The sequence below is a fragment of the Stenotrophomonas lacuserhaii genome (assembly GCF_039674585.1).
Classification (GTDB): Bacteria; Pseudomonadota; Gammaproteobacteria; order Xanthomonadales; family Xanthomonadaceae; genus Stenotrophomonas; species Stenotrophomonas pennii_A.
The window spans coordinates 1-114605 of the sequence record NZ_JBDJNU010000008.1 but is presented as its reverse complement, the minus strand read 5'-3'; the positions used below and the strand labels follow the sequence as shown (position 1 = coordinate 114605).

Here is a 114605-nt window from a genome sequence, read left to right as displayed (position 1 = left end):
GTAGTTGAGCGCATCGTCGGCTGCCGGGTCGAACAGCGGTGGCTGCAGCATCGCAGCGGGAATCACGATCCGGTTCAGCGACAGGTCCTGGTACGCATCCACGGTCTGCGGGGTGAGCTTCCAGTGCGCGGTATCCACCGGGCTGCCGAGCAGGGCGACGTTGCGCCGTTGCGCATGGGCGCGGACGGCCTGCACGTTGCCCAGGAAGCTGCCACGGTCGGTGTCTACGTGGTCCCAGCGCGGCCACTGTTGCGGACGCCCGACGTCGATGCGCAGCGTGTTGATCTTGTCCATCGCCTGCCGTCGGCTGCTGTCGTCCATCCACTCGCACTGCTGCAGCCGGGTTTCCAGCGCGGCGATGAGCTGGTGCGTCATCGCCTGCATGCGGCGCTGGGTCTGCGCGGAGAAGGCCACCTGCGCATAAGCCGGGCCCAGGGCGTCGCCGGCTTCCTGTTGGATGATGCCCATGACGCGTGCAAAGCGCGGTACCCGTGACCTGCGTCCCTTCAGCAGCCCGCCGTGAAAGGCGTCGTGGGTATCGACGAACACGCTGGACAGGCATGGCGCTGCGGCGTCCATCGCATGGAACTGCAGGTGCGCTTTCCAGGTTTCCAAGGGGGTGCTGGCCAGCAAGGCGTCAAGACGGCGGAAGAAGTCCGGCATGCCGAGCGAGAAGCGCTCTGGTGCCGACACCCCCTGCGCCTGGAAGAACGTGTTCCAGTCGATGTGGGGTGTCTGTTGCTGCGCCTGTGCGGGTGACAGCGGGTTGTAGAAGTGGGAAATGTCGGTTGCCAAGGCCGCGAAGGGGTCGGAGACGGCGGCCAGTTCGCGCTCAAGCGCCAGAACGTCCGCTGCCTGCCGTGCCGCATCATCGGCGCCCATGCCCGACAGCGCCAGCGTGCGCGCGACATGCTGCTGGTAGCCGGCCACCATGGTTTGTTTGTCCGCGGCTTCGTACCACGCGCTGTCGGGAAGCCCGAGTCCGGATTGCGCGAGGTAGGCCATGTATGTACTGGGATCGAGCTGGTCGGGCAGCACGCTGAGAGTGAACAGCGGGTTCGCCGCGTGCCGATGCATCGAACAGCCAGGCGGTCAGTGCGGGTAGATCGTCAAGCGCTGCGATCGCATCCAGCGTGGGCTGCAGCGGCATGCGTCCGGCCACTTCGATGCCGGCCTCATCCATCCCGGTCGCCCACAGGTCTCCGATCACACGTGCGGGGACATCTGGATCCGCCTCTTCCTGCATCTGCTCGGCCATCTGCTGGCAGGTGAGCAGTGCGTTGCTGCGCAGATGGTCCAACGTGCCCAGCTGCGTGCGGCTGCGCTGCAGCGCGCTGTCGGTTTCCCAGATACGGTTGACGTGCGCGCCCAGAGAATCGCAGGGCGGCGCGCCGGGATCAAGCTCGCTGGCGTTGAAGCGCACTGGCGGCAGCAGCCTTTCAGGATCGAGCGTGTAGCGTTTCACGGGCGGCATGGCGTCTTCATCGGCGTGCCGGTGCAGCAGGTAGCGGGTGGTTGCCGCCGCGGCCGAAAAAGCCGTGAGGCCGACCGCGGCCAGCAGGGCTGCTCCACAGCGCCGGGGGTTGGCGGTGCAGGTCGTCAGCGCCGCATTGGATGCCGCGTTGGCGATGATCGACGGCGCAGGCTGCAGCAGCGGGTCGGCGACGGCGCGCGCCGCGGCGCTGTCAGGCAGCTGGCCCAGTTCAATGCCGGGCGGGGCGGCCAGTGCGCCGGGTGGCCAACTGCCTGCATCACTCTGCCCCGGGGCGCGGGCGAGCGGGGCCGGTGCGGCGCCGCACTGGGCTGCAGCCGGCAGCGCCGTACTCAGTAGCAGCGCTACGGCAAGCTGGTTGCGGATGCTGCGCACGTTCAAATGGGTTGCCTGCCCAACGAAACGGCGATGGCAGACTGCGCGATGCGAAGGGGCGTCGACCCCATGATGGGTACGCAGGTAATTGCCGTGTTGGGCGCGGGATTGGGTTGCGGAGATGGGCATGGGGCGCGCTCAGCGGTCCGAAGGGGCGGATGCGTCCACTGACGTGGCGGTCTGCCACTGCAGATGGCCGATGCCATCCAGCAGGGCATCGGCGAAGTCCACGCCCATCGCAGGATTGACGCGGTGCAACCGGTCACGGGCACCGTGGATCAGGACTGGCGGCGCATTCGGGTGCGCATCGCGCAGGTCCTGGTAGGCGTAGTAGGCAGCGGCGGACGCCTGGTAACGCTCATCCAGTGCGCGCGCGTCGTCCGGCGACAGTTGGATGCTGCCGTCCTGCTGGGCCTCCCAACGTGTCCAGTCCACTTCAGCGTCCCGCTGTTGCCAGGCCTTGCGTGCCGTTTCCAGCTGCTTCCACTGGCGCGCGTCGTCAGCACCGACCTGGCTGAGCCCCACGCAGGGAATGGAGGCATTCTGGAACGCGATGTTGTCCGACGTGATCCATGGCGCGTCTGCCGCCGCTGGTGCAGCGAACCCGCGCGCGGCGAGTCGGGCTTCCAGCTGCCTGCGTGCATGCTGTTCGGTGTCGCTGACCGGGGGGGCCTGCAGATACATCGTCGGCTTGCCCAGATGGGGCCTGCCTGCCAGGTCCCCGGTCCCAGAGATCGCATAGCCACGGCCGCCGCGCCCGGTCATGTCCACGTTGATCACGAAGGTCGGGCAGCTTTCGTGCTGAAGGCAGTCGTTGACGTAGGCGCGTGCGCCAAGAAGGCCCAGTTCCTCATGGGACGTCACCAGCAGCTCCAGCTGGATGCCTGCATTGGACGGGGCGGCCTGCCATTGGCGGGCGATATGCAGCAGGGTGGCGACACCGGAGGCATTGTCATACGCCCCTTCGGAGCCGAGCGCTCGCCCGATCATGTCGCCATGAGCGACCAGCAGCACACGCTGCGTGGGCGGCGTGCTGGCCGCAGGCAAGCTGACGTGCAGGTTGAACGCTTCGGTTCCGTCGGCGATGCCCAGATGTTCCAGACCGTGGAGCGCATACGGCAGCCGCTCCACCGGACCTGCATCGCGCACCAGCAGTGCGGCAATGGCGTCCTGCCTGCGCGCATTGGCGTCGAACCAGCGTTGCCGGATGTCGGCGTCGCTGGCGTGGCGGCCGTCACCCGCGCCGACGGTGGCGCCCACCATGGCTTCCATGTCGTCCTGGAACGCGGCAACCGCGGGGGTATACAGGTCGGCGAGGGTGGCGGCGAGGTCGAGCAGGGCGCTTTCCGGGATCCAGGGGGCCGCCATGGCACCCGGCAGTGGCCACCCGCCGTGCTGCTGCGTTTGCGCGGCGGGAACCGTGCGCGCAACGATCTGCCGCAGCTGCGTCAGGGTGGCCGGCGGCACCTGCAGCAGCAGGGCGTTGATGGCGTCGGCGCGGCAGCGGCGGTCACCGCCGCAGTCGCGCGCGATCTGCAGCAACGCTGCTTCCAGCCGGACGGGAATGCCATCGTCGGCCAGTACCTCGGCCGCCGCGACCGTGTCCTGCAGCGCATCCTGCTGCGCCCATTCCCGTGCGCGGACGGGCGCGTACCGTGCAGCCGAGGCACTGCCGGCGACCCGGACATAGGCCAGGCCGCCCACGGCCGCCAGGGCGCCGAGCGCCATGACGCCGCTGCAGCTGCGCGGGCGTGCGACGCAGGCGGCGACAACGCCATTGGCGATCGAGCCCAGGCTGCCGCACCCTGGCGCCTGCCTGGGGCCGGCCACCGGCGCATAGCGCCCGCTCGCCTGCGCGGCCGGCAACAACGCGACCGGGGCGGACGCTGCATCAGCAGCCCCGGGGGCGACCCGCCGGCCAGCCGCAACAGGGCCTGGCAGCCCGGTGCCAGGCCCCAGGCTGCCAAGCAGCAGGACGCCGGTGAGCAGGTTCGCCGGGCTGTTGTGCAGCCGCAACGGGACGTGCCGGTCGCCCCACCTGGCATGCTTGAGGGAATCCCGCGATGGCGGTGCACCGCCCTGGTGGCGGTTGAGGAACGTCCCGTTGGCGTGCCGTGCGGCATTGGCCGGATCCATCTGCATCATGCCCTCTCCCGTCTGCGATAGGACTGCAGCGTGGCGGCTGATGTGTCGTTGCAGGAAGGGTCAAACGCGTCCCCGGATCCGGATGCGCATTTTCTGACAGATGCCCCAGCGTCGGCTGTCAGTCCGCTCCGGCGCCCGCCTGATGGCTTCTGGCTTGGTCTTCATGCTGCGCTGCCATCACCGCGTGGGCATCTTTGCGCTACGGTGGGGCTGCCTCTCCAAGGGCGTGGCAACGCAGTCCCCGGCCGATGCGGGTCGGCCGGGGACATTCCTGCAAAGGCAGCCGCCTGGCGCAGCCAGGACTCACACCACCGGAATGCTGTGCTGCTGGCCCATCGTGCGATAGGGCGGCGTGGCCATGATCATTTCTGCCAGCGAATACGCCAGTTCGCGCTCGGCCATCACCGTGCCGTCGGCGCCGTGCTCCAGCAGATGCCGGACTTCGGCATCGCTGTGCGCGCGCGCCAGCAGGGTCAGGCCGGGATTGATCGCGCGCAGCTTGGCCAGCGCCTCGCCGGCTTCCAGCGGTTGCGGAATGGCAAGCACGGCGATCTTGGCGCGTTCCGGGTGTGCTTCGGCGAGCACGCGATCGGCGGCGGCGCTGCCGCGGATGGCCGCGATGCCGGCGGCGTGCGCGCTTTCCACGTGTTCCTTGTTGTCATCGATGACCAGTACGGGCACGCCTTTGTCGCGCAGCACCTGGGCCAGTTCGCTGCCGACCCGGCCGTAACCGATGACGATGGCGTGGTCGTGCAGGTCACGCGAGGGGCCGTCGGCCTCTTCCGGCTCGGGTTCGGCCGGCTGCAGGGCAAGCTGGCGCGCCTGCCAGCGATCCAGCAGGCCGAACACCAGCGGGTTGAGCATGATCGACACCAATGCACCGGCCAGCACCAGCGACTGCCCGGTGGGCGGCAGGATCTGCAGGGCTACGCCGAGGCCGGCGATGATGAAGGCGAACTCGCCGATCTGCGCCAGGCTGGCCGAAATGGTCAGCGCGGTGCTGGTCGGGTGGCCGAACGCCCGCACGATGAAGAACGCTGCGGCGGATTTGCCGAACATGATGATCAGCACCGTCGCCAACACCTGCCACGGGTGCTCGATGATGATCATCGGGTTGAACAGCATGCCGACCGAAACGAAGAACAGCACGGCGAACGCATCGCGCAGCGGCAGTGAATCGGTGGCCGCCTTGTGGCTGAGTTCGGATTCGTTGAGCAGCATGCCGGCGAAGAAAGCGCCCAGCGCGAAGGACACGCCGAACAGCATCGCCGAGCCGAACGCCACGCCCAGCGCAATGGCCAGCACCGCCAGGGTGAACAGTTCGCGCGAACCGGTGCCGGCGATGCGTTCCAGTATCCACGGGATGACCCGGCGGCCGACCACCAGCATCACCGCCACGAACAGGCCGAGCTGCACGAAGGTCCAGCCGATGTCGGCCAGCACGCTGCCGATGCTGTGGTTTTCCCTGGCGGCATCGGGACCGAACACGCCGGCCAGCACCGGCATCATCACCAGCGCGAGCACGCACGCCAGGTCTTCGACGATCAGCCAGCCCACGGCGATCTTGCCGCGCAGGGTTTCCAGCAGGCGACGCTCTTCCATCGCCCGCAGCAGCACCACGGTACTGGCGGTGGCCAGCGAGAACCCGAACACGATGCCGTGGATGACCGGCCAGCCCATCAGGCTGGCCACGCCCCAGCCGAGCAGGGTGGCGACCAGGATCTGGCCGATCGCCCCGGGGATGGCGATGGCCTTCACCGCCATCAGGTCCTTCAGCGAAAAATGCAGGCCGACGCCGAACATCAGCAGCATCACGCCCAGTTCGGCCAGCTGGTTGGCCAGCGCCTGGTCGGCGACGAAGCCGGGAGTGAATGGACCCACGCAGATGCCAGCAACCAGATACCCGACCAACGGAGACAAGCGCAGCTTGTTGGCCAGCGCGCCGAAGATGAAGGCGAGCCCGAGGCCAACGGCAACGATGTTGATCAGGTCGGTGTCATGGTGCATCAGGTCTCGCAGGTAAATCGGGGGATGTCCCGATTTTCACCGATGGGCCCCGATACGGCAAACGCCGGGCATTGCCCGGCGTCTGTTGCAGCTTCACGCGACGGCGCCGGGCCAAGCCCGCAGCCGTCACCAGGTGTAGCGGATACGCCCGTAAACGTACGCACCGTTGAAGCCGAACGGCGAGTAGTTGCTGTACGGCAGCATGCCCCAGGTGGAGTTCTGCAGATCCACGGTGCGATCCGGGTATTCATCCAGCAGGTTGTCCGCACCCAGGGTGAGGGTCCAGTTTTCGCTGGGCTTGTAGCTGGCCGATGCATCCAGCACCCACTTCGCATCGTAGGTCTGGTCGCGGGTGGCGGTGGCCGAGTTGCGCACGGTGAAGCTGCCGTAGCGGGTGGCGGCCAGGCCGAGTTCCCAATGATCCGAACGCCACGTGCCGCTGACGATGGCCTTGTCGCGCGGGAAGCTGTCTTCGATGCGGCCGATCTCATCACGACCGATCAGCGCCTGGGTGATGCCGAGGGCCTGGAAGGCAGCTGGCGAGGCGTCGAACTTCTGCACTTCGGTGTCGTTGTAGCTGTAGGCGGCGGTCAGTTCCAGGCTGCTGGCGCTGAACGGCACGGTGTAGCTGGCCACGGCATCGACGCCGCGGGTGCGGGTGTCCAGGCCGTTGGTGAAGTAGGAGAACGCGGTGACCTGCGGCAGGCCCAGGCCGGTCAGCAGGTCGGCCACGGCGGTGTTGCCGGTGGTGGTGATGTTGGACGACAGCGCGATGCGGTCGTCGATCTCGATCTGGTACGCATCCACGGTCAGGTACAGGCGGTCGATCGGCTGCAGCACCAGGCCGAGGCTGTAGGAGGTGGAGGTTTCCGCCTTCAGCGGGGCCGAACCGAGGGCCTGTGCAGCGGCGCTGGCGGCCGGGAAGGTGCCGCGCTCGACGAAGCTGCCGTTGACGATCGTGCTGGTGACCGCCTGGTAGCTCTGCTGGGCCAGCGAAGGCGCGCGGAAGCCACTGGAGGCGGTGGCGCGCAGGGCGACCTTGTCGGTGAAGGCGTAGCGCGCCGACAGCTTGCCGGAGAACTTGTCGCCGAAGTCCGAGTAGTCCTCGTAGCGGCCGGTGACACCGGCGGAGAACTTTTCGGTCAGGTCCGCTTCCAGCCCGGCGTACACCGCGTAGTTGTCGCGGTCCTCGTCGACGGCATTGATCGGGGTGAAGCCGGCGAAGCCCTGCGCGCCGCTGCCGGTGTAGGAGTCCGGTTCACCCGGGCGCTGCTCCCAGGTCTCGCGGCGGTATTCACCACCGAAGGACAGGGTGACCGGATAGGCCAGGCCCCAGTCCAGCGACTTGGTGAAGTCGGCGTTGAAGATGTCCTGGGTGTACTTCAGGGTGCCGTCGTAGAAGTCGCTCGGGCTGGTGGCGCCGAGGCTGTAATTGATGCTGTTGCGGGTGTGGAAGTCGAGCGTGTTCTCGCCGTGGTTGGCGCTCAGGTCCCAGGTCCAGCCACTTTCGGTGCTGCCCTTGACGCCGGCCACGACCGAACGGTCCTTGGAGTACTGGTTGATCTGCGGTACGTAGCCGTCCGGGTAGACCTGGGCCAGCAAGGCGGTCTGGCCACTGTGGTTGGGCGAGCGGTAGAACGCGAACGAGGTGATGTCGCGGTTGCTGAGCAGTGCGTTGGCGTAACCGGTGACGTTGTCACTGAAGGCGAAGCTGGCGTTGGCGGAGACCGCCGATGCATCCACCTGCGGATCGCCGACCACGAAGGTCTTTTCGCCGATATCGGGGAAGTTGCCGGTATTCGGAGTCGTGCCCAGGTAGGGACCGGCACGGTTGCTTTCATCCTGCTGGCTGTACTGGCCGGCCAGGTGGACCTGGCCGCGGCCGCCGCCGAAGGTGAAACCGGCGTCGCCGGAAAGCTGGTTCTTGTTGCCGTCGCCGGCCGCATATTGGCCGTGGTCGATGGCCAGGCTGCCACCGCTGCCGCTGCCCTTGAGCACGATGTTGATCACACCGGCGATGGCGTCCGAACCGTACTGGGCCGAAGCGCCGTCGCGCAGCACTTCCACGCGTTCGATGGCGCCGATCGGGATGGCGTTGATGTCCACCGCCGAGGAGCCACGGCCGATGCTGCCGTTGACGTTGATCATCGCCGAGGTATGCCGGCGCTTGCCGTCCACCAGCACCAGCACCTGGTCCGGGGAGAGGCCGCGCAGCTGCGCCGGGCGGATGCCGCTGGTGCCGTCGGTCAGCGCCGGGCGCGGGAAGTTCAGCGAGGGCAGGGCGCGCGACAGCGCGGTGGCCAGTTCGGAGGTGCCGGTGGACTGCAGGGCCTCCGGGGTGATGATGTCGATCGGCGACTGCGATTCGGCGACCGTACGGTCTGCCACGCGGGTGCCGGTGACGATCACCGTGTCGAGCGTGTTGGCGGTCTGCGCGGCGGCGGAGAAGGCGGACGCGCCGAGCACCAGGGCGACGGCGGCGGCGAGTTGGCTGGTCTTGCGGGTCATCAGGACGTGGCTCCGGTTGGGGGAGGCACCGGGGCGACATCTCGGGGGAGCGGGACGGCGTTGTTGCGGTGCGCAATACAGCAATTAACGACAATTTAATCCGCTGTCAAATGACGGTCGCGTCAAAAAACCGTTGCAAAAGCAACCATTTAGCCGCAAGGACAGCGTCGTGGGGAGGGGCCCGGAAGGGCGCTGGCCGACCTCCGTGGGAGAGAGAGGAACGACCGCAGCGCGCTGCCGGGATACGTCAAGTATTCGTTAACGTTAGAATTGCGTCGCAGGAAAGGTGCTCACCAGCACATTCCATTCCGTTATATGGACCCCCCCGATGATCTCCCTCCGTAATTTCGCCTTGCGCCGCGGCGAGCGGCTGCTGTTGTCCAACGTCGACCTGACCCTGCATGCCGGTTACCGGGTGGGCGTGGTCGGCCGCAACGGTGCCGGCAAGTCCAGCCTGTTCGCCGCCGTGCAGGGCGAGCTGGAAGCCGACAAAGGCGATGTCGACCTGCCCGGCAAGGTGCGTATTGCCAGCGTGGCCCAGGAAACACCCTCGCTGCCGGACCCGGCGCTGAGCTTCGTGCTCGGCGGCGACGTGGTGGTGGCCGCAGTGCTGGCCGAAGAAGCCGCCGCGACCGCCCGCGAGGACTGGGAAGCGGTGGCCGAAGCGCATACGAAGATGGCCGAAGTCGGTGCCTACGATGCCGAAGCGCGCGCCGGCAAGCTGCTGCATGGCCTGGGTTTCCCGGCGGATACGCATCACCGTGCGGTGTCTTCGTTCTCCGGCGGCTGGCGCGTGCGCCTGAACCTGGCACGCGCGCTGATGATGCCCAGCGACCTGCTGCTGCTCGATGAGCCGACCAACCACCTGGACCTGGACGCGGTGTACTGGCTGGAACAGTGGCTGCTGAAGTACCCCGGCACGCTGCTGCTGATCTCGCATGACCGCGAGTTCCTGGACAACGTGGCGACCCACACGCTGCACCTGCATAACGGCGGCGCCAAGCTGTACACCGGCGGCTACACCGACTTCGAGCGCCAGCGTTCGGAGCAGCTGCGCCAGCAGCAGATCGCGCACGAGAAGGAACAGAACGAGCGCGCCCACCTGCAGAGCTTCATCGACCGCTTCAAGGCCACCGCGTCCAAGGCAGCGCAGGCGCAGAGCCGCATGAAGCGCCTGGCGAAGATGGCCGGTACCGAAGCGGTACGGGCCGAGCGCGAGTTCCGCATCGAGTTCGCGCCGCCGGCCAAGCTGCCGTTCTCGCTGATCCGCCTGAACCATGTGGAGGCCGGTTACGGCGCCGATTCGGTGATCCTGCACAACGTCGGCTTCGGCCTGGAAGCGGGCCAGCGCATCGGCCTGCTGGGCCCGAACGGCGCTGGCAAGACGACCCTGGTCAAGACCCTGGTCGGCGAGTTGGATCCGATCAGCGGTGATCGTGCCGCGCATCCGGACCTGAAGATCGGTTACTTCGCCCAGCACACGGTGGAGTCACTGCACGAAGGCCAGTCGCCGATGGAACACTTCCGCGATATCGCTCCGGACGCACCGAACCAGTCGTTCCGCGATTTCCTCGGCAAGTGGAACTTCGCCGGCGACCGCGCGTTCGAATCGGTGGATGGCTTCTCCGGTGGTGAGCGGGCCCGACTGGCGCTGGCGTTGATCGCCTACCAGCAGCCGAACGTGCTGCTGCTCGATGAGCCGACCAACCACCTCGACCTGGAAATGCGCGAGGCGCTGGCCGAAGCGCTGAGTGACTTCGAGGGCGCCATCGTGATGGTGTCGCACGACCGGCATCTGATAGGGCTGGTCTGCGATACGTTCTGGCGCGTGGCCGATGGCGTGGTGGAACCGTTCGACGGTGACCTGGACGAGTACGCGGCATGGCTGCGTACCCGCCCGCAGGCGCAGGGCACCAAGGCCAAGCTGGCCGAGGCCGTTGCACCGGTGGCGGTGAAGACCGAGCCGGTGGTGCAGGTGGTGCAGAAGAAGGCGCCCAACCCGCACAAGCTGGCGGCCGCGGAGGGCAAGGTGGCCGAGCTGGAAGCCAGCCTTGCCGAACTGGACCGGCAGCTGGCCGATCCGTCCAACTACGCCGATGCCACGCGCATGGCGGTGCTGGGACGTGATCGCGAAGCGACCGCAGCGCTGTTGGAGAAGGCCGAAGCGGCCTGGATGGCGCTGCTGGAAGGTTGATCGTCGTTACGCGTGCGGACCAAGGTCCGCACCTACGCAAACGCCCCGGGGCTCCTAGGTACGGACCTTGGTCCGCACGCACGGGGCGTCAGGCGGCGCCCTGCAACCACGCGGCGAAACGCCGCGCGGGTTCGCTCTCACTGCGTGAGCGCAGCCGTGTGAGCCAGTAGCTGCCCAGTTCGACAGTCTGCGCGAACGGTTGCTGCAGGCGGCCTTCGGCCAGTTCCTGTTCGAACATGCACAGCGGCAACAGCGCGATGCCGGCACCGCTGGTGGCCGCAGCCGCCAGGGTCAGCGAGGAGTCGAAGACCGGCCCGCGCGCTTCCACCCCGGTGATGCCCGCGGCCTGCAGCCAGCGCGGCCATTCATCGCCACGGTAGGAACGCAGCAGCGGCAGGCCGGCCAGATCGGCCGGTGCCCGCAGGCGGCGTGCCAGGCCCGGTGCGCACAATGGCGCGAATGGCGCGGGCAGCACGCGCGTGCAGACCTGCCCCTGCCAGTCGCCCTCGCCGAAACGGATGGCCAGGTCCAGACCTTCGCCAGCCAGGTCGATGCGGTTGTTGTGGGTCTGCAGCCTCAGCTCGATGTCTGGATGGGCGGCTTCGAAATCGGCAAGCCGCGGCAGCAGCCAACCAGTGGCAAAAGTGCCCACCACCCCGAGCGTGAGCACCTCTTTTTCCCCGCTGCCGGTGAACCGTGCCAGTGCCAGGCTGATCCGCTGGAAGGCCTCGTTCATCACCGGATACAGCGCCGCGCCCTCATCGGTGAGCGCCACGCCACGCGGCAGCCGATGGAACAGGCGAACGCCCAGCCGGTCTTCCAGGCCCCGGATCTGATGGCTGAGCGCGGCCTGGCTGACGCACAGCTCCAGCGCGGCGCGGGTCAGGTTCTGGTGACGCGCGGCGGCCTCGAAGGCGCGCAGCGCGTTGAGCGGAAGCGAAGGCGACAACATGCCATGCCGTAGTGAGCTGGATTGATGTCGGATGGTAGCGTGCAACGCCCATCGGGGCGCGTGTTGTGGTTTTCGATCGCTCAGCCATTAGGATTTCATGGGGCTCCCCCTGAAATGTCGCGCTGGTCGGAAGGTCTGCCGGCGACCACCATGGGCCCCCACCGTCTGGAGAACGCCCATGCTGTCGCGCCGTCATTTCCTACAGTCCAGTGCCGTCGCGCTGGCATCATCGCTCGCCATTCCGGCCCTGGCACGCGGTGCGCCTGCCGCGGCGCCAGGCAGCATCGCCGCGGCTGCGGATTTCGCCGCGCTGGAAAAGGCCAGCGGCGGGCGGCTCGGGGTGACCCTGCTGGACACCCGCACGGGCAAGCGGGTGGGGCACCGCCAGGACGAACGCTTCCCGATGTGCAGCACGATCAAATGGATGATCGCCGCGGCGGCGCTGCAGCGTGCCGATGGGCAGCCGGGGTTCCTTGACGAGCGGCTGCCGATGCGGGCAGAGGACCTCATCGACCACGCGCCGACGACCCGCCGGCACGTGGGCAAGGACCTGAGCGTGCGCGACCTGTGCCGCACCACGATGGTGACCAGCGACAACCCGGCGGCGAACCTGCTGCTGCGCCACCTGGGCGGGCCGCCGGCACTGACGGCGTTCATGCGTTCCCACGGTGATGCGGTGACCCGCAGTGATCGGTACGAGCCGGAACTCAACCGGTTCACGCCGGGCGACCCGCGCGACACCACCAGTCCGTCCGCCAGCGCGGCCAGCCTGCAGCGGTTCGTGCTCGGCGATGCGCTGCGGCCGGCATCGCGGCAGCAGCTGGCGGACTGGCTGATCGACAACGAGACCGGCGATGCGACGCTGCGGGCCGGGCTGGGAGACCGCTGGCGGGTCGGTGACAAGACCGGCAGCAACGGCAAGGACACGCGCAACGACATCGGCGTGCTGTGGCCGTTGGGCGGTGGCAGCGCGTGGGTGCTCACCGCTTACCTGCAGGGCGCCAGCGTGGACAGCGGCCAGCGCGATGCCGTGCTGGCCCGGGTGGCCGCGCTGGCGGACGCGTTGATCGGCTGACCCGGGCGAGCAGGCTCGCCTGCTACGTTATGAGGGGCGAGCAAGCTCGCCCGCTACGTGTGCTGCCGCGCGGCCGGGTAGTGTCGAGCTTGCTCGACACCGAAGGCTAGGCGGCCTTGCCGCTGCCTTCCACCGCTTCAAGGAACTCGCGTCCCCAGCGGTCCACGTCGTAGTACTCCACGATGCCGTGCAGCTGGCGCTGGCGCGCCTCTGCCTCCTCTTCAGGCATCAGCAGCGCCTGCATCAGGCCGGCGGCCAGGTCGGCCGGATCATGCGGATTGGTCAGCACCGCGCCTTTCAGCTCGGCGGCCGCACCGGCGAACTCGCTCAGCACCAGCACCCCGTTGCTGCCTTCGATGCCGTGCGTGGCGATGAACTCCTTGGCCACCAGGTTCAGGCCATCGCGCAGCGGGGTGATCCACATCACCTGGGCAGCCGCGTAGTGCGCCACCACCTGCTCGAACGGCAACGCCTTGGCGAAGAAGCGCACCGGGGTCCAGTCCAGCCGGGCGAAGCGGCCGTTGATGCGCCCCACCGCCTGTTCGATCTGGTTCTGCAGGGTGCGATACACGGTCATTTCGCGTGCGGCCGGCACGCAGACCATCAGCAGGGTGACCTTGCCGCACTGCTCCGGATGCTGCTCCAGCACGCGTTCGAAGGCTTCCAGCTTGGCCAGCGTGCCCTTGGTGTAGTCCAGCCGCTCCACCGACAGCACCAGCTTGCGTGCGCCGATCTCGCGACGCAGCTTGAAGATGTCGTTGCGCACGTCGCTGCGTGCCAGGGTGTCGTGGATGCGGCCCAGGTCGGTGCCGACCGGATGGGCACCCAAGGCGACATCGCGATCGCCCACCCGCAGGCGGGTGGTCATGGTGTCCAGCCCCACCGCGCAGCCGTAGGTAAGGAAGCGCGGGGCGCAGTTTTCCCAGGCCAGGCGCTCCACCGGTGCGGCACCGCGGACCACGTCCACGAAGTTCTCCACCTGGCGCGGGATGTGGAAGCCGATGTAATCGCACGACAGCAGGCTGCCGATGATCTCGCGTCGCCACGGCACGACGTTGAACACATCGGCCGAGGGGAAATAGGTGTGGTGGAAGAAGGCGATCTTCACGTCCGGGCGCAGCTCGCGCAGGTAGGCCGGCACCATCCACAGGTTGTAGTCGTGGATCCAGACGGTGGCACCATGCGCCGCTTCGGCCGCGGTCGCTTCGGCGAACTTGCGGTTGACCTTCAGGAACACCTGCCAGTCGTCTTCGCGGAAGCGCGCACGTTCCCAGAACACGTGCAGCATCGGCCAGAACGCTTCCTTGGAAAAGCGCTTGTAGAAGATGTCCACTTCCTGCCGGCTCAGCGGCACGCGGGTGGCGCGCAGGGTGGGGTACTGGGTTGCATCCACCTGCACGTGGCGCTGGAACGGCCGGTGCTTGGGATCGTCGATCCCCCAGGCGATCCAGCTGCCTTTCTGCCCGCCCTTGAAGAAGCTCAGCAGCGAGGGAATGATGCCGTTCGGCGAGCGCGGTGGACGCTGCACCAGCTTGCCGTCCTCGATCGCTTCATCGAAGGGCAGGCGGTGGTAGACCATCAGCAGCTGGGCGCCTTCGTGGGACACCGGCGCGGGTGCGGCCAGGTGCGGATCGCGGGCGTCGAGCAGGTTGAAATGAGTGATCGCTTCCAGGATGCCGCCGCAGCCGGGCGCCTGCGCATGCAGGGTGCGCTGGTGGCCGGCGGTGGCCTCCAGCAGCGCCGGTTCGGACTGGCCGACGCACACGCCGCGGAAACCGGCGACGTACATGGAAAGGTCGTTGAGGGTGTCACCGGCGACCAGGATGCGTTCGACCGGCAGGCCCAGCGTGCGCGCCAGCGCGGCCAGCGTGCGTCCCTTGTCGGTGCCCGGCGGCAGGATGTCGAGATAACGGTCGGCCGAATACAGCACATCGCAGCCCAGCGAGCGTGCGGTCTGTTCGATCTGTGCGCGCAGCGGTGCGAGCGTCTTCGGATCGCAGAAGTACGAGCAGCGGCGTTCCTGCGGCACGTCCTGGCGCTGCAGCGCGGTGTAGGGGCGCATCGCGGCGGCCACCACGTGCTCGCCGGGCCAGTGCGCTTCGATCATCGACTGCAGCGGCTGCAGGGGTTGCAGGGTGTGGCCATCGACCACGGTGGCGCCGACATCGCAGACGATGTAGTCCGGGCGTGGGATCGAGGGATCGGACAGCAGCGGCATCACCGCTTCCAGGCCGCGGCCGGTGATGAAGATGAGCTGGATCCCGGGATGCTGGTCGATCAGCCGGTACAGGCGGTGGCGCTGCTCGGCGCTGCCTGCCAGGAAGGTGCCATCCAGGTCGGTAGCCAGGATCAGTTGCGGCGGTGCTGCGGTTTCAACAGCGGGGATTACGGGTTCGGTAGCAGAGGGAGGGCTTCCAACAGTCAATGCGTTTCCTTTTCAGGGTGGAGGGGAGTTTCGGTTTCAGGCATCAGTTCCAGCGCTGAAGGCGTGGTGCGCAACATCGCGCGGAACGGTGCCGGATGGGTACGCAGGCGGGCGTGCGAAAGCAGCCGCATGCCGGTGAACACGGCCAGGCAGGTCAGCACGGCGGCGAAGTACAACGGCAGCGCGGGGGCGCCGAAGCGGCTCATCAGGGCGCCGGCGATGGCCGGGCCGACCGCCGCACCGACGCCATGCACCAGCAGCAGGCTGCTGCAGCCGGACAGCAGGTCTTCGCTGGCCAGGTAATCGAGCATGTGCGCCACCGCGAACGGGTACAGCGCGAACACCAGCCCGCCGTAGCAGAACACCAGCAGGAACATCACGTGCAGTTGCTGCTGGATCAGCGGCATGGCCGCCAGCACCGCCAGTCCGGCGGCGGCCAGGCTGACCGCCATCAGCCCGATGCGCCGGTCGTGGCCATCGCTGATGCGGCCGAGCGGCCATTGCAGCAGGGCGCCGCCGGCGATGGCGGCCAGCATGAACAACGGCACGCCATCACCGCTCAGGCCGATGTCACCGGCGAATACCGGCAGCAGGCCCCAGAACGGCCCCATCGCCAGCCCGGACAGGCCGGCGGCGACCGTCGCCACCGGCGCCAGGGCGTACAGGTTGCCGAGTTTCAGACGCGGCACGTTGGGCACGTCCGGCTGCTGCAGGCGGGTGGCGGTGACCGGCAGCATCGCCGCGCAGACCAGCAGCGCGGTGACGGTGAACATCGCCGCCGCGCCCGCATCGCCAAGCATCAGCAGCACCTGCCCCAGCGCCAGCGCGGACAGGTTGATCATCATGTACAGCGAAAACACCCGGCTGCGGCGCTGCGGATCGGGTTCGGCGTTGAGCCAGCTCTCGATGACGGTATACAGGCCGACCAGCGCGATGCCGGTGACCACCCGCAGCAGGCCCCAGCCCCATGGATCCAGCCACAGCGGGTGCAGCAGCACGGCCATGGTGGCGAGGGCGGCATGGAAGGCAAAGGCGCGGCTGTGGCCCATGCGCCGGATCAGCGGCGGCGCAGTGAAGGTGCCGACGAAGAAGCCGGCGAAATAACCGGACATCACCCAGCCCAGCGCGTTGGCGCTGAAGCCTTCCTGCCCGCCGCGGACGGCCAGCAGGGTGCCCAGCAGGCCGCCGCCGGTGAGCAGCAGGGCGACGCCAAGCAGCAGTGAAGTCAGCCGCAACATGGGTGCGACCTTCGTGGGGAAGGTTGGGCAGACACGCCACCGACCTTAACACAGGGGGTCTGCCGGGCCGCTTGCAATGCCTTAACATGCGCGCCTGATTTCCTACCTGACGACTACGATGCCGATCTACGGATTCGCCTGCGCCGACTGCGGCCACGCCTTTGACCGCCTGCAGAAGATTGCCGATGCAGACCCGACGCAGTGTCCTTCCTGCGGCAAGGAAACGGTGAAGCGGCAGATCACCGCGCCCTCGTTCCGGCTGGCGGGCGGTGGCTGGTATGAGACCGATTTTGGTTCCAACAAGAAGAACCTGGCGGAAAAACCCGCAGCTGCGGCACCTGCGAAGAGCGAGTAAGCACAGAGGGTTTGCGCCATGCGACGTGGCTGGGTAGGGTGGAGCGATGAACCTGCTCCGGATGTCTTCCCTCGCTGCGCTGTTGGCCCTTGCAGGCTGCAGCAACCCTTCCCCTGATCCGGTGGCGCACGAAGTGGCCAACGCGCCGGCCGATGCGTTCCTTGCCAGCGTCGCCGCGTACTGCGGCAAGGCCTTCGCCGGCCAGGTGGTGGAAGACAACCCGGCCAGCACCGGCCCGGACCCGTTCGCGGGCAAACGGCTGGTGATGCACGTGCGGGGCTGCGAAGACCCGGCCCATCAGCTGCGGATTCCGTTCCACGTCGGCGATGACCATTCGCGCACCTGGGTGCTCAGCCGCACCGAGACCGGTCTGCGCCTGAAGCACGACCATCGGCACGCCGACGGCAGTCCGGATGCGATCACCCTGTATGGCGGCGACAGCAGGCGCCCGGGCACGGCGCAGCGCCAGGAGTTCCCGGTCGATACCGATTCGGTGGCGATGTTCCGCAAGGCCGACATGCTGGCCTCCACGCACAACACCTGGGCGATGGAGATCGATCCGGACCGGCAGTTCGTCTACGAACTGACCCGGCCCGATGGTCGGCGCTTCCGCGTGGTGTTCGACCTTTCGCGGCCGGTGGCATTGCCGCCGGCACCGTGGGGCGCCGACACGCCAGCCGCCCCGGCCGGTTAACGGCGGGTAGCGCCGAGCCATGCTCGGCGAGCGCAGCGGCAGCAAGCTGATGGCCAGCGGCCGTCACGACCGAAGCAGGTAGCGCCGAGCCATGCTCGGCGAGCGCAGCGGCAGGGCGTGGCGACCAACGGTCGTCACCCACCAGGGCAGCAAGAGCTGACGGCCAGCGGCCGTCACTACCGGGAGCGGTTCAGCGCACGCCGAAGCGCGCGCGGCAGCCGTTGCTGACCCACAGGCTGCCATTGCTGTAGCCCCAGGTCTGGTTCTCCCTGCAGGCGCTGCCGGACAGCTGTTCGATCAGCACCGGTCGGCCGCGTCGTGGCTCCCAGGCGCAGGTGGAACGGCGCCTGTCGTTGCTGCTGCAGGTGACGCTGTAGTTGTTGTTGGCGCCGCCCCAGCCGCCACCCCAGTTGCCCCCGCTGGAGCCGCGGGCTTCGGCGAACTCACCGCGACAACCCCCGTTGACCCAGACCGCACCATTGCGGGTGCCCCAGGTGCGGCCTTCCACGCAGGCCGTGCCGGAGATCTGCCGGACCAGACGGGCATTGCGCCAGCCCGTGTTGCACACCCGCTCGCGGTTGTTCTGGCTTTCGCAGCGGATGCTGCCGCCGTTCTGCCCGCCGCCGCCCCAGTTGCCGCCGCTGCCGCCTCCACGCAGCGAGGTGGCGATGTCCTGCTTGATGCGCGAAAAGCCCCAGCCGGAGTTGACCTGGGCCAGGTAGAACCGCAGCTGGTCATCGGGAATACGGCATCCGTTGGACTGTTCGGCATACTCCTGGCTGATCACCCGGGTCCGGTCGCTGCTGGAAAGCTGGGTCAGGTTCTCCGGCGCATAGGCACGGGTGCCGATCTGGGCGTGGGCGGGAAACAGCGGCGCAGAGCAGGCAAGCGCGGTGGCCAGGCAGGCCAGGGTCCAACGGTTCATGGCGACATCCCCGAGCGGTCGATGGTGCGCGAATATAGGGATGGACCGGATTAAATCGGCGTGACTGCCAAGGATTTGCCCCCGGTGGGGGCTCGGCCCCAGAATAACGGGCTTTCCGGTCCTTCCTGGCGCCGGCGTACAACAGCGGAGCTTTCCCCCATGCGTACCCACTTCTGCGGCCTGGTCGACGAGACCCTGATCGGCCAGACTGTCACCCTCGCCGGCTGGACCGACGTGGCCCGTAACCAGGGCGGCGTGTGCTTCATCGATCTTCGCGATCATGAGGGCATCGTGCAGGTGACGGTGGAGGTCGACAACGCCGAAGTGTTCGCCGTGGCCGCCTCGCTCGGCTACGAAGACGTGCTGCAGGTGGAAGGCGTGGTGCGTGCCCGCCACGCGGTCAACGACAAGATGGCCACCGGCAAGGTCGAAGTGATCGCCAGCGCCATCACCGTGCTCAACAAGGCCGCGCCGCTGCCGTTCCACGCGCACGAGAACCCGGGCGAAGAAACCCGCCTGAAGTACCGTTACCTGGACCTGCGCCGCCCGGAAATGCAGCGCATGCAGCGCACCCGCATCAAGCTGGTGCAGGCGCTGCGCCGCCACCTGGACGAGCGTGGCTTCCAGGACATCGAAACCCCGATCCTGACCAAGGCCACCCCGGAAGGCGCGCGCGACTTCCTGGTCCCGGCGCGCATGCATCCGGGCGAGTTCTATGCCCTGCCGCAGAGCCCGCAGCTGTTCAAGCAGATCCTGATGGTGGCCGGCTTCGACCGCTACTACCAGATCGCGCGCTGCTTCCGCGACGAGGCGCTGCGCGCCGACCGCCAGCTGGAGTTCACCCAGCTGGACATGGAGTTCGCCTTCGTGCGCGAGCAGGACGTGCAGGATTTCGTCGAGGACATGATCCGTGGCATCTTCAAGGAAGTGGTCGACGTCGAACTGGCCGCCCGCTTCCCGCGCATGACCTGGGCCGAGGCGATGCGTCGCTATGGTTCGGACAAGCCGGACCTGCGCATCACGCTGGAACTGGTGGACGTGGCCGAGCTGGTCAAGTCCAGCGGGTTCCCGGTGTTCAGCACGGCCGCCAGCGATGCCGACGGCCGCGTCGCGGCGCTGCGCATCCCGGGCGGTGGCAGCCTGAGCCGCAAGCAGATCGACGAGTACGCCGCCCACGCCGCGAAGTACGGCGCCAAAGGCCTGGCCTACATCAAGATCAGCGACACCGGCGAGGTCAGCTCGCCGATCCAGAAATTCTTCACCGAAGACGGCTTCGCCGCGCTGCTGACCCACGTCGGCGCCGGCAATGGGGATATCGTGTTCTTCGGCGCGGGTGGCTACAACAAGGTGTCCGATTTCATGGGCGCGCTGCGGCTGAAGGCCGGCAAGGACTTCGGCCTGGTCGCCGATGGCTGGGCCCCGCTGTGGGTGACCGATTTCCCGATGTTCGAATGGGACGAGGAAGCGCAGCGCTACGTTGCCCTGCACCATCCCTTCACCGCACCGGCGGTGGATGACATCGCCGACCTGCGCGCGCATGCGAAGACCGCGGTGTCGCGTGGCTATGACATGGTGCTCAACGGCAACGAGATCGGCGGTGGTTCGATCCGTATCCACCGTCCGGACATGCAGAGCGCGGTGTTCGAGCTGCTCGGCATCGATGCCGAAGAAGCCCGTGCCAAGTTCGGCTTCCTGCTGGATGCGCTGAACTACGGCGCGCCGCCGCACGGTGGCATCGCCTTCGGCATCGACCGCATCGCCGCGCTGATGGCCGGTACCGAGTCGATCCGCGACGTCATCCCGTTCCCGAAGACCACCGGCGCGCAGTGCCTGATGACCGATGCACCGTCGCCGATCGCCGATGCGCAGCTGGCCGAAGTGCACATCCAGGTACGTCCGAAGAAGGGCTGAGGCCTCACCAGTGGCTGCCGGAAGCACTCCCCGGCAGCCTTCCAACCGCGCAGTCGAGCAGGCTCGACGCTACCAGGGCAACGCAGATGGTCCAAGGTTCCTACGCGATCCGCCGTGCCACCGTCGACGACGCAGCGACCCTGTCGGTGCTCGCCGCGCGCACTTTCACCGAAACCTTCGGCCACCTGTATCCGCCCCGGCACCTGCAGGCGTTCATCGATGAAAGCTACGCGGTGGACCGCCAGCAGGTCATCCTGGCGCACCCGGATTACGCGGTGTGGCTGCTGGAACATGAGGGGGTGGCGATCGGCCACGCGGCGGCCGGCCCGTGTGGTCTGCCGCACGCGGACGTGCAGCCCGGCGACGGTGAACTGAAGCGGCTGTACCTGATCAAGGCCGAGCAGAGCTGCGGCTGGGGCAGCCGGTTGTTGGAGACCGCGCTGGCGTGGCTGGAGCGCGACGGCCCGCGCCCGCTGTGGCTGGGCGTGTGGTCGGAAAATTTCGGCGCACAGCGTTTCTATGCCCGATACGGCTTCCAGAAAGTCGGCGAGTACCTGTTCCCGGTCGGTGAAACCAACGACCTTGAGTTCATCCTGCGGCGGCCGCTGGTCGCTGCCGCCGATCCGTCGACGACAGCGTAGGCGGGGCCGGCTCAGCTGGCCCGGGACACGTCGCTGAAGGTGCCCGGCAACGCGGCAGTCCGCATTGCCGTTGTGCGGCTCTGCGTCATCGCCACCAGCAGTTTCAGTTCGTTGCCGCTGAGGATGCCGCTGGTCAGGTCGTCCGCCATTTGGGAAAGCGACTGTTGCCGATCAGGCCAGGGGCCGTACACCGGATTTGCGGCATGCAGATTGGACCTGCGCTGCAGGGTCTCGCTGAGCAGGCTGCGCAGCTCGTTGCCGCGGAAGGTTTCGCTTTCCTTGTTGAGGTAGCCGGTCGTGTGGTTGGTGATCAGCCGGTGATAGGGAATGACGCCCTGCCAGCAGGCATGGCGTTCGGGGGTGAACATGTCCTTGTGCTCCAGGTAGATCACCTGGTGTCCCATCAGCGCGAACGGTTCCAGTGCGCCACTACGGATGCCGATCACCGGCCCGCCCACGGTATCCAGCAGCTTGTGCATGAAGTACCACTGGTTTTCGCGGGGGGCCAGCACGCGCTCCCCATTCAACTCTGCTGCCCAGAAACGGCCGATATGCGGATGCAGCTGCGGCCGATAGGGATGGCGATCGGTTAGCCGATCGTTGCCGTGCTCATCGCGTGCGCGGTTGATATAGGTATCAGCAACGCAGTACACCGGGGTGTCTGCGGCGCCCAGTGCATCGGCGATCTGCTCGAACATCATCGGCCGTGAAATCGCCTCTGCTTCGCGGGCGTTGGCGTATTCGCGATCGGCGATCCACAACGCGGCCGCGCCGGGCTGGATGCCCTGTTCGGCGATGACCGTGCCGACCAGTGCATCGATGCGTTCGCGCTCGGCCGGGTGGACCAGCGCGATGAGCTTGTCGCGGACATCGATGCAGCGGTCTTCGGGCGAAAGGTCTGGATCACGGAAACGACGCGCGATCAGCTCGGTCGTGGCGGATATGTGGAACACGTGCGTGGCGTCATGTTCGCGGCCGCCGGCCAACGGCGAGGGCGCACCCTCCACGTGGTTGAAATCAGCGCGCGTCGCGCTGTCGTCCAGCGATTCACGCGCATTCTTCAGGCTTGCGCCCGTGTACTCGTACAACGACACGCGGCCCGCTGCGTCTGCGTGCCCGCTGGCCCCCAGCGCGCTGCGGATGACGTCGAAGGCTTCGCGCGCATGACTCTCCTCGGCTTTGTTGCCGCGGCTGTAGGCAATGGACACATTGAGCTGCGGATTGATCAGCGTGGCCAGGATCAACGAGTAGCGATCCCCCGTGGCATAGCCCGGCAGGAAGGTGTGGATTCCTGCATCGGCGGCATCCAGCGCCGCGCGGAACGGCATGTCGCGGGCATGCAGGTAGGGCACGCCCTGGCCGGTGACCGGGTCCATCCGGTAGGCCTGTCGTGCCTTCACGTCCTGCAGGGGCAGCTGCAGGTCCAACCGCTGCGCCTGCTGCCGTACCTCGGCCAGGGCGGCCTGGCCGATTTCCTGGCGGACGCTCCGGTTGTCATGCGAATGGTTCTGGTAGGCCTGCAGATACAGGTCGCGGGTGGCGCTGTCGGTGGGGTTGGCTGCGGAGAAGAAGGTGGTCGGACGGATCCGCTGCTCTGCGGCAGCTACTTCGACACTGCGGCCCATCATCGCGACGCATGGCCAGCCGGCGACGAACTTCTGCGAATCACGCCCGACGTCGAACTCGGCCGCGGCCCGTGACTGGTTGAGGACCGGCACGGCCGGTCCGGCCGCGCGGAACAACAGCGAGGCGTGCTCGGAAATGGGAGAGCACGTTGCGTGTGGAGATGCAGGAGGCAGCAGGGCAGGGGATGTCTGGGAAATGCTCGGCGTTGGCATGCGGGGATCCGAAGGGTCAGGGGGAAGGGAGCAGGTGGCGGCGGACGCACTGCAGGCGCTGCAATGCACCCGGCAGGTCATCCAGGGTGGGCGAATCGCGGGCGTGGGCCTGGACCAGCCGCAGCACGCCGCTGGCGGTGTCCAAGGCAATGCAGGCACCGTCCATGGCCTGCGGCTCGTGGTGGTGGGCGAGCAGACCGCGCAGCCGGTCCTCATTGCAGCGCAGCCCGTCATCGGCCAGCTGGCAGTGCAGCAGCAGGTGATCGGCCGTGGCTTCCAGGTGCCATTCCACTCCGCCTTCGTCGAGCAGCGTGTAGGCAGCGGCGGGGACGTCCAACGGCAGGGGCAGGTGCTGCGCGGCGCGCTGCAGTATCGGTAGTGCCCACGTCGGTGTGCAGGTGGTCATTGTCTTGGCGAGGCAGGGAAAGGAGGGGGACAGCCTGCGGAGTGCGCGTGCCGAAATCGCTGAGCCGGGCGTAAACGTGGGAAATATCAATCGAACCAGTCGTTGCGAGTGGCAATTTCATCGGGCCTATCAGCTGTATCCGTGGTGGAATCGTTGACTCCGATTGCTTTCGAGTAGATACGCTTTCAGTCGGCGTCCTTTCTCGCGGAGAGTTCGTGCCGAATACGACGCCACTGCACCGCGTTCCGCCGGACACCATGACCACTTCCCCATCCCCGCTATCCGTTCAGCCAGTTCCTGCCTCCTTTACGGTGCCGGTCGCCGCTCCCGCAGCGCCGGGGCCACGGCCGCCCAAACCCACGCGCGTGCTCAACAGCAGCCTCCCCGCCGAGGTGAAAGTGGCTGCACGCTGGCGCGCGCTGCTGAGCGGGCAGCAGCTGCGGCGCACGCTCAGCGTCACGACCCTCGCGCCGGGAATGATCGCCGTCCGCCTGAACGGGCCGCCTGCCTTGCTTGAGCGGATGGGGCTGCGCAGCACTGCGGCAGGGCCACAGCCAACGAATTCGCCTGCCGGCGTGGCCAGGCGGCTTGCCTGGGTCAGCCTGGATGCCCGACGGTTCAGCGGCCACGTGGTGCAGGGCGATTCCCTGCTCGACCCTTGCCTGCATCCTGCCGGCGAGGACGCATCCACCGCATGCGTGCGCATCAACGGTGGGTACTTCAATTTCCGCCAGCGCGCCTGCGTCGGCAGCCCCGAGCACCTGCCGATCGGCTCCCTGCGCATGCGCGGGGGGGCGGCGCAGCCTGCATTGCAGGTGCCACCGGCATTCGTCGACGACTACCGTGAGCTGGCATTCGGCGATGGTTCCTCGCTTGCCTGCGCGCCGCTGCTGGCCGAACGCGGCGAGGCCGTGTTCGCACTCAAGGCCAGCGGCAATCCCTGCTACCGACTGCCGCCGGATTTCAGTTTCGAGCGCGGTGACGTGGTCGCCCCCGGGATGTTGTGGCACGCGCACGATGCCAACCCACGGGTGGCGATCAGCGTGCCGGCCGGCCCGGGCAACGGCCGCATCCGTCTGGTCGCCGCCCCCATGGTCGACCGCAGCTGCGCAGATACCGGCTGGACGCTGTCGGCCTTTTCCGCTGCGCTGGCCCGGCTGGATCGCCAGCATTCGCCGCCGAACCTGTCGCTGAACCTGGACGGTGGCGAATCGGTTGCGCTGATGGCCTGGGCCGAAGGCCGCACGCTGCTGGATGTCCGCCAGACGCTGCAGCCACGGCATGTCGGCAACCTGATCGAATTCCGTGCCGGGGCGCCCCGGCGGTCGCCGGAAATGGTCAGATGCGTCAGACTGGCAACATGACGCAATCCGTCCTGCTCCTGCATGGCATCTGGAACGCCCGTGCCTGGGTCGGTCCGCTCGCCTGGCGCCTGCGCGCGCGCGGCTTCCAGGTTGAGTCCTTCGGCTATTCCAGCGTGCTGGGCGGGCCGGACGTGGCCGTCCCGCAGCTGCTGGAACGCCTGCAGCAGCGCGGCCCGGTGTCACTGGTCGGCCACAGCCTGGGCGGGCTGGTGGCACTGGAGGCGCTGCGCCGCGCCCCGGACCTGCAGGTGCAGCGCGTGGTCTGCCTGGGTTCGCCATTGCGCGGCAGCGGCACCGCCCGCATCCTGGCCGAACACGGCTGGGCGGCCGCGCTCGGACGCAGCAGCGGACTGCTGCTGGACGGGCTGCCGGACTGGCAGGGCGAAGCCAAGGTGGGATTGGTCGCCGGCTGCGTGCCGCATGGGCTGGGCAGCCTGCTGGGCGCGCTGGAGGGCGACTCCGACGGCACCGTGGCGCTGGCTGAAACCCAACTGCCGGGACTGGCCGACCACTGCGTCGTGCGCTGTTCGCACAGTGGGCTGGTGTTCTCGCTGGAGGCGGCGCGGCAGACCGCGCAGTTCCTGCGCCACGGACGCTTCCATCCGGGTGGGGCCTCCGCTGCCGCCTGACCGCGCCAGGTCCTGCGGCGGGGTGGACACGGTTGTGGCGCCCGATCAGGTAGAATCCGCGCCCTGTTCCTGAAGCTGCCAAACGGAAGCCCCCATGGGTAGAGGTCCCTCCATCGAAGGCCGCAAGAACGCGTCTGACGCGAAGCGCGGCAAGATTTTCACCAAGATCATCCGCGAGATCGGCGTTGCCGCGCGCGGTGGCGGAGGCGACCCCAACAACAACCCGCGCCTGCGCGTGGCCATGGACAAGGGGCTGTCCTCGAACATGTCCAAGGACGTGATCGAGCGGGCGATCAAGAAGGCCACCGGCGAGCTGGAAGGCGTCGAGTACGAAGAAATCCGCTACGAGGGCTATGCGCCCGGTGGCGTCGCGGTGATCGTCGACTGCCTGACCGACAACAAGGTGCGCACCGTCGCCGATGTCCGCCATGCGTTCAGCAAGTGCGGCGGCAACATGGGCACCGAAGGCTCGGTGGCGTTCATGTTCAAGCGCCTGGGCGTCATCAGCTATGCGCCGGGCGCGGACGAAGACCGCATCACCGAAGCGGCGATCGAGGCCGGTGCGGACGACATCGTGGTCTACCCCGATGACGCCTCCATCGACGTGGTCACCGCGCCGGATGCCTTCCACGCCGTGCGCGATGCGATGGCGGCTGCCGGGTTGCCGAGCGACCACGCCGAGATCACCTTCCGTGCCGACAACGACATTGCCGTGGAGGGCGACACGGCCCTGCAGGTGAAGAAGCTGCTGGACATGCTGGAAGACCTCGACGACGTGCAGGATGTCTACTCCAACGCCGATCTCGGCGCGCACGCCTAAGCCCGTCGATGACCCGCATCCTCGGCATCGACCCCGGTTCGCAGCGTACCGGGGTCGGCATCATCGACGTCGATGCGGCCGGCCGGGTCACGCATGTCCACCATCTGCCGCTGGTGCTGCTGGGCGCTGACGATTTCCCGCAGCGGATGAAGATCCTGGTGTTGGGACTGGCCGATCTGATCGTCGAATACCAGCCGGATGAAGTGGCCATCGAAAAGGTGTTCATGGCACGCAACCCGGATTCGGCGCTGAAACTCGGCCAGGCCCGCGGGGCGGCGATTTCGGCCGTGGTGCTGCGTGACCTGCCGGTCAGCGAGTACGCGGCCAGCGAGATCAAGCTGGCGGTGGTCGGGCGCGGCGGGGCGGAAAAACAACAGGTCCAACACATGGTCGGGCTCATGCTCGGCCTGAAGACGAAGCTGCAGGCCGACGCCGCTGATGCGTTGGCCGTGGCCATCACCCATGCCCACGTACGGGCCACGGCCAACCGCCTGGGGCTCAGCGCCCGCCAGGCGTGGGGCCGGAAATGAGGAGCACTGCTGCATGATCGGTCGCCTGCGTGGAATCGTCGCCTACAAGGCGCCGCCGTGGCTGGTGGTGGACGTCAACGGCGTCGGCTATGAGCTGGAGGCCCCGATGAGCACGTTCTACGACCTGCCCGACATAGGCCGCGAGGTGATCCTGTACACGCACTACGCGCAGAAGGAAGACAGCGTTTCGCTGTACGGCTTCCTGCGCGATGGCGAGCGCCGCCTGTTCCGCGACGTGCAGAAGGTCAGTGGCATCGGCGCGAAGATCGCGCTGGCGGTGCTGTCGGCGGCCAGCGTGGAAGAGTTCGTGCGGATGGTGCAGCACGGCGACGTCACCGCGCTGACCCGCATCCCGGGCATCGGCAAGAAGACCGCCGAACGCATGGTGCTGGAGCTGCGCGACCGCGCCGCCCAGCTGGGTGCCGGTGGTGCACTACCGTCCAGCAGTGGCCCGGCGGCCGCCGATCCGGTGTCCGAGGCCACCGTGGCGCTGCAGCAGCTGGGTTACAAGCCGACCGAAGCGGCGCGCATGGCGCGTGACGCCAATGCCGAGGGCGACGACGTCGCCATGGTCATCCGCAAGGCGCTGCAGTCGGCCCTGCGCTGACCCGCCCTTCACCTTTCGATATCCCCACCGAGCCCCGTCATGTCCACCCCCAGCAACCCGCAAGATGGCAGCCACGGCCACGCCCCCACCGGGAGCAGCATGGCCCTGGTCGTCGGTGCGATCGGCGTGGTGTTCGGTGACATCGGCACCAGCCCGCTGTACACCCTGAAGGAAGCATTCTCCGGCCACTACGGCCTGACAAGCGACCACGACACGGTGCTGGGCGTGCTGTCGCTGTCGTTCTGGGCGCTGATCCTGGTGGTGACCCTGAAGTACGTCACCATCATCATGCGCGCCGACAACGAGGGCGAAGGCGGGATCATGGCGCTGATGGCGCTGACCCAGCGCACGCTGAGCAAAGGCTCGCGCTCTGCCTACGTGGTCGGCATCCTCGGGATCTTCGGCGCCTCGCTGTTCTTCGGCGACGGGGTGATCACTCCGGCCATTTCGGTACTGGGCGCGGTGGAAGGCCTGGAAATCGCCGCGCCGGGCCTGCATCGCTTCATCCTGCCGATCACCATCGTGGTGCTGCTGGCGGTGTTTGCCGCCCAGCGCTTCGGGACCGAGAAAATCGGCAAGGCGTTCGGGCCGATCACCAGCATCTGGTTCATCTCGCTGGCGGCGATCGGCCTGTACAACATCGTCGACGCCCCTGAAGTGCTGAAAGCCTTCAACCCGTGGTGGGCGATCCGGTTCTTCATGGACCATGGCTGGCACGGGGTGTTCATCCTCGGCGCGGTGGTGCTGGCGGTCACCGGTGGCGAGGCGCTGTACGCGGACATGGGCCACTTCGGTGCCAAGCCGATCCGCCACGCCTGGTACTTCTTCGTGCTGCCGTGCCTGGTGATGAACTACCTTGGCCAGGGCGCGCTGGTGCTGGAGCATCCCGAAGCGGTGAAGAATCCCTTCTTCGAAGCGGTGCCGGACTGGGCGCTGTACCCGATGATCATCCTGGCCACGATGGCGGCGGTGATCGCCTCGCAGTCGGTCATCACCGGGGCGTTCTCGGTGTCCCGCCAGGCGATGCAGCTGGGCTACATCCCGCGCATGCGGATCAAGCACACCTCGCACGACACCATCGGCCAGATCTACATCCCCGGCATCAACTGGGGCCTGGCGGTGATGGTGATCGGGCTGGTGCTGGCGTTCCAGAGTTCGTCCAACCTGGCGGTGGCCTACGGCATTTCGGTGTCCGGCACGATGCTGATCGATACCCTGCTGCTGGCCCTGGTGGCGCGCAGCCTGTGGCCGAAGTCACGGCACTGGATCGTGGCGCTGTGCGTGGTGTTCTTCATCATCGACCTGGGCTTCGTGATCGCCAACGGCGCCAAGCTGATGCAGGGCGCGTGGTTCCCGGTGGTGCTGGGCATCCTGCTGTTCACCCTGATGCGCACCTGGCGGCGTGGCCGCGAGCTGCTGCGCGATGAGATCCGCAAGGACGGCATCCGCCTGGATACCTTCCTGCCGGGCCTGATGCTGGCGCCTCCGGTCCGGGTGCCGGGCACCGCGGTGTTCCTGACCGCCGATCCGACCGTGGCCCCGCATGCGCTGATGCACAACCTGAAGCACAACAAGGTGCTGCACGAGCGCAACGTGTTCCTGCACGTGGTGACCCTGCCGGTGCCGTACGCGCCGGAGGGGCACCGGTTGAAGATCGAATCGGTCGGCGATGATTTCCACCGGGTCTACGTCAAGTTCGGTTTCATGGAGACCCCGGACGTGCCGCTGGCGCTGATGCGTTCATGCGACCACGGTGGGATCTACTTCGACCCGATGGACACCACGTTCTTCGCCAGCCGCGAGACCATCGTGGCGACCGCCAACCGCGGCATGCCGATCTGGCGCGACAAGCTGTTCGCGCTGATGCATCGCAACGCCGCGCCGGCGACGGGGTTCTTCAGGATTCCCGGCAACCGGCTGGTGGAACTGGGCGCGCAGGTCGAGATTTAAGGGGTTTTCTGCGCTGCGCGCGGCTTTCAGGCGACGTCGAAAGCAACGGCAAAAGCTGCGGGGCTGCGTGTTGGCGGGGCGGGGTGGGTTGGCGGGGGACGGCAACAGCCGCTCCTGCGGGCCTCGTTTCGCGCCATCCATGGCGCTCAACGCCCCCGCCAACCCTCCCCGCCCCACCTTCGACAGGTCCATGGTGGCCTTGGAACATGCGGTCCTGGTAGCGCCGACCCATGGTCGGCGGAATGCTTCCGCCAACGGCCCGCTGCGTTCGCCGAGCATGGGTATGCCGGTCGTCCTGACCGGCACCCTACGGGCCGTCGCAAGCGACGTTGGCAGCGGCTCCTGCCGCTGCCTTCGGCGCTACCGCTTTTCTTCTTTTTTCATACGCGGGTGGCGGCCACCGGAACCTGTCAGGGGCCGGGCGGTGGGGCTGGGCGGGGGCGTTGAGCGCCATGGATGGCGCGAAACGAGGCCCGCATGGGTGAGGGCGCTTTGCTTGCGAAGCACGGCTTCGCAAGCGCCCGAACGCACAGCCGCCCAGCGGCTGGGCCGGACCCCGGAGGGGCAGCTTCTGCCGTCCCCCGACCAGCCCCACCGCCCGGCCCACTCAACGCTGCGGCTTTCAAGCCACCCGCGAGGGGGTCTCACCCGTTCGACCCACCAGATCGATGCAGTCCACCGGACACGGCGGAACACACAACCCACACCCGGTGCAAAGATCGGCAATCACCGTGTGCATGTACTTGGCCCCGCCAACGATCGCATCCACCGGGCAGGCCTGGATGCACTTGGTGCAGCCGATGCAGTCGGCTTCCACGATCACCGCCACCTGCGGTGGCGTGTGCTCGCCGCGGCTGCGGTCATACGGCAGCGCCGGCACGCCCAGTACCTTCGCCAACGCCCGCGCACCCGCATCACCGCCCGGTGGGCAGCGCTCCACGCCGGCTTCGCGGCGAGCCATCGCGGCGGCGTAGGGGCGACAGCCGTCGAACCCGCACTGGCCGCATTGGGTCTGCGGCAACAGGCGGTCCAGCCGCTCCACCAGCGGGGGAGGCATCAGGCTCATGCGGGGCGATGGCGGTGCGGGGGAATCATCGTTGCAGTGGCTTTCCGCGATACCAGCGGTCATGGGCGAGGGCGAGCATCGGCGCGTCCTCGCGGCTGTCACCGTAGGCATGGATGCGCGTGTAACGGGACAGATCGAAGCGCTGCCGGATGTGCTGGGCCTTGCGGGGGCCGCAGTCACCGCCGGCATAACGGCCGGTCAAACGGCCCTCGCGGGTCTCCAGCTGGTTGCAGATCAACTGCAGTCCCAACGTGTCACACCAGGGCCGCAGGTACAGATCAAGCGACCCCGACACGATGGCTACGGTGTGGCCCTGGGCCTGGTGCCAGCGGATCTGCTCAAGCATTTCCGGGCGCATCATCTCCGGCAACGCATCGCGTGCGTAGCCGGCGGCCAGCAGCGCGATGTCATCGGCGTGGCGGCCACTGAACACCAGCGCGGTGACGCGGGCGCGGATGCGCTCGGCGCTGATCAGCCGCAGGCGGAAGGCGGCCAGCCAAGGGCCCACCAACCACCACGCACGCGCCCGCTGTTCCGGTGTGGCCACCCGCCGCAGGAAGCGGCGGTAGCTGTCGGCCGTGGTGATGGTGTGGTCGAAGTCGAACAGCGCCAGCTCCATCGCACCCTCCGGCGTGGCCCGTTGCAGGTCAGCGGACCGGCATGCCCGGCAGCGCGGCACTGTCGGCGTCCAGCAGCGCCAGCGCGCCACCGTCGAAGCCGGCCGACAGGATCATGCCTTCGCTCAGGCCGAAGCGCATCTTGCGCGGGGCCAGGTTGGCGATGAACACCACGCTGCGGCCGACCAGCTTTTCCGGTTCGCCGTAACTGGCGCGGATGCCGGAGAAGATCTGCCGGGTGCCGAGATCGCCGGCGTCCAGTTCGAAGCGCAGCAGCTTGTCCGAGCCCTCCACGAACTCGCAGGCCAGCACCTTGCCGATGCGCAGGTCCAGCCTGGCGAAGTCGTCGATGCCGATGTACGCCGGCGCAGCGTCGCCCTGCGGCGCGTTCGCGGCAGCAGCGGGCTTGGCTTCGGCCTTCACTGCAGGTGCGGCGGCGGCAACGGGGGCGGCAGCGGTCGGCTGCAGGGTATCCTTGGAGGCGTCGGTCATGGCGTCGATTTTCTTCGGGTCGATTCGGGTGAACAGCGCAACGTAGTCGTTGATGCGATGCGCCAGCAGCGGCTGCGCCAGTGCGGTCCAGTCGCTGACCGGTGCGGCCAGGAAGGCTTCGGCCTGCGCCGAAGTGGCGGGCAGCACCGGCTTGAGCGCGGTGACCAGCACCCGGAACAGGTTCAGGCCCTGGGTGCACACCGATTGCAGCTGCGCATCGGCGCCTTCCTGCTTGGCGATCACCCACGGTTTGACGTCGTCGATGTAGCGGTTGGCTTCGTCGGCCAGCGCCATCGTCTGCCGGATGGCGGCGGCCGGATCGTTGCGCTCGTACGCTTCGCGGATCGGCGCGAGGGCCTCGACGAAGCGCTGGTACTGCGCCGGATCGGGCAGCTGCGCGGCCAGCTGGCCATCGAAGCGTTTGCTGATGAAGCCGGCACATCGACTGGCCAGGTTGACGAACTTGCCGACCAGGTCGGCGTTGACGCGGGCGATGAAGTCGCCCAGGTTCAGGTCGAGATCGTCCACCCCGCCGGAGGACTTGGCGGCGTAGTAGTAGCGCAGCGCTTCCGGTTCCAGCCCGGCATCCAGGAACGTACGCGCCATCACAAAGGTGCCGCGCGACTTGCTCATCTTCGCCCCGTCCACGGTCAGGTAGCCGTTGACGTGCAGTCGGGTCGGCGCGCGGTGGCCGGTGGCATGCAGCACCGCCGGCCAGAACAGGCCGTGGAAATTGACGATGTCCTTGCCGATGAAGTGGTGCAGTTCGGTGGAGGTGCCGGCGCGCAGGTGCGATTCGAAATCCACGCCGGTCTTCGCGCACAGCGTCTGGAAGCTGGACAGGTAGCCGATCGGAGCATCCAGCCACACATACAGGAACTTGCCCGGGTGGCCGGGGATTTCGAAGCCGAAGTACGGCGCATCGCGCGAGATGTCCCACGCGCGCAGGCCGCCATCGGCGTTCATCCATTCCATCAACTTCGCCTTGACCCCGGGCAGGGCGACATCACCGCCCAGCCAGTCGCGCAGGAAGCCTTCGAACCTGCCCACTTCGAAGAAGAAATGCTCCGAATCGCGGACTTCCGGGGTCGCCCCGGAGATCACCGATTTCGGCTCCTTCAGGTCGGTCGGGCTGTAGGTGGCGCCGCAGACTTCGCAGTTGTCGCCGTACTGGTCGGCGCTGCCACAGTTCGGGCAGATGCCCTTGATGTAGCGGTCCGGCAGGAACATGCCCTTGGCCGGATCGTAAAACTGCGCGACCGAGCGGCGGCTGACGTGGCCTTCCGATTCAAGCTTCAGGTAGAACGATTCGGTCAGCGCCTTGTTGGCGGCCGAGTTGGTCGAATCGTAATGGTCGAAGTCCACCCCGAAGGCGGCGAAATCGCGTTCGTGGCCGGCCTGGATGCCGGCGATGAACACTTCCGGGGTCAGTCCGGCCTTTTCGGCGGCCAGCATGATCGGGGTGCCATGGGTGTCGTCGGCACACACGAACCAGGTGGTGCCGCCGCTCATTCGCCGCGCACGCACCCAGATATCAGCCTGGATGTAGCCCACCAGGTGGCCCAGGTGCAGCGGGCCGTTGGCGTAGGGCAGGGCGGTGGTGACGAGCGCGGTACGGGTCATGGTCACGGCGTGCAGCGAGGGGAATCCCGGATTATCGCACAAGGGGGTCGGATGCCCTTCCGGAAAAGGGCGATCCGACCGCCGTGACCGCCTGCGCTTACTCGCGCTGCCAGGTCTGGGCGCGGCAGATGAAGGCCACGCAGCCGGACACGTCCAGGCGGGTGCCGCCGGGCTGCAGTCGCATCTTGGACTTGTAGGTCTTGCCGTTGGCCGGATCCAGGATGGTGCCGCCGGACCAGCTGGCGGTGCCATCGGACTTCAGGTTCCACAGGATGGTCATGCCGCGCACCGGCTTGTCCTTGTTGCTGCCGCTGCAGTCGCTGCAGACCGGGTTCGGCCCCTTGTCCGACTGCAGGATGTCGACCACCTTGCCGCTCAGGGTGCCGTTGGCAGCCTGGCTGATTTCCACGATCGACTTCACCTTGCCGGTCTTGTCATCGATGGTTTTCCAGCGGCCCACCGCCGAATCGGCGGCGTTCGCCGAAAGCGCGGCCACGCACAGCGGCAGCGCCAGCAGCAGGGTCTTGAAGGTGTTGCGCATGGTCCCCTCCCAGGGCATTGGTTCACTGCCAGCGGCAGTGCCGGCATGTGCCGACTGTATACCCATCCGGGGGGGTTGGGTGCATGCCCCCCGTTGGGCGGGCCGGGGGCCGTAAAGCCGCTGCGGCCGCGGGCCAGCGGCCGTCACTACGCCGTTTCGTACAGCTCCAGCGGCAGGTCATCCGGATCGGCGAAGAAAGTGAAGCGGCGTCCGGTGTACTCATCCACGCGGATCGGTTCGCAGGCCACGCCATGCTCTGCCAGGTGGGCGATGAAAGGCTCCAGTGTGCCCACCCGGAAGGCCAGGTGGCGCAGGCCCTGTGCTTCGGGCCGGCTGGGGCGCGGCGGCGGGCTGGGGAAGGAAAACAGCTCCAGCTGGCCGCCATCGGGCAGGGCCAGGTCCAGTTTCCAGGAGTCGCGTGCAGCACGGTGATGCTCGGCGATGACCGCCAGGCCGAGCACGTCGACGTAGAACGCCCGCGAGCGGGCATAGTCGGCGCAGATCAGGGCGACGTGGTGGATGCCTTGCAGGCCAAGGGACATGGACGTGCGCCGGGTCGGGCGGGCCATGATCGCAGATCACGCCGCGCAGCGTGATGGACTCCGGGTTCCGCATGGACGAAATGCGAAAGCGGAAGGGCCATGCCGCGTGCAGCCTTGGGCCTCCTCCAATCGCAGAGACTGCCTCCGTGACCGCCATCAGCGCATCTCCCGTCAGGTACACGTCGTTCATTTCCTTGCAGCTTGAGGCAAAGGCCCCCGTCAAGGCTGTGCTGCCGGCCATCCGAGCGGTCAGCAATCCCACGCGCGACGAACTTCCCTCCAGCTTGAACCGCACGCCGGCGGCTGCGCCTCACGGACCCGGTCCGGTCTTCCCAGCGGCCGGGTCGTCGCCCAATGCAGCGGCCAGTGCCAGTGACTGGAAGGATTACGTCGGTCGTCTGCAGCAACAGGACGCGGTGCCCGGCGCGCGCCACGCGGATCCAGATCAGGGCGTGGTGACGCCGTCCAACATCAGCGTGAAGCAGATGGTCGCGTATCTTCGCAAGCAACCGTCGGCAACGCCTGCCGGCGTGGCGCAGGTGGTGCGCCCGCCAATGCCCGCGCCCGCAGCGGCGGTGGCCGTGCAGGTTGCAGCCGTCACGGCCCCGGCAACCGTGCCATCGGCGTCCGTACTGCAGGCCGACGATCCGGTGCCCGCCGATGAGGCGTGGAGCCGGACGGTGCCGGTGAACCAGATGGAACACCCGCGTCGAGCCGCCGAAGCGGAGGCCGCGTTGATCGACGCGCAGCTGCTGGAAGAGGAGCGCGCGCTGGATGAGGAACTCGGCGCGCTCGCTGACGCGCAACGTCCGCGTGGTGGCGAGCTTCCGATGATCCATGAGGAGGACGACGAGGATCCCTTCCACGGGTCCGAGCTCTTCGGGACGACATCGCGCTGGGAACAGGCCAAGCTGCGCAGTGAAGCGATGCTGCGCGGGAACGCAGCGCTGGAAGAAGAGGATGCAGAGCCGGTGTTGCGTTCGCCCGGGCGCCGGGGAAACGTGAGATTTGACCAGGTCGAAACCAGCCGGGTGCTTGAGGTTGACGCCGAGTCGGGCGAGTCGGTTTCAGTGACAGACGCGTTCTTCCTGATCAAAGAGCACGATGGAAGATGGAAGCCGAATCAGTCCAAGCAGTCGATATCGCCGGACCAGATCAGCGACAACGCAGGCACCCGCCCACGCGTGGCCGCTTTCGGACCGCCGCGCGCCTTGACGGCTGCCGATGACAGCGACTTCGTCGTGCAGTCTGCGTTCCACGAAAATCGGCATGGCCAGCCGAACCATGCCGAGATCGGTGAAAGCTCCTGGTCCGATCTCGGCCGCGACGACGAGCTGGTCGCGCCGCCCGTGGGCCAGGCGTTCCTACAGTTGCAGCGGATCCAACAGATGCAGCGCGAGGTGGAACGGATGCAGCGCGAGGTAGAAACCCTGCGCCGCAACCAGCAGATGAGCGAGGAGGTCGGCGTCTACTTCTGAGGCCGACCAAGGCCGGGTCCCCCGCCCAGCGGGAGAGGGATCCGGCCGTTCACCTGCCCGGCTGCGCCTGCCAGCGGCTCATCCGTTGTTCCAGGATATCCAGCGGCATGGAGCCGTCCTTGAGCAGTTCGGCATGGAAGGCGCGCAGGTCGAAGGCACCACCCTGCGCCTGCCGGGCGCGGTCGCGCAGCTCCACGATCTTCGCCTCGCCCAGTACGTTGGACAGCGCCTGTCCGGGCTGGGCCATCATCCGTTCCACTTCGGCGTTGGCATCATCGACGGCCATGCCGGTGTTCTGCTCCAGATACTCCACCGCGCGCTTCTTGTTCCAGCCCTGCGCGTGGATCCCGGTATCGGCCACCACCCGTGCCGCGCGGGTCAGCGCGGCGTGCAGGTAGCCAATGTGGTCGTAAGGATCGGCGTACAGCCCCAGCGGCTCGCCCAGCGATTCGGCATACAGGCCCCAGCCTTCAACGAAGGCCAGGTCGCCGCCGAGACGTCGGAAGCGCGGCAGCTTTTCGATTTCCTGCTGCAGCCCCAGCTGCACGTGATGGCCCGGCACGGCTTCATGCAGGTACAGCATGGGCACGCTCCAGCGCTTGCGTGCAGGCAGGTTGCTGGTGTTCACCGACAGCACGGCGGGTCGGCCACCGTTGATGCCGGGCTGGTAGGACGCCGCTGCCGACGAAGCGGCGCGGTCGGCTTCGACCGGCTGGATGTCCAGCGCCGCCTTGGGCAGGGTCTGCAGCACGCTGGGCAGTTTCGCGGCCACCTGTTGCTGCACCTGTCGGTAGCGGCCCAGCAACGCAGTGGCATCGCTGTACTGGAACTGCCTGTCGCTGCGCATGCGCTGCAGCAGTTTGGCTTCGCTGCCGCGCAGCTTGTTGTCTTTCATCACCGCAGCGATCTGTGCGTGCAGGGCCTGCACGCGCTGTTCGCCCCAGGCATGCAGCTGGGCAGGGTCCTGCGCGGTGGCGGTCGCCTGGCGCAGGGTGCCGGCATACCAGGCTGCGCCGTTCGGCAATGCGCCCAGGCCGGCGGTCTCCCGCGTGGCCGGCAGGTACTCGGTGGCGATGAAGCCACGCAGCGCGCGGTAGGCGGGCATGATGCGGAACTCGATCATGCGCTTGTACTCGGCGCTGATGCGGGCCTTTTCCTCGGCCGGGATGGTGTCCGGCATGGTCCGGATCGGCGTCCAGAAAATGCTCTCTTCGGCAGTCGGCTTGATCACCGCATCCAGCTGCGGCAGCACTTTTTCCATCAGGTCGCGCGGCTGCACCACGCCGGCCGCCATGCCCTGGCGCATGTTCGCCGTGGCCTGTTCGAACAGGGCCGGGATGCCCAGCGAACGCTTTGACCAGTCGTCGTAGTCCTTGACCGTATTGAACGGCTGCGCCCCCGCGCCCGCGCCGAGGATGGCCATGATGCTGCCCAGGTTGTAGTACTGGCTGATCGGCAGCATCCACGAGGGGTATTGCTCGGCCGCCAGCGATGCCTTGGCATCGCGGACGAAGATCTCGTAGCTCAGCAGATCCTGCCCCTGCAGGCCGCTGCTGCCGATCTTTTCCACCTTGCCCAGCCATTGCGTGGTGAAGTCATGCGACTGCTGGCGCCAGGTCGCAGACAGGATGTTCGGTAGCTCGCCGTTGTAGCGCGCGTCGCCCTGGAACGTGGCCTGCAGGGGATTGAGCCGCATCGAGGCGTCCCAGTACTCGTCGTACAGCCGCTCCAGCTGGACCGCCTTGCTGGCGGGTGCGGCGGCGGCCTGCCGGCCTGCCGCAGCTGCCGGGCGTGCACGCGGCCTGGCCTTGGCCTTGGTCGCCTGGCGGGTCTGCGCGGCTGCAGGGCGGGTGGCTTTCTTCTTGGCGGCTTCGGCCGGCGGCGCGGCGCTGAACAGCATCAACGAGGCAAGTGCGACTGCCAGGGCGCGGGCAAGCTGGGGCATCGGACGTTTCCGTGGAACACAGACCGTGGAGCTTGCACGATCCAGACGCATACGGCCAGCATCGAGAGCGCAGTCAGGAAATGCCGCGTTGTCGCTCAGTCAGCTGCCGCGTCGGCGCGTAGCTGTCGTGCCCGCTCCGCACCCAGGTACTGCGTGATCGCATGCCGCATCAGGTACAGCAAGGGAATGAGGGCAATGGCGAAGACCATTTTGTAAACGTAGTTGACACTGCTGACCGCCAGGAACAGCGACGTGGGCCACTGCTGCGGCCCGAGCACGAAGGCGATCCAGATCACCACGAAGCTGTCGATCAGCTGGGACACCGCGGTCGATCCGGTGGCGCGCAGCCAGACATGGCGTTCGCCGGTCGCGCGACGGATGCGATGGAATACCGCCACATCGATCAGCTGGCCGACCATGAAGGCAACCAGCGAACCGGCGATGGTCCACATGCCCTGGCCGAACACCACGGCAAACGCCGCCTGGTAGTCCGCCACGCCGTGCGCGCTCATCGAGCCGACCCACCAGCTGGCCGGTGCCAGCGAGATCGCCGCATACGCGAACAGGAAGCCGTAGCAGATCAGGCCGGCGGCCAGCCAGGAGATGAAACGCACGCCGCGCCTGCCGAAGAACTCGTTGATGGTATCGGTCATCACGAACACCACCGGCCACAGCAGGGTGCCGGCGGTGAAGCTCAGCGAGCCGGTCTGGCCGAACAGGTTCCAGTCCAGCGGTGCGATGCCCAGGGTGTCTTCCAGCGCAAAGATCTTCACCCCGATCAGCTCGGCCAGCAGCGCGTTGGCGCAGAAGAATGCGGCCAGCCCGATGAACAGCAGGACTGCGCGGTCCTGCAGCGGCCGCGCGCTCATCAGCCGCGCTCGCCGGCGCGGGTGAAGGGCACGGTTTCCGGTGCGACGGCACCGCCGGAGATGATGAAGCTCATCGCCTGGTCCACGGTCCAGTCGGTGGGCGTCAGCAGTTCCACCGGCACGATTTCCAGATAGCCGGAGGTCGGATTGGGCGTGGTCGGCACGTACACCGCAGCCAGTTCGCGGCCGGTGCCCTGTTCGCGGATGACCCGGGTGACCAGGCCCACTGCTTTCATGTCACGGTGCGGGAAATCGATCAGCACCACCCGCTGGGTGGTGCCCGGCTCGGTCTGCAGCATGTCCAGCAGCTTCTTGGCGCTGTCATAGATGATGCTGGCCAGCGGAATCCGTTTGATCACCGCGCCGACCCATCGCAGCAGGCGCTGGCCGACCACGCGGCGGCTCAGCACGCCCACGGCCAGGATCACCAGAAGGGTGGCCAGCAGCGCCACCACGTTCTGGATCCATTCGACGTGGACCCAGCCCAGGTAGTGCGGGAACCGTGTGGCGATGGGTTCGGACATCGCCACCACCAACGGGCTGGATATGCCGGACAACAGCACGAAGACGAACTTCACCACGACCCAGGTGAGCCAGATCGGCAGCAGGGTCAGCAGGCCGGTCAGGAACAGCCGTTGCAGGGAAGGGCGGGGGGTGAGCGTGGGGGCTGGGAGTGACATCGGCGCATTGTAGCGGTCGCGTGGGGCACGGTAGGCTCGGTTCTACGAGTCGCAGGATGCGGCAGTGAGGTGAAATCCGGTGGGATCGACGATGGGAAAGGGCGTGAAGTGGTCGGTGGCCGGCATGCTGGGCGTGCTGGCAGCGGTGGTGTTGCTGTGGTGTGCATCGCATTTCTGGCCGATGCCGGACAACCAGCGCCGCGCGTTGGCGCTGATGCGCACGCAGGTCCCGGCCGAAGGCCGCAACGGCTATGCGTTGCTGTGGATGCTGGACTTCGATGGCATGGACGACAGCTCCCGCGCGGCGGCGATGGCGGTGGATGCCGCGCGCTGGCGGGCCGATCCGGACCTGGCCGGCGGCGTGCGGATGAGTGCCGAAGGCGATCATCCACGCGTGGCGTATCCACAGGGACGCCACTGCAGCGGGCCCACCGGCGCCTGCCTGGCGCAGGTGCGCAGCGACCCGCGGCGGTTCGCCCGGGCCCACGCCGGGCATGCAGGCCTGCATGCGCGCGTGGCGCAGACGGCGGCATACGGGCACTTCAGCAGCCCATGGGACAGCCAGGTCGCCGCGATCATGCTCCCGTTCCCTGCGTTGAATGGAATGACCGATCCGGTCACCGCGCACGCATTGGCCCATGTCCAGGGCGATACCGCCGGTGCCTTGCAGGGGCTGTGCAGCGGCCTCCTCGCTGGCCGCCGCCTGCTGTCCGGCAGCGATACCCTGCTTGCCAGCGGTGTCGGCATGGCCATGGTGGAACGCAACGGTGGCGTGCTGGGCGAGGTGCTGGCCGAACTGCCGCGCGACGCCTCGCTTCCCGCTGCCTGCATTGCGGCGCTGCGGCCGATGACGGCGGCGGAAACCAGCCTGTGCCGACCGCTGCAGGGCGAGATGCGCTGCGCCGACATGGCTATGCGTTACTCTGCGCGATCGCCGGGTTCAGTGCTGGTGCTGGATACCGAACGCTCCCTGGCGCGCATCGCTACGGCATATGCATGGGCGTGCGACCCCGCACAGCAGCAGCGATTGGGCGAGGACAGGCAGATCGAGGCGCCCACGCCGGCCACGCGCGGATTCGACTGCGTGGCCAACCTGGCAGGTTGCGCGATGAGCGATATTCCCGCGCAGCCTTACCTGCGTTATGCCGGCCGCAGCCAGAACGCCGCCGCGATGGTGCGGCTGCTGGCGGCGCAGCAGTGGCTGCGCACGCAGCCGGATTCAACCACCGACGCGCTGGCCAGGTTGCCGGTCGCGTTGCGTTCGGCACCCCGCGCGCCCCACGCAGATGCCGAGGGGCGCTGGCTCCAGGTTGCGCGGCATGACACCTCGCGCGGGCCCGACGACCGCCTGTTGAGGGTGCCGCTGCGCCGGGATGCGGAACCATCACCGCGGGCCGCAAGGTAGAACGGATCCTCCCCAGCCCTCACCCCGTGGCGAGCACCACCGTCCACTTCGCTTTCAAGCGGGCACCGTCGCCCACGCTGCGCGGCACCAGGGTAACGGTCTCGCGATCTTCCGCAGACAGCGCCTGGTAGAGCAGGTCGTTGTCATTGAGGGGCTCGCCACTGAAATAGATCTGCGTCACCAGGCGATCATGCTGGCCGCGGATGTCGAAGTGGATGTGCGGCGTGCGGACCTGGTCCGGGCCGGTCCCGACGGGATACGGCCCGGGGACGATGGTCAGGAACCGGAACCTCCCCTGCCTGTCGGTTTCCTGCCGACCGAACCCCTGGAACGCAGGGTCAAGCGGCGCAGCCTCGTTGGGGTCGGTCGCATGCGCGTAGCGCCCGTGGCTATTGGCTTGCCACATCTCGATCCAGGCGCCCGCTACCGGCCGGCCCAGGGTGTCGACGACGCGTCCATGCAGGTCGATCCGGGTGCCCTGCGCGACGCCCGGCTGTCCGTCGACGCGGGTCAGGTCCGCATCCTCGTCCAGCGGTCTGTGGATGGGATAGTACGGCCCCATGATGTCTTCCACGGTGATCCGGCGTTGCTGCCGCGCGGCGGCGGTAGGGGTGAACAGGGCGGTGGCCGCCCACCCGGCGGCCTGCAGGGCGTGGCGTCTGCTGATCGTTGTTGACATGGTGGTTCTCCGATGGGTTCACGGCGCGGCGGGTGCGCGCCGGACTTCATCTTCGGCATGCGGGGATGCAGCGCTGTGTGGCCCATCCCAGTATTCGCACAAACGATCAACCCTGCACGAGTCGCTTCAACCGGTAACGGCGCCGCCGCGCGCCTGCGGCTTGAGCCGGATGTAGACCTGTTTGCGCACGCGCGCGATCACCACTCCGGAGGCGTCCAGGACGTCATTGCTGTACCAGCGCAGCTGCTTGCTGCCATCGGCGGCGGACGCGCGGATTTCCGCGAGCATCGCGTCATCGATGCGGAACGCCGCGCGCACCGTGCCGCGGCCGGGTTTCAGGAATTCGATTTCGCCGGCGCGATCCCACACGTAGTAATCGCGGCCCAGGTTGTTCATCAACCCCAGCATCCAGAACGGATCGGTCATCGCGAACAGGCTGCCGCCGAAATGGGTGCCGACGTAATTGCGGTTCCACGGGCGCATGCGCAGTTCGACGTCGATCTCCCGGTAATCCGGGGACACCCGGGTGACGTGGATGCCGGCAAACAGGAAAGGCGGCCACAGGTTGATGCCGTGGCGGAACAGGCTGGCTTTCATGGTGGACCGGCATCCAGGGGAGGGGATGCCAGTGTAACCATGCGGGTGCGTATGGAGAAGTCCAGCGGGCAGGATCAATGTCTTACGGCGACGCCTCCGGGATCGTCAGGGAAAAAGTACCGTTCTGCTGCGCGATGGCTTCACCGGTATCGGTGATCGCGTTCTGCACGAACAGGCCGCTGCCCTCGTCGGTCCCCGTGACGAAGGTCAGCTGATGGTAGGCGGTGCGATTGCCCCAGTCCGGCGATGGCAGCGATACGTAACGGATCGTGCTGCTCTGGTCCCCGACGTTGCCTTGGGCGACGTAGACGCCGTAATGATCCTCGCCTTCAGAGGTGATCCGATACACGCCGTTGGCGTAGTGCGTCAGAGTCGCATTTGGGAAAGGCTTGGCGTCGTAGAGCTTCCGATAGTGAAGGTGATAGGTCGCCACCTGTGCGGCAGGCTGGACGGTGATCGGGGCCGGTGCGCCGGCAACGGCGATGTTCGCCAGAAGGGCGGTCGCGGCGAGCGAGGTGAGGATGAAAAGGGCTGGGACGGAAGCCATGGCATCGCGCTCGAGGGATGGGCCATTCACATTGTTGGCTGCACTGACGCAGGGCAAGTGGCAGATCCGTCGGCTCAGCCTGCTTCCAGCACGTACCCATCGCCGCCATTCGCCCTGGCTTGGCGCAGTGCCACCTCGGCTCCGTGCAGGAATGCATCTGCGGGCACGCCCGGCCCCGGCACCCGGCAGTAGATCCCGATGCTGAGGGTGGGGCGGGCGTTGCCGGCGTCGGCCGTCCACGGCAGCCGACGCACGTCGGCGATCAGGTCTTCGACCACCTGGCGCGCGCCGCTGGGCGGCGTTTCGGGCAGGATCATCGTAAAACCGACGCCAAGGTGGCCGGCGGTATCGCGCGGTCGTCTGGCATGAGCGGCAATCAGTCGCGCGACCGCCACGTGCAGTGGGTCGCCTGCCTGTGGACCTGGTCGGTCATCGTGAACGCCGGCGTGGTCCAGCTCGACCCGAACCAGCGCCAACGGGCGACATTCGCCGCTTCCGATGCAGGTCTCCTGCTGCAGCGCCTGCTCGAAGCGCGGCCGGCTGACGAGCCCGGTGAGGGTGTCCGCGTCGGCCCGGCGTCGCCAGCTGGCGATCCGCCACGCGGCCCAGATGGCGGTGGCCAGCAGTGCTGTCCCCAGCGTGGCGCAGGGCGCCCACCACAGGTTGGCGCCGCGCAGCAGGGACCAGGAGAGCAACAGCGGCAGTGGCAGTCCCACGCTGATGGCCAGTATCGTGGCCGCCCGCCCACCGCACAGCCCTGAAACACACAGCATCACCAGCATCGCGCCCAGGGCGTGCTGCCACATCGGCGCCATCCCCCGCAGCGTGCGCGACTGCAGCAGCATCGAGGCGACGCTGGCGTGGTACTCGATGCCACTCATGGGGGCGTGGCGGGTGGTCGGCGTCAGCAGACGCGGGGCGATCCCCGTCGCGGTCATTCCCACCACCACGCGCTGGCCGCGCAGCACAGCGGGCACGATGCGGCCTTCAAGCACGTCGACATAGGAAACCCGCGGCACGGTGCCCGGGGGGCCTGCGTAGCGGAGTCGCACATAGTCATCGCGCACCCACGCATAGGGCGTTGTGCGGTCCTCCGCCACAGGCCGCCGGCCTGCCCGCTCGGGCAGATCGGCCAGGGCCAGTCCCAGCGCCGGCCAGTGCGCCGAGCCGATGCCGGCGTGCAGGTAGATGCCGCGCGCCACCCCGTCGGCATCCACCTCGAGGTCACTGTGGCCCAGCCCGGCCGCATTGGCGGTCATCACTGCAATGGGCAGCCGTTCTTCGGCCAACCGGCCGTCGCGGGCCGGTACCGCCAGCACCGGCAACACCACCTGGCCGTTGCGCGCGATCGCCGCCGCCAGGGCGGCGTCGGCGCCCGGATGACGGTCAGGTTCGGACAACGGCAGGTCCAGCAGCACCCGCTTGCTGCCGGCCCGGGTCAGCCGGTCCAACAGCCGCCCGTGCACGCTGCGGGGCCAGGGCCATTGCCCGATCTGCTGCAGGCTGGCGTCATCGATCGCAACGATCAGCAGGCTGGGGTCCGCCGCGTAGGTCCAATTGCCGGTGTAGCGGTCGAAGATCGCATCGTCCAATGCGCCCAGCCATCGGCCATGGCCGGCGGCGACGGCGACCAGCCCGGCAAGGAGCGCAAGCAGCAGCCGATATCGCCAGGCCAGCGGCGGCTGCTTCATCGCCGCCGCCAGCCGCATGAGGTTACCCCTTCATCATTCACGCGATCCTCCCCCGGGAAAGATCGGTGGAGCGATGCCCTCGGCCGGGTGGCCGGGTTTCATTCCCCCGAATGAACCGTGGCCTCGCACGACGCCACCGGCTCAGTATCGCGTGCCGGTCGCAGGCCGGTTCTGAACGTGTTTACCTTCAGAACAGCAGCGCGGCCATCTTCCGCCGGTACTGGCTGACCAGCGCCGGGTCGGTGATCACGTTGAAGGCGTCGATCAGCGCCTTGCGCGGCAGCCCGTCATCGAAACCGCGATCCCTCCGCAACATCTCCAGGAACTGCTCCAACGCCGCCGCGTCTTCGCCGGCCAGCAGCAACTGGACCCCGCGCAGGTGGCGGGCGGCCAGATCACCAGCATCGGCCGAGATGCGCGCTTCCAGGGTTTCCGGCGCCGGTGCGTCCTTCAGCGCCGAAGCGAACGAAAGGCGGGCGCGGGCGCGCACGGCGCGGTCGTCGGTGGCCAGGTTGGCCGGCAGCCCGTCGATCAGCGCACGGGCTTCGTCCACCCCGCCGATCTGCAGCAGGGCCACGGCCAGGTCCAGCCGCAGTTCGTCCTTGCCCGGTTCGGCGGCAATCTGCGCGCGCAGCACGTCGACCTGCGCCTGCGGATCGAGCGGTTCCGGCTCGGCTTCGGCCACCGGCTCGGCCGGGGCGATGCCGTGCTGGGCCAGGAACTCGCGCAGCTGGCCTTCGGTCACCGCGCCGGGGAAACCATCCACCAGCTGGCCGCCCTTGACCAGGAACACGGTCGGCACCGAGCGGATCTGGAAGGCCGCGGCGATCTGCTGCTCCTTGTCCACGTCCACCTTGGCCAGCTGGAAGGCACCGTTGTACTCGCCGGCCAGCTTTTCCAGCAGCGGGCCCAGGGTCTTGCAGGGCTCGCACCAGGTTGCCCAGAAATCGACCAGTACCGGTGTCTGCAGGGATTTCTGCAGCACCTCGGCTTCGAAGGTTTCGGTGACAGCGTCGAATACGTTCGGCAGTTCGCTCATGGCAACTCTGGATCTACGGCGGGAGACCGATTCTATGGTGGCGGACGCTTGTGGCTTCAACCCGCCGCCGGCTCGATGTTCCACAATAGGGCCTGCCATCGATCGAGTGCCGCACCATGCCGACCCTGCTTCCACGCCCTGTCGAAAACCTGCTCGGTCCCGCAGCGGCGGTCGTGTTCGTGCTGTCCGTAGCCGGTTTCGGCGTGGCGCTGGACGGCTTCGAGCAGGGGCACCATCCCGTGGCGTTGCTTGGGGCGGGCGGCATCGCCCATGCACTCGGCTTCAACCTGCTGGGCTGGGTGCTGCCGGGCCTGCTGGCCACGGCGATGGCGCTGTGCCTGCTGGCGCGCCTGCCGGCCGGCAGCAGCTGGTTGCTGCGGGTGGCCGGCCAGCTGCTGGTGCTGGCCGGGTTGGCCTTTGCCGGCATGGGGCTGTTCCCGCTGGACGTGCAGGATCTGGACGGCCCGGCCAGCCAGGCGCATGCCAGCGCATGGATGGTGTGGGCGTTGGCATTCATCGCCGGCACCGTGATGCTGGGCGTCGGCAGCTGGCGCAGATCGCCCCCGTTGGCGCGGCTGGCGCTGGGCTGCGGGCTGGTCGCGGCGGTCACCGCCTTTGCCCTGCAGGGGCTGCTGCCGGCCCCGCTGGCGCAGCGGCTGACCTTTGCTGCGTGGGCATTGTGGCTGGCCGTGGGCCTGGCGTGGGTGGCGCCGACCGAGCCTCGTCGCTGAGCCTTTGCCAGCGGGCCGCGGCCCGCCTGCCGGCCGGATTGGAGGCTTTTGCCGCACTGCGGTACCCTGTGCCGCTTTGCCGCCGCACTTGTGTGTTCCATGACCAGCGTCGAACCCAACGCCTACGACCCGCAGCAGGTTGAATCCGCCGCCCAGCAGTACTGGGACAGTACCCGTGCCTTCGAAGTCAACGAGACCTCGGACAAGCCGAAGTACTTCTGCCTGTCGATGCTTCCGTACCCGTCGGGCGCGCTGCACATGGGCCATGTGCGCAACTACACCATCGGTGACGTGATCAGCCGCTACAAGCGGATGACCGGGCACAACGTGCTGCAGCCGATGGGCTGGGACGCGTTCGGCCTGCCCGCCGAAAATGCCGCGATCAAGAACAAGACCGCGCCGGCCAAGTGGACCTACAAGAACATCGACCACATGCGCAGCCAGCTGAAGTCGCTGGGCTACGCCATCGACTGGTCGCGCGAGTTCGCCACCTGCAATCCGGACTACTACGTCCACGAGCAGCGCATGTTCACCCGCCTGATGCGCAAGGGCCTGGCCTACCGCCGCAACGCGGTGGTCAACTGGGACCCGATCGACCAGACCGTGCTGGCCAACGAGCAGGTCATCGATGGCCGCGGCTGGCGCTCCGGTGCGCTGGTGGAAAAGCGCGAGATCCCGCAATGGTTCCTGCGCATCACCGATTACGCCCAGGAACTGCTGGACGGACTGGACGAACTGGAGGGCTGGCCGGAATCGGTCAAGACCATGCAGCGCAACTGGATCGGCCGCTCGGAAGGGCTGGAGATCCAGTTCGCCGTACGTGATGCCGAGGGCAACACGCTGGATCCGCTGCGCGTGTTCACCACCCGTCCGGACACGGTGATGGGCGTGACCTTCGTTTCCATCGCCGGCGAACATCCGCTGGCGCTGCACGCGGCCAGGAACAACCCGCAGCTGGCTGAACTGCTGGCCGGTCTGAAGCAGGGCGGGGTGTCCGAAGCAGAACTGGAAACCCAGGAAAAGCGCGGCATGGATACCGGCCTGAAGGCCATCCATCCGGTGACCGGCGAGCAGGTGCCGGTGTGGGTGGCCAACTTCGTGCTGATGGGCTACGGCACCGGCGCGGTGATGGCCGTGCCGGGCCATGACCAGCGCGACAACGAATTCGCCAACAAGTATGGCCTGCCGATCCGCCAGGTCATCGCGCTGAAATCGCTGCGCAAGGACGAAACCGCGTACGACGCCAGCCGTTGGCAGGACTGGTACAGCGACAAGAGCCGCGAAAGCGAGCTGGTCAATTCCGGCGAGTTCGACGGCCTGGATTTCCAGGGCGCCTTCGAAGCCCTGGCCGAACGCTTCGAGCGCAAGGCCCAGGGCCAGCGCCGCGTGAACTACCGCCTGCGCGACTGGGGTGTCAGCCGCCAGCGTTACTGGGGCTGCCCGATTCCGGTGATCTACTGCGACAAGTGTGGCGCGGTGCCGGTGCCGGAAGAACAGCTGCCGGTGGTGCTGCCGGAAAACGTGGCCTTCTCGGGCACCGGTTCGCCGATCAAGACCGATCCGGAATGGCGCAGGACCACCTGCCCGGACTGCGGCGGCGCGGCCGAGCGCGAGACCGACACCTTCGATACCTTCATGGAGTCGAGCTGGTACTACGCCCGCTACACGTCCCCGGGCGCACGCGATGCGGTGGACAAGCGCGGCAACTACTGGCTGCCGGTGGACCAGTACATCGGTGGCATCGAACACGCGATCCTGCACCTGATGTATTTCCGCTTCTATCACAAGCTGCTGCGTGACGCGCGGATGGTGGACAGCAACGAGCCCGCCCGCAACCTGCTGTGCCAGGGCATGGTGATTGCTGAAACCTACTACCGCGCCAACCCGGACGGGTCCAAGGACTGGATCAACCCGGCCGACGTGGACGTGCAGCGCGACGAGCGTGGCCGCATCACCGGCGCCACCCTGGTGGCCGATGGCCAGCCGGTCGTGGTCGGCGGCACGGAGAAGATGTCCAAGTCCAAGAACAACGGCGTGGACCCGCAGACCATGGTCGGCAGGTACGGCGCCGACACCGTGCGCCTGTTCTCGATGTTCGCCGCACCGCCGGAACAGTCGCTGGAGTGGAACGAGGCCGGCGTGGACGGCATGGCGCGCTTCCTGCGCCGCTTGTGGGCGCAGGTGCACAAGCATGCCGCCGACGGTGCGGCCCCGGCACTGGAGGTGTCCGCGCTGGACGCAGGCCAGAAGGCGCTGCGCCGCAAGACCCATGAAACCATCGGCAAGGTCGGCGACGACTACGGCCGCCGCCACAGTTTCAACACCGCCATCGCTGCGGTGATGGAGCTGATGAATGCGCTGGCCAAGTTCGACGACGCCACGCCGCAAGGTCGCGCGGTGCGCCACGAAGCCCTGCAGGCCATCGTGCTGATGCTCAACCCGATCACCCCGCATGCCAGCCATGCGCTGTGGCAGGTGCTGGGCCATGGCCAGACGCTGCTGGAAGACCAGGCATTCCCGCAGGCCGATCCGAGCGCCCTGGTACGCGATGCGCTGACCCTGGCGGTACAGGTCAATGGCAAGCTGCGCGGCACGATCGAGGTCGCCGCCGACGCGGCGCGCGAGCAGATCGAAGCCCTGGCGGTGGCCGAACCGAACGCGGCCAAGTTCATGGAAGGCCTGGCGGTGCGCAAGATCATCATCGTGCCCGGCAAGATCGTGAACATCGTGGTCGGCTGATCCCGGCCGCTCCGGGGGACGACCCTTGCCGGTGGGTGACGACCATCGCTGGTGGGTGACGACCGTTGGTCGTCACCGCCTTCCCGGGCCCCGATGATCAACCCTCATTCACGCCTCATCGGGCAGGCTGTATTGCCGCAGCCGCCCGGCTACTACAGACTGTGTCCATGACCCGAATCCTGCTTGCCCTTCTCTTCGCCCTCGGCCTGGCCGGTTGCGGCTTCCATATGCGCAACAAGCTGATGCTGCCGGCCGATACGGCAGCAGTGAAGGTGGTCTCCACCGCGCCCTACAGCGAACTGGCCAAGCTGCTGCGACGCAGCCTGCGGGCGTCCGGGGCGACCCTGGCCGATGACGACGCGACGGCGCCGGCCGCGCAGCTGCAGGTGCTGTCCGAGCGCTGGGGTGACCTGCCGATCGCCATCGACGCACAGGGCCGTGCGCAGGAATACAGCCTGCGTTATGCGGTGATCTTCATCTTCCGCCGCGAAGACGGCAGTGAACTGGTGCCGCAGCAGGTGATCGAGCTGTCGCGTGATTACGTGTCCCCGCCGACCGACGCCACCGGTACCACCACCGAGCGTGAAATCCTGGCCGATGAGCTGCGCCGCGAGATGTCGGCCTCGATCATCCGCCGCATCGACAGCGTGGTGCGCAATGAACTGCGCGAAGGCCGCAGCATCTCGGCCCCGGGCGAGGCAGTCGACGGCCAGGTGATCCCGGCCGGTCCGGCGCCGGCCGGCGTGCCGGCCATCCGGACCACCATTCCGACCGCCAAGCCTGTCCCCGAACCGGCCAGCCCGCCGGTCCAGGACTGAGACGCTTCGCGGATGGAACTGCGCCCGGAGCAGTTGGCCAGCACCAGTGGCGGCCAGCCGCTGGCCCCTGTCTATCTGATCGCCGGGCCGGAAACCCTGCGCGTGCTGGAAGCGGCCGACGCGGTGCGGGCGAAAGCGCGCGCCGAGGGCATCAGCGAACGCGAAGTATTCGATGCCGATGGGCGCGATTTCGACTGGGGACGGCTGCAGGCGGGGTTCAACGCGCCCAGCCTGTTCAGTGCGCGCCGCCTGATCGAAGTGCGCCTGCCCAACGGCAAGCCGGGCAAGGAAGGCGCCGAAGTCATCAGTGACTTCTGCGCCTCGCCGCCGCCGGACGTGGTGCTGTTGATCACCGCCAACGAATGGAGCAAGTCGCACCAGGGCAAGTGGGCCGACGCCGTCGGTCGCGCCGGGGTGACGTCGGTGGCCTGGGCGATCAAGCCGCACGAGCTGCCTGAGTGGATCGAGCGCCGCCTGCGCGGCAAGGGCCTGCGTGCCGATCCGCAAGCGGTGCAGCGGCTGGCCGAGCGGGTCGAAGGCAACCTGCTGGCAGCCGCGCAGGAGATCGACAAACTGGCCCTGCTGGTCGAATCCGGGCAGGTGCTGGACGTGGAGAAGATGGACGCGCTGGTCGCCGATGCGGCCCGCTATGACGTGTTCCGGCTGGTGGAATCGACCTTCTCCGGCCAGCCCACCGCCGTGCTGCGGATGGTGGCCGGCCTGCGTGCCGAAGGCGAGGCGGTGGCTGCCCTGATGCCGATCGTCATCCGTGAACTGCTGGCCGGCGCTGCGCTGGCCCAGGTGCAGGCGCGCGGTGGCAACTTGGCCGCGGAAATGAAGTCCCGCGGTATCTGGGAAGCGCGCCAGGCGCCGTACAAGCGCGCGCTGCAGCGGCATCCTGAAACCAAGCGCTGGGAGCGCTTCGTGGCCGAAGCCGGGCTGGTGGACCGCATCGCGAAGGGACGCGCCGATGGCGACCCGTGGCTGGCGCTGGAACGCCTGCTGGTGGCGGTGTCCGAAGCACGTGCGGTACGCCTGCTGGCGCGTGCCTGAGCCCGGCCATGGGCCTTCGCATCTATTACGGCGGTACGTTCGATCCGGTGCATAACGGGCACCTTGCCATTGCGCGTGCGGCACGCGATGCCCTGGACGTGCCGATACGCTTGTTGCCTGCGGCCGATCCGCCGCACCGTCCCGCCCCCGGCGCCAGTGCCGCGCAGCGCTGCCAGATGCTGCGGCTGGCGCTGGCCGAGGAAGCCGACCTGCTGCTGGACCGCCACGAACTGGAGCGCGCCGCCCGCCATCCGCAGCGGCCGTCCTACACCGTGGAGACGCTGGCCGAACTGCGCCACGCGCTTGGCCCGGATACGCCGCTGGCGTGGCTGGTGGGGGCGGACAGCCTGCTTTCCCTGGCTGCCTGGCACCGGTGGCAGGACCTGTTCGGGCTGGCCCATTTCATCGTGGCCGAACGCCCGGGCAGCGTCTTGCCCGATGTCGTGGAGGGGGCGCTGGGTGAGGCGCTGCACGGGCGCTGGACCGACCAACCCCAGGCCCTGCACGTGGCTGCTGCCGGCCGGGTGCTGCGGCTGCGCCAACCGCTGCGCGGCGAGTCGGCCAGTGAGGTGCGCAGGCGCATCGCCGCCGGCGGGCCGTGGCAGCCGCTGGTACCGCCGGCGGTGGCTGGTTACATCGCCGAACATCGGCTTTACGGTGTGTGATCACGGGGCCTGGCGGCTGTCATCCGCCGGTCGGGGTGCAGGTCACCGACGCGGGAACCTCGCCGCCGAAGGTGGCGCGGGTATGCTCATACAGGGCGCGCAGGACAGCCTGTTTGTGGTCGGGTTCATTCACTGCCAAGGGTAGATGGATGCTTCCGCGCGTATCGCACCGCCAGGCGACGCAACCGGGGCAGGAATCCCCTTCAGGAAGTACTGGCGCCTGCACGGGCGCTGCAGTGCTGCCAAACGCGATGCCCGAGGCGACGACGAAGGTGGCAAGCAGGTTCATGGTGATGCTCCAGTCATGGGAAAGGGCGCGCAATCCGCGCGCCACCATCATCGGCTCGCCCACCTGGGGTCTGTTATCAGGCAGCGTAGGCGGCGCAGGTCAGGCCAGCGGCCTGTCCGCCTGGGGGCTGAACCCGGTGAATGCCTCAGGCGCCGGTCCCACGTATAATCCCCCCTACGTTTATCGAGTCGACCCGCTTTGAGCAACCAGCCCCAACCCCAGACCATCAAGGTCGAACTGCCCAACCCGCCGCCCTCCGTGGAGCAGCTGTTGGCCTGCGTGACCGACGCCACCGAAGAGCTGAAGGCCAAGGACGTGGTCACCATCGACGTACGTGGCAAGTCCAGCGTCGCCGATTACTTCGTGATCGCATCGGGTACTTCTTCGCGCCACGTGAAGTCCATCGCCGAGGAAGTGGTCCGCTTCGCCAAGAAGCTGGACATGATGCCGCTGGGCGTTGAAGGCGAGCGCGAAGCCGAATGGGTGCTGGTCGACCTGGGCGATGTCGTGGTCCATGTCATGCTGCCGCGCGTGCGCGAACTGTATGCGCTGGAGCGCCTGTGGACGGTGGGTGACCAGCGTCGCCAGCACGAAGAAGAAGAAGAAGGCCAGGACGACGAGGTCTGATCGTCCTGCTGCCTGTGCTGTACCCCCGACGGCGCCGATGGCGCCGTTGGACGTTATGAGGATGCCTGATGAAAGCACGACTGATCGCCACCGGTGAACGTGCCCCCAGCTGGGTGGCGCAGGGCTTTGCCGAATACCAGAAGCGGTTGTCGCACTGGCTGCCGTTCGAGCTGGTGGAGATCGAGCCGGGCCTGCGTGGCAAGGGCCGCGATGCGCGCCGTGCGACCGATGACGAAGGCAAGCGGGTGATCGCCGCGCTGCCGAAGAATGCCTGCGTGGTGGCGCTGGACGTGCCCGGGCGACAGCTCAGCTCGGAACAGTTGGCGCAGCGGTTGGAGCACTGGCGCGGGCAGGGCAGGGACCTGGCGTTCCTGATCGGCGGACCGGAAGGGCATTCGTCGGAGGTGTCGGCGCTGGCGGATGAAAAATGGTCGATCGGGCCGTTGACCCTGCCGCACATGCTGGTGCGCCTGGTCGTCGCCGAACAGCTGTATCGCGCCGCGGCGATGTTGGCCAACCACCCCTACCATCGGGCGTGAAGAGTCGTTATACTGGCCGTCTGCCCGAATAGCTCAGCCGGTTAGAGCACTTGACTGTTAATCAGGGGGTCGTTGGTTCGAGTCCAACTTCGGGCGCCATTTTGAAAACCCGCATCGCGAGATGCGGGTTTTTTTTGTGTGGCATGCTGCGCCCATCCTTGGCCGGAGCGTCACGATGGGTGAGATCATCACAGCGGGTATCGTCTTCGCCTGCCTGAGCGCGGCGTCGATCGGCATGATGTACCTGTACCCCCGCTTGTCGGCCCGGCACCGGGACGATGAAACCAATACGGTCCTGCGGTTGGTGGCCAATATCTTCGTGGTGATGACCTCGCTGGTGTTCGGCCTGCTGATCAATTCGTCGAAGAACACCTTCGAAACCATCGATTCGAACGTGCACGGTTTTTCGACCAGCCTGATCATGTTCGACCGCTCGCTGCGGACGTACGGGGTGGAAACCGAGGAGACCCGACGGCGGCTCAGGGAGTACATCGAGACCGCCATCGCCCACCCCGCGCGCAGCGACGATGCCCTCGTCCACCACCACGACCCGGCGGCCAACGCGCTGGACCAGGTCGGTGGCGCACTGGATCGTATCGCGCCCTCCGATCGTTTCCATGAAGGGCTGCTGGCCGATGCGCGACAGCAGTACCAGAACGTCGTGCTGCAACGATGGAGCATCGTCGAACAGTCCGAAGCCAGCGTACCGCGCCTGATCATCTGGATGCTGATGGCGTGGATGACGCTGATCTATGGAAGTTTCGGCTATCGCGCACCGCACAACCCGATGGTGGTCGGCATGTTCCTTGTATCGGCTGCTTTGATCGCGACTTCGGTGTACTTCGTGCTGGACATGAGCGTGCCGTTCCATGGGCCGATCCAGGTGTCCGCCGCACCGCTGCACCGCGCGCTGGCCGAGATCCAGCCCTGAAGCAATGCAGCGCGTAGCCCTGCCCCGGTAGCGCCGAGCCACGCCCGGCGGTAGGCTTCAGCAGCCAGCATCGGCATCAGGAGCGATAACTCATGGAGAAACAACAAGCCGCCGCTATAGCAGAGGCCGTGCTCGATCCCCACCTGCAGGCACAGCATCGCCGTTCCGCGATATTGAAGGCGGCCTCGCGGCAGCGGGCTGGAAATCGGGCTGCGGGCGTGTCCGCCGAGCATGGCTGGGCGCTACCGGTACACTCGCCTTCCCGCACAAAAAAGCCCGGGCACCAGGCCCGGGCTTTTCCACATCACGCGATGCAGCCGATCAGTTGAACGTGTACTTCGCGCCCACCGTGAAGTAGCGGCCGATCGCGCCGCTGAAGTGCAGCGGGTTGTAGTTGATGCCGCCGTAAGTAGCCGGATCCAGCGGTGCGGTGCGGTCGAACACGTTGGCCACCGAGCCGAAGATCTCCAGTCCGTCCATGGCCTTCCAGTTGGCCGACAGATCAAACGTGGTGAACGAGGCGACCTTGCAGTCGCCCGGTGCCGGGCTGCCATCGGCGCGGAAGTTCAGGCAGTCGTCTTCCTTGGTGCCGCCGGTTTCGGCCAGGTTGTCCATCGAACTGATGTAGTTGACGATGCCGCTGACCGACCAGTCGTGGTAGTTCCAGGTGGCACCGAAGTTGATGCGGTCCTTCGGCGTGCCGATGCAGTTGGTGACATCGCAGTTGCCGTGGGTGCCGGCGTATTCGTGGGTGGTGTCACCCTCGGTACGCTCGAACTTGCTGGTGTGGCTCCACTGCAGGTCCAACCGCAGGTCGCCGGCGGTGCCCAGCGGGATGTCCTGGCGGATATCGGTATCGATACCCTCGACTTTCGAAGCACTGGCATTCACGTAGTTCGTGTTGATGGCCAGGATCGAGCCGGTGCCCGGCACACCATTGAGCAGGTCGGTATCGCGCAGCACGTTGCCTGACGCGATGGCGTCAGCCGTTGAACCCTGCGCGATTTCATTGCTGCGCTTGATACGCCATGCGTCCACCGTGATCGACGTGGTGCGGGTCGGCTGCAGCACGATGCCCAGCGAATAGCTCTTGGACTCTTCGGGTTCCAGAAGCGGGTTGGGCCGGGTGATGATCGCCACCGGCTGCTGGCCGCAATCGTCCTGGGTGCCGCCCGGGGCGGGGGTGCCACCCGGGCAGCGGACCGGGTCGAGCGCATTGGAGAAGGCGGCCAGGCCGCCGTCGCCGTTCTCGGCCGGGTTCGGCGCGCGGAAGCCTTCGGCATACGTACCGCGTACGGCGATCCAGTCGATCGGCGTCCACTTGAAGCCGACCTTCGGGGTCACAGAATCATCGCCGCTTTCGTATTTGTCATAGCGCGCGGCGGCGGTGAGTTCCAACGATTCCAGCACCGGCGCGGCCAGTTCGGCATAGGCGGCGTAGACGTTCTGGGTACCGTCGTAGGACGAGAAGCCCAGCCCGATGATGTCGCCGGCATCGGTGTACGTCTGCGGCGACAGGCTGTTGGTGGTACGACGCCACTCGGTGCCCAGTGCCAGTCCCAGGGGACCGCCGGCCAGGTCCATCAGCGAGCGGTTCACCTTGAAGTCGAACATGTCCAGGCTGCTCTTGGCGGTGGCCTGAATGGTCGGGGAAATGTAGTCGTACAGGCTCTGCGGATTGCCTTCCGAGCCGGCGCCGATGTTCCATGTGCCGGCCGGGCAGGCCAGATCGCCCAGCACGCACTGCACCGCGCTGTAGCGCAGGAAGCCGTCACGCTTGTTGACCAGGTTGGTGGACGAATGCAGGTAGCCGGTGTCGTAGCTCCACTCGCCCCAGGTGCCCTTGACCCCGGCCAGGAAGCGGATGAACTCGTTGTCGTTGTTGGTCACGCGCGGGCCGACATCGAAGGCGTTGTAGCGCACCCGCACCGGTTCTCCGTACGGGTTGTCGGGATGCCCGACCGCCAGCACGGTGGCACCGGGGCCGCTGTTTGCGTTGACCGGCCCACCCGGATAACCCCACGCGCCGGAGACATTGGACGGGGTGTTGTTGAAGGTGGTTTCCTTCTTGGAGTAGCCCATTTCCACGTAGGCTTCGGCGCTGTCGTTGAAGGCGAAGGTCGCCCGTCCGAATACGTTGACGTACTTCTCTTCCGGGCTCAGGTCACGGTAGTCGGCCATGTCCCACAGGCAGCCACCGCCGGCATCCTGCGGCGTGACGCTGGAAAGCCCGGCGCAACCGGGCAGCGATTCCAGCAGGCCGGTGGTCGGGTTGAAGATGCTGCCGGCCGGCGAGTTGCCGCCGCCGCTGCCGTTGCCGGTGATCGCCCCGCCGAGGAACTGGCTGCCGCCGGCGCTGTAGCCCCAGCGACGCAGGTCGCCGGTACCGATCCAGTCGCGGTTGCGGCGGTCACTTACGCGGATGCCATCGGACTTGCCCACGTCGATGCTGGCGAAGGCATTCCAGCCATCTTCGGACAGGTTGCCGGTACCGGCGGTCAGGGTGGCCTTGCGCGCATCGCCGTCGCTGTCGCCGGACAGGCCATACGACCCGCGCAGGATCACGCCTTCGAAGTCACTGCGCAGGATGATGTTCACCACGCCGGCGATGGCGTCCGAACCATAGGTGGCCGACGCGCCGTCCTTCAGGACTTCCACGCGCTCCACGGCATCCAGCGGGATGGTGCTGAGGTCGGTGAAGACCTTCTGTCCGTCATCGGCCAAGCCATAGGTGGCCATGCGCCGTCCGTTCAGCAGCACCAGGGTGGAGCCGGCGCCCAGGCCGCGCAGCGAAATGCCGGCGCCGCCGCCGGCGAAGCCGTTGCCGAAGGTCTTGGGGATGGAGCCGGAGCCGTCCGAGGTCAGGGTCTGCAGGTATTCGGCCACCGTGGTCTTGCCGGTACGGTCGATTTCCTGGCGGGTGACTACCTGCACCGGGGAAGGGGTTTCGGTATTGGTGCGTGGGATGTTGGAGCCGGTGACGGTGATCCGGTCCAGGTTGGTGGCGGGGTCCTGCGCGAAGGCCGTGGTGGACCCGGCGGCGGCCAGCAGCAGCGCGCTGCCGGCAAGGACGTGGGTGATGGACGTGGCAAGCGACGTGCGGCGGCTGGCACGGGGAAGGGTCGGGTATTTCACAGCTCTCTCCTGACTGGGAATACGTAGTGGCATGTCCTACCGCAGGCCCCCTTGCCCCGCGATGTCGCCAATCTAGGTTTCTTTCAGGTGACGCAAGAGTGAAATTTTGCTTAATCGGGATCGCTTTGTGACGTCCGTCAGGAAGCTGGACAGGGGGTGATATCCGTCACCCCCTGTCGCGCCTTACTCTGGCAAGGAGAACTCGATCGGCACCAGGCCCACCGAGGACATGGCAACGCCGTCCTGCATGGACGGTTCGAAACGCCACTGGCGCAGTACCTGCTGGCGCGCAGCAAGGTCCAGCGCACGCGAACCGCTGCTGCGTTCGATGGAAACCGCAGTGGGGCGACCGTCGGCACTGACTTCCACCCGCAGCAGGACGGTGCCCTGCTCACGGCCACGCAGGGCGGCGATCGGGTACGTCGGCGGCGGGGCGGAGCGGTACCGCAGTTGTGCGCCAAGACCGCTGTGGGTGGGCGTAACGGTCTGCAGGGGCACGCCCGGAACGGGGGCGGGCTGCGGTTCGGCGGCGGGCACGGCGTAGGCCGGGACCTGTTCGGTGACGGTGGTGGGGGTCGGCAGGGGCGTCGGCTGTGGTTTCACCACGGTCTGCGGCGGTGCGACCTGCTGGACGACTTCCGGCGGGACCGGGGTGGGCGGCAGTGGCTTGTCCGGGGTGATCCAGCGGATCTGCGGGGCCTCAGGTGGCAGGGGGGCGGCCACGTAGGCGGCGGGGATCACCAGCAGCATGAAGGCCAGCACGTGCAGCGCGATCGCGGTGCTCCATGCGGCGATGCGGGCGGGGTCGAAGCGGAGCGGGACTACCGGGTACGTACGAACCATGGTTCACCTCCATGCAAGCCAGCAGGGGGACGTCATCGGGGCCGGTGGATGCCGGTGGATCAGCAATAGCGCGGCCAGCGCGGCGTGCCCAGCGGGGGGCGCGCGTTCGTTTGGTTACGAGTCAGGTAAGGGCGGTGGCGCCACGTAGTGACGACCTTGGTCGTCACCTGCAGGTCGGCACCCGGGCAGAGCGGTGACGACCAACGGTCGTCACCCACCAAGGGCGGTGGTCACCCACCAAGGGCGGTCGTCACCCACCAAGGGCGGCACTCACCCGCGATGGCCTCAGCGGCCGAGTTCGAACACCACGTCCAGGTTCACCGACACGGTGGTTTCACCGGCGGCCACCGGAGTGCTGGCCATGTCGGCGGCCATCGGCGCGGCCGCGGCGCGCATCATCACCGGGCGGAAGCCGCCGCCGCTGCTTTCGGAAATGCTGACGATGCGGCGCACCTGCAGGCCCAGCGACCTGGCGTAGGTCTGCGCACGGGCCTGGGCCTTCTTCAGCGCGGCCAGGCGGGCTTCGTCGTACACCGGTTCCGGCTGGTCGATCTCGAAGCTGGGGCCGTTGATCTGGTTGGCGCCCTGTGCGGCCAGCGCGTCCAGCACCTTGCCCAGCTTGGCGATGTCACGCACCTTCAGGCTGACCGTGTTGCTGGCCTGGTAGCCGGTGATCTTCGGTGCCTCGTTGTCAGCGTAGCGATACTGCGGGCTCAGGTTCACCCCGCTGGTCTGCACGTCGCGCTCGGCGATGCCGGCGGCCTTGATCGCGGCCAGCACGGTGTCCATCTTCTGCGCGTTCTCGCGCATCGCGGTGTTGCCGTCCACGGCCTGGGTGACCACGCCGGCGGACAGGGTGGCGATGTCCGGCACGCGGCTGGCTTCGGCGTTGGCCGATACGTTGAGCAGGGTGCCTTCCACCGGGGCGATGGCAGGGGCCGGTACGGCGGCTTGAGCGGTCACGGAAGCTCCCAGGGCGAGGGTCAGGGCGAGCAGCAGGGGCGAGAGGACAGGGCGACGCATGGAGATCTCCTTGAAGGCCATCGAGGTTGCTGGCGAAGGGATGAACGCGTTGTGAGCCGGAACGGGGTTGCGCATGGCCACGGCATGTTGCCTGCGATTCAGGCCGCGCGCGCAGGGTATGCTGTGTCGATGCTCTATCTTGCCTCCCGCTCCCCCCGCCGCAGTGAATTGCTTGCCCGCCTTGGCCGTCCGTTCCAGACCCTGGACCTGGACGTGGCCGAAGTGCGCGCGGCTGGCGAAACGCCGCGCGATTATGTGCAGCGGGTGGCCGCCGACAAGGCCCGCGCCGGCCTCGCACAGGTGCTGGCCCGCGACCCGGATGCGGTGGTGGTCGGGTCGGACACCGAAGTGGTGCTGGGCGAGCGCGTGTTCGGCAAACCGGCCGATGCCGAAGATGCCGCGGCCATGCTGGCCGCGCTGTCCGGCCGCACCCACCAGGTGATGACCGCCGTGGTGCTGGCTTCTGCCAGTGGCCTGGCGGTGGACATCGTGGTGTCCGAGGTCACCTTCGCGGTGCTGGACGAAGCCCGCATCGCCGCTTACGTGGCTACCGGCGAGCCGTTCGGCAAGGCCGGCGCGTATGCGATCCAGGGAGAAGCAGAACGCTTCATCACCCATCTGGCCGGGAGCTATTCCGGGGTCATGGGATTGCCGCTGTACCAGACCGACCGGCTGCTGGCCGGCGCGGGCTTGCCTTCCCACCCTGTTGCCGCCACGGAGGCTGCCGTACATGTCTGAAGAAATACTGGTCAACGTAACCCCCCGCGAAACCCGGGTGGCGGTGATCGAGAACGGCATGCTGCAGGAGCTGCACATCGAACGTGGCTGGCGGCGCGGCGTGGTCGGCAACATCTACAAGGGAAAGGTGCAGCGGGTGATGCCCGGCATGCAGGCCGCGTTCGTTGAAGTGGGCCTTGAGCGCGCCGCGTTCCTGCACGCCAACGACGTGGTGCGGCCGGCCCCGGTAGCCAGTCCGGACACCGACGGCACCACCTTGCCGCCGCCCTCCAGCGTGCCCATCGTGGAGCTGCTGCGTGACGGCCAGGACATCGTGGTGCAGGTGGTCAAGGACCCGATCGGCACCAAGGGTGCACGCCTCACCACCCAGATCAGCATCCCCTCGCGCTACATGGTGCTGCTGCCGCAGTCCAAGGTGGTCGGCGTTTCGGCGCGCATCGAAGACGAAGGCGAGCGCGCACGGCTGAAGGCGCTGGTGACCGAACTGTCGGCCCAGCACGGCGGCTACGGTTACATCGTGCGCACCAACGCCGAAGGCCAGCCGGCCGAAGCGATTGCCGAAGACGTGGCCTACCTGTCGCGGGTATGGAACGTGGTCGAGCGGCGTGGCCGCGAGGCCGCTTCGTGCAGCGTGATCTATGAGGACCTGAGCCTGCCGCTGCGTTCGGTGCGCGACCTGATCCGCAAGGACGTGGACAAGGTGAAGGTCGATTCCAAGGAAACCTTCGTGCAGCTGCAGGCCTTCGTGGCCAAGTACATGCCGGTGCTGGCCGAGAAGCTGGAGCTGTACGCCGGCGACCGCCCGATCTTCGACATGTTCGGCGTGGAGGACGAGATCGGTCGTGCGCTGGACAAGCAGGTGCCGCTGAAATCCGGCGGCTACCTGGTGATCGACCAGACCGAAGCGATGACCACCATCGACGTCAACACCGGTTCGTTCGTCGGCCAGCGCAACCTGGAAGAAACCGTCTACCGCACCAACCTGGAAGCGGCGCAGGCGGTGGCCCGGCAGCTGCGCCTGCGCAACCTGGGCGGCATCATCATCATCGACTTCATCGACATGGTGGACGCCGAGCACCGTCGCCAGGTGCTGCGCACGCTGGAAAAAGCACTGGCCCGCGACCATGCCAAGACCACCGTGTACGACTTCTCGCCGCTGGGCCTGGTGGAGATGACGCGCAAGCGCACCGTGGAAAGCCTGGAGCGCCAGCTGTCGGAAACCTGCCCGCAATGCAGTGGCCGTGGCAGCATCAAGACCACCGAAACGGTCACCTACGAAATCTTCCGCGAGATCACCCGCGCGGTGCGCCAGTTCGAAGCGGCGCGCCTGCTGGTGATTGCTTCGTCGAAGGTGGTGGCCCGCATCACCGACGAGGAATCCACCGCCGTTGCCGAGCTGGAGGAATTCCTCGGCAAGAGCATCCGCTTCCAGGCGGACGACCAGTACCTGCAGGAACAATTCGATGTGGTCCTGCTCTGATCTTTACCGGCCGGTTGCCGGCCAGGGCCGATGAGCGCGCCGCCGCGCCTGCGACTGCGAAGGATCCGCCGTCTTGCCCTGTACGCGTCCGCCATCACCCTGGTGGCGGTGGCCTTGCTGGTGGGCACCTTCAGCCAGCTGCTGCCGCTGGCTGAGCGGCACCCGGAACAGATCGCGGCATGGTTGACTGCACGTGCCGGCCAGCCGGTGCGCTTCGATGACCTGAAAGCGCAGTGGACCCGCCGTGGCCCACTCCTGCAGCTCGATGGCCTGCGCATCGGGGCCGGCGATGGCCTGCGCGTGGGCCAGGCCGAAGTGCAGGTGGCGATGTACGCCGGCCTGCTGCCGGGGCGCTCGCTGACCGAACTGCGCCTGCGCGGACTGGCGCTGACCCTGCAGCGGGCCGACGACGGGCGCTGGAGCGTGCGCGGCCTGCCGAGCCGGCCGGGTAGCGATCCGCTGGAGGCACTGCGGCGGCTCGGTGAACTGCAGGTCGAACGCGGTCGTTTGACCGTGGACGCGCCTTCGCTGGGGCTGCAGGCGACCCTGCCGCGGCTGGACGTGCGGCTGCGGGTCAACGGCGACCGCCTGCGCGTGGGGGTGCGGGCGTGGGCCAAGCAAGACGCGCTGCCGCTGTCGGCGGTGCTGGACGTGGACCGCCGCCGTGGTAACGGCGAGGCCTGGCTGGGCGGGGATCCGGTGGACCTGCAGGCGTGGTCGTCGCTGCTGTCCGGCGCGGGCGTGCAGGTGCTGCAGGGCCGCGGCGAACTCAATGCCTGGGTGGCCCTGCGTGACTTCCGCCCGGTGATGGTCACCACCGATTCCGACCTGACCGCGCTGCACCTGGCCGGCGCGCCCACGGCCCATGTGGCGCGGCCGACGCTGGACGTGGAGCGCCTGCAGATGCGCGCGCGCTGGCGTTACAGCGAAGGCGGCTGGCGTGCACAGGCGCCCCTGCTGCGGGTACGTGCCGAAGGCCGCGAACAGGTGCTGGACGGCCTGCTGGTCGGTGCCGGGCAGCACATGGCGCTGGTCGCCGACAACGTGGATGGCAACGTGCTGCTGCGCGGACTGGCACTGACCGATCGGGTCGATGCCGGGCTGCGCGACTGGCTGTACCGGGCCCACCCGCAGGTGCGCGTGCGTTCGCTGCAGGCCCGCGGCGAACGCAACGGTGCGCTGTGGGTGCAGGGTGATCTGGAAACACTGGCGTTTTCCAGCGTGGACGGCGGGCCGGGACTGGCCGGCGTGGGCGGCCGCTTCCAGGGCGACGCCGAAGGATTCTCGCTGCAGTTGCAGCCGCAGCAGCAACTGCAGTTCGACTGGCCGAAGGGCTTCGGCGTGCGCCACGACGTGCGCCTGGCCGGTGAAGTGGTGGGCTGGCACGACGAGGCCGGTGGCTGGCGCATCGGCACCCCGGCGCTGCGCGTGCAGGGCACCGATTATGCAGCCGACGTGCGCGGCGGACTGTGGTTCCAGGGCGACGGGACGCGGCCGTGGATGCAGCTGGCGGCGAAGATCGACGATGTGCCGATGACCGCCGCCAAGCGCTTCTGGATCCGTTCGAAGATGAGCGCCAACGCGCGCAACTGGCTGGATACCGCGCTGCAGTCCGGGCGCGTGCGCAACGGCATCGGGCTGGTCACTGGTGACCTGGACGACTGGCCGTTCGACCGCAACAACGGCCGTTTCGAGGCCACCGGGCATATCGAGGACGGCACCATCCGCTTCCAGAAGACCTGGCCGGACATGACCCAGGTGGATGCGGACATCGCCTTCATCGGCCCGGGCTTCTCGCTCAAGGGCCGCGGCGACCTGGCCGGCGTCAACGTGGATGCGATGGAAGCAGGGATCGAAGACTTCGGCCAGACGCCGCTGTACGTGCGTGCGCAGAGCCGCAGCGAAGCCAGCCGACTGTTGGCGATGCTGCGGCGGAGTCCGCTGCACGGACAGTACGGCGACACCCTGGATGCACTTAGCGCCAGCGGCCCGGCCAACGTGGATTTCGACCTGCTGCAGCCATTGCATCCCGGCCAGCCCGGGCACCTGCAGGGCAGCGTGGCGCTGGATGGCGTGAAGCTGTCCGACAAGCGCTATGCGCTGGACTTCGAGGACGTGCGCGGCAGCGCGAAGTACGCCGGTGGCGGCTTCGGTGCCGACAACCTCAGCGTCCGCCATCTTGGCGCGCCGGGCACGTTGAGCCTGCGCGCCGGTGGCTTCGTGCGTGATCCGCAGCTGGCCTTCGAATCGGAATTGAAAGCCAACCTGGACGCCGGCACGCTGCTGGACCGTGCCCCGGAACTGGCCTGGCTGAAGCCTTATATCGAAGGCCGTTCGGACTGGACGATCGGCGTGGACATGCCCAAGGTGGTGGCTGCGACCGCGACCGCGGCAGCAGGCGGCCAGGCAGGGCCGACCCCGCCGGCACGCCTGCATCTGCAGTCCGCCCTGGTGGGCACTACGCTGAGCCTGCCGGCACCGCTGGACAAGCCGGCCGCCGAGGCGCTGGATACCCGCGTGGCGGCGCAGCTGCCGATGGGCAATGGACGTATCGACGTGGCCTTCGGCGAGCGCCTGGCACTGGCCGCGCGCACCCAACAGGGCCATACCGGCGTGCAGGTCACGCTGGGCAGTGCCCGGGTGGACCGCGATCCGCCGGCCAGCGGACTGGCGGTCAATGGCCGAAGCGGCTCGCTGGATGCGCTCGAATGGATTTCCCTGGCGCGTGGTTCGGCCGGCGACGGCAACGACGACGGCACGCCCAGCGATCCGATGCCGCTGCGTTCGGTGGATGTGCAGGTGGCCCAGCTGCTGCTGATCGGCGGGGTGTTCGAACAGACCCGCCTGCAGCTGCGGCCGACCGCCCAGCACCTGGACGTGCGCCTGGACGGCCCCTCGCTGGCCGGCCAGCTGCAGGTGCCCAACGCCACTGGCGGCACCATCAGCGGCACCCTGCAGCGCGTGCACTGGAAGTCGCTGCCGGGCCCGGCGCAGCCGCGTCCACGCGATGGCGCACCGATCGTGATGCCCGATGGCGAGGTGATGGCCGCGCGCGTGCAGGCCAGCGCCAACGACACCGATCCAGCCGCCATTCCGCCGCTGTCACTGGATATCGCCGACCTGCAGTTCGGCAAGATCAACCTCGGCCAGGCGGTGGTGCGCACCCAGCCCGTTGCCAACGGGCTGCGCGTGCAGCAGCTGGATTTCCGTTCGCCGAAACAGGCCATCGATGTGCGTGGCAGCTGGTTGGGCAAGGGGCCTGCGGCACGTACCGACCTCACCGCGCAGGTGCGCAGCGAAGACCTGGGCGACCTGCTGCGCGACCTGGATTACGGCGGCCAGCTGCGTGGCGGGCAGGGCAGCATAGACCTGCAGGCCGGCTGGGCCGGTGGGCCGTCGGACTTCCAGCTGGGCAACCTGCAGGGCAGCATGAAGGTCGATGCACGCAACGGCCAGCTGCTGGAACTGGAGCCCGGTGCGGGGCGCGTGCTCGGCCTGCTGAGCATCACCCAGCTGCCGCGCCGGCTGATGCTGGACTTCCGCGACTTCTTCTCCAAGGGCTTTGCGTTCAACCAGATCGCCGGCACGCTGGCCTTTGCCGATGGATCGGCCACGACCGACAAGGTGATGATCGAAGGTCCAGCCGCCAACATCCGTATCCGCGGCCGTACCGACCTGCGCGCGCAGCAGTTCGACCAGACCATCGACGTCAACCCGCGCTCGGGCAACCTGCTGACCGTGGTCGGCGCAGTGGCCGGCGGCCCGGTGGGCGCCGCGCTGGGCGCGGCCACCAATGCGGTGCTGTCCAAGCCGCTGGGCGAAATCGGGGCCAAGACCTACCGCGTCACCGGCCCCTGGAAAGACCCGAAAGTGGAGGTGGTGGAGCGCGATGCGTCCGTGCCGCCGCCGCCCAAGCCGACCGCGCGCTGAGCGCCCGGCGCTCCCCTCTGCATGACGCGGCTTGCCATGGCCGCGTTCTGCCCCCAGATTGAACCTCATGACCGATAACGCCCTTACCCTCGCGACCGACCGCCTGCTGCAGCCCGCCGGGCTGGATGCAGGCACCCTGGAAAACACCTTCGGCCACCTGCTGGGCCCGGGCATCGACTTCGGTGACCTGTACTTCCAGCACGCCCACCGCGAAAGCTGGAGCGTGGAAGACGGCATCGTCAAGGACGGTGCGCATTCCATTGAACAGGGCGTCGGCGTGCGCGCGATTTCCGGTGAGAAGACCGGCTTCGCGTACTCCGATGACATCCACCGCGACGCGCTGTCCAACGCCGCGCACTCGGCCCGCGCGATTTCGCGCGAGGGTGGGGCGCAGACCGGCAAGTCCCTGCTGCGCGGTGATGCGCGCGCGCTGTACCCGGCGCTGGATCCGGTGGACAGCATGGGCAACGAAGCCAAGGTGGAAGTGCTCAAGCGCCTGGACGCCTACCTGCGTGCCGCCGACCCGCGCGTGAAGCAGGTGATGGTGAGCCTGTCCGGCGGCGTGGACACCATCCTGATCGCCCGCAGCGACGGCGTGCTGGGCGCGGACATCCGCCCGCTGGTGCGCTTGAACGTGCAGGTGATCGTGGAGCAGAACGGCCGTCGTGAATCCGGTTATTCCGGTGGCGGTGGTCGCTATGACTACACCGAACTGTTTGCCAGTGGCCGTCCGGAAGCCTTCGCCCGCGAAGCGCTGCGGCAGGCCCTGGTGAACCTGGACGCGGTACCCGCACCGGCCGGCGTGATGCCGGTGGTGCTCGGCCCGGGCTGGCCCGGCGTGCTGCTGCACGAAGCGGTCGGCCACGGTCTGGAAGGTGACTTCAACCGCAAGGGCACCAGCGTGTATGCCGGTCGCCTGGGCGAGCGCGTCGCCTCGCCGGGGGTGACCATCGTCGATGACGGCACGCTGGAAGGCCTGCGCGGTTCGCTCAACATCGATGACGAAGGCCAGCGCACCCAGTGCACCACGCTGATCGAGGACGGCATCCTGGTCGGCTACATGCAGGATTCACTCAACGCACGCCTGATGGGCATGGCGCCGACCGGCAACGGCCGCCGTGAGTCGTTCGCGCACCTGACCATGCCGCGCATGACCAATACCTACATGCGTGCCGGGCAGCATGATCCTGAAGAGATGATCCGCTCGGTCAAGAAGGGCCTGTACGCGGTGAACTTCGGCGGCGGCCAGGTCGACATCACCAGCGGCAAATACGTGTTTTCGGCCACCGAGGCCTACCTGATCGAAGACGGTCGCATCACCGCGCCGGTGAAGGGCGCCACCCTCATCGGCAACGGTCCGGAGACCATGCAGAAGGTGCGCATGATCGGCAATGACCTGGCGCTGGACCAGGGCGTCGGCATCTGCGGCAAGGACGGCCAGAGCGTACCGGTCGGCGTGGGCCAGCCGTCGCTGCTGATCGATGGACTCACCGTAGGTGGCACCCAGGCGTGATGCCGGCGGTGCCCCTGCCCGGTGGCGCCGCGCGCTTCCCGGCGGCATCCCTGCCCGGTAGCGCCGAGCCATGCTCGGCGGCTTTCCCGGCAGCGCAGGCCTCAATCCTGGCTGTCGTCCGCGTCGTCTTCCCCGGCGTCGGCGTCTTCGCCGCTGTCGGCCACGATCAGCCCCAGCGCGGCCGGCAGCATCAGCCCACGCAGCACCTGGAAGATTTCCCGGTAGGCGCGCGGCGGCTTGTTCTTGGCTTTCTCGGCCTGGGCGTTGCGCACCAGCGTGCGCAGCTCCTGGCGGTCGGCCTGCGGGTATTCGTCCAGCAGCTTGGACAACGCGGCGTCGCCATCGCTCATCAGCTTTTCGCGCCAGTCTTCGGCCCGGTGCATCATCGCCACTTCGCGGCGGCCGGTATCGCTGTTGGCGTCCAGCGCCTCGCGGATGGCATCCAGCGTGGACTCTTCTTCCCGGCGCATGTGCTTGGCCAGGAACGCCAGCTGCCGCTTGTGCGCGATGTGGGCGGTGATCCGCTTGCATTCGGCGATGTGCGGCAGCAGGTCTTCCGGCACCGGCAGGCGCGCCAGCTGCGCAGGAGTCAGCGAAACCAGCTTTTCGCCCAGCGCAAGCACGTCCAGCGCTTCATTGCGCTTCTGCTTGCGGCTTTTGTCGTGGAATTCACCGGTTTCTTCGTCGCGTCCGCGCATCGTCTTTCCTACTTTCGTAAATACGTCGCCCGGCGCAGTACCGGGCCCAACCTGTACAGGATAAAGCATTGAACGTCATCGCCCCTGAAGCGGCCGCTGCCGCTGGTCCCGAGGCCCGGCTGGAACAGCTGGCCGATATCTCCCGGCAGCTGCTGGACCACGCCCGCCGGCTGGGCGCCAGCCAGGCTGAAGTGTCCTGCAGCGAGGACCGCGGGCTGGATGTGAACGTGCGCCTGGGCGAGGTGGAGACAGTGGAATCCACCGCCGACCGGGGGATCGCGGTCACCGTCTACTTCGGCAAGCGCAAGGGCAGCGCGAGCACTGCCGACCTGCAGCCGTCCAGCCTGGTGGCCACGGTGGAGCAGGCCTGCGCGATCGCCCGGCATACCGAAGACGATGCCGCCGCCGGCCTGGCGGACGCCGCGCTGATGGCCCGCGAGTTCCCGGAACTGGACAGCTGGCACCCGTGGGCGCTGCAGGCCGACCAGGCCATCGACCTGGCATTGGCCTGTGAAGCGGCCGGCCGCGACAGCGACGCGCGCATCAGCAATTCCGATGGCGCCTCGGCATCGACCGGGCAGAGCCTGTCGGTGTATGCCAATTCGCACGGCTTCTTCGGCCGCGAGCGCGGCACCCACCATTCAATCAGCGTGGCGCTGATTGCCGGGCAGGGTGACGGCATGCAGCGCGATGGCTGGTATACCAGCGCGCTGGCGCGGGAGGACCTGGAGGACCCGGCCGCGGTGGGCCGCAAGGCCGCCGAGCGCACCATCGCCCGGCTGCAGCCGCGTTCGATGGCCACCAGCAGCATGCCGGTGCTGTTCGCCCCGGAAGTGGCGCGCAGCCTGGTCGGCCACCTGCTGTCGGCGATTTCGGGCGGCGCGCTGTACCGCCAGTCCAGCTTCCTGCTGGACAGCCTGGGCACTTCCCTGTTCCCGGCCTGGATGCAGATCGACGAGCTGCCGCACCTGCGTCGTGGCCGCCGTTCGGCCGCCTTCGATGGCGACGGCGTGGCGACCCGGACCTCGGCGATCGTGCGCGATGGCGTGCTGCAGCGCTACATCCTGGGCAGTTATTCGGCGCGCAAGCTGGGCCTGCAGACCACCGCCAACGCCGGTGGCGTGCACAACCTGCAGGTGGCCGCCAGCGCACCGGGGCTGGACCTGCATGCCATCGCCCGGCAGATGGGCAACGGCCTGCTGGTGACCGAGCTGATGGGGCAGGGCGTCAACGGCGTGACCGGCGATTACTCGCGTGGTGCCGGCGGCTTCCGCGTGGAGAACGGCGAAATCCTGTACCCGGTGGACGGCATCACCATTGCGGGCAATCTGCGCGACATGTTCCAGTCCATCGAGGCGATCGGCAGCGACGTGGACGTACGATCGCACATCGCCATCGGCTCGCTGCTGATCGGCAAAATGACGGTCGCCGGTAACGACTGACGTCGTTATTGGCGTACTCTTGCCGGGCTGCGACGGCCCACGGGGAGTGGGTCGCGCCGACCCTACACCTTAAAAGGAGTTTTCCGTGAGCGAATTCGACAACGTCACCGCCCCGCCGCCGCCGCCGTCCAGCGTGGAGCCGGCCCCGGCCGACCAGCGCACCATGGCACTGGCCGCGCACCTGCTGGGCATCTTCACCTGGTTCATCGGCGCACTGGTGATCTGGCTGATCAACAAGGACGACGCCAGCAAGGCCTTCGTCACCGACCAGGCCAAGGAAGCGCTGAACTTCCAGATCACCATCGCCATCGCCATGGCGATCTGCGTGGTGCTGATGATCGTCTTCATCGGCGCGCTGCTGATGCCGGTGGTCGGCGTGTTGAACGTGGTCTTCTGCATCATCGCCGCAGTGAAGTCCAACAACGGCGAAGCCTACCGCTACCCGTTCACCCTGCGCCTGATCAAGTAATCACGGTGGGTGACGACCGTTGGTCGTCACGCTCTGAACAAAATGCCCGGCAATGCCGGGCATTTTTTTGCGCAGCGCAGCGCAGCGCGCTCGCCGAGCATGGCTCGGCGCTACCGGTTCCCCGGATCGGATCGCGGGGTATCAACCCGCGCTCGGCGGCACCGGCGTGTTGAGCAGCTGCTGTTCCCACAGGTAGGCGATTCCGCTGCCGGTGGCGTGCTGCTTCAGCACTTCGGTCAGCTCGGCCGCGTGCTCGGTGCGCGCCCAGTCGCGCTGCCATTCGGCGGCCAGTGCCATCCAGGTCATCATGTTGGCGCCGGCCGCGATCATGCGCTGGATCGCCACCTGGTGGGCCTCGACTGAAACCGCGCCGGAGGCATCGGTGATCACGGTGACATCCCAGCCTTCGCCCAGCGCCTGGATCACCGGCATCGCCACGCAGATCTCGGTCCACAGGCCAGCGATGATCAGCTGCTTGCGGCCGGTAGCCTTTACCGCGTCGACCACTTTCGGGTCTTCCCAGGTATTGATGAAGGTGCGATCGATGACTTCCTGGCCGGGGAAAACATCGGTGATGTGCGGGAAGATCAGTCCACCGCGGTCGGCGATCACGCTGGTCAGGATGGTCGGCACCTTGAAGGCCTTGGCCGCCTTGGCCAGCGCCGTCGCGTTGTTCACCACGGCATGCGGGTCGTGGCTGTTGAGGTTCGCCAGCTGGTAGGGCTGGTGGTCGATGAGCACCAGCACGGAATCTTCAGGGCGGAGCAGCGAGGAAAGGCCATTGCGGAAGGTCATGGAGTCATCCTGTTGTCGAGGGGTGTGCAGCGAACCCGAACCTTGTCATCCCCCCGCCCGGGGCGGTAGAACCCTTTCCTGCCAAGCTGTGTCGCACAATGGGGAACGCGGGACGGGCCCGGTGTGTGTCAGGCTGGCGAGTGGATCCGGGAGGTCACGGTGGATATCGAAGAACTGCGCACGTTCGTGGAAGTGGCCAACGCAGGCGGCGTTTCGCCTGCTGCGCGCCGGTTGAATGTGTCCAAGTCGATCGTCAGCCGGCGGCTGGCCCGGCTGGAGGCGGAACTGGGCGTACAACTGCTGGCACGCACCACGCGCGGTGCGGCGCTGACCGAAGCCGGCGCGACGTTCCGCGATCACGCCGCCAAGGCCTGCGCGGAGATCGATGCGGCGCGCGATGCGATCCTGCCCAGCGGTGATCTGCGCGGGCGCCTGCGGGTTGCCGCTCCGCTGACCTTCGGACCGACCCACTTCGCTACGGTGTTCGCCGAGATGGCGCGGCGCCATCCGCAACTGCACGTGCACGCGGTCTACAGTGATCGCTTCGCCGACCTGGTGGCGGAGGGTTTCGACTGCGCGATCCGCGTGGGTTACCTGCCCGATTCCAACCTGGTCGCCCGCTGCGTGGGACCGCTGTACGGGAAGCTGGTTGCCAGTCCGGAGTATGTGGCGGCGCATGGCGCGCCGGAAACGCCGGACGAATTGTTGGCGCATGAGGCGCTGATGCAGGGCACCGAAGCCTGGCAGTTCAGCGATGGCGATGCCGTGGTGACCGTGCATCCGCGTGGGCGCTTCAAGGCCGACAACGGTACCGCGCTGATTGCCGCGGCGGTGGCCGGGCTGGGCATCGCCTGGCTGCCCGATGGACTCACCCGGCCCTATCTGGACGCCGGCACGCTGGTGCCGGTGATGCCGCGTTATCCGCCGCCGGCAGCCGGAATCTATGTGATCCGTCCGCCGGGCCCGCACCCCTCGCTGAAGGTGCGGGCGCTGACCGAACTGCTGATTTCCTGCTTCGACGAGGGTCCGCAGGAAGCGGCGTTTCGCCGCTAGCTGCTGCGCCAGCCGCAGGTCAGGATGAAATCGAGCACGCCGATGACCAGCAGCGACAGCCCCAGCAGCGGGAACAGGATGCCGCCGATGCACAGCAGCGCGAAAACGATGGCGATCGTGCGTTTCGCGTGCGGCAGGGGAGGGATGCCGATGCCACCGGCGGGACGGCGTTTCCACCACATCACCGCGCCGCTCACGCACAGCAGGATGATCGCCGCGCAGGCAACAAGCAGCACCAGCCGGTTGAAGGTGCCGTACTGCTGGCCGAGGTGCACGTTGATGCCCCACTCCAGTCCACGGCCCAGCGCGCCATAGTCGGCGTAGCCCATGTCCAGCAGGATGCGGCCACTGTACTGGTCCATGTGCACCACGCGTTGCAGGCTGACCTGCTCGGGATAGACCGACGCGGAGTACACCCCCATCGCGCCACGCGGTAGTGCCACGCTGTAACCGGGCGCCATGCCCAGCCCGTTGAAGCGCTCCAGCGCGGCATCGATGCCGATGGCCCCGGGCTGCGGCGCGAGATCCCCGGACACCCTGCCGCCGTGACCTCCATGGCCCTCGTGCGCCTGCTGCTGTGGCGGCGCGGCGTGCAGCGCAGGGGCGTGCTGCGAGGTCGGCAGCCTTGCCTGCTCCATCGACCAGCTGGTAGCGGTGGCATCGGCCAGGCGCTGGTCGGACATCGGTACATCCACCCGCACGCCAGCCGGGTATCCAACGTTGTGGCCGTTGGCCCAGACGTTGACCTGCTTGCCCCAGACCAGCGACCACGGCATGCCGGTCAGTGCCAGGAACAGCAGCACCGCACCCACCCAGACGCCGGTCACCGCATGCAGGTCACGCCAGAACAGGCGCTGTGCAGGTCGCCCCCGCACGCGGGTGACGCCTCCGCGCTGCCCGCGCGGCCACCACAGGTAAACCCCTGTGATCACCAGCAGGATCGCCCAGCCCGCGGCGATTTCAATCAACGCACTGGCCCGGTTTCCGATCAGGTCCAGGCTGTGCAGCCGGCGCACCACGCCGGAGAACGTGCCCTTGTCCGGCAGCGAGCCCAGCACCCGCGCGGTGCGGGGGTCGACGTAGTACACATCGCGCGCTCCATCAGGCTGCTGCACGCCGATTTCCACGCTGCCATCGGCGCGCTCCGGTAGGGTGTACCGGAACGTCTGTCCTGCTGCGACGGCTTCCACGGCGGCGATCTGGGCACTCGCCGCTGTGGGCGTACCGCGCGCGGGATCCACTACTTTCAGATCGTGGTGGATCCAGCGGTCGATCGGCTTCTGGTACAGGTACGCCGCGCCGGTCACCGCCAGCCATGCGATGAACGGCAGCACGAACAGGCCCGCATAGAAGTGCCACCGCCACACCGCGCGATGGAAGCGCCAGCGATCAGTGGGCCCTGGAGAAGGCGTGGTCTGCATGTCAGATATCCCGTGTCCAGCTCAGGTAGAGCGCGCGTCCATCACCGGGTGAGTAACCGGAGGATCCGCTGTCATACCAGGCATACACATGGAAACGGTCGGTCGCGTTCTTCAGTTGCAGGGCCACGCGGTTACGCGCGTCCACGTGGTAGGTCGCGCTCAGGTTCATCAGTACGTAGCCGCCATGCCGGCCCAGCGTATTGGTGCGTTCCACGAAGTAATCGCCTTGCCCGTTGCCCCATGCGCTGAAGCTCCAGTCCGCACGCGGCGCGTACTCCACGCCGGCATTGGCCAGCCAGTTCGGCACGTTCTCGATCTGCCGGCCACGGGTCTGCGGCGCGCTCGGGTCGGCCACGGTGATCACCGCTTTCTGGCGCGAATACGAACCCCAGGCCCGCCATTGTTCGTTGGCCTGCCAGCTCAGCTGGGCATCCCAACCGCGCCGTAGCGTCTGGCCGACATTGCCGACTTCATTGGCACCGATCGCGCCGTTGACGCCCAGGATGGTGGCCACTTCATCCGATGCGCGCTGCTCCCAATACGCCACGCGGGTCTGCAGCCCCGGCAGCGGCGTCCATTTGAGCCCGCTTTCCCAGCCTTCATTGCGCGAGGGCAGCACGTTGTTGGCCTGGATACGGTACGCACCGTTGCCACTGCCGATCTGGAACGTGCGGCCCCAGTTGGCATATGCCACGGTGCGCGCACCCACGTCGTAGGACACGCTCAGCTTGGGTTGTTTGATCAGCCCGTAGTTGTAAGCAGGCGCATGGCTGCCATCGGCGCGGTTGTGGAACCCGCCGTCGATGTGATCCACCCGGTAGGCCGGCACGATCTTGAGCGCTTCAACCGGCTTGACCACGACCTGCACATACGCGCCCTGGGTATCCAGGTCGAAGCTCCAGTCACGCAGGGTGGTCTGGCGCTCGCGCGCCACGGTGCGGTAACGGGCGGCGAGATTGTCCTGCCACTGCGCGTCCACGCCGGCATCCAGCACCAACTCCGCCAGCGATGTAGCAGGGCGCCAGGTGGTGTTGAGGATCACGCCGCGGTGCGTCTCGTCGTTGAAGCGCTCCTGCTGTGCGCCGCCGGCGGTGAAGGTCACCCAGCGCTGGTTGCGGTAGTCATTCTGGTAGGCCTTGGCATTCCAGCTCCAGCCGTTGACCAGCTGGCCATCGGCATGCAGTGCGGTCTGCACGGTCTGGCGCTCACTGCGGTCATCGCGCGCGTAATCGGGGGATTGCGTTGGATTGGCCTGCACTTCGGCGTAACTCAGGTAGCCGGCTTCCAGTGCGGTGTTCTTGTAGTAGCGGGTGCTCAGCCCCGCACGCCACTGGCCTTCTTCGTTGGTGTAGAACCACTTGCCGGCGAAGCTGCGCTGATTGGATTCGGCATGGTCGCGCTCACCATCGGCGCCGCGCCAGCCGACGAAATAGTTCTGCGCCCACGCGCCCTTTTCGAAGCCCTTGGCGATCTGGATATCGCGGGTGCCGAAGCTGCCGACGGTGAGGCTGGCCTGCCCGTCGTTACCGCCTTGGCGGGTCAACACGTTCACATCGCCGGCGATGGCATGCAGGCCATAGCGGGCATCGTTGGTGCCGCGGACGATTTCCAGTGCACTGATGTCCAACGGGAACACCGCATCCAGATACGGCATCCCACCCGCATTGTCATTGCTGGGAATACCGTCGATCAGCAGCTTGACCGCGTTGATGCGGCCTTCGCCGTTGAAGCCGCGGAAGGAGAAGCGGCCGGCATCGGTGCCCATCTTGAACTGGGTCACCTGCACGCCAGGGGCGTTCATCAGCAGCTCCCAGCTGTGGTCCACTTTCTGCTGCTGCAGCAGGTCACCGCCGATGACGTCCACCGAGGTGAATACCAGGCGTGCCGGCAGCTCCCGCTGCGCCGTCGCGCGGGCTTGTACGGTGCCCAGCGTCAGTGCGGTTCCATCCTGCGCGAATGCCAACGAGGGTAAGGCGGCCGCGCACGTTAGTGCCGCCAGGATCGCCGTTGGCAGCGGGTGCTTTGGTTGAAGTTTTTTCATTGTCCACGACATCGAAATGCCGCGACCGGGGGCGGTCGGGGCAGGCAGAAGATCCGGTGCGTCAGCCCGGTGGAAGGGAAGCAGGGGATCCAGTCGCGCGCCGAAACGCAGCGTGCAGCCGCGGGCCGGGGAACTGAATCAGCAGGCGATGGCGGGCGGACCGCGTGCGCCCAGCGTGCCCAGCGCAGGTGCGGGCCGGGTCGGGTGACGTGCCGTGATCGTGCGGAAGGCCGAGGGCCAGACGGTGAGCAACAGCAGCAGCGCGACCAGCAGGCTGATCATCCGCACGGCGATCAGGCAGTAGTCGCACTCCACGCCCATCTCATGCTTGGCATGGGGATCGGCGGAGGCGGGCGCTACGGTTTCGCTCGACGCGGCGTGGGACGGCGGCTGCGCTGCCGTCATGTCGTGGTGCAGGGCGTGCTGCATGCCATGGTGCATGTCGTGCGCGCTCCCCATGTGCGGGTTCGCGGCAGCTTCCATGGACGCCAGGGCAGCGCTCGGCGCGGGATGATCCGCCAGCGCCCGGCTGATCAGCGGCGCCACCATCACCAGGGCCATGGCCAGGCATGCCCAAGCGTGGAGCCAGCGGTGGAAGAGGGGCGAGCGCACGACTTGGATTCTAGGGGAAGCCAGCGGCATCAGCGCGTGAGATGGCCGTTCAACTGCCCGCTGCGACGCTTTGTCACACCTGGGCCCGGGGTCACCAACGCCGGGATGCTGCCAATTACGCCGCGGTTGAATATAGTGAGCCCGGGCGCGCCCTGCGCGGGCGCATGGATCGCAGGGCCAGCACCGAAACCTGTGTTTTCTGCCCGCCGGTGGCATGCTGGCCTGGGCCTTCATCCGACAGGAAAAACGCATGCACGCGGTGATCTACCACAACCCCAGGTGCGGAACCTCGCGCAATACCCTCGCGCTGATCCGTCACGCAGGCCTTGAGCCTGAAGTGATCGACTATCTGGCCGATCCGCCGGACAGGGGCCGGCTGGTTGAGTTGATCAGCGCCGCGGGCTTGCACGTGCGCGATGCGATTCGCCAGAAGGGTACGCCTTACCTGGAGCTCGGCCTGGACGATGCCACCCTCAGTGATGACATCTTGCTGGATGCGATGCTGGCGAACCCGATCCTGATCAACCGCCCCTTCGTGCAGACCGACATGGGAACGCGACTGTGCCGGCCTTCGGAAGTGGTGTTGGAGATACTGCCGCCGATCACCAGGCCATTCACCAAGGAAGACGGTGAAGTGATCGGCTGATCATTCCACTCCGCCGATGGTTTCCACCACGAAACACGCGCCGGATGAGCCAGTGGCCGGGTCAAGCCTGATCGTCCATCCATGCGACAGGCAGATTTCCAGGCAGATGGACAGGCCCAGTCCGGCCCCGCGACTTTCCCGCGCAGTGCCGCGCCAGAAGCGTTTGAACAGGTGTGGACGGTCCGCCTCAGCGATGCCCAATCCCTGGTCGCGCACGCTGAAGCCATCCGGTTGAAGTGCGATGGTGATCGTGCTGCCCGCCGGCGAATGATGCAGCGCGTTCTCCAGCAGGTTCTTGACCAGCACGAACACCGCCGAAGCGTCGGCTTCCACGGCAGGGGTGGGCACGCTGGCCTGCAGCACCGCCACGTGCACCGCGTGCTGCGCCGACAGCCGTGCCAGGTAGTCGACCGCGTCGGCGACCACCGCGCCCAGCTGGATGGGGGCGAAGGTGTAATTGTGGTCCTCGCTGACTTCGGCCAGGTGCAGCAGCTGGTGCACCTGGCGCGCCATCTGTTCGGTGTCACGCAACAGCAGCGGTGTGTTGGGCGCGCCGCCGAGTTCGATCTCGGCCTGCAACAATGCGAGGGGAGTTTTCAGTTCGTGGGCGGCGGCGGCAAGGAAGTCCTGCTGCACGCGGAAGCCTTGTTGAAGGCGTTCCAACGCGGCGTTGAACGCCTCGATCAACGGCACCACTTCGGAGGGCAGGCCGTCGCTGCGCAGGCGTGCGCCCAGGTTGCGTGGACCGACCCGCGCCGCCACGCGGGAGGCCTGCCGCAGCGGCCGCAGCATGCGGTTCACGGTGAGGGTGATCACCAGCGCGAAGGTCAGCAGGGCGAGGAGGACCACCGCCGCGCCGGCACGCAGGTACAGCTTGTCTGCGTGGTTTTTCAGGGTGATCACCAGCCGGTCGCTGCGTGCGATGTTTGCCACGTAGGAGGTTCCGGCATGATCGATCCGGCCGTGGATCACCTGCAGCGCGATGTCTCCCCCGGGGTTGGGCACGGTCATCCGCGTTGCGCCGGCAGCAACGCGTTTCAATGCGTCCAGCGCGGGACCGGGGCGGCTGCTGGCGACCGTGCGGCCCTGCGCGTCGGTGATCCAGTAGGCCGCATCACGGGGCATGGCGTCGTATACGTTGCCGGCCTGTGGCGGCAGCACCACGTGCAACCTGCCAGCCGCATCCAGCCGAAGGGCTGCCTGCACCTCATCGACCTCTTCCAGCAGTTCTTCGCGCACGGCGTCTTCCGGCGTGCTCATTCGTACCCAGGCCGTGACCGCAACCGCGGCGGCCGCTGCGGCCAGCAGCGCCAACAGCGTGGCCAGCATCAGGCGTGCGCTGAGGCTACGCGGAAGCATCGGCTACCCGCAGCGCAAAGCCCAGGTTGCGCACGTTCACCACACCCAGGCCCGATTCGATGGCCACCAGCTTGCGGCGCAGCCGGTGCAGCGCCACATCCAGCGCATTCGGGGTCACCGCTTCACCGACACCCCATGCGGCCGCTTCCAAGGTGCTGCGGCGGACCACCTGCCCAGCGGCGTGCACCAGCGAGAGGATGATCTGCAGCTCCGCCGGGGCCAGGTTGATCTGCTCGTCGCCGCAGCGCATGCAGCCTTCCGCAGCCTTCACGTACAGACCCTGGTGGGACACATCGAGCTCGCGCAGTTCCGATGGCCGTCGCATCAGCGCACGCACGCGTGCGGTCAGCTCCTCGATGGCGAATGGCTTGGGCAGGTAATCATCGGCGCCGGCATCCAGGCCATCGACGCGATCGTGCAGGGCGTCGCGGGCCGTCAACATGAGGCAGGGAATGCGGTTGCCGGCCGCACGCAGCCGGCGCACCAGGTCCAGGCCATCGCCATCCGGCAGGCCGCGATCGATCACCGCCGCTGCGTAACCGTGCCGTGCAATCGCATGCCACGCGGTTTCCACGCTGGGGTAGATATCCACCGCGATACCCGCCGCCCCCAGCCCGCGTTCGACCAGGTTGGCCAGGCGCGGATGGTCTTCGACCAGGGCGATCCGGTTGGGCAGGGCAGCGAGCGGGGGCGGTGGCATGCAGGGCGGGTACCGGGAAGCGGGAGGTCAGAAGCTGCGGGTGATGCCGAGCCGCAGGCCAGCCGAGCCATCCGTGTCGGGCTCGCTCAGTGGGCTGTCGGTGATTTCATTCGGCAGGAATCTGTAGTCCACCCCGCCCATCAGGCGCCACTTGTCGCCCAGCGGACGCGAGAAGCCGACGCTGAGCTGCGGCAGCAGTGCCGATCCCGGCTGGTAGCGCGCCACACCGCGTGCGACTTCCTCGTCCAGCGTGCCATGGTAATAGTTCACCACGTCGCTGGACATCCAGCGGACGCCGACGCCCGGGACAATGGTGGTACGCCCCCAGGTGAGGGCGTATGCATAGTCGGCGGCGATTTCGTAGCCGCCGCTGGTGTCAGTGACATCGGCCAGTGCGCTCAGCTTGAACTCGCCGGCACGGCTGCTCCAACTGGCGGCCAGGCCGGCATCCAAGCCGTCGTCGCGGTCCTCCAGCAGGTCCCGATCGACGCCATTTCGTGCCAGCTCGCGGCGTCCCAGGTCCTTGATGTCGAAGCCATCGAAGCGGCCGGCCAGCACCGCATCCAGGGTGAAGGACTCGCCCTGGAACAGGTGCACGCCGCCGCTCACGCCGCGCCAGAAGATCCGCTCGCCTTCGAAGGTCACCAGCGGCAGCGGCCGCACGCGGGTGCCTTCGCCGGCATACAGGCTCTGCCTGGCCGCGGCGGCCACGCCGATCGACCAGCGATCGTTCTCGGCCTTGGCGAGCAGATCGCCGGTGCTGGAGGTGTTCTGCGCGAGGGCCACGGCCGGCAGCAGGAAGGGAACGGACACTACGTACTTGAGCATCGGAAGGACTTCGCTGGGGAGAGTGCGGCGAGTTTTGCCAGGGCTGACTTACAGGCGACTTACCGGGGGGCGTCCAGGTGGCGGATGGTTCAGGCAGCGGCGTAGGCGAACGGTAGCGCCGAGCCATGCTCGGCGAGCGCAGCGGCTAAAGCGTGACGACCAACGGTCGTCACCCACCAAAGCAGGTCGTCACCCACCAAAGCAGGTCGTCACCCACCGAAGCAGGTCGTCACCCACCAAAGCAGGTCGTCACCCAGCGGGCCCTTGCGGCGGCCAGCCTAACGCTGTTAGATTCGCCCCCTAACAACGTTAGGTAGAATCGCTTGCGCAAACCCATCGCCCGCGAACAGATCGTCGGGGCGGTCTTCCGGATACTCGACGAGGCCGGCCTGGAAGGTGTCACCCTGCGCAAGGTTGCCTGCTCGTTGGGCATCCGTGCGCCGTCGCTGTACTGGCACTTCAAGAGCAAGCAGGCGCTGATCGACGCCATGGCCGACGCGATGATCGCCGACGTGGCGCAGGCCATCCCGGACGGCCAATCCTGGCGCCAGACCCTGCTGCAGATCGCGCGCGAGTTCCGCATCGCATTCAAGGCGCGGCGTGATGGCGCACGGGTCTATGCCGGGACCTTCCTGGCCACCGAGAACGTGCTGCGCGTGGGCGAGGCCAGCATCGCCGCATTGGTCGGCGCCGGGGCATCAGCCAGCTTCGCCGCCACCATGGCGATGGACCTTGTGTACTACACGATGGGCTATGTCATCGAAGAACAGTCCTGGCCCGGCGATGGCAGCATGGAAGCCTTGGGCGAGGCGTTCATGGCGCTGGCCGAGCAGCGCTTCCCGCACTGCTGGGAAGCGCGCGAGGTCTGGCGCGAAGTCGATTTCGATACCCGTTTTGAACAGGGCCTGGGGCTGATGCTGGACGGCATCGAACTGCGGCTTGGCCGCACCCCCTGACGCCCGATTTCTTTTTGAACCTGATGCCTCCACACGGAAAGCCACTCATGCGTGCACCCTTTTTGATCCTGCTGGTTTCCCTGCTCGCCGGTTGCGGTGGCAAGGACGAAGCGGCCGATGAAACCGCAGCCGACAGCTCCGCGCTGCCGGTGTCGTTGGCCCCTGCGCAGCAGCAGGCGATGGCGCGCACCGTGCTGGTCTCCGGCCCGGTCACCGCCTATGAAGAGATGCAGCTGGGCGTGGAAATCAGTGGGCAGCGGGTCACCGCGCTGCCGGTGGACGTGGGCCAGTGGGTGAAGAAAGGCCAGGTGCTGCTGCAGCTGGACCATCGCACGTTGGACAGCGAACTGGCACAGGCCGATGCCTCGCTGCGGCAGGCGCAGGCTTCGCAGGAGCTGGCACGGATGAACTACGAGCGCAGCGCCAAGCTGGCCGCCCAGCAGCTGATCAGCGCCAGCAGCCTGGACGAGCTGCGCGCCAACCGCATCAATGCCGAAGCACAGACCGCCACCGCTCGTGCCGCGCGCGATGCGGCCAAGTTGCGGCGTGACTTCGCCGACCTGCGCGCGCCGGCCGATGGCCTGATCTCCAAGCGGCTGGTGCAGCCCGGCCAGGTGGTATCGGCCGGCACCGAACTGCTGCGGCTGATCCGCGATGGTCGCCTGGAATGGCGCGCTGAACTGCCGGAAAACCAGCTGGCTGACGTCGCCGTGGGCAATACCATCGAACTTCGCTACGCAGGCCAGGTGGTCACCGGCAGCATCCGCGCGGTCACTCCCGGCGTGGACGCGCAGACCCGCACCGGCACCCTGTACGCGGATCTTCCCACGCCCGGTCCCCTCAAGCCCGGTGTCTACGTGGAAGGCCGCATCGTCACCGGTGACGGGCAGGTGTTGACGATCCCGACCGCGGCGATCGTGCAGCGCGACGGCCACAACTACGTGTTCACCGTCACCGACAAGCAACAGGCCAGCCGCCACCGCGTCAGCACCGGCCAGGCCGTGCAGGGCCGCACCGCCGTTCTGGAAGGCCTGAAGGCCGGCGACCAGGTAGTGGTGGAAGGGGCCGGCTTCCTGGGTGAGGGCGACCGCGTGCGCGTGGTCACTACGCCGAAGGCCAGCGATGCGAAGGCGGCTGCGCAATGAATTTTTCCGCCTGGGCGATCAAGCGCCCGCTCCCCGCGCTGCTGATCTTCTTCGTGCTGTGCGTGGCCGGACTCTGGGGCTTCTACCAGTTGCCGGTAGCGCGCTTCCCGGACATCGCCTTCCCGATGACCACCGTGACGGTGACCCAGCCCGGCGCCTCGCCGAGCCAGCTGGAAGCAGAGGTCACGCGCAAGGTCGAAGACTCCGTCGCCACCGTCAACAACGTAAAGCGCGTGATGTCCTCGGTCAGCGAGGGCGTCAGCACCACCACCATCGAATTCCAGCTGGAAGCCGACCTCGCCACGGCGCTGGATGACACCCGCGATGCGGTCACGCGCATCCGCACCGACCTGCCGCAGGACATCCAGGAACCGGTGATTTCCAAGGTCGATATCGGCGGCTCGCTGATGACCTACGCGCTGGTCGCGCCGCACATGAGCAGCGACGAAGCCAGCTGGTTCGTCGACCGCGATATCGCGCGCGCCATGTACGGCGTACTCGGCGTGGCCCAGGTCACCCGGGTGGGCGGCGTAGAGCGCCAGGTACGCGTGGACCTGGACCCCAACGCGCTGATCGCCATGGGCATCACCGCCGGCGATGTCTCCCAGCAACTGGCGCGCATCCAGGTGGAGCGCGCGGGCGGCAAGGCCGAGATCGAAGGCGCCCAGCAGACCATCCGCACGCTGGGCACGGTAGGCGATGCGCAGGCGCTGCGTGACTACTCCATCGCGCTGCCGGACGGCCGCGCGGTGCGTCTTTCCACGCTGGCCACGGTGACCGATGCGGCCGCCGACCCGACCGAAGCAGCGCTGCTGGATGGCAAGCAGGTCGTGGCGTTTTCCATGTCGCGCACGCGCGGCTCCAGCGAGGTCAAGGTGGAAGCCGGCGTGCATGCCGCGCTGGACAAGATCAAGGCGGACCATCCCGGCATTGATTTCCGGCTGGTCACCACCGCCATCGATGAAACCCACCGCTCCTACGATTCGTCGATGACGATGCTGTGGGAGGGCGCGCTGCTGGCCCTGCTGGTGGTGTGGCTGTTCCTGCGCGACTGGCGGGCCACCTGGGTGGCGGCGCTGGCGTTGCCGTTGTCGATCATTCCCACGTTCGCGGTGATGTACTTCTTCGGCTTCACGCTGAACATGATCACCCTGCTGGCGTTGTCGGTGGTGGTCGGCATCCTGGTCGACGATGCCATCGTGGAGATCGAGAACATCGTGCGCCACCTGCGCATGGGCAAGCCGCCACTGGAAGCCGCGCGCGAAGCCGCCGGTGAGATCGGCAATGCGGTCATCGCCACCTCGCTGACGCTGGCCGCGGTGTTCGTGCCGGTTGCGTTCATGCCCGGCATCGCCGGCAAGTTCTTCCGTGAGTTCGGCTGGACAGCGGCAACCGCCGTGCTGTTCTCGCTGCTGGTGGCGCGCCTGCTCACCCCCATGATGGCCGCCTACCTGCTCAAGCCACACGGCGAAGAGAAGCCGGATTCGCGTCTGATGGTCTGGTACCTGGGCTGGGTGGACGCAGCGCTGCGCCACCGTGGCCGCACGCTGTGGCTGGCCACCGGCCTGTTCGTGGCCTCGCTGGGGCTGGTGCCGTTCATCCCGGCCACCTTCATCCCGCAGTCCGACCTGGGCCGCAGCAACCTCAACCTGGAACTGCCGCCGGGCACGCGCCTGCAGGACACCGTGGCGGTGGCCGAGCGTGCCCGCGCGCTGCTCACCGACATGCCCGAACTGAAGCAGGTCTACACCGCCGTGGGCAGCGTGCTGGACCTGGGTGACCCCGGCGCCACCGGCGTGGGCGAACCGCGCAAGGCGACGCTGGTGCTGGACTGGGGATCGGCCGATGACCGCGACCGAGACCAGCGCGCACTCGAACGCGAGGCCCGGCACAAGCTGGCCAACCTGCCCGGCGTGCGTGTCAGCTACGTGAGTTCTGAACCCGGCAACCTGCTGCAGCTGGTGCTGTCCGGCGATGATCCGCAGCGCCTGCAGGAAGCCTCCACCGCGCTGGAGCGCGACCTGCGCGGCATCCAGGGGCTGGGCAGCGTGAGCTCCACCGCCTCGCTGCTGCGGCCGGAAGTGCAGATCGTCCCGGATTCGGCGCGCGCCGCTGATCTGGGCGTGGCAACGGCGGATATTGCCGAAGCCGCACGCATCGCCACCGCCGGTGACTACGAACAACGCCTGGCCAAGCTCAACCTGCCGGACCGCCAGGTGCCGATCCGCGTGGGCTTCGCCGAAGCGACGCTGGCCAACCCCGCGTTGATCAGCCAGCTGCGCGTACCCGGACGCGATGGTCCGGTGCCGCTGGCGGCCGTGGCCGATATCCAGCAGGGCAGTGGCCCGTCGCAGATATCGCGTTACCAGCGCCAGCGCAATGTCACCCTCACCGCCGAACTCAACGGCCGTCCGCTGGGTGAGGTGATGACCGAAGTGCAGGCATTGCCCGGGGTGAAACAGTTGCCGCCGGGCGTGAGCTTCCTCAACACCGGCGATGCCGAAGTGTTCGTGGAGCTGTTCATCGGCTTCATGCTGGCCATGGCGGCTGGTCTGGTCTGCATCTACATGGTGCTGTTGCTGCTGTTCAACCATGCGCTGATGCCGGTCACCATCTTGGCGGCGGTGCCGTTGTGCGCCGGTGGTGCGTTCGGTGCGCTGCTGATCACCCAGAACATGCTGTCGCTGCCGGCGTTGATCGGGCTGCTGATGCTGATCGGCATCGCCACCAAGAACTCGATCCTGCTGGTGGACTACGCGGTGATTGCCGAGGACGAGCACGGCATGAGCCAGCACGATGCACTGGTGGATGCCTGCCGCAAGCGTGCACAGCCAATCATCATGACCACCCTGGCGATGGGCGCGGGCATGATGCCCATCGCGCTGGGATTTGCGGGCGACTCCAGCTTCCGCGCGCCGATGGCGATCGCGGTGATCGGTGGGTTGATCACCTCCACGCTGCTCAGCCTGATCGTGATCCCGGCCGCGTTCACGGTGGTGGATGATCTGGGTGAGTGGATGTCGCGCAGGTTCAGGCGGAAGTCTTCGCATCCCACCACGTAGCCGGTAGCGCCGAGCCATGCTCGGCGGGAATCCGTCACCGTTCGGCCCGCTGCGCTCGCCGACCATGGGTCGGCGCTACCGATCTGCGTCCCATCGCATAAACCGTCACTGCGCTGCCGGCGCCTTGCTCTGCACCTGTTGCGGTGTCTGCAGCAGCGTCCGGGTAGTCGCACGCAGCACCAGCGTGGACGGTACGCTTACGCTGCTGGCAGGCGGGTCATTGCCCAGCATTTCCACGCACTGGCGGCCGAGCAGGGTCATGTCCTGGGCAAATGTGGTGAGACGGTTCTGCTGCCATGCCGCCATGGGAATGTCATCGCATCCCATGACCTGGATGTCCTCGGGCACGCGCAACCCGGGCACGGTCCTGATGGCGTCCAGTGCGCCGATGGCCACCAGGTCGTTCACGCAGAACAGCCCGTCGGGCCGAGCCCCGGATGCCAGCAGTTGCACCATTGCAGCGTAACCTTCTTCATAGGTGAATCCGGCCACAGCACGCTGCGGTGTGGGCAGTCCGCGGGCGACAACGCGCTTGTTGAAGCCGCTTTCGCGTTCGCGCTGTGATGGGTTATCGCGACCGGCCAGGTACGCCAGCAGCGTGCAGCCCCTGTCCACCAGCGCGTCCGCAGCATCCCGGCCGATGGTCCGGTTCGACGTGAATACCACCCGTAGCGTGCCGAACGGCCTGGAGTTCACCGCCACTACCGGAATGCCGAGCTGATCGAGCCGGGCGGCGACCTTGGCCGAACGCACCGCCAGTACGCTGATGGCCCCATCGATCCGGTAGCGCGACAGATCATCGACGCGATCCCCCAGGTTCTCGTCGCTGCCGGCATCGACCAGTACCGCTTCCAGCCGGCGTTCCTTCAGGGCGGTGGTGATGCCGTGGAGAATCCCTGCGTAAACGGGATTGTAGAAGCCGCCCATGACCACCGCGACCAGGCCTGAGCGGCCTGTCTGCAGGATCGCCGGCAGCGCGTTGGGCCGGTACTTGAGCTGGTCCGCGGCGGCCAGGACTTTCTCCCGTACCGCCAGGGACACGGACGCCCCGGGCGTGAAGACCCGGGAGACCGTGGACTGGGAAACGCCGGCCAACCGTGCCACGGACCAGGAAGAGACCTGCGGTCGCCGTTTTCCGTTCGATGTCGAGCCTGCAGGACACATGGATGCACCGTTTGATGATTTGGTTTTCACTTCTGCGGGCGTAGTCTTGCATAGCTATGCAAACAAAGTTTCATCCTCCGAAGCGGCCCGCTGCGCCCAATGCGACGCCCCGCCTGCTTACCCGGTCTCCCCCGGGGACCCGCCTGCACCGGTATCCAGGCGCCAGGCACGCGTCCCCCTCTCTCCCGGAACTGAAATGAACTCCTCGGAAAAACCCCTCGTTCGCGCAGGTCGGTGGCTGTTGTCACTGGTCCTGGCCGTGTTCGGCCTGTGCATGGTCGGCGGCGGTATCTGGCTCATCGCGTTGGGCGGCAACTGGTACTACGCCATCGCCGGGCTGCTCAGCCTTGGCAGTGGCGTGGGACTGGCGCGGCGACGGCCATCGGCCTCGTTCTGGTTCGGCGCCTTGTTCCTGCTCACACTGGCGTGGACCGTCTGGGAGGCCGGTTCACGCTACTGGGCCTGGGTGCCACGCTTTGCGTTGGTGCTGGTGCTTGCCATCGGCTTCTCGCTGCTGCTGCCTACGCTGCATGCCCGCATGACCCGGCGCAGGGCGGGGGCGGTCACCGGTGTGCTGGTCGCCGCGTTCCTGGTCGCAACCGGGCTGGCCTTCGTACCGCAGGGTGTGACCGAAGCAGAGAATGTACCCGCCGTCGCAGGAAATGCCTTCGAGGCCGCCACCGGGGCCGGCACGGACAGTGCTTTGCCGTCCACCGATTGGCCCGCCTACGGCGGCAACCAGGCCGCCATGCGCTATTCGATGGCGAGCCAGATCACGCCTGCAAACGTGAAGAGTCTCGCGGTGGCATGGACCGCGGAAGTCGGCGAGGTGCCGAGTGATTCGCGCTGGGGCGTGCAGAACACGCCGCTGAAAATCGGCGATTCTCTGTACGTATGCGGCTACCTCAATACGGTGACCGCACTGGATGCTGCCACGGGCAAAGCGAAATGGACCTTCGACCCGGGTGTGACCTCCAAGGCAGTGCCCTACACCCCGGCCTGCCGGTCGCTGGCGTACTTCGCCGAACCGGCCACCGACAGCGCGACTGCGGGTGCCACCTGCGCGACCCGCATCATCGTCGGCACGCTGGATGCGCGCATCATCGAACTCGACGCGCGTGACGGCAAGCGCTGCGATTCCTTCGGCAGCAACGGCGAAGTGAAGCTCACCGAAGGCATGGGCGAGGTGTACCAGGGATACGTGGCCATCACCTCCGCGCCTGCGGTGGTGCGCGATACGCTGATCGTCGGGCACACCACCATCGATGGGCAGCGCGCTTATGGTCCTTCCGGCGTCACCAAGGCCTACGATGTGCGCACCGGCAAGCTGAAGTGGGCATGGGATGCGGCAACCCCCATGGATACCGCGCCGCGCGTGGGCGAGGACGTGTACAAGCGCGGCTCGCCGGACGTGTGGACCTCCTTCACCGGCGACAACAAGCTGGGCCTTGTGTACCTGCCGGTCGCCAATGCATCGGGCGACTATTATTCCTCCGAGCGCACGCCGGAAGAACTGAAATACTCGCCTTCGTTGACCGCGCTCGACGTGGAAACCGGGCAGCCGCGCTGGACCTTCCAGAACACCCACGCCGATGTATGGGACAACGATCCGGGTTCACCGCCGACCCTGTTCGACTATCCGCAGGCAGACGGCACGCGCGTCCCGGCGGTGATCTTCCCGACCAAAAGTGGCGACGTCTACGTGTTGAACCGCGAGACCGGCAAGCCGCTGTTCCCGGTGGAAGAGCGGCCGGTGCCGCAGGGTGGCTTCGAGCCGGCGGCGCGTTCAAAGACGCAACCGTTCTCGTTGTTCAACAGCCTGGCCAAGGGAGACATGACGCCGGAGAAGACCTGGGGCCTGACTCCGCTGGACCAGCTGGCCTGCCGCATCCAGTACCACCAGGCGGATTATCGTGGGCAGTACACACCGCCCAGCGTGGACAAGCCGATCATCAACTATCCCGGCTATAACGGTGGATTGGACTGGGGTGGCGTGGCGCTTGATCCGGCACGCGGCCTGATCATCGCCAATTACAACGACATGCCCAACTACACCCGGCTGGTCAGCCGTGCAGAGGCGGACAAGCTGGGGTGGAAGGCTCCGCAGATCATCAACGATCCCGGCTACAAGGCGCATGGCGAAGGCGCAGGCGATCCGCAGGAAGGCCTGCCGGTTGCCGTGGACGTCAATGCGGGCTGGCAGATGAAGTTCACCGGCATGCTGTGCAAGGAGCCGCCGTACGGTGGTATCCGCGCGATCGATGTGCGCGACGGTCGTACCGTGTGGGATCGACCGTTGGGTACGGCCCGCAAGAACGGTCCCTTCGGCCTGCCCACGGGGCTGCCCATCGTCATCGGCACCCCGAACAACGGCGGCTCGGTGGTCACCCGGTCCGGCCTGGTCTTCATTGCGGCGGCAACCGATGACCTTATCCGTGCCATCGACATCACCACCGGCAAAACGGTCTGGTCTGCTCCGCTCCCGGCCGGTGGCCAGGCGATGCCGATGGTCTACCAGGCAGGGGGCAGGGAATACGTGGTGATCACGGCAACCGGCCACCACTTCATGCATACCCCGCGCGGCAACTTCGTGGTCGCCTACGCATTGCCGCAGTAACACCGCGTAGGCGTGACAACTGCCGGCGCCCGATCCTCCTTTCCTGATGGGAAAGGAGGTTCGGCGCCGCGCAGCGGGGGGAGGCATCGTGGATCACCTGGACGGCGCGCGCACACGAACGATGAGCTATGACGGCCTGGATCGCCTTGTGCAGGCGAACTCGGCGTCGTTCGGCGGCGATGGTGTGTTCCGTTACACCTACGATGCGGTGGACAACCTGCGTAGCGCGAAGTTGGGTGGGGTCAAGGACCACAACTACTGGTACGACGCCAAGAATCGCCTGGCCAACGTGCAGGACAGCGCCGGCGCAACAACCATAGCGCTGACCTACGATGTGCAGGGCAACGTCGCCAAGCGCAGCGGTATCACGCACACCTTTGACTTCGGCAATCGATTGCGCGCGGTGGCTGCCGCTGAGCGGTATCGTTACGATGCACAGGGGCGGCGCATCCTGTCGACCGCGACCAGCGGTGGCAGCACCATCCGCTCCCTGTATGGCAACGACGGCGTTCTACGCCGGCAGGACAACGCTCGCGAAGGCAAGAACACGGAGTACATCCAGCTCAACGGGAGCTTGGTCGCGCGCGCGATCCAGGTCGTTGCGCCGACCACGCCAGCGCTGACTGTTCCATCGTTCAGCAATAGCGGGACGTATGTGGTGAGCTGGACCGCTGTCAGCTATGCAACACGCTATGAACTGCGCGAGCAGCTCGGGACGGGTGCGTGGACCACTGTGCACAACGGCACAGCGCGAACCTGGAGTGCCTCTGCCAAAGCCGAAGGAAATTATGGCTACAGCATCCGTGCGTGCCAGCAGGATGCCTGTGGTAGCTGGAGTGCAACGGCCACGATCTCGGTGCAGAAGCCGCCCGCTGCCTCTGCAGTAGTCTCAGTTCCGACAGCCGCACTGAACGGCAATTATTCCGTCGCCTGGACGGCTGTAACGGGCGCTGCCACGTACCGCCTGCAGGAGCAGATCGGCAGCGGTGCATGGGCAACGGTGCAGGAGACTGCGGCGCGTAGCTGGGCGGTTTCGGGCAAGGCGACGGGCAGCTACGGGTATCGTGTCTACGCTTGCAACCCGGCAGGATGTGGAGCGGTGTCGGCTACCGCAAAGACGACGGTTCTTTACCCGCCGGCAAGCGCGCCGGGTATCTCCGCACCTGGCCAGAGCCTGGGTGGTGCCTACACCGTGAGCTGGAATGCGCTGGCTGCGACCACGCGCTACGGCCTGGAGGAAAGTGTGAATGGCGGCGGCTGGACGGTGGTGGCTTCCATTACCGGTACCAGTCAGGCGTTCAGCGGTAAGGGGACGGGTAGTTATGCATACCGCGTGCGTGGCGGCAACGATGCAGGGTGGGGTGCCTATTCGGGAACCGCGACCGTCTCGGTCATCCAGCCTCCGGGCGCGCCGGGGTTGAGCGGCCCGGCAAGCACTGGTAGTGGAAGCGCCACGATGAGCTGGAATGGCGTTGCGATGGCGGTGAACTACGTGCTTGAGGAGAGCGTGAATGGCGGCGGTTGGGGCGTGGTCCAGAACGATGGATCTACCCAGTCAACGCGCAATGGCCTTGGGTTTGCCACTTACAGGTATCGGGTGAAGGCGTGCAATGCCGCCGGCTGCAGCGGGTATTCCAACAACGTGACGGTAGTTTCCAGCCCGCCGCCTGGTACGCCTGCGATCACCAAGTCAGTGAAGGTGCAGTGGAAGGTCAATCGCGCAACGAAGATCCGCTGCGAGGTGGAGTGGACGGCAATGCAGGGCGCTTCTTCGTATGAGTTCCAGGCATACGGTGGCGTCACGCAGTACAACGGTCCATTGACCTCTATCAAGGCAGACGGTGCTGCCTACTGTGCTGCGAGCCACATCATTCGCGCCTGCAACGCGAACGGCTGCTCCGCATGGTCCAACCCTCCCACTACGCAAGGCCTGAATGACCTTGGCGATCTCACCAACCCGCTGTGACGAACGGATGCGAACCATGAACATTATCAAGCGACTGGTCACGGGCGTCGTGTTGCTGGCAGGCACATGGAGTGCCGCTGGTCAGGAGATCATCGAGTATATCCACACCGATGCGCTGGGCTCGCCGGTTGCGGTATCCGATGCGGCGGGGAACGTGACCGAGCGGACGGTCTATGAGCCGTACGGCGCGACCGTAGGAACCGGTCCGTCGGATGCGCCCGGCTTCACGGGGCATGTCGCTGACTCGGCGACCGGACTGACTTACATGCAACAGCGATACATGGATCCGGAGCTGGGCTTGTTCCTATCAGTTGATCCAGTTGCCGCGCATAGCGACCCTGTCGGAGCTTTCAATCGCTACTGGTATGCAGACAACAACCCATATCGGTTCCTTGATCCTGATGGCGAAGCGAGCAAGGTGGCTTGGCTGGTGAAGCTCACTGCGAATGGAATGCGCCGTATTGGCAGGGTGACTCAGGAACAAGCAGTAATTGCAAGGAGGTCCGGGGAGAACGTTGTAGCTGATAGAAAACAGATAGCAAGCCAAATCGAGACCTCCGCTACCGGCGGGAGATCGAACAGTTGAAGCACAGTGGGCATATGATGGACGATGGCGGCAAAGGCCTGCCGCACTACCAGACGGATGGGAAGTATGGACATTCGTTCTGGGGCAAGATCGGAGTCGCCGCGATGGCGGCCGCTGGATCTCTGGATCAAATGGCAGAGGCTGCAGAGTATGTTCCGGACCCGGCACCACGACCTGCCACTCAATCAGATGTTGCACGTTGGAACAACGTGATGAGTAAAGTTAGTGAGGCGACAGGCATGTCAATGCCGGGAGTTAGGATGGGGGCTGACGGAGGGTTTCAGGGGTATTTTCGTGTGCAGGGGCGCATTGATTCGAAGCAGCTCGCAACAAGTCTGGATAAGAAAAAATGAATGGTGAGTGATGTTGAAGTATTATAGAATTGTCATCGATGGTGTTTTCGTAAGGTCTCCGGAACTGGGCTCGGAGCTGGGCGGATTTTTTACAACCTTCTTTATTGAAGGGGTGAATATTGAAAATGCTATTTTCAAGATTCGTGGCCTGCTGGTAGCTAGGATGAGTGGGCATTCCGTAACTGTCGTAAAGGGTGGGGCGTTCAAGTCATACTTCTTAATCCACGAGATTGGAGAGGTCGAAGGAGAGCGGGTTGTCGAGAAAATAGGCGGGGACTCCGGATTCACATTCTACAGAGTAGGTTTCTTTGAGCGATTATCATTTTCTGCTCGCGGGGCCTGGGTGGCGCGAAATCGTCGCGTGTTTCTAGGGGTGGACTGAGCGGATTACTCGAAACGTTGGATTGGTGAGTCCGGTGAGGCCGCGCTCATCTGGTTCGGCGAAGCTTGGTATAAATCGCGTTTGAGAGGTCGTTGGGCATCCCCGGACGGATTTATCCTGGGCCGGCACGAACTGCCGGCGTGTAATGCACAGGATGGGCAAAGAGGACAGAGGCGTCTGCGCGCTGTTCTTGGCCAGCCGCTCTCAGGGGACAGGCCGGGAGGTCGTTGATGTTGCTGTTTTGCAGGGCGGATCAGGCAAGGGCGCTGTGCACCTGCATGTGGTGATCGAGGGTGAGGCCCAACGTGCAGATGCTGCCAGGGTCTTGGCGGGCTTTCGGCCATTTCGGCTGCGGATTTCCCGTCGCGAGACCCCGCAGTCTTGTCCGCGGGTGAGTAGCATCGGAGATGCGTATGGCTGCATGGCTGATGGCGAGCAAGGTCGATGGCGGCTGACCCGATCCTTGCGGGTTTGATTGAAGGAGTGGTGGATGTTCGATCTGGCTGGTATTGCCAAGGTTGTTGCTGGTGTCTGTCTCGCTGCGCTTTGGGTGGTCGTTCTGCTTACTCATCGATACCTCCGCAAGCTGCAGCGGGAAAGGCCGGAATTGATCGCTCAGGTGGGCATGGTCAGCGTTGACTGGTGGATTGGATGCCTTAGAGGCATGTTCCTGCTGGGCTTCACAGATACGGGCGAGGATCTGCCAACATCCAAAAGGTGGTTGGTGAGAACAGCGTCAGTGGGATATCCACTTTTCGTTATTGCCGGCGGCGCCTATATGCTGTTGGCATCCAACGGCCATGGGCCGTGAAAGGTCCGGCACTGGAGCCGGCCCAAACCTCACCCCGCCGTAGGCCACACCAGCGTCCGATGGATCTGCGCCCCCGCCCAGGCGCCATCCGCCACGGCCAGTGAAACCGAGTGCGGCATGCGCGCGACGTCGCCGCAGGCGAACACGCCTTCAACGCTGGTCTCCTTGGCATCACTGGTCTGCAGCTGGGTACCCATCGGCGTCTCCATCAGCGCACAGCCCAGGGTCTGCGCGATCGGCGTGGAAGGCGCGTTGAGCGAGGCGGTGAACAGCCCCGCAAAAGACAGCCGCCGTCCGTCCGCCAGCACCACATCGGCATGTTCTTCGATACGTGCGATGGGCGTTTCTTCGATGCGTACGCCACGCGCAACAAGGTCGTCGCGCGCCGCCGCATCCAGTTCGATGGCCCCGTTGAGCAGGAACGTAACGTTGCCCCATTCGGGCAGCAACTGCGCCTGGTGGATCGACATCGGCACCGCGGCAATCACCCCGATCTCCCCCTGGTCCAGCTCATAACCATGGCAGTAGGGGCAGTGGAATACGCTCTTTCCCCAGCGCTCGCGGATGCCGTCGATCGGCGGCAGCTCGTCCGACACGCCGGTGGCCAGCAGCAGGCGACGGGCGCTGAACACGCCCGATGCCGCAGTCGTCACGCTGAAGGCATCGCGCGTTCCCGATGCATCCAAGGCGACGTCCTCCACCCAGGTGAGGGTGGGGTAGGCCTGCAGTTGCTGGCGTGCGGTGCGGGCGATCTCGGCCGGGTCGGCGCCATCCTGGCTGAGGAAGCCGTGCGAATCGGCGGCCGCCTGGTTGCGTCGCTTGCCCGCGTCGATGATCAGCACGCGCCGCCTGGCACGTACCAGCTGCAGGGCCGCGGCCATGCCGGCGTAGCTGCCGCCGATGATGATGACGTCCTGGGTGTTCATGGATGCTTGCTCCGCAGATGGTGGGCGTGACGACGTTTGAAGTCGGCGGCGAGATCGGCCAGTGACACCGCCGCAAAACGCTCCATCAGCAGCGCTTCTGCCTGGACGAAGGCATCGTCCAGGGCGGCGTTGACGGCCTGTTCGACCAGGCACTCGGGGTTTTCGTGCCGATTGCCGATGGCGAACAAGGCCGGCTCGCCCAGCGCCTCGTGCAGTTGGCGCAGGCTCACTTTGCTCAGGTCCGCCTTGATGCGCCAGCCGCCGGCATGGCCGCGTACGGCGGCGACCAGTCCGGCCTCGCGCAGCAGGCCCATGGTGCGGCGTACCACCACCGGATGGGTGCCCAGGCAGGTCGCCAGCGCGTCGGAGGTCATCGGTCCGGGTTGCTCGGCCATGTGCAGCAGGGCATGCAGGACGGCGGAAAGTCGGCTGTCGCGTTTCATGTAACTAATGATGTTACCTTTGTCGCCACAGGTCAAATCGACGAGGCACGCGCGCATGTTTTCCGATCCCCACGCCATTGCAGGTTACGCAGAAGGTGCAATGCAGAAGGTGCCCGGCCTGCTGGACATGCAGCGGATGGCGCGCCTGTTGCTTGAAGAACGCGTGCCGGCAGACGGCACGGTGCTGGTGCTCGGTGCGGGCGGTGGGGTGGAGTTGCTGGCCTTCGCCGAGGCACAGCCCGGCTGGCATTTCCGCGGCATCGATCCGTCTGCACCGATGCTGGACATGGCACGCCAGAGGCTGGGGCCGTTGGCATCACGCGTAGCGTTCACCGAAGGCTACATCGACGACGCGCCCGAAGAACTGTTCGACGGCGCGGCCTGCCTGCTGACCCTGCATTTCCTGCCGGCCGAGCAGCGGCTGCACACGCTGAAGGAAGTGCGGCGCCGGCTGAAGCCGGGCGCGCCGCTGGTGGTGGCGCATCACAGCTATGTGCAGGATGACGCGCAGAAGCGCCGCTGGCTGCAGCGCTTTGCCGCGTTCTCGGCCTCGTCGGGGATCGCGCTGGACGCGGCGCACACCGTGGACAGCATGGCCCGCCTGCTGCCCGCGCTGTCACCGGAGCAGGACGTGGCGCTGCTGCACGAGGCTGGCTTCGGCACGGTGGAACTGTTCTACGCCGCCTTCAGTTTCAGGGGCTGGGTGGCCTACGCCGGGTAGGCCAGGCGTGCTGCCGGTCAGCCGCGTTCGCTGGTGATGGTGGCGCCTTCGCGCATCACCAGCGTCACCGGGGTGCGCTCCACCACGTCCAACAGGCGCGCCCACTGGGCGTCGGTCACGCTGGCCGATGCGCGCAGCGTGCGATGCACCAGCAGCTTGCCTGCCGCGTCCCGCGTGGAGGTCAGCTCGGCACTGAATTCGCCCAGCTCCCAGCCCTTCTTTTCGGCATACATGCGCAGGGTGATGGCGGTGCACGCGGCCAACGCGGAGAGGTACAGGTCGAACGGGGCCATGCCCTGGTCCTGGCCTCCGAGTGCCGCGGGCTCATCGGCAAGCAGCGTGTGCTGGCCGCTGCTGATGCGATGGGCGAAGTTGCTGCCGGTCGAGGTGACGTGGACGTGGGCCATGCGGGTGCTCTCTGTATGGAATGGCGAGCCTGCGATGGTAAGGCGGCGCGCGGTGCAGTACATCGCCCGGTGGGGGGACTGGTCGAATTGTAATGTTATTCTGTAACATTGCCCCGCTCACGACCTTGTCCCCTTCCGCATCAGGCGTTTCCACCCCATGAAGATCCAAGCTCTGGTCGCTGCCACGGCGGCCATCCTGTTCGCGCCCGAGTCGCGCGCGCAGTCCTCCAGCTCCGCCCTGACCCTGGGCAAGGTGGATGTGCACCAGCACACCGACGGCCAGCTCACCGCGCACCAGGTGCTGACCTCGGTGGACGTGCTGGGTGCGGACCAGATCGAGGACAAGAATGTGTCGCACAGCTGGGAGCTGCTGGGGCAGATGCCCGGCATCCAGCTGACCGAAACCCGGCAGGGTGCGGAATCGGGCAAGGTGAGCTTCCGCGCCTTCAGCGGCGAGGGCTACCTCAATGCCATCAAGACCCTGATCGACGGTGTGCCCAGCAACGTCAACAGTGGCAACCAGCGCTTCATCGACATGTTGTTCCCGCTGGAGATCAGCTTCATCGAGGTGGTGCGCGGTACCAACGATCCGCGTTACGGCCTGCACAACATCGGCGGCAACGTGAATTTCGGTACGCGGCAGGGGGGCAACTACACCGATGCCCGGCTCGGCCATGGCAGCTACAACACGCGCGATGCACAGCTGGCGGTCGGCCGCGAGCGCGATGGATTCGCGCAGAATTACTTCGTCGGCACCCAGGCATCCGATGGCTACCGTGACCACGACAGCTCCGAAAAATACGCGCTGGGTGGCAAGTGGTACCATGGGAATCTTGAAGACGGCATGCGCATCGGGCTGACCGCACGCGCCTATCACCACATCGCCGATGAACCCGGTTTCATGACTGCCGACGAGCTGCGAAGCGACCGGCGTGGTTCGCAGCGCCGCAACCTCAATGACCGCGATGTGCGCGACATGCAGCAGGTAGGCGTGCATCTGGACCTGAAGCTGGCCGACTCCCTGTTCCTGGGCAGCAAGCTGTACTACAACCGCTATGAAGACGACCGTCGGGTGACCTTCAGCGACCTGCCCACCGGCAATGCGCCGCGCCAGCGCCGGGTGTGGGACGAGAAGCAGACCGGCATGCTGACCACGCTCACCTGGCATGCCAGGGACAGCCTTACCGTGGAAGGTGGCGTGAACTACGAACACCAAGGCAACGGCTACCAGCGCCAACGCTTCAGCTACAGCGAGCCGACCGATTTCAGCAGTACACCGGCGCGCATCCAGAATGATGACCGGCATACGTTCGACAACTGGGGCGCCTACGTACAGGCGATCTACCAGCCGATCGAGCCGCTGAAGATCGTGCCGGCGTATCGCGTGGACCGCTTCGATGGCGATACCCGGCTGCCCGGCGGCGTCACCGGCCCGCTGCAGCGCTACGGCACCATCGAACAGCCGAAGCTGAGCGTGGTGTACGCGCTGGCGGAGGACACCAACGTGTATGCGAACTGGGGCCGCACCTTCCAGGTACTGACCGGCTCCACCGCGCCTGCGTACCTGACGCCAGGGCAGGCGGCGATGCGTCCGTCGACCAATACCGGCATGGAGCTGGGCCTGAAGTTCAGTCCGTTCGTGGGCAGCCAGGCACGCATCGCGGTGTGGCAGCAGGATGCGGCCAACGAAGTGTCGAACATGCCGGCCACGGGCACCACGGTGACGCTGGGCAAGACGCGCCGGCGCGGCGTGGATGCGCAGATCAGCACGCAGTGGGGCGACAACTGGACGCTGTGGGCATCGCATGCTTATCAGGAAGCAAAGATCACACGCGATGATCGGGATGCGGCCATTTCGCTGCAGGGCCGCGAAGTGGCCGCCACCCCGCGCTACATCAGCAACATCGGCGTGGATTACCAGGCCAGCGATGCGCTGCAGCTGGGCCTGCAGGCGCGTGCGCAGGGCGACTATTACCTGGAAGAACGCAACGTGGCGGGCAAGTTCGGTGGCTTCGCGGTGCTGGACCTGAGCGCGCGCTACCAGATCAACCCGGCGTGGAGCGTGGACCTGCAGGTGAAGAATGCCACCGGCCGGGAATACGCGTATGCGTGGTATGACAGCTTCTTCTGGGAGCAGGCGCAGCCGATGTTTTCGCCTGCTGCGGGGCGTTCGGTGTATGTGGGGTTGAACATGAAGTTGTGAGGGTCAGGAGCGTGACGACCAACGGTCGTCACCCACCGAAGGCTGTCACTACCGGTCAGGGCTTGGCCTGGCCGGTCCACGACTTGCTCATGATCATCCACTTGCCGTCGGTCTTCAGCAGCACCACGTAGTCGACCCCGTCCCAGCCGGGGTAGTCCAGCGTGACCCTTACCGCGGCCAGGTTCTGCGCCATGTCGACGATTTCGTAGCTGCGCTTGCGCTGTGCTTCGTTGGCGGCCGGTTTGCCGTTGAAGCCTTCGGCGAACTGTTCCCCGGTGCGCGTGGCCACGCCGCTGCCGCGGGCGGCCGAGTAGCCGATCATCACCCCGTCGCTGCGGAAGACCTGCCTGGCCAGCGCGTTGTCGGCAGTGGGGTAGGCGCGCATGAAGGTCTGCATGACCTGGTCGACGGCGTCACGGTCGCTCGCCTGTGCCATGACGTAGGTGGGGATCAGCAGGAGCAGGCTGCCTGCGAGTGCAACGGATCGGATCAGGGTCTTCATGAAGATTCTCGATGGTGGGTGTGTGGTGAAGTGCGTTGGTTGAAGCAATCAGGGTTTGACCTGGCCTGACCAGGACTTGGAGACGACCATCCAGTTGCCGTCGATGCGGGAAAGTGCCAGGTAGTCCTGGCCCTTCCAGCGGGGGTAATCGAGGGTCAGCTTCACCACGGCGGCGTTTTCGCTGACGTCCAGGATGTCGTAGCGGCGGTAACGCTGGTCTTCGTCCGCAGCCACGCCGGTAAAGCCGGTGGCCCATTCCTCGGCGCTCTGGGTGACCACGCGGCGCTGCCCCTCCGAGTAGCCGAGTACGACGCCGTCGCGTCGCAGGACCTCGAACATCCGGTTGGCGTCACCGGTTTCGAACGCCTGCATGACCTTCTGCATGACCTGCTCCACCTCGGCGCGCCCGCCGCGCAGCACCTCCACCACGGCCTTGGCCACCGGCGCGGCCGAGGCGTAGTTCTGGCCGGTGACCACCCGCCCATCGACCTGGATGTACGGCTGTTCGCTGTCGATCGCGCTGAAGGTGCCGCCGCGTGCGGTGACTGTCTGGCCGATCAGGAACGGGAACTGCTTGAAGTACGCCGCGTCCTGCTGTTCGTGCTGTTCCGGATAGCCGGTGATGCGTTTGCCGGCGAGCAGGCTCTTTCCGCCGCTGAGGGTCAGGTCGACGATGCCGGCGGTGCCGTGGCAGACGGCCGACACCACCCCACCGTTACGCTCGTAGACATGCACGGCGATGCCCTGCAGTTGCGGGTTTTCAGCCACGCCGTACATGGCGTTGCTGCCGCCGACGTAATACACGGCGCGATAGAGCGACGGATCAACCTGTGCGGGCGTGGTGGTGTTGCGCAGCCCCGACATGATGCGCGGGTCCTGCTGGCGGGCGGCCACATCGTCGCTGACGTAGGAATCCAGGATCGGCACGGCCCCGCCATCGGGCGAGACGAAGTCCACCGCAAACCCGGCTTCGTGGAAGACATCCCATGCGTCGACGACCTCGCCGAAGCTGACGCTGGCCGGCAGCGCGGAGCTGCCGTGGACCTTGCTGCTGGAGAGCACGAACAGGATGCGCTGCGGGGTGGCCGCCTGGACCGTGCTGACCTCGCCCAGGCAGGCGGCCAGCAGCAGCATCAGCAGGGGGCGGATGAAGCGGGATGTGTACATGGTGCGGACTCACGGGAAGGAGTCCGCACGTTAGGTGAGCCCTTTCAGATCAAGGTATTGCGTCGTGTTTCAGGAGTGCGGGAATGCGTTCCCGGAGTCGGTGGCGCGGCTGCGGAAGGCGGCGGGGGTGATGCCCTCGTGCTTCTTGAACGCGCTGTGGAAGGTCGACATCGACTGGAAGCCGGCTTCGGTTGCCACGATCTCCAGCGGCTTCACCGGCACCTGCAGCAGCAGTGACCTGGCTTCGGCCACCCGCAGCTGCGCCAGATACTGCTTGAACGTGGTCTGGTTGTCGGCGTTGAGGACCTGCGACAGCCGGGTCTGCGGCACGCCCATGCGACGCGCCAGGCGCGGCAGGGTCAGGCCGGGATCCAGGTGCAGGCGCTCGCGGGCCATCAGTTCGGCCAGCGCCGTAAGCTGGGTGGCTGCCTCGGCGGTCGGGATGCGGCGGTCCTGGTAGGGCTCGATGGCGGCCTGCCCGGAGCGCAGCCGCAGGTAGACCAGCACGCTGCACACCAGCACGAAGGTGAAGCACAGCGCGCCGACGATGTAGGAGGTGTAGCCGGCGGTGTAGTAGGCGGTCCAGATCAACCAGATGCCGGCCAGCGCGCCCAGCAGCAGCGGGCCGGACGGGCTTCGCGCCAGGCGCGAGCGGTGGCGTTGGACCTCGACGGTGGCCAGCAGCAGGTAGGCCAGCCAGGCGTAATTGATGCCGGGGGTGATGAGGTTGCGCCACAGCACATCGTTTCCTTTGTAGGGCAGGAACAGGTTCACCGCCAGGGTGATGATGACCAGCGCGGTGATATGCCAGCGGTCCACGCGGCTGGCGGCGGGCGTGTTGCCCTGGGTGGAGCGGATGAGAAAGTACAGGCAGGGGCCGATCAGGAAACAGGCGGTGAGGCCGAGCTGCAGGGCGATGCGCGGGATGTCCGGCCAGAAATGGAACACCACGGACTTGCCGGTGCGCACGCCGACCGCCAGTACCAGCAGGGATAGCCAGCGCTGGGTGGGTTCGCCCTTGGCGCGCCACCAGAGAACGCTGGCCAGGCCTAGCCCCATGAACGCGCCGAGCATGGCAAAGAAGAACAGGAAGTGCTGGCTCAGCATGGTCTAGGCGTCCTTTCGCTAGGGGGGTGCTGGCGGGGTGTCGGGCATTATGGACCGGGTGGTGAGGCGTGACGACCAACGGTCGTCACCCACCAGGGCGGGGCGTCACCCACCAATGCGTCGTCAGTGGTCGCGTTCTATGGCCAGGCGGCCGAGGGCGCGCAGGGCGTTGGCTTCTTCGCCGTAGGCGGCCAGGGCGTCGTCCATCACCGCGCTCAGTTCGGCCAGCTTGGCCTTGGCGCCATCCATGCCCAGCAGGGCCGGGAAGGTGGATTTGTCCTGCGCGACGTCCTTGCCGGCGGTCTTGCCGAGCTGTTCGGAGCTGGCTTCCACGTCCAGGATGTCATCGCGTACCTGGAAGGCCAGGCCCAGCGCATCGGCGAAGCGATCCAGGCGGGCAAGGTCCGCGGCCGGGGCGTGGCCGCACAACGCGCCCATGCGCACCGCGGCGCGGATCAGCGCACCGGTCTTCAGCGCATGCATGCGGGTCAACGCGTCCAGCGACTGCAGTTGGCCGGTGGCATCGATGTCCAACGCCTGGCCGCCGCACATGCCGGCCGCGCCGGCGGCGTGGGCCAGCGACTGCAGGCAGGCCACGCGCAGTTCCGCAGGCAGCGCCGCTTCGGCCAGCAGGCTGAAAGCGCGCGTCTGCAGGGCATCACCGGCGAGGATCGCGGTGGCTTCGTCGAAGGCGATGTGGGTGGTCGGCTTGCCGCGGCGCAGGGCGTCGTCGTCCATCGCCGGCAGGTCGTCGTGCACCAGCGAATAGGCATGGATCAGTTCCACCGCCATCGCCGGGGCGTCCAGCTGGTGCGGGTCGGTGCCGAACACTTCACCGGCCGCATGGACCAGCAGCGGACGCATGCGCTTGCCGCCGCCCAGCACCGAATGGCGCATGGCCTGGTGCAGCCGGCGCGGGGCGTCGGCGGGCGAGGGCAGGGCGGCGTCGAGCTGGCTTTCGATGCGATCGCGCAGGCGCGCGAAGCGCGCTTCAACCGTCATTGGAAGGCGGATCGAAGGGCTCTGCGTTTTCCGGCTGGGCCGGATCGGTGAGCAGGCGCACGCGCAGTTCGGCCTGTTCCAGCGCCTGCTGGCACTGGCGGTACAGGCCGACGCCGCGTTCGTAGGCGCTGAGCGAAGCTTCCAGGCTGAGCTCTCCGGTTTCCATCTGCTCTACGAGCTGCTCCAGCGACTCGAGCGACTGCTCGAACTGGGCTACCGGGGAGGCGTTTTCGGGGGTTTTCTTAGCCATGCGACAAGTGTGGACGGCCCGCGCGCAGGGGTCAATTCACCAGCCGCCCGGACGCCAGTGCAGCTGGGCATCGTGCTGCTGCAGCCAGGCCTGCAGCGGCGCGGACAGCACCACGTCGGCAGCGGCCTGCAGCTGGCCATCGGCGAACAGCAGCGGCAGCTGGCGGCGTCGCCACGGGGCCAGGTGTTCACGCTGCAGGCAGTCCTTCAGCGCGTGCTGGTGGCGGCGGCCGGGCAGCTGGATGCGTTCACCGCCTTGCCGGCCCGTCACCCGCATCGGTGCCTCGAATGCCGCCGCGCCGTGCAACCGGAGTTGGCCGCCATCGGGCAGCGCCAGCGGTGCGCGGCCATCCCACGTGGCCTGCCAACCGGCCGGCAGCTGCGGCAATTCGGCCGGCAACAGGTACCAGTGACCGCGCCACAGGCGGATGCTGTGCTGCTGCCAGCGCACCTGCGCATCGCGATCCGGCGCGGCGGGCAGCAGTTCGTGCTCCAGCTGCGATACCACCCGGGACGGCAGCGCGGGCACGCCGTGGGCAAGTGCCCAGCGGCGCAGCACACGGGCACGGCGTTGCGGTGATACCTGCCGCAGCAGCTCCACCGACAGCACGCGCGGTGCCACCTGCAGATGCTGCAGCAGCTCTTCGTCTTCTTCGTCCAGCATCAGCCGTGTGTCGCCACACAGCGCGGCGCTGGCCGCCAAGGCCTGGCCGGCATGCGGCCAGCGCTGGCGCAGCAGCGGCAGCACGTGCAGGCGCAGGAAATTGCGGTCCGGGCCGTCGTCGGCGTTGCTGGGGTCGTCGATCCACTGCAGTGCATGCTGCCGTGCGTAAGCCAGCAGCGCGCTGCGCGGAACCTCCAGCAGCGGCCGCCACAGCCGATGTGCGCCGAGTACTGAATCGGCCGCCATCGCCGCCAGTCCATCCACGCCGGACCCGCGCAGGGCACGCAGCAGGAAGGTTTCGGCCTGGTCATCCTGGTGCTGGGCCAGCGCCAGCGTCTCGCTGTCGCGCAGTTCGGCAGCGAATGCGGTACGCCGGGCCTGCCGTGCGGCGGCCTCCATGCCCGTGCCGGCGCGCAGATCCACGTTGACGCGGTGGATATGGAGCGGCACGCCCAGTGCGTCGCACTGTTGCTGGCAGTGCAGCGCCCAGTCATCGGCCACGGCCTGCAGCCCGTGGTGCACGTGCACGGCGCGCACGCCCACGCCCGCCACTGCGGCCGACCGCTGCAGCCAGTGCAGCAGCACGGTCGAATCCAGCCCACCGCTGTAGCCGACCAGCAGGGGGGTGTCGACAGCGGCGAGGGCAGGGAACAGGGGCATGGGCAGGTCGAAAAAAGGCGGCGACCAGTATGGTCGCCGCCTTCGTATTGCTCCAGCCCCGCTGCGCGCTCAGGGGGCGGGCGTGGTGCGCTCGAACTTGGCCGGCGCCGGCAGTTCCACCGGAACGCCGTTGCCATCACAGGTGCCGGCCTGGCACAGGCGCTCGCGCAGGCGCGGGGTGGCCTGCACGATCATGTGGTAGATCGCGTTCTGTTCCAGCGTGCCGCGGATCGCCTTGCTGCCCGGGCCGCGCGCCCAGATGCCCACGTCCTCGCCACCGTGCGATTCACTCTTGCCCGGTACCAGCGCTTCCTGCATGTAATCCGGGTGCTCGGTATCCACCGCGGTCAGGTCCGGACGGCCGGTGGCCGGGTCGAAGCTGGACGGGTTGTGCGGGTAGCGCTTGGCACCGGCCGGCTGCTGGTTGGTGGCGCCGGTGAAGCCGGGGCCGTTGGCGTAGGTCAGCGTGGTGTACGGCTGGCCGCCACCGTCGCGGGCCAGGTCCAGCGCGCCCAGGCCGTCTTCGCCGCCCTTGTCCTTCACCTTGCCCAGGATCGGGTTGCCACGCGCCGGGTAGCCGACGAAGTTGAGGGTGTGGGAGTGGTCGGCGGTGACGATGATCAGGGTGTCGTCGTCGCGGGTCATTTCGGTGGCCACGCGCACCGCATCGGACATCGCCACGGTATCGGTCAGCGCCCGGTAGGCGTTGCCGCTGTGGTTGGCGTGGTCGATGCGCGCCCCTTCGATCATCAGCACGTAGCCCTGCTTTTCCCGGGAAAGGTTGGCGATGGCGGTGCGGGTCAGTTCGGCCAGGCTCGGCTCACCGCCGGCGTCGTTGGCACGTTCGTATTCGTACTGCATGTGGTCCGGTTCGAACAGGCCGAAGATCGCCGGCGCGTTGGCCGCTGCCTTCAGCTGGTCGGCATTCCAGACGTAGGCACCCTGCGGGTTGGCCTGCTGCCATTCGCTGACCAGGCTGCGCCCATCCAGGCGCTGGCCGACCTTGTCGTCGTACTCGGGATCGCGCTCTTCCACCGTGGTGAACTCGCCGCGCCCGCCGCCCAGGATCACCTGCGGGCCGCGGCCGAAGCGCGAGGTGGTCAGCAGCTGCTGGGCGATGTCCTTGCAGCCGGCGGCCTTGGCCTCTTCGGTCAGGTCGGTATCGTTTTCCCAGTTGCGTTCCGGCGAATGCGCGTAGGTGGCCGCCGGGGTGGCGTGGGTCAGCCGCGCGGTGGTGACGATGCCGGTCGCCATGCCGGCGCTGTCGGCCAGCTGCAGCCAGCTCAGCAGGCCCTTCTGCAGGCTGTCGGCGCAGTCCGGACGCTTGCCCGCGCTGACCCCGATGGCGCCCATGTGGGTCTTCACCCCGGTGGTGATGGCGGTCATGGTGCCGGCCGAATCCGGGGTCTGCGAATCGACGTTGTAGGTCTTGCTGAACGCCGTGGCCGGGAAGTGCTCCCAGGACAGCAGGTTCTCTTCACCGGATGCGCCCTTGCGCTGGCCTTCGAAGATGCGCGCGGCGGCCACGGTGGTCAGGCTCATGCCATCGCCGAGGAACAGGATGACGTTCCTGGCTTTGCCGTTCATGGCGCCATTGCCGGCCGCCTGGGCCGCGCCACTGCGGTACCACCACTGCGGGGTCTCGCCATCCGGGTGGGCCACGGTGGGGACATTGATCGACAGGCCGGCCGGGCTGGATGCCTGCGGCGTGCTGGAACAGGCGCCCAGCAGCAGGGTGGCGGCGGCGGCGAGCAGGGAGGTGGTACGGATCATGGACAGCGCGTCCTCACGAAACGAAACAGGTCTTCATTATGACCGGGTGGACAAGGCATGCCGATGACACGCTGATTTGTCCGCAGGCTGGTCGTACGCCGGGCCCGCTTGGGCTAAGGTGCGAGCATTGTTCTCTCCCCCTGGAATTTCCATGAAGCTGGTCTCTGCCTGGCTGCGCATCCCGTTCTGGCAACGCGTGGTCGCAGGCTTCGTCCTTGGCGCCCTGGCCGGCTGGCTGATGGGGCCGGCGGCTGAAACCTGGTTCGGCCCGCTGGGCGACCTGTACGTGACCCTGATCAAGATGATCGCGGTGCCGCTGGTGTTCTTCGCGGTCATCAATGCGATCTCTTCGCTGCACGGGCAGAAATCGGTCGCCGCGCTCAGTGGCCGCACCTTCCTGTGGTTCGTCATCACCGCCGCGCTGGCGGTGGGCATCGGCCTGCTGGTGGGCACGGTGATGCAGCCCGGCACCGGTGGCCTGCAGCTGGCGATGGCCCACAACTACGTGCCGCGCGAAGTGCCCAGCGTGGTGCAGGTGCTGCTGGACGTGGTGCCGTCCAACGTGTTCTACGCGCTGAGTGGCATCGGTACGCGGGTCAATGCGGCCGGCGAAACCGTGTTGGCCGCAGGTCGCGGCTCGATCCTGCCGGTGATCTTCTTCGCCGGGCTGGTGGGCTTTGCCATCGTCAAGCTGGGCGAGAAGGTCGGCCAGGCCCGCCAGCTGGTCGGGCAGATGAGCGAGATCATGATCCAGGTGACCCGCTTCGTGCTGGAAGTCACTCCGATCGGGACCTTCGGCCTGATCGCCGGGCTGGTCGGCAGTTACGGCTTCGAGAAGCTGCTGCCGCTGGGCAACTTCGTGCTGGCCCTGTACATCGCCTGCGCGCTGCACATCGTGGTGGTGTACAGCGCGCTGCTGTTGTCGCATGGCTTGAATCCGCTGAAGTTCTTCCGCGGCGCCGCGCCGGGCATGCAGGTGGCCTTCGTCAGCTCGTCCAGCTTCGCGGCGATGCCGGTGGCGCTGCGTTCGATCACCCACAACCTGGGCGTCAACAAGGACTACGGTTCGTTCGCGGTGCCGCTGGGGGCCAGCATCAAGATGGATGGCTGCGGGGCGATCTACCCGGCGCTGTGCGCGGTGTTCATATCGCAGTACAGCGGCGTGCCGATGTCGCCGGAGCAGTACCTGATCGTGCTGATCGCTTCGGTGCTGGGCAGCTTTGGTACCGCCGGCGTACCGGGCACGGCGGTGGTGATGGCCACGGTGGTGCTGAGCGCGGCCGGTTTGCCGTTGGAGACCATCGGGTATCTGTATGCGATCGATCGCATCCTGGACATGATGCGCACGATGACCAACGTCACCGGGCAGATGCTGGTGCCGGTGCTGGTGGCCAAGGAGACCGGACTGCTGGACCAGAGCGTGTACGACAACCCGTCGACCAACGTGGGTATCGATGACCCGGACCCCGCGCCGCGGGCGTGAGGGTCGTGCATAGGGTAGTGACGGCCGCTGGCCGTCAATGGCCGGACGATCGGGTGGGTGACGACCTCCGGTGGGTGAGGCGTTCCGGGGGTTGCCGACGGTGGTTATTCACTGCTCCATGGCATTCGGGTGACCACCAAGGGTCGTCACCCACCCAAGCACCCACCCAAGCACCCACCCAACACGGGTTGACGGCCAGCGGCCGTCACTACCGAGGCATGGCCGGTACCTGAAGCGGGGGCGTGCCGGGTTGTGTCATGACCTGTAACAGGTCCGTTACACCCCCGCTTCGGGCAATCGCAGTGGGCCTCCGTGCGGATTCAGGCGCCCCCTGCGTTCAACCGGAGTGTAACGGTGGGCGTCCAGCGGGCCCCTTGTTTGCAGCCGGAATCCCTTTGTTTCAGGGCCCCGCGCACTTGGCACGAAAGCTGCGTTCCCCCTCCCCATACGTCACGGGAGAGCGGCATGGACAGCAGCACGAAGCGCGGGATATTCCTGGTAGCCAGCGTGGTCGCGCTGGCCGCATGCCCTGCGCTGGTGCATGCCTCCGGTGCCCGCCAGGGCGTCACGCCGAGGCCGGGTGAGATGGTGCTGCTGCGCGATGTGCACGCCCGCACCGCGTACAGGCCGGCGCCTCCGGGCATGGCGCTGATCGCCGACCCATCGCCGCAGCGCGAAATCGGCGCGGCGCTGGGGACATCAACCGGCATGGCCGAGCTCAGCGATGATGACTTCGCCGGGCTGGGTGCAAGCCAGGCCGCCGCGCCGGCCACCGCCGGCACCACCACCGTCGAACGGGTCACCAGCACCGCGCTGGGCGGGGCGGTCGGACGGCTCGGCAGTTCCAACGGCGGCATCATCTCCGGCAACCAGATCAGCGGGGCGATGAGCGGCCCGTTGGGCGCGGTCGGCAACACCACGCGCGGCATCGGCGATACGGTGCGCGGCGCGCTGGCGCAGTTCCCGATGGGTGCCCCGGCGGGTGGCAAGTGAAGACGCACGTGCTGCTGGTCGTCGGCCTGCTGCTGCCGGCGCTGGCCCAGGCCGACGACTACGCCGGCATGCTCGGCTACCTCAACCAGTCGCGCATCGACGGCCGCGCGCTGGCCGGCGCCAGTGGCGCCATCGCGGTCAACCAGGTGGCCGGTGATATCAACACCCAGGCCAATCTGGTCGGCATGGCGCAAGGCGACCAAGCCCGTGTGGACATCGATGCACGCAGCACCTCATCGCGCAACAGCGTGCTGCTGGATGGCCCATTGCATGCCAGCGCGCACATCGATGGCCAGGCCCTGCAGGGCGCCAGTGGCATCGCAACGATCAACCAGGCCAGCGGCATCGCCAACACCAGCATGAACGTGGTGCGCGCGACGCTGGCCCGGGAAGGAATACGCGAGTCCGACGATGAGGCCCTGGCCGAATCGCGCGTGACCGCGTCAGCAGGGGGGCAGGGCAGGGCCGGCAACGGCCTGGCCGCGGGCACCCGCAGCGTCGGCGTGGCAGCGTCGGCACTGCAGGGGTTCGACGGTGTCCTGCAACTCAATCAGATCGCGGGCGCAGGAAATGACACGGCCAACCTTCTCGGTATGTCCGTGCACGGCAACCCGTGAGTGGTACCCACCCGTTACACCACTGATGAGAGAGAAGGCACCATGAAAGCGATCGTGAAAGGGACTGTACTCGCCATGGCCATCGCAGGCGTGGTCGCCACCGCACACGCGGCGGATGACCAGAACGCAAGCGCCACCATCAACCACAACCACAACGTCAATGAAAACTGGACGTTGAACGACACCCGCAATGTCACCCGCAACAACGTGACCAGCAATACCGACACCGATACGGACACGGTGAACGACACCCGCAACGTGGTGCGCAACACCACCCGCAACACGAACACCACCAACAACACCAGCACCACCGACAACACCGCCAACACCACCTCGAACGTGCGTTATTCCAGCACCACGACCAACACCAGCCGTTCCAACGTCGACTACTCCGACGTCGACCACACCCGCGACGTATCGGTCAACGAGACCAGCAACATCTCGGCCGACGAGCGCAAGGAAAAGAACAACCACGGTGTGGACGTGAACCTGGAAAAGGACCTGCGCCTGAGCTCGGACATCAGCTTCTCGGGTGATCCGCAGATCACCGGCGACATCGATCTCGACTCCGCCGCCATCGCGGTCATCGACAACCGTCAGTCGATCAGCGCCAACGAAGCGTCCAACGAGATGCTGGACAACACCGCGTCGATTTCCGATGACGTGGCGTCCGGTGCATCGGGCAACCTGGGCTTCAACGTCGCCGCCGGTGACAACAACGCACAGGACAACGCCGCGTCGCTGTCTGCCGCCGATGCCTCCTTCAGCTTCGGCATGGCCGATGCGGAAGTGTTCGTCCACCAGGCGGTGGGCGGCAACACCACGCTCAACGAAGGCGTCACCAATGCCGCCGGCCTGGGTGGCAATGCGTTCTCCGGCGCCGCCGGCAACATCGGCGTGAACGTGGCTTCGGGCAACAACAACGCGCAGAAGAACGCGCTGGCGGCTTCGGTCGCCACCGCCGCCATGGCGCAGTCGAGCATCTCGTCCAACCAGGTGTCCAGCGGAAATTCGGTGTCCAACGCCGGTTACGTGCAGCGCTTCAGTGACACCACCGAAGTCACCCTGCGTGGCCGTGTGGCGGGTGCAACGCTGGCCTTCGGTGCAGGCACCTATGAAGGTACCGGCAACGCCTACCAGCAGGACAACTACTACCTCGATACCTGGGACGGCGCACTGCCGCACACCAGCGGTGACAGCACCGGCCACATCGACCTGGACAACGAGATCCAGAACGCTACCGACAACCCGTACCGCGACGGCGTGGGCGGCATCGCCTTCGACACGGACGAGGAAGGCACCAGCCAGTTCGTCGAACTGGGCGTGGCCGACCTCTATGCCAGCCTGAGTGGCACCGTGCGGACCTCGCGCTGGGTGGCGGTCAATGCGACCAACACTGCTGGCCTGTCCGGTAGTGCGTTCTCCAACGCGTCGGGCAACATCGGCGTGAACGTGGCCTCCGGTACCGGCAACCTGCAGGCCAACAGCCTGGCCCTGGCCGTGGCGCAGCCGTCGACCGGCGGCGGCACCCCGGGCGGCGGCGGCGAGTAATACGTGGCGTGACCGCTTTCGCAGGCTTGCTGCGTTGAGCGCAACAAACCCGGTCATCCGCCAATGACCGGGCTCCCGGGAGCCCCTGTCCCATCTCCCCCTTTGGGGCAGGGGCTCCTACCTCGGAAGGAGCCGTTGCAATGCGAGTTTCCTGGTCCACCGTGTTGTTGCCTTGGCTGATGCTGATGGCTGGCGCCGCGCCGTTGCGTGCCGGCGACGTGGCCTTCAGTGGCGTGCTGCCCAATGGCGGCCTGCTGCAGCAACGCGTGGAGAGCATGCAGGAGCGGCGCTTCCGCCACCTGGTCCGCCAGCACACCGACTACAGCTGCGGCGCCGCCGCGCTGGCCACCATCCTCAAGTACGCCTATCACCTGGAAGCCGACGAGGCCACGGTGATCGAAGGGATGATGAACGTGTCCGACCAGAGCCTGGTACGCGACCGTGGTTTTTCGTTGCTGGACATCAAGCGTTACGTTGAATCGATGGGCATGCGTGGACGCGGTTACCGCGTCGACGAAGCCCGCCTGCGCAACCTGCGTGTTCCCGGCCTGGTGCTGATGGACGTACGCGGGTTCCGCCATTTCGTGGTCATGAAACAAGTCCGCGGCGATTTCGTCGAAGTGGCCGATCCGATCCTCGGCAACCGCAGCGTGCCGCTGGCGGAGTTCCTGGAGGCCTGGCCGTCACGCGCGGTCTTCATCGTGATCGGCAGTGATTTCGATCGCAACACCGTGCTGCTGCAACCCAGCGAACGGCCCAGTGCACGCGCGCTGTATGCGCGGCAAGGCCCCATCACCGATGCCGAACTGGTCGACTTCGGCTTCAGCCACGCCGACCTGTTCTGAAGGAGTTCCACCATGAACATGCGCCTCATCGTCATTGCCAGCGCCCTGGCCGTCCTGTTGCCCACTGCGCTGCACGCGCAGGAAAAGCGCAGCGGCAAGGGCTTGACCGAAATCCCAGATCCCGAACTCAACCTGATGCGTGGGCGTTACACCGTAGGCGGCAACAACGTCGCCTGGTTCGGCGTGACCATGGCGTCGCAGTGGCAGGCCGCCAGCGGCGCTGCGATGGAAGGCGCGCTGCAGTTGGGCATGGACTTCCGCAACGGCGGTACGCCGAAGGTGAGTTTCACTCCGACCGTGAGCGTCACCGCGGCCGACGCGCCGCTGCCGCAGACGGCCGCCGACACCGCCAGCACGCCCATTGCCAGCGTGGACAGCAGCGGGCTGGCCAATGCATCCGGGCTGGTGCAGAGCGTGCAGGTGGCCGGGGATGACAACAGTGCGCGCAACGTGACCTCGCTGACCATCCGCGATGGCGAGGTGCCGGTTGTCGCCGACAGCGGCACACGCAGCGCGACCGCGCAGCAGGGTGGCGCCAGTGCCACCGCGTCCTTCGACAACAACCAGGCCCGCCTGGAACTGCAGCTGGAAGGCGTGGGCGCGGTGCAGCAATGGATCCGCAGCGGCAGCGTCGGGCAGACCATCGCGCTGGGCGGCAATGCACAGCAGGTCAGCAACCGCCTGCAGATCGAACTGGTCAGGCAGAGCATGGCGAGCAATACCCCGTTGACCCAGAACATCGCCCAGGCGATGGCGCTGACACGCGGGATCGGGCCGGGCCAGTAACAGCGGCGCGGCAAGGGGGATGGCACTCAACGGACGAAGGACATGCACACCAATCACCGCATCACCCCGCTGGCGCTGGTGGCGCTGGCCTGGATCGTGTTCGCCGACAATGCGCACGCCCAGCCGGCCCCGGCGACCGGCAACGAGCACGTCGATGTGCAGGCCTTGATGGCCCAGCTGGAAACGCTGAAGGCCAATTACGCGCAGGAAGTACGACGCCTGCGTGAGCTGGACATGCAGGTGCAGGCCATGCAGGCGCGGCTGTCCGGCAAGGCCGGCGGCGTGGCGCAGCAGGGGCCGCCGTTGCCACCCGAACCGGCACGCGCGCCGGCCACGGCGACCGCCGGGGCCGAAGGCGGCTACGCCAGCAGCGCAGCGGAAGCGCAGCAGGCCAAGCAGGCGGCGCGGCGCAGCGTGGACGATGTGAAACAGCAGCAGCAGGCGCTGTTCTCGCGGCGTTTCACCCTCGAAAACAGCCTCACCTACGCCCGCTATGACCGCAAGCAGCTGACCCTGAACGGCTTCCTCGCCCTGGATGCGATCTTCCTCGGCAACATCGGCATCGAGAACGTCGAATCCGATTCGCTGACCTACAACCTGGCCGCGCGCTGGGGTGTCAGCCCCAACCTGACCGTCAACATGGACGTGCCGTGGGTGGCGCGCAGGACGGTCTACCAGAAGGGCGGTGCGGGCGGATCAGCGGCGGCGGTGGCCGAAGAGGAGACCAGCGGCAACGGCATCGGTGACATCGGCCTGAGCGCCAACTATCGGCTGTTCGGCGAACGTGGCTGGAAGCCGGAGACGGTGCTGACCGCGGGCGTGACCGCGCCCACCGGGCGTGAGCCCTATGGCGTGGACTGGACCGTGCTGGAGCGCGATGACGATGACTACATCCGCTTCGCCGTGCCCAAGGAGCAGCCCACCGGTAACGGGGTGTGGCAGGCCAACGTGGGCCTGTCGATCGTCAAGACCGCCGACCCGGCGATCCTGTTCGCCAACGCCGGCTACATCCATTCCTTCGAAGCCAGCTTCGACGACCTCGATGGCAACCCGGATACGGTCAACCCCGGTGACGTGAAGCTCGGCTACTCCTACTACTTCGGTGCCGGCGTGGCGTTCGCGTTCAACGAGCGCACCAGCCTGAGCATTTCCTTCAGTGACAAGCTGAGCGCGCGCGCGTCCACCCGTTACCGCAACGGCCAGTGGATGAAGGTGATCGGCAGCGATGCCAATGCGGCGACGTTCAACCTGGGCGTCACCTATGCGCTGAACCAGAAGACCACGCTGGTGAGCCTGCTCGGCATCGGGCTGACCCCGGATGCGCCGGACTTCACCCTGGCCTTCAAGGTGCCGTACATGCTGTGAGCCTGGGCATGGCGTCGAGGCGACTCGACGCCTGCAGGGCTTCAGCGCAGCGCCGGCAGTTCCACCTGGTGCTTGCGGCACAGCCGGTACACGGTGACCCGCGAGACCTGCATGTGGCGTGCGCAGGCGGACACGTTGAACTCGTGTTCGCGCAGCGCCTGCAGCAGCAGCTCGCGTTCCACCTGTTCGCGGGCATCCTGCAGCAGGGCACGGGCGGCGGCCGGCAGGGTGGCCACCAGGTCCAGGTCGGCCGGTTCGATCAGCTCGCCGTCGGCGACGATCGCCGCGCGCTGCACGCGGTTGAGCAGCTCGCGCACGTTGCCCGGCCAGTCGAAGCGCTGCATCGCCTGGCGCGCGCAACTGCTGAAGCCACGCGCGCGGCCCGGGTGGCGGGCACGGAACTGGCGCAGGAAATGTTCGGCCAGTACCAGCACGTCGCCACTGCGTTCGCGCAGCGCCGGCATCGCCAGCCGCAGCACGTTGAGGCGATAGAACAGGTCGCGGCGGAAGCGCCCCTGCGCGACCGCCTGTTCCAGGTCCACGTGGGTAGCGGCCAGCACGCGCACGTCCACCCGCAGTGGCTGGCTGCTGCCAACGCGTTCGATGGTGCCTTCCTGGAGTACACGCAGCAGGCTGGTCTGCGCATCCAGCGGCAGGTCGCCGACCTCGTCCAGGAACACGGTGCCGCCGTTGGCACTTTCGAACAGGCCCAGGCGCCGTTGCGCGGCACCGGTGAAGGCGCCGCGCTCGTGTCCGAACAGTTCCGACTGGACCAGGTTGGCCGGGATCGCGCCGCAGTTGACCGCCATGAAGGGATGATCGGCGCGCGCGGACATCGCGTGCAGCGCATGCGCGGCCAGTTCCTTGCCGGTACCGGTTTCGCCGGTGACCAGCACGGGCAGGTCGACCGGGGCGAACTTGAACAGGGCCGCGCGGGTGGCCAACAGCGCCGGACTGTCACCGATCAGCCGCTGCGCCGGACTGTCCGCCACGCTGGCGGTATCCGGCTCGTCGCGCTGCAGGTGGTCCACCAGCCCGGCCAGGTCCTGTGGCATCACGTAACGATGCGGGCAGGCGTCCAGCAACGGCTGCCAGCTGGGCGGGGGGGCAGTGATGCCGCCCGGCAACGCGGCCAGCAGCGGCAGGTGGTCGTGCTGCTGGATCCACTCCTGCACCGCGCCGAGCGCATCGGCGGGGATCTGGCGCAGGTCTATCACGCCGACCAGCTGGTCGCGGGCACGCAGGCCGACGGCCTGGGCGTTGAGCGGATCCACGCTGCGCACCTGCCAACCGGCCGCTGCCAATGCCGCGCGTTCGGCCACCAGGGGATGGCCAAACCAGATCACACACCGTGACTGAATCTCCGAGACCGCCGCCATGCCTCACCTGTCCTTGTAGAGGGGCGGCTGACGACTCAGGAACACGTGCGTGCCGCCCCCACGCCGCCATCCCGGACGGACATGGCTGCCCGACCGCCGCCGGATCCATTCCGGGGATACCGATGCAAACGCGGTTGGCAGCCGGCAGCGGCCATGGCATCGCACAGTGGCCATGAAAAAAGCCGCTGCGGAGCAGCGGCTTTCAACATGCGGCGCGGTATGGCGGGCTTACAGCTCGACCCGGCGCGCCTGCATGAACTTGTTGCCCCAGTAGCCGGTCAGCAGGGTGTCCACGCGGACGTCCTTGCCGGTGCTCGGCGCGTGCAGGAAGCGGCCTTCGCCGACATAGATGCCGACGTGGTCCACGCGACCCTTGCGGCCGAAGAACACCAGGTCGCCTTCGGTCAGCGCGGTGCGGTCGGCGATCAGCTGGTTGTTGCGGTCGCTGGCCATGTCGCGGGAAACGCGCGGCAGCTCGACGCCCAGGGCGGTGCGGAACACGTAGCCGACCAGACCGCTGCAGTCGAAGCCGCTGTCCGGGGTGTTGCCGCCCCAGCGGTACGGCGTGCCCAGCAGGGTCATCGCGCGGCGCAGGACGGACTGGATCTTGCCGTTCTCTTCGGCGCCGCCGACCACGATCGAACCCGATGCGCTGGTGTCGTAGTTGGCGAGCAGGCGGCTGAGATCGCCGGCAACCATCGCCGAACGGTCCATCAGCGGAATGCTGTCATTGGCTGCAAGGTGCGGCAGCAGGGCAGCCAGGGTGGCGCTGGCGGCGGCATCGGCGCGGCTGCGCGTCGGTGCGGGTTCGGTCTTGGCTTTTACAACGGCGATGGCGGCTTCGGCAGTGGCCGGGGTGGCCGGTGCGTTCTGTGCCCAGGCCGGCGCGCTGGTGAGCACGAGGGCAAGGGAGAGCAGGGTGGCGCGCTTGATGCGCTGGGTCAGGCGGGGTGAATTCACGGCGCGCTGGCCTTCACACATCAGTTCGTCGGTCGTCACTCGGCGGTCACAGGGTTGGAAGCGATGGGCAATCATGCCCTGCCAAAGCGTGGAACAAGTACAAATTTCGTTAAAGTTTCGTTTGTTCCATTGTGATGTGCATCACGTTTTGGATCATTTCCCCTGTTCAGCTTAGTGCAGGACGCGTTTCGCTCCTGTGTAGTGGTCTTTCCAATAGTGCCCGCCAAGGGAATCCAACCTGACAGTTCCACCAGAACTTGGCGCATGCACGAAGCGGCCTTCCCCTACATAAATTCCGACGTGACTGACGTTGCCGCGGCTGCCGAAGAACACCAGGTCGCCGGTCGCCAGACGCTGCGGGTCGATCTTCGGGCCCTGCACGGCGGCCAGTTCGCGCGAGGTCCGCGGCAGCTTCAGGTCGACCATCTCGCGGTAGACATAGGTGACCAGGCCGCTGCAGTCGAAGCCCGATTCCGGCGTGTTGCCGCCATAGAGGTAAGGCGTGCCGACCAGTCCGATGGCGCGCATCAGCACGGCATTGGCGACCTGCGGATTGGCGGGGGAGGTGCTCGGCCAGACCTGGGTGGAGGGCGGCGGGGGGGCAGGGCGGCTGGTCTTTCCGCCACCGCAGGCGGCCAGGGCGGCGGTCGCCATCAGCAGCATCAGGGCGGCGGCGCGACGGCGCAGTCCGGTCGAAACTGGCGTCATGTGCGTGATCTCCGGATAATGCGCGACCTCAGATAGGCCGTCATGATGGCGGCGTACCCGTCGGGCGGCAACCCGCCCCCACCGCCTGCCCTTGGCAGTTACCAGACAGAGTTGCGCATGAAGATCGAAAAAGACCGCGTCGTCCGTTTCCACTACACCGTGTCCGAAGTCGGCCAGGAGCCGATCGAGTCATCCAAGGACCGTGAGCCGCTGGCGATCCTGGTCGGCCACGGCAACATCATCCCGGGCCTGGAAAAGGCCATGGAAGACAAGGAAGCCGGCGCCATCTTCGGCGTGGACGTCGCGTCGGCCGATGCCTACGGCGAGCGTCGCGAGGGCCTGACCCAGCGCGTGCCGAAGAAGCATTTCGGCAAGGAGAAGCTGGTGCCGGGTGCGCAGGTCGTGCTGCAGACCAACTTCGGTCCGCGCGCGGTGACGGTGCAGAAGGTCGGGATGAGCGTGGTCGACGTTGACCTGAACCACCCGATGGCGGGCAAGGACCTGCACTTCGACGTGGAGATCATCGACGTGCGCGAAGCCAGCGAAGAAGAGATCCAGCACGGCCACGTGCACGGCGATGGCGGCCACCAGCACTGAGTGCTGAGCGCATTTCAAGTCGTTCGAACGGCCCGCGCAAGCGGGTCGTTTTTTTTTGTCCGTCAACATCAACCGCAACAGCTGCGGGGCTGCTTGTTGGTGGGGCGGGGTGGGTTCGTGGGAATCGCCGCAAGTACGTCCCTGTAGGCTCGCCATCCGCATCCATGCGGATGAGCGTTCCCACGAACCCACCCCGCCCCACCTTCGACAGGTCCATGGTGGCCATGGACCTTCGGTAGCGCCGACCCATGGTCGGCGGAATGTTCCCGCCAACGGCCCGCTGCGCTCGCCGACCATGGGTATGCGCTACCGCTTTTCATTTTTCATTACGCGGCTGGCGGCCACCGGAACCTGTCGGAGGGCCGGGCGGGGAGGCTATGCGGGGCCTTGAGCGGCAGGAGCCGCGAAGAGCTACATGGATGTACTTGCGCGTGCCCCGCATAGC

The 114605-nt window shown here is 67.1% G+C and carries 97 protein-coding genes, 1 tRNA gene and 2 pseudogenes (1 of these 100 running past the window's edge); 50 read left to right on the top strand and 50 right to left on the bottom strand.

The genetic code is table 11. The annotated features are described in order from the left end of the window. The 5 genes and pseudogenes from ABE522_RS05410 to ABE522_RS05390 all read right to left on the bottom strand — a co-directional run. Positions 1-294 carry the start of a M13 family metallopeptidase gene (locus ABE522_RS05410; RefSeq protein ID WP_346590848.1) on the bottom strand. It extends 516 nt beyond the left edge of the window, so only the first 294 of its 810 coding nucleotides appear in the window; it begins with the start codon at positions 292-294; its stop codon lies off the left edge, out of view. Between the two features lie 18 nt (positions 295-312). Continuing rightward, positions 313-1474, bottom strand: a pseudogene (locus tag ABE522_RS05405) (M13 family metallopeptidase); the annotation flags it as partial. 531 nt (positions 1475-2005) lie between these two features. Beyond that, the gene (locus ABE522_RS05400; protein ID WP_346590837.1) at positions 2006-4012 is read right to left on the bottom strand and encodes a M28 family peptidase; all 2007 of its coding nucleotides are present in this window, start codon (positions 4010-4012) and stop codon (positions 2006-2008) included. 303 nt (positions 4013-4315) lie between these two features. After that, entirely contained in the window at positions 4316-6019 is a 1704-nt protein-coding gene (ybaL, locus tag ABE522_RS05395; RefSeq protein ID WP_346590836.1) for a YbaL family putative K(+) efflux transporter, read from the bottom strand. A gap of 126 nt (positions 6020-6145) precedes the next feature. After that, on the bottom strand, positions 6146-8527 hold the full coding sequence (locus tag ABE522_RS05390) for a TonB-dependent receptor plug domain-containing protein (protein ID WP_346590835.1): 2382 nt from the start codon (positions 8525-8527) through the stop codon (positions 6146-6148). Positions 8528-8855: 328 nt separating this feature from the next. Here ABE522_RS05390 and ABE522_RS05385 point away from each other — a divergent pair, with 328 nt between their 5' ends. Continuing rightward, positions 8856-10721, top strand: coding sequence for an ABC-F family ATP-binding cassette domain-containing protein (locus tag ABE522_RS05385; protein ID WP_101098823.1), 1866 nt, complete (start codon positions 8856-8858; stop codon positions 10719-10721). Positions 10722-10809: 88 nt separating this feature from the next. Here ABE522_RS05385 and ABE522_RS05380 read toward each other — a convergent pair whose 3' ends face one another. Beyond that, the gene (locus ABE522_RS05380; RefSeq protein ID WP_346590834.1) at positions 10810-11673 is read right to left on the bottom strand and encodes a LysR family transcriptional regulator; all 864 of its coding nucleotides are present in this window, start codon (positions 11671-11673) and stop codon (positions 10810-10812) included. A gap of 178 nt (positions 11674-11851) precedes the next feature. Between ABE522_RS05380 and blaL2 the strand changes: the two genes are divergently transcribed. Beyond that, positions 11852-12748 (top strand): L2 family extended-spectrum class A beta-lactamase, encoded by an 897-nt coding sequence (gene blaL2, locus ABE522_RS05375; protein ID WP_346590833.1) that lies wholly within the window; start codon positions 11852-11854, stop codon positions 12746-12748. 106 nt (positions 12749-12854) lie between these two features. Here the strand turns inward: blaL2 and ggpS are convergent, their stop codons facing one another. Both ggpS and ABE522_RS05365 read right to left on the bottom strand, forming a co-directional pair. Continuing rightward, a complete protein-coding gene (ggpS, locus tag ABE522_RS05370; protein WP_346590847.1) occupies positions 12855-15101 on the bottom strand; it encodes a glucosylglycerol-phosphate synthase in 2247 nt (748 codons plus the stop codon). Positions 15102-15169: 68 nt separating this feature from the next. Further along, positions 15170-16411, bottom strand: coding sequence for an MFS transporter (locus ABE522_RS05365; protein WP_042613456.1), 1242 nt, complete (start codon positions 16409-16411; stop codon positions 15170-15172). 118 nt (positions 16412-16529) lie between these two features. Between ABE522_RS05365 and ABE522_RS05360 the strand changes: the two genes are divergently transcribed. Continuing rightward, the gene (locus tag ABE522_RS05360; RefSeq protein ID WP_182656871.1) at positions 16530-16766 is read left to right on the top strand and encodes an FmdB family zinc ribbon protein; all 237 of its coding nucleotides are present in this window, start codon (positions 16530-16532) and stop codon (positions 16764-16766) included. Positions 16767-16812: 46 nt separating this feature from the next. Then, on the top strand, positions 16813-17460 hold the full coding sequence (locus ABE522_RS05355) for a hypothetical protein (protein ID WP_346590832.1): 648 nt from the start codon (positions 16813-16815) through the stop codon (positions 17458-17460). 190 nt (positions 17461-17650) lie between these two features. Here ABE522_RS05355 and ABE522_RS05350 read toward each other — a convergent pair whose 3' ends face one another. Beyond that, positions 17651-18385 (bottom strand): DUF3011 domain-containing protein, encoded by a 735-nt coding sequence (locus ABE522_RS05350; protein ID WP_346590831.1) that lies wholly within the window; start codon positions 18383-18385, stop codon positions 17651-17653. A gap of 159 nt (positions 18386-18544) precedes the next feature. Here ABE522_RS05350 and aspS point away from each other — a divergent pair, with 159 nt between their 5' ends. After that, positions 18545-20296 (top strand): aspartate--tRNA ligase, encoded by a 1752-nt coding sequence (aspS, locus tag ABE522_RS05345; RefSeq protein WP_346590830.1) that lies wholly within the window; start codon positions 18545-18547, stop codon positions 20294-20296. Positions 20297-20382: 86 nt separating this feature from the next. Further along, positions 20383-20937, top strand: a complete 555-nt coding sequence (locus tag ABE522_RS05340; protein ID WP_346590829.1) for a GNAT family N-acetyltransferase — start codon at positions 20383-20385, stop codon at positions 20935-20937. A gap of 11 nt (positions 20938-20948) precedes the next feature. On the opposite strand, the gene ABE522_RS05335 is transcribed toward ABE522_RS05340, so the two are convergent. Then, positions 20949-22775 (bottom strand): hypothetical protein, encoded by a 1827-nt coding sequence (locus ABE522_RS05335; RefSeq protein ID WP_346590828.1) that lies wholly within the window; start codon positions 22773-22775, stop codon positions 20949-20951. Positions 22776-22791: 16 nt separating this feature from the next. Then, a complete protein-coding gene (locus tag ABE522_RS05330; RefSeq protein ID WP_346590827.1) occupies positions 22792-23181 on the bottom strand; it encodes a CesT family type III secretion system chaperone in 390 nt (129 codons plus the stop codon). A 365-nt stretch (positions 23182-23546) separates the two neighbouring features. Between ABE522_RS05330 and ABE522_RS05325 the strand changes: the two genes are divergently transcribed. From ABE522_RS05325 to ABE522_RS05300, 6 genes are all read left to right on the top strand, one after another. Beyond that, the gene (locus ABE522_RS05325) at positions 23547-24545 is read left to right on the top strand and encodes a hypothetical protein (RefSeq protein WP_346590826.1); all 999 of its coding nucleotides are present in this window, start codon (positions 23547-23549) and stop codon (positions 24543-24545) included. Next, positions 24542-25174 (top strand): esterase/lipase family protein, encoded by a 633-nt coding sequence (locus ABE522_RS05320; RefSeq protein ID WP_346590825.1) that lies wholly within the window; start codon positions 24542-24544, stop codon positions 25172-25174. Before ABE522_RS05325 ends, ABE522_RS05320 begins: the two co-directional genes overlap by 4 nt. A 94-nt stretch (positions 25175-25268) precedes the next feature. Continuing rightward, positions 25269-25994 (top strand): YebC/PmpR family DNA-binding transcriptional regulator, encoded by a 726-nt coding sequence (locus ABE522_RS05315; protein ID WP_101098836.1) that lies wholly within the window; start codon positions 25269-25271, stop codon positions 25992-25994. 8 nt (positions 25995-26002) lie between these two features. Next, a complete protein-coding gene (gene ruvC, locus ABE522_RS05310; RefSeq protein WP_346590824.1) occupies positions 26003-26524 on the top strand; it encodes a crossover junction endodeoxyribonuclease RuvC in 522 nt (173 codons plus the stop codon). Between the two features lie 13 nt (positions 26525-26537). Continuing rightward, on the top strand, positions 26538-27131 hold the full coding sequence (gene ruvA, locus ABE522_RS05305; RefSeq protein ID WP_346590823.1) for a Holliday junction branch migration protein RuvA: 594 nt from the start codon (positions 26538-26540) through the stop codon (positions 27129-27131). A gap of 39 nt (positions 27132-27170) precedes the next feature. Then, on the top strand, positions 27171-29081 hold the full coding sequence (locus tag ABE522_RS05300) for a potassium transporter Kup (RefSeq protein WP_123700595.1): 1911 nt from the start codon (positions 27171-27173) through the stop codon (positions 29079-29081). A 622-nt stretch (positions 29082-29703) separates the two neighbouring features. On the opposite strand, the gene rnfB is transcribed toward ABE522_RS05300, so the two are convergent. The 5 genes from rnfB to gloA2 form a co-directional block, all read right to left on the bottom strand. Next, positions 29704-30147, bottom strand: a complete 444-nt coding sequence (gene rnfB / locus ABE522_RS05295; RefSeq protein WP_346590822.1) for an Rnf electron transport complex subunit RnfB — start codon at positions 30145-30147, stop codon at positions 29704-29706. 25 nt (positions 30148-30172) lie between these two features. Next, positions 30173-30766: an HAD family hydrolase gene (locus tag ABE522_RS05290; protein WP_346590821.1), complete on the bottom strand. Its 594-nt coding sequence runs from the start codon at positions 30764-30766 to the stop codon at positions 30173-30175. A gap of 28 nt (positions 30767-30794) precedes the next feature. Beyond that, the gene (gene metG, locus ABE522_RS05285; protein WP_346590820.1) at positions 30795-32879 is read right to left on the bottom strand and encodes a methionine--tRNA ligase; all 2085 of its coding nucleotides are present in this window, start codon (positions 32877-32879) and stop codon (positions 30795-30797) included. Positions 32880-32976: 97 nt separating this feature from the next. Further along, positions 32977-33420, bottom strand: a complete 444-nt coding sequence (locus ABE522_RS05280; protein ID WP_346590819.1) for a DUF2147 domain-containing protein — start codon at positions 33418-33420, stop codon at positions 32977-32979. Positions 33421-33566: 146 nt separating this feature from the next. Further along, positions 33567-33962 carry an SMU1112c/YaeR family gloxylase I-like metalloprotein gene (gene gloA2 / locus ABE522_RS05275; protein ID WP_346590818.1) on the bottom strand — a complete coding sequence of 132 codons (396 nt, stop codon included), beginning with the start codon at positions 33960-33962 and terminating at the stop codon, positions 33567-33569. 146 nt (positions 33963-34108) lie between these two features. On the opposite strand from gloA2, the gene ABE522_RS05270 reads away from it, so the two are divergent. After that, positions 34109-35440: a hypothetical protein gene (locus tag ABE522_RS05270; protein WP_346590817.1), complete on the top strand. Its 1332-nt coding sequence runs from the start codon at positions 34109-34111 to the stop codon at positions 35438-35440. A gap of 30 nt (positions 35441-35470) precedes the next feature. Here ABE522_RS05270 and ABE522_RS05265 read toward each other — a convergent pair. From ABE522_RS05265 to ABE522_RS05255, 3 genes and pseudogenes are all read right to left on the bottom strand, one after another. Beyond that, positions 35471-37385, bottom strand: a pseudogene (locus ABE522_RS05265) (DUF885 domain-containing protein); the annotation flags it as partial. Between the two features lie 95 nt (positions 37386-37480). Then, positions 37481-38254, bottom strand: coding sequence for a queuosine precursor transporter (locus ABE522_RS05260; protein ID WP_346590815.1), 774 nt, complete (start codon positions 38252-38254; stop codon positions 37481-37483). Next, positions 38254-38934 (bottom strand): DUF502 domain-containing protein, encoded by a 681-nt coding sequence (locus tag ABE522_RS05255; RefSeq protein ID WP_042612229.1) that lies wholly within the window; start codon positions 38932-38934, stop codon positions 38254-38256. Before ABE522_RS05255 ends, ABE522_RS05260 begins: the two co-directional genes overlap by 1 nt. A gap of 91 nt (positions 38935-39025) precedes the next feature. On the opposite strand from ABE522_RS05255, the gene ABE522_RS05250 reads away from it, so the two are divergent. Next, a complete protein-coding gene (locus ABE522_RS05250) occupies positions 39026-40339 on the top strand; it encodes a hypothetical protein (RefSeq protein ID WP_346590814.1) in 1314 nt (437 codons plus the stop codon). A gap of 19 nt (positions 40340-40358) precedes the next feature. Here the strand turns inward: ABE522_RS05250 and ABE522_RS05245 are convergent, their stop codons facing one another. From ABE522_RS05245 to trxA, 5 genes are all read right to left on the bottom strand, one after another. Next, positions 40359-41018 carry a protocatechuate 3,4-dioxygenase gene (locus ABE522_RS05245; protein ID WP_346590813.1) on the bottom strand — a complete coding sequence of 220 codons (660 nt, stop codon included), beginning with the start codon at positions 41016-41018 and terminating at the stop codon, positions 40359-40361. A 126-nt stretch (positions 41019-41144) separates the two neighbouring features. After that, on the bottom strand, positions 41145-41615 hold the full coding sequence (locus ABE522_RS05240; RefSeq protein WP_346590812.1) for a DUF4442 domain-containing protein: 471 nt from the start codon (positions 41613-41615) through the stop codon (positions 41145-41147). Between the two features lie 82 nt (positions 41616-41697). Next, positions 41698-42162 carry a hypothetical protein gene (locus ABE522_RS05235; RefSeq protein WP_346590811.1) on the bottom strand — a complete coding sequence of 155 codons (465 nt, stop codon included), beginning with the start codon at positions 42160-42162 and terminating at the stop codon, positions 41698-41700. Between the two features lie 74 nt (positions 42163-42236). Further along, complete coding sequence (locus tag ABE522_RS05230) at positions 42237-43853, bottom strand: CHASE2 domain-containing protein (RefSeq protein ID WP_346590810.1); 1617 nt, start codon at positions 43851-43853, stop codon at positions 42237-42239. Between the two features lie 187 nt (positions 43854-44040). Continuing rightward, complete coding sequence (gene trxA, locus ABE522_RS05225; RefSeq protein ID WP_346590809.1) at positions 44041-44892, bottom strand: thioredoxin; 852 nt, start codon at positions 44890-44892, stop codon at positions 44041-44043. A gap of 116 nt (positions 44893-45008) precedes the next feature. Here trxA and ABE522_RS05220 point away from each other — a divergent pair, with 116 nt between their 5' ends. The 5 genes from ABE522_RS05220 (at position 45009) to nadD (ending at position 50898) form a co-directional block, all read left to right on the top strand. Next, positions 45009-45623 (top strand): DUF998 domain-containing protein, encoded by a 615-nt coding sequence (locus tag ABE522_RS05220; RefSeq protein WP_346590808.1) that lies wholly within the window; start codon positions 45009-45011, stop codon positions 45621-45623. 99 nt (positions 45624-45722) lie between these two features. Next, the gene (gene leuS / locus ABE522_RS05215) at positions 45723-48362 is read left to right on the top strand and encodes a leucine--tRNA ligase (RefSeq protein WP_346590807.1); all 2640 of its coding nucleotides are present in this window, start codon (positions 45723-45725) and stop codon (positions 48360-48362) included. A 167-nt stretch (positions 48363-48529) separates the two neighbouring features. After that, positions 48530-49180, top strand: coding sequence for an LPS-assembly lipoprotein LptE (locus tag ABE522_RS05210; protein ID WP_346590806.1), 651 nt, complete (start codon positions 48530-48532; stop codon positions 49178-49180). A 12-nt stretch (positions 49181-49192) separates the two neighbouring features. Then, the gene (holA, locus tag ABE522_RS05205; protein WP_346590805.1) at positions 49193-50233 is read left to right on the top strand and encodes a DNA polymerase III subunit delta; all 1041 of its coding nucleotides are present in this window, start codon (positions 49193-49195) and stop codon (positions 50231-50233) included. Between the two features lie 8 nt (positions 50234-50241). Continuing rightward, positions 50242-50898, top strand: a complete 657-nt coding sequence (nadD, locus tag ABE522_RS05200; RefSeq protein WP_346590804.1) for a nicotinate-nucleotide adenylyltransferase — start codon at positions 50242-50244, stop codon at positions 50896-50898. A gap of 19 nt (positions 50899-50917) precedes the next feature. Here the strand turns inward: nadD and ABE522_RS05195 are convergent, their stop codons facing one another. Next, positions 50918-51187: a hypothetical protein gene (locus ABE522_RS05195; protein ID WP_346590803.1), complete on the bottom strand. Its 270-nt coding sequence runs from the start codon at positions 51185-51187 to the stop codon at positions 50918-50920. 198 nt (positions 51188-51385) lie between these two features. Here ABE522_RS05195 and rsfS point away from each other — a divergent pair, with 198 nt between their 5' ends. The 4 genes from rsfS to ABE522_RS05175 all read left to right on the top strand — a co-directional run bounded on the left by rsfS (position 51386) and on the right by ABE522_RS05175 (position 53284). Beyond that, positions 51386-51814 (top strand): ribosome silencing factor, encoded by a 429-nt coding sequence (gene rsfS / locus ABE522_RS05190; RefSeq protein WP_346590802.1) that lies wholly within the window; start codon positions 51386-51388, stop codon positions 51812-51814. Between the two features lie 68 nt (positions 51815-51882). Then, positions 51883-52353 carry a 23S rRNA (pseudouridine(1915)-N(3))-methyltransferase RlmH gene (gene rlmH, locus ABE522_RS05185; RefSeq protein ID WP_191770439.1) on the top strand — a complete coding sequence of 157 codons (471 nt, stop codon included), beginning with the start codon at positions 51883-51885 and terminating at the stop codon, positions 52351-52353. 22 nt (positions 52354-52375) lie between these two features. Further along, positions 52376-52452, top strand: a tRNA-Asn gene (locus tag ABE522_RS05180). A gap of 76 nt (positions 52453-52528) precedes the next feature. Then, the gene (locus ABE522_RS05175) at positions 52529-53284 is read left to right on the top strand and encodes a bestrophin-like domain (protein ID WP_346590801.1); all 756 of its coding nucleotides are present in this window, start codon (positions 52529-52531) and stop codon (positions 53282-53284) included. A gap of 321 nt (positions 53285-53605) precedes the next feature. Here the strand turns inward: ABE522_RS05175 and ABE522_RS05170 are convergent, their stop codons facing one another. The 3 genes from ABE522_RS05170 to ABE522_RS05160 all read right to left on the bottom strand — a co-directional run bounded on the left by ABE522_RS05170 (position 53606) and on the right by ABE522_RS05160 (position 58285). Further along, positions 53606-56419 carry a TonB-dependent receptor gene (locus ABE522_RS05170; RefSeq protein ID WP_346590800.1) on the bottom strand — a complete coding sequence of 938 codons (2814 nt, stop codon included), beginning with the start codon at positions 56417-56419 and terminating at the stop codon, positions 53606-53608. 183 nt (positions 56420-56602) lie between these two features. Next, positions 56603-57262: an energy transducer TonB gene (locus tag ABE522_RS05165; protein ID WP_346590799.1), complete on the bottom strand. Its 660-nt coding sequence runs from the start codon at positions 57260-57262 to the stop codon at positions 56603-56605. A 285-nt stretch (positions 57263-57547) separates the two neighbouring features. Continuing rightward, on the bottom strand, positions 57548-58285 hold the full coding sequence (locus ABE522_RS05160) for an SIMPL domain-containing protein (protein WP_346590798.1): 738 nt from the start codon (positions 58283-58285) through the stop codon (positions 57548-57550). A gap of 129 nt (positions 58286-58414) precedes the next feature. On the opposite strand from ABE522_RS05160, the gene ABE522_RS05155 reads away from it, so the two are divergent. From ABE522_RS05155 to tldD, 4 genes are all read left to right on the top strand, one after another. Continuing rightward, positions 58415-59023, top strand: coding sequence for a Maf-like protein (locus ABE522_RS05155; protein ID WP_346590797.1), 609 nt, complete (start codon positions 58415-58417; stop codon positions 59021-59023). Beyond that, positions 59016-60503 (top strand): ribonuclease G, encoded by a 1488-nt coding sequence (gene rng, locus ABE522_RS05150; protein WP_042612244.1) that lies wholly within the window; start codon positions 59016-59018, stop codon positions 60501-60503. Before ABE522_RS05155 ends, rng begins: the two co-directional genes overlap by 8 nt. A 30-nt stretch (positions 60504-60533) precedes the next feature. Next, positions 60534-64433 (top strand): YhdP family protein, encoded by a 3900-nt coding sequence (locus tag ABE522_RS05145; RefSeq protein ID WP_346590796.1) that lies wholly within the window; start codon positions 60534-60536, stop codon positions 64431-64433. Between the two features lie 67 nt (positions 64434-64500). Continuing rightward, positions 64501-65946 carry a metalloprotease TldD gene (gene tldD / locus ABE522_RS05140; RefSeq protein ID WP_346590795.1) on the top strand — a complete coding sequence of 482 codons (1446 nt, stop codon included), beginning with the start codon at positions 64501-64503 and terminating at the stop codon, positions 65944-65946. Positions 65947-66047: 101 nt separating this feature from the next. On the opposite strand, the gene yjgA is transcribed toward tldD, so the two are convergent. Then, positions 66048-66644, bottom strand: coding sequence for a ribosome biogenesis factor YjgA (gene yjgA, locus ABE522_RS05135; protein WP_346590794.1), 597 nt, complete (start codon positions 66642-66644; stop codon positions 66048-66050). A gap of 68 nt (positions 66645-66712) precedes the next feature. On the opposite strand from yjgA, the gene pmbA reads away from it, so the two are divergent. Continuing rightward, positions 66713-68086 (top strand): metalloprotease PmbA, encoded by a 1374-nt coding sequence (gene pmbA / locus ABE522_RS05130; protein ID WP_346590793.1) that lies wholly within the window; start codon positions 66713-66715, stop codon positions 68084-68086. A gap of 85 nt (positions 68087-68171) precedes the next feature. Then, positions 68172-68555 carry a DUF4870 domain-containing protein gene (locus ABE522_RS05125; RefSeq protein WP_042612249.1) on the top strand — a complete coding sequence of 128 codons (384 nt, stop codon included), beginning with the start codon at positions 68172-68174 and terminating at the stop codon, positions 68553-68555. A gap of 141 nt (positions 68556-68696) precedes the next feature. Here the strand turns inward: ABE522_RS05125 and ABE522_RS05120 are convergent, their stop codons facing one another. Further along, the gene (locus tag ABE522_RS05120) at positions 68697-69350 is read right to left on the bottom strand and encodes an isochorismatase family protein (protein WP_042612250.1); all 654 of its coding nucleotides are present in this window, start codon (positions 69348-69350) and stop codon (positions 68697-68699) included. A gap of 159 nt (positions 69351-69509) precedes the next feature. On the opposite strand from ABE522_RS05120, the gene ABE522_RS05115 reads away from it, so the two are divergent. Beyond that, positions 69510-70403 (top strand): LysR family transcriptional regulator, encoded by an 894-nt coding sequence (locus ABE522_RS05115; RefSeq protein WP_346590792.1) that lies wholly within the window; start codon positions 69510-69512, stop codon positions 70401-70403. On the opposite strand, the gene ABE522_RS05110 is transcribed toward ABE522_RS05115, so the two are convergent. From ABE522_RS05110 to ABE522_RS05100, 3 genes are all read right to left on the bottom strand, one after another. Then, a complete protein-coding gene (locus tag ABE522_RS05110) occupies positions 70400-71824 on the bottom strand; it encodes a PepSY-associated TM helix domain-containing protein (RefSeq protein WP_346590791.1) in 1425 nt (474 codons plus the stop codon). The two genes, ABE522_RS05115 and ABE522_RS05110, sit on opposite strands and share 4 nt — an antisense overlap. A 1-nt stretch (position 71825) precedes the next feature. Next, positions 71826-73865: a TonB-dependent receptor gene (locus ABE522_RS05105; RefSeq protein ID WP_346590790.1), complete on the bottom strand. Its 2040-nt coding sequence runs from the start codon at positions 73863-73865 to the stop codon at positions 71826-71828. Positions 73866-74003: 138 nt separating this feature from the next. Beyond that, positions 74004-74426: a hypothetical protein gene (locus ABE522_RS05100; RefSeq protein WP_346590789.1), complete on the bottom strand. Its 423-nt coding sequence runs from the start codon at positions 74424-74426 to the stop codon at positions 74004-74006. A gap of 301 nt (positions 74427-74727) precedes the next feature. On the opposite strand from ABE522_RS05100, the gene arsC reads away from it, so the two are divergent. Next, positions 74728-75123, top strand: coding sequence for an arsenate reductase (glutaredoxin) (arsC, locus tag ABE522_RS05095; protein WP_346590788.1), 396 nt, complete (start codon positions 74728-74730; stop codon positions 75121-75123). Here the strand turns inward: arsC and ABE522_RS05090 are convergent, their stop codons facing one another. From ABE522_RS05090 to ABE522_RS05080, 3 genes are read right to left on the bottom strand one after another with little or no spacing between them, the layout of a single operon-like run. Then, entirely contained in the window at positions 75124-76482 is a 1359-nt protein-coding gene (locus ABE522_RS05090) for a sensor histidine kinase (RefSeq protein WP_346590787.1), read from the bottom strand. It lies immediately after the preceding gene. Continuing rightward, positions 76469-77182, bottom strand: a complete 714-nt coding sequence (locus tag ABE522_RS05085; protein ID WP_346590786.1) for a response regulator transcription factor — start codon at positions 77180-77182, stop codon at positions 76469-76471. Before ABE522_RS05085 ends, ABE522_RS05090 begins: the two co-directional genes overlap by 14 nt. A gap of 27 nt (positions 77183-77209) precedes the next feature. After that, the gene (locus ABE522_RS05080; RefSeq protein WP_346590785.1) at positions 77210-78010 is read right to left on the bottom strand and encodes a MipA/OmpV family protein; all 801 of its coding nucleotides are present in this window, start codon (positions 78008-78010) and stop codon (positions 77210-77212) included. Positions 78011-78333: 323 nt separating this feature from the next. On the opposite strand from ABE522_RS05080, the gene ABE522_RS05075 reads away from it, so the two are divergent. Genes ABE522_RS05075 through ABE522_RS05065 form a run of 3 tightly spaced genes read left to right on the top strand, consistent with a single transcriptional unit; the run spans position 78334 to position 83173 of the window. Beyond that, positions 78334-78966: a TetR/AcrR family transcriptional regulator C-terminal domain-containing protein gene (locus ABE522_RS05075; RefSeq protein WP_346590784.1), complete on the top strand. Its 633-nt coding sequence runs from the start codon at positions 78334-78336 to the stop codon at positions 78964-78966. Between the two features lie 47 nt (positions 78967-79013). Beyond that, positions 79014-80111, top strand: coding sequence for an efflux RND transporter periplasmic adaptor subunit (locus ABE522_RS05070; protein WP_346590783.1), 1098 nt, complete (start codon positions 79014-79016; stop codon positions 80109-80111). Next, on the top strand, positions 80108-83173 hold the full coding sequence (locus ABE522_RS05065; RefSeq protein WP_346590782.1) for an efflux RND transporter permease subunit: 3066 nt from the start codon (positions 80108-80110) through the stop codon (positions 83171-83173). Before ABE522_RS05070 ends, ABE522_RS05065 begins: the two co-directional genes overlap by 4 nt. Before the next feature lie 105 nt (positions 83174-83278). On the opposite strand, the gene ABE522_RS05060 is transcribed toward ABE522_RS05065, so the two are convergent. After that, positions 83279-84367, bottom strand: coding sequence for a LacI family DNA-binding transcriptional regulator (locus tag ABE522_RS05060; protein ID WP_346590781.1), 1089 nt, complete (start codon positions 84365-84367; stop codon positions 83279-83281). Between the two features lie 166 nt (positions 84368-84533). Here ABE522_RS05060 and ABE522_RS05055 point away from each other — a divergent pair, with 166 nt between their 5' ends. The 6 genes from ABE522_RS05055 (at position 84534) to ABE522_RS05030 (ending at position 91052) form a co-directional block, all read left to right on the top strand. After that, positions 84534-86954: a membrane-bound PQQ-dependent dehydrogenase, glucose/quinate/shikimate family gene (locus ABE522_RS05055; protein ID WP_346590780.1), complete on the top strand. Its 2421-nt coding sequence runs from the start codon at positions 84534-84536 to the stop codon at positions 86952-86954. A gap of 88 nt (positions 86955-87042) precedes the next feature. After that, the gene (locus tag ABE522_RS05050) at positions 87043-88920 is read left to right on the top strand and encodes a fibronectin type III domain-containing protein (RefSeq protein WP_346590779.1); all 1878 of its coding nucleotides are present in this window, start codon (positions 87043-87045) and stop codon (positions 88918-88920) included. Positions 88921-88936: 16 nt separating this feature from the next. After that, positions 88937-89506, top strand: a complete 570-nt coding sequence (locus ABE522_RS05045; RefSeq protein ID WP_346590778.1) for an RHS repeat-associated core domain-containing protein — start codon at positions 88937-88939, stop codon at positions 89504-89506. Positions 89507-89520: 14 nt separating this feature from the next. Continuing rightward, positions 89521-89859 (top strand): hypothetical protein, encoded by a 339-nt coding sequence (locus tag ABE522_RS05040; RefSeq protein WP_346590777.1) that lies wholly within the window; start codon positions 89521-89523, stop codon positions 89857-89859. Positions 89860-89869: 10 nt separating this feature from the next. Further along, positions 89870-90241, top strand: coding sequence for a hypothetical protein (locus ABE522_RS05035; RefSeq protein WP_346590776.1), 372 nt, complete (start codon positions 89870-89872; stop codon positions 90239-90241). A 490-nt stretch (positions 90242-90731) separates the two neighbouring features. Next, positions 90732-91052: a hypothetical protein gene (locus tag ABE522_RS05030; protein WP_346590775.1), complete on the top strand. Its 321-nt coding sequence runs from the start codon at positions 90732-90734 to the stop codon at positions 91050-91052. Positions 91053-91081: 29 nt separating this feature from the next. On the opposite strand, the gene ABE522_RS05025 is transcribed toward ABE522_RS05030, so the two are convergent. Both ABE522_RS05025 and ABE522_RS05020 read right to left on the bottom strand, forming a co-directional pair. Next, positions 91082-91978 (bottom strand): NAD(P)/FAD-dependent oxidoreductase, encoded by an 897-nt coding sequence (locus tag ABE522_RS05025; protein ID WP_346590774.1) that lies wholly within the window; start codon positions 91976-91978, stop codon positions 91082-91084. After that, positions 91975-92421: an Rrf2 family transcriptional regulator gene (locus tag ABE522_RS05020; RefSeq protein ID WP_346590846.1), complete on the bottom strand. Its 447-nt coding sequence runs from the start codon at positions 92419-92421 to the stop codon at positions 91975-91977. The genes ABE522_RS05025 and ABE522_RS05020 overlap by 4 nt, the downstream gene beginning before the upstream one ends. Before the next feature lie 100 nt (positions 92422-92521). Here ABE522_RS05020 and ABE522_RS05015 point away from each other — a divergent pair, with 100 nt between their 5' ends. After that, on the top strand, positions 92522-93142 hold the full coding sequence (locus tag ABE522_RS05015) for a class I SAM-dependent methyltransferase (RefSeq protein WP_346590773.1): 621 nt from the start codon (positions 92522-92524) through the stop codon (positions 93140-93142). A gap of 17 nt (positions 93143-93159) precedes the next feature. On the opposite strand, the gene ABE522_RS05010 is transcribed toward ABE522_RS05015, so the two are convergent. After that, positions 93160-93549 (bottom strand): OsmC family protein, encoded by a 390-nt coding sequence (locus ABE522_RS05010; protein ID WP_346590772.1) that lies wholly within the window; start codon positions 93547-93549, stop codon positions 93160-93162. A gap of 157 nt (positions 93550-93706) precedes the next feature. Between ABE522_RS05010 and ABE522_RS05005 the strand changes: the two genes are divergently transcribed. Next, positions 93707-95752, top strand: coding sequence for a TonB-dependent receptor (locus tag ABE522_RS05005; protein ID WP_346590771.1), 2046 nt, complete (start codon positions 93707-93709; stop codon positions 95750-95752). A 55-nt stretch (positions 95753-95807) separates the two neighbouring features. Here ABE522_RS05005 and ABE522_RS05000 read toward each other — a convergent pair whose 3' ends face one another. The 7 genes from ABE522_RS05000 to ABE522_RS04970 all read right to left on the bottom strand — a co-directional run bounded on the left by ABE522_RS05000 (position 95808) and on the right by ABE522_RS04970 (position 102876). Continuing rightward, complete coding sequence (locus ABE522_RS05000) at positions 95808-96254, bottom strand: nuclear transport factor 2 family protein (protein ID WP_346590770.1); 447 nt, start codon at positions 96252-96254, stop codon at positions 95808-95810. Between the two features lie 48 nt (positions 96255-96302). After that, on the bottom strand, positions 96303-97421 hold the full coding sequence (locus tag ABE522_RS04995) for a nuclear transport factor 2 family protein (RefSeq protein ID WP_346590769.1): 1119 nt from the start codon (positions 97419-97421) through the stop codon (positions 96303-96305). A 69-nt stretch (positions 97422-97490) separates the two neighbouring features. Further along, complete coding sequence (locus ABE522_RS04990; protein WP_346590768.1) at positions 97491-98528, bottom strand: AraC family transcriptional regulator; 1038 nt, start codon at positions 98526-98528, stop codon at positions 97491-97493. Positions 98529-98651: 123 nt separating this feature from the next. Beyond that, complete coding sequence (locus tag ABE522_RS04985; RefSeq protein ID WP_346590767.1) at positions 98652-99530, bottom strand: polyprenyl synthetase family protein; 879 nt, start codon at positions 99528-99530, stop codon at positions 98652-98654. Next, entirely contained in the window at positions 99520-99780 is a 261-nt protein-coding gene (locus tag ABE522_RS04980) for an exodeoxyribonuclease VII small subunit (protein WP_191770366.1), read from the bottom strand. The genes ABE522_RS04985 and ABE522_RS04980 overlap by 11 nt, the downstream gene beginning before the upstream one ends. Before the next feature lie 36 nt (positions 99781-99816). After that, complete coding sequence (tilS, locus tag ABE522_RS04975; RefSeq protein WP_346590766.1) at positions 99817-101103, bottom strand: tRNA lysidine(34) synthetase TilS; 1287 nt, start codon at positions 101101-101103, stop codon at positions 99817-99819. A gap of 69 nt (positions 101104-101172) precedes the next feature. Then, a complete protein-coding gene (locus ABE522_RS04970) occupies positions 101173-102876 on the bottom strand; it encodes an alkaline phosphatase (RefSeq protein WP_346590765.1) in 1704 nt (567 codons plus the stop codon). A gap of 151 nt (positions 102877-103027) precedes the next feature. Here ABE522_RS04970 and ABE522_RS04965 point away from each other — a divergent pair, with 151 nt between their 5' ends. The 7 genes from ABE522_RS04965 (at position 103028) to ABE522_RS04935 (ending at position 110516) form a co-directional block, all read left to right on the top strand. Further along, the gene (locus ABE522_RS04965) at positions 103028-104359 is read left to right on the top strand and encodes a dicarboxylate/amino acid:cation symporter (RefSeq protein ID WP_057508795.1); all 1332 of its coding nucleotides are present in this window, start codon (positions 103028-103030) and stop codon (positions 104357-104359) included. 465 nt (positions 104360-104824) lie between these two features. Beyond that, on the top strand, positions 104825-105352 hold the full coding sequence (locus ABE522_RS04960; RefSeq protein WP_346590764.1) for a hypothetical protein: 528 nt from the start codon (positions 104825-104827) through the stop codon (positions 105350-105352). Further along, positions 105349-105969: a hypothetical protein gene (locus ABE522_RS04955; RefSeq protein ID WP_346590763.1), complete on the top strand. Its 621-nt coding sequence runs from the start codon at positions 105349-105351 to the stop codon at positions 105967-105969. Before ABE522_RS04960 ends, ABE522_RS04955 begins: the two co-directional genes overlap by 4 nt. A 42-nt stretch (positions 105970-106011) precedes the next feature. Continuing rightward, complete coding sequence (locus ABE522_RS04950) at positions 106012-107520, top strand: adhesin (protein ID WP_346590762.1); 1509 nt, start codon at positions 106012-106014, stop codon at positions 107518-107520. 140 nt (positions 107521-107660) lie between these two features. Continuing rightward, positions 107661-108365: a C39 family peptidase gene (locus tag ABE522_RS04945; protein WP_406846310.1), complete on the top strand. Its 705-nt coding sequence runs from the start codon at positions 107661-107663 to the stop codon at positions 108363-108365. 12 nt (positions 108366-108377) lie between these two features. After that, complete coding sequence (locus ABE522_RS04940; RefSeq protein ID WP_346590761.1) at positions 108378-109151, top strand: hypothetical protein; 774 nt, start codon at positions 108378-108380, stop codon at positions 109149-109151. 42 nt (positions 109152-109193) lie between these two features. Further along, on the top strand, positions 109194-110516 hold the full coding sequence (locus ABE522_RS04935; protein WP_346590760.1) for a transporter family protein: 1323 nt from the start codon (positions 109194-109196) through the stop codon (positions 110514-110516). 41 nt (positions 110517-110557) lie between these two features. On the opposite strand, the gene ABE522_RS04930 is transcribed toward ABE522_RS04935, so the two are convergent. From ABE522_RS04930 to ABE522_RS04920, 3 genes are all read right to left on the bottom strand, one after another. Next, positions 110558-111895, bottom strand: coding sequence for a sigma-54 interaction domain-containing protein (locus tag ABE522_RS04930; protein ID WP_346590759.1), 1338 nt, complete (start codon positions 111893-111895; stop codon positions 110558-110560). A gap of 228 nt (positions 111896-112123) precedes the next feature. After that, positions 112124-112894: a C40 family peptidase gene (locus ABE522_RS04925; protein ID WP_346590758.1), complete on the bottom strand. Its 771-nt coding sequence runs from the start codon at positions 112892-112894 to the stop codon at positions 112124-112126. Positions 112895-113026: 132 nt separating this feature from the next. Next, the gene (locus ABE522_RS04920) at positions 113027-113563 is read right to left on the bottom strand and encodes a C40 family peptidase (RefSeq protein ID WP_346590757.1); all 537 of its coding nucleotides are present in this window, start codon (positions 113561-113563) and stop codon (positions 113027-113029) included. Positions 113564-113680: 117 nt separating this feature from the next. Here ABE522_RS04920 and ABE522_RS04915 point away from each other — a divergent pair, with 117 nt between their 5' ends. Continuing rightward, entirely contained in the window at positions 113681-114160 is a 480-nt protein-coding gene (locus tag ABE522_RS04915) for an FKBP-type peptidyl-prolyl cis-trans isomerase (protein ID WP_346590756.1), read from the top strand. Positions 114161-114605: the final 445 nt, after the last annotated feature.

Bases quoted from the DNA above. Each gene is read 5' to 3' on its own strand.
- ABE522_RS05400 (WP_346590837.1), bottom strand. From the start codon at position 4,012: ATGATGCAGATGGATCCGGCCAATGCCGCACGGCACGCCAACGGGACG.
- ybaL (WP_346590836.1), bottom strand. From the start codon at position 6,019: ATGCACCATGACACCGACCTGATCAACATCGTTGCCGTTGGCCTCGGG.
- ABE522_RS05390 (WP_346590835.1), bottom strand. From the start codon at position 8,527: ATGACCCGCAAGACCAGCCAACTCGCCGCCGCCGTCGCCCTGGTGCTC.
- ABE522_RS05385 (WP_101098823.1), top strand. From the start codon at position 8,856: ATGATCTCCCTCCGTAATTTCGCCTTGCGCCGCGGCGAGCGGCTGCTG.
- ABE522_RS05380 (WP_346590834.1), bottom strand. From the start codon at position 11,673: ATGTTGTCGCCTTCGCTTCCGCTCAACGCGCTGCGCGCCTTCGAGGCC.
- blaL2 (WP_346590833.1), top strand. From the start codon at position 11,852: ATGCTGTCGCGCCGTCATTTCCTACAGTCCAGTGCCGTCGCGCTGGCA.
- ABE522_RS05365 (WP_042613456.1), bottom strand. From the start codon at position 16,411: ATGTTGCGGCTGACTTCACTGCTGCTTGGCGTCGCCCTGCTGCTCACC.
- ABE522_RS05360 (WP_182656871.1), top strand. From the start codon at position 16,530: ATGCCGATCTACGGATTCGCCTGCGCCGACTGCGGCCACGCCTTTGAC.
- ABE522_RS05355 (WP_346590832.1), top strand. From the start codon at position 16,813: ATGAACCTGCTCCGGATGTCTTCCCTCGCTGCGCTGTTGGCCCTTGCA.
- ABE522_RS05350 (WP_346590831.1), bottom strand. From the start codon at position 18,385: ATGAACCGTTGGACCCTGGCCTGCCTGGCCACCGCGCTTGCCTGCTCT.
- aspS (WP_346590830.1), top strand. From the start codon at position 18,545: ATGCGTACCCACTTCTGCGGCCTGGTCGACGAGACCCTGATCGGCCAG.
- ABE522_RS05340 (WP_346590829.1), top strand. From the start codon at position 20,383: ATGGTCCAAGGTTCCTACGCGATCCGCCGTGCCACCGTCGACGACGCA.
- ABE522_RS05335 (WP_346590828.1), bottom strand. From the start codon at position 22,775: ATGCCAACGCCGAGCATTTCCCAGACATCCCCTGCCCTGCTGCCTCCT.
- ABE522_RS05330 (WP_346590827.1), bottom strand. From the start codon at position 23,181: ATGACCACCTGCACACCGACGTGGGCACTACCGATACTGCAGCGCGCC.
- ABE522_RS05320 (WP_346590825.1), top strand. From the start codon at position 24,542: ATGACGCAATCCGTCCTGCTCCTGCATGGCATCTGGAACGCCCGTGCC.
- ABE522_RS05315 (WP_101098836.1), top strand. From the start codon at position 25,269: ATGGGTAGAGGTCCCTCCATCGAAGGCCGCAAGAACGCGTCTGACGCG.
- ruvC (WP_346590824.1), top strand. From the start codon at position 26,003: ATGACCCGCATCCTCGGCATCGACCCCGGTTCGCAGCGTACCGGGGTC.
- ruvA (WP_346590823.1), top strand. From the start codon at position 26,538: ATGATCGGTCGCCTGCGTGGAATCGTCGCCTACAAGGCGCCGCCGTGG.
- ABE522_RS05300 (WP_123700595.1), top strand. From the start codon at position 27,171: ATGTCCACCCCCAGCAACCCGCAAGATGGCAGCCACGGCCACGCCCCC.
- rnfB (WP_346590822.1), bottom strand. From the start codon at position 30,147: ATGAGCCTGATGCCTCCCCCGCTGGTGGAGCGGCTGGACCGCCTGTTG.
- ABE522_RS05290 (WP_346590821.1), bottom strand. From the start codon at position 30,766: ATGGAGCTGGCGCTGTTCGACTTCGACCACACCATCACCACGGCCGAC.
- metG (WP_346590820.1), bottom strand. From the start codon at position 32,879: ATGACCCGTACCGCGCTCGTCACCACCGCCCTGCCCTACGCCAACGGC.
- ABE522_RS05280 (WP_346590819.1), bottom strand. From the start codon at position 33,420: ATGCGCAACACCTTCAAGACCCTGCTGCTGGCGCTGCCGCTGTGCGTG.
- gloA2 (WP_346590818.1), bottom strand. From the start codon at position 33,962: ATGTCCCTTGGCCTGCAAGGCATCCACCACGTCGCCCTGATCTGCGCC.
- ABE522_RS05260 (WP_346590815.1), bottom strand. From the start codon at position 38,254: ATGAGCGCGCGGCCGCTGCAGGACCGCGCAGTCCTGCTGTTCATCGGG.
- ABE522_RS05255 (WP_042612229.1), bottom strand. From the start codon at position 38,934: ATGTCACTCCCAGCCCCCACGCTCACCCCCCGCCCTTCCCTGCAACGG.
- ABE522_RS05250 (WP_346590814.1), top strand. From the start codon at position 39,026: ATGGGAAAGGGCGTGAAGTGGTCGGTGGCCGGCATGCTGGGCGTGCTG.
- ABE522_RS05245 (WP_346590813.1), bottom strand. From the start codon at position 41,018: ATGTCAACAACGATCAGCAGACGCCACGCCCTGCAGGCCGCCGGGTGG.
- ABE522_RS05240 (WP_346590812.1), bottom strand. From the start codon at position 41,615: ATGAAAGCCAGCCTGTTCCGCCACGGCATCAACCTGTGGCCGCCTTTC.
- ABE522_RS05235 (WP_346590811.1), bottom strand. From the start codon at position 42,162: ATGGCTTCCGTCCCAGCCCTTTTCATCCTCACCTCGCTCGCCGCGACC.
- ABE522_RS05230 (WP_346590810.1), bottom strand. From the start codon at position 43,853: ATGAAGCAGCCGCCGCTGGCCTGGCGATATCGGCTGCTGCTTGCGCTC.
- trxA (WP_346590809.1), bottom strand. From the start codon at position 44,892: ATGAGCGAACTGCCGAACGTATTCGACGCTGTCACCGAAACCTTCGAA.
- ABE522_RS05220 (WP_346590808.1), top strand. From the start codon at position 45,009: ATGCCGACCCTGCTTCCACGCCCTGTCGAAAACCTGCTCGGTCCCGCA.
- leuS (WP_346590807.1), top strand. From the start codon at position 45,723: ATGACCAGCGTCGAACCCAACGCCTACGACCCGCAGCAGGTTGAATCC.
- ABE522_RS05210 (WP_346590806.1), top strand. From the start codon at position 48,530: ATGACCCGAATCCTGCTTGCCCTTCTCTTCGCCCTCGGCCTGGCCGGT.
- holA (WP_346590805.1), top strand. From the start codon at position 49,193: ATGGAACTGCGCCCGGAGCAGTTGGCCAGCACCAGTGGCGGCCAGCCG.
- nadD (WP_346590804.1), top strand. From the start codon at position 50,242: ATGGGCCTTCGCATCTATTACGGCGGTACGTTCGATCCGGTGCATAAC.
- ABE522_RS05195 (WP_346590803.1), bottom strand. From the start codon at position 51,187: ATGAACCTGCTTGCCACCTTCGTCGTCGCCTCGGGCATCGCGTTTGGC.
- rlmH (WP_191770439.1), top strand. From the start codon at position 51,883: ATGAAAGCACGACTGATCGCCACCGGTGAACGTGCCCCCAGCTGGGTG.
- ABE522_RS05175 (WP_346590801.1), top strand. From the start codon at position 52,529: ATGGGTGAGATCATCACAGCGGGTATCGTCTTCGCCTGCCTGAGCGCG.
- ABE522_RS05165 (WP_346590799.1), bottom strand. From the start codon at position 57,262: ATGGTTCGTACGTACCCGGTAGTCCCGCTCCGCTTCGACCCCGCCCGC.
- ABE522_RS05160 (WP_346590798.1), bottom strand. From the start codon at position 58,285: ATGCGTCGCCCTGTCCTCTCGCCCCTGCTGCTCGCCCTGACCCTCGCC.
- ABE522_RS05155 (WP_346590797.1), top strand. From the start codon at position 58,415: ATGCTCTATCTTGCCTCCCGCTCCCCCCGCCGCAGTGAATTGCTTGCC.
- rng (WP_042612244.1), top strand. From the start codon at position 59,016: ATGTCTGAAGAAATACTGGTCAACGTAACCCCCCGCGAAACCCGGGTG.
- ABE522_RS05145 (WP_346590796.1), top strand. From the start codon at position 60,534: ATGAGCGCGCCGCCGCGCCTGCGACTGCGAAGGATCCGCCGTCTTGCC.
- tldD (WP_346590795.1), top strand. From the start codon at position 64,501: ATGACCGATAACGCCCTTACCCTCGCGACCGACCGCCTGCTGCAGCCC.
- yjgA (WP_346590794.1), bottom strand. From the start codon at position 66,644: ATGCGCGGACGCGACGAAGAAACCGGTGAATTCCACGACAAAAGCCGC.
- ABE522_RS05120 (WP_042612250.1), bottom strand. From the start codon at position 69,350: ATGACCTTCCGCAATGGCCTTTCCTCGCTGCTCCGCCCTGAAGATTCC.
- ABE522_RS05110 (WP_346590791.1), bottom strand. From the start codon at position 71,824: ATGCAGACCACGCCTTCTCCAGGGCCCACTGATCGCTGGCGCTTCCAT.
- ABE522_RS05105 (WP_346590790.1), bottom strand. From the start codon at position 73,865: ATGAAAAAACTTCAACCAAAGCACCCGCTGCCAACGGCGATCCTGGCG.
- ABE522_RS05100 (WP_346590789.1), bottom strand. From the start codon at position 74,426: ATGGCCCTGGTGATGGTGGCGCCGCTGATCAGCCGGGCGCTGGCGGAT.
- arsC (WP_346590788.1), top strand. From the start codon at position 74,728: ATGCACGCGGTGATCTACCACAACCCCAGGTGCGGAACCTCGCGCAAT.
- ABE522_RS05090 (WP_346590787.1), bottom strand. From the start codon at position 76,482: ATGCTTCCGCGTAGCCTCAGCGCACGCCTGATGCTGGCCACGCTGTTG.
- ABE522_RS05085 (WP_346590786.1), bottom strand. From the start codon at position 77,182: ATGCCACCGCCCCCGCTCGCTGCCCTGCCCAACCGGATCGCCCTGGTC.
- ABE522_RS05080 (WP_346590785.1), bottom strand. From the start codon at position 78,010: ATGCTCAAGTACGTAGTGTCCGTTCCCTTCCTGCTGCCGGCCGTGGCC.
- ABE522_RS05070 (WP_346590783.1), top strand. From the start codon at position 79,014: ATGCGTGCACCCTTTTTGATCCTGCTGGTTTCCCTGCTCGCCGGTTGC.
- ABE522_RS05065 (WP_346590782.1), top strand. From the start codon at position 80,108: ATGAATTTTTCCGCCTGGGCGATCAAGCGCCCGCTCCCCGCGCTGCTG.
- ABE522_RS05055 (WP_346590780.1), top strand. From the start codon at position 84,534: ATGAACTCCTCGGAAAAACCCCTCGTTCGCGCAGGTCGGTGGCTGTTG.
- ABE522_RS05045 (WP_346590778.1), top strand. From the start codon at position 88,937: ATGAACATTATCAAGCGACTGGTCACGGGCGTCGTGTTGCTGGCAGGC.
- ABE522_RS05040 (WP_346590777.1), top strand. From the start codon at position 89,521: ATGATGGACGATGGCGGCAAAGGCCTGCCGCACTACCAGACGGATGGG.
- ABE522_RS05035 (WP_346590776.1), top strand. From the start codon at position 89,870: ATGTTGAAGTATTATAGAATTGTCATCGATGGTGTTTTCGTAAGGTCT.
- ABE522_RS05030 (WP_346590775.1), top strand. From the start codon at position 90,732: ATGTTCGATCTGGCTGGTATTGCCAAGGTTGTTGCTGGTGTCTGTCTC.
- ABE522_RS05025 (WP_346590774.1), bottom strand. From the start codon at position 91,978: ATGAACACCCAGGACGTCATCATCATCGGCGGCAGCTACGCCGGCATG.
- ABE522_RS05020 (WP_346590846.1), bottom strand. From the start codon at position 92,421: ATGAAACGCGACAGCCGACTTTCCGCCGTCCTGCATGCCCTGCTGCAC.
- ABE522_RS05015 (WP_346590773.1), top strand. From the start codon at position 92,522: ATGCAGAAGGTGCCCGGCCTGCTGGACATGCAGCGGATGGCGCGCCTG.
- ABE522_RS05010 (WP_346590772.1), bottom strand. From the start codon at position 93,549: ATGGCCCACGTCCACGTCACCTCGACCGGCAGCAACTTCGCCCATCGC.
- ABE522_RS05005 (WP_346590771.1), top strand. From the start codon at position 93,707: ATGAAGATCCAAGCTCTGGTCGCTGCCACGGCGGCCATCCTGTTCGCG.
- ABE522_RS05000 (WP_346590770.1), bottom strand. From the start codon at position 96,254: ATGAAGACCCTGATCCGATCCGTTGCACTCGCAGGCAGCCTGCTCCTG.
- ABE522_RS04995 (WP_346590769.1), bottom strand. From the start codon at position 97,421: ATGTACACATCCCGCTTCATCCGCCCCCTGCTGATGCTGCTGCTGGCC.
- ABE522_RS04990 (WP_346590768.1), bottom strand. From the start codon at position 98,528: ATGCTGAGCCAGCACTTCCTGTTCTTCTTTGCCATGCTCGGCGCGTTC.
- ABE522_RS04985 (WP_346590767.1), bottom strand. From the start codon at position 99,530: ATGACGGTTGAAGCGCGCTTCGCGCGCCTGCGCGATCGCATCGAAAGC.
- ABE522_RS04980 (WP_191770366.1), bottom strand. From the start codon at position 99,780: ATGGCTAAGAAAACCCCCGAAAACGCCTCCCCGGTAGCCCAGTTCGAG.
- tilS (WP_346590766.1), bottom strand. From the start codon at position 101,103: ATGCCCCTGTTCCCTGCCCTCGCCGCTGTCGACACCCCCCTGCTGGTC.
- ABE522_RS04970 (WP_346590765.1), bottom strand. From the start codon at position 102,876: ATGATCCGTACCACCTCCCTGCTCGCCGCCGCCGCCACCCTGCTGCTG.
- ABE522_RS04965 (WP_057508795.1), top strand. From the start codon at position 103,028: ATGAAGCTGGTCTCTGCCTGGCTGCGCATCCCGTTCTGGCAACGCGTG.
- ABE522_RS04960 (WP_346590764.1), top strand. From the start codon at position 104,825: ATGGACAGCAGCACGAAGCGCGGGATATTCCTGGTAGCCAGCGTGGTC.
- ABE522_RS04950 (WP_346590762.1), top strand. From the start codon at position 106,012: ATGAAAGCGATCGTGAAAGGGACTGTACTCGCCATGGCCATCGCAGGC.
- ABE522_RS04945 (WP_406846310.1), top strand. From the start codon at position 107,661: ATGCGAGTTTCCTGGTCCACCGTGTTGTTGCCTTGGCTGATGCTGATG.
- ABE522_RS04940 (WP_346590761.1), top strand. From the start codon at position 108,378: ATGAACATGCGCCTCATCGTCATTGCCAGCGCCCTGGCCGTCCTGTTG.
- ABE522_RS04935 (WP_346590760.1), top strand. From the start codon at position 109,194: ATGCACACCAATCACCGCATCACCCCGCTGGCGCTGGTGGCGCTGGCC.
- ABE522_RS04930 (WP_346590759.1), bottom strand. From the start codon at position 111,895: ATGGCGGCGGTCTCGGAGATTCAGTCACGGTGTGTGATCTGGTTTGGC.
- ABE522_RS04920 (WP_346590757.1), bottom strand. From the start codon at position 113,563: ATGACGCCAGTTTCGACCGGACTGCGCCGTCGCGCCGCCGCCCTGATG.
- ABE522_RS04915 (WP_346590756.1), top strand. From the start codon at position 113,681: ATGAAGATCGAAAAAGACCGCGTCGTCCGTTTCCACTACACCGTGTCC.